We start from the raw sequence: 114,033 nt of genomic DNA, 5'->3' as shown, positions 1-114,033 counted from the left end.
GATCTGCAGCGGCTCGTCGATCCAGCCCATGCTCATCAAAAAGCCGTTAAGCAGCCCGTTGTTGCTGAGGATGCCCATCCACGCATACACGCGGATCAGGATCGCCGTCCAGGTCGGCATCATGATCAGCAGCACCAGCACCGTTTGCAGCTCTTTGCGGGCGCTGGCAATGGCGTAGGCCATCGGGTAGCCGATCAGCAAACAGAGGACGGTGCTGATCAGCGCCATCTTCAACGAGCCGAGGTAAGCGGCGATGTACAACTCGTCGTCGCCGAGCATCGCGTAATTGCTCAGGTTAAGCAGCACCTGGAGCTTCTGGTCGATGAAACTATAGATCTCGGTGTACGGCGGAATGGCCACGTCGGCTTCGGCGAAGCTGATCTTCAGAACGATGAAGAACGGCAACATGAAGAACATGAACAGCCAAATGAACGGAACCCCGATGACCAGCTGACGGCCACCGGGAATTATTCGATTGAGCCGGCGTTTGAATTTGCGCATGTTCATGAGCGAAGTACCACGCCGCTGTCGTCTTCCCAGTACACGTAAACCTGGTCACCCCAGGTTGGGCGCTGGCCGCGGCGCTCGGCGTTGGCGACGAACGACTGGACGATCTTGCCGCTCGGCAGCTCGACGTAGAACACCGAGTGGCCACCGAGGTAGGCGATGTCATGCACTTTGCCGCTGGACCAGTTGTACTCGCAGGTCGGCATGGTCGACGTCACCAGCAGTTTTTCCGGACGGATCGCGTAAGTCACGGACTTGTCCTGCACCGAAGTGCTGATGCCGTGGCCCACATAAATCTGCCGGTCCAGGTCCTTGCAGGTGATGGTCGCGTGGCCTTCGGCGTCGTCGATCACTTCACCGTCGAAAATGTTGACGTTGCCGATGAACTCGCAGACCAGACGACTGGTCGGGGTTTCGTAGATGTCGATCGGGCTGCCGATCTGGGCGATCCAGCCCAGGTGCATGATCGCGATGCGCTCGGCCATGGTCATGGCCTCTTCCTGGTCGTGGGTCACCATCACGCAGGTCACGCCGACCCGCTCGATGATCTCGACCAGTTCCAGCTGCATTTGCGAACGCAGTTTCTTGTCCAGCGCGCCCATCGGTTCGTCGAGCAGCAACAGCTTCGGCCGCTTGGCCAACGAACGTGCAAGCGCCACACGCTGACGCTGACCACCGGACAATTGATGGGGCTTGCGCTTGGCATATTCGCTCATCTGCACCAGCTTGAGCATGTCGGCCACGCGTGCATCGACTTCAGCGGCGGGAAGCTTGTCCTGCTTGAGGCCGAAGGCGATGTTCTGCGCAACCGTCATGTGCGGGAACAAGGCGTAGGACTGGAACATCATGTTGATCGGCCGCTCGTACGGCGGCATCTCCGTGATGTCGACGCCGTCGAGATAAATGCGCCCCTCCGTGGGCCGTTCAAAACCTGCCAGCATCCGCAGCAAGGTGGATTTGCCCGAACCCGAGCCGCCGAGCAAGGCGAAAATTTCGCCTTTCTTGATTTCCAGGGACACGTCGTCCACGGCAATCGTCTCGTCGAACTTTTTGGTGACCCGGTCGATTTTGACCAACACCTGTTTAGGTGTCTGGTCGCCCTCGAGGGCTTTCTTATAGGCGCCGGAGGCAACTGCCATTTACGAAACTCCCAACAGAATTTGCAGTTCGCTCAACGTGGCGAACCTGGATAGTTTGAAGCTATTTGCCCGACTTGACCTTGGTCCAACTGCGCGTCATCAAACGTTGAATGTTCGGTGGCAACTCGATGGATACGTACGTCTTGTCGAGGACCGCTTGCGGTGGATATACCGATGCGTCGGTGCGTATGGACTGTTCCATCAGTTTGTCCGACCCGGGGTTCGGGTTGGCGTAGCCTACGGAATCGCTGACCTGGGCGATCACCTCGGGTTTCAGCAAATAGTTGATGAAGGCATGGGCTTCTTTGGCGTTGGCGGCATCCTTGGGGATTGCCAGCATGTCGAACCAGAGCGCGCCGCCCTCTTTTGGAATCGAGTAGGCGATGTTCATGCCTTTGCCGGCTTCAGCCGCGCGGGCCTTGGCCTGGAACATATCGCCGGAGAAACCGATCGCCACGCAGATATCACCGTTGGCCAGGTCCGCGATGTATTTGGATGAGTGGAAATACGTCACATAAGGCCGTACTGCCAGCAACTTGGCTTCAGCCTTTTTGTAGTCTTCAGGGTTGGTGCTGTTGGCGTTCAGGCCCATGTAGTTGAGGACCGTGGGCATCATTTCATCGGCGGAGTCGAGGAACGCCACACCACAGCTGTGCAGCTTCTTGATGTTCTGCGGCTCGAACACCACATCCCAGGAATCGATCTTGTCGAGGCCCAGCACCGCCTTGACCTTGTCGACGTTGTAACCGATGCCGTTGGTGCCCCACAGATACGGCACGGCGTACTGGTTGCCCGGATCGTTCTGCTCCAGGCGCTTGAGCAGCACCGGGTCGAGGTTGGAATAGTTGGTCAGCTTCGATTTGTCGAGCTTCTGAAAAGCCCCGGCCTTGATCTGCTTGCCAAGAAAGTGGTTGGACGGCACGACCACGTCATAACCGGTACGCCCGGCCAGCAACTTGCCTTCCAGGGTTTCGTTGGAATCGAATACGTCATACACCGGCTTGATACCGGTTTCTTTCTGGAAGTCGGCCAGGGTGGTTTCACCGATGTAGTCCGACCAATTATAAATATGCACTGTGCCAGCGGCCTGAACACTGACAGCCAGTGTCAGCCCGGCGCCGACCAGCAGGGCATTGCGCAACAAAGAAAAAATAGGCAAGTGGAGGTCCTCTAAAATTAGTTGGGCCCAAGTTGCCCCGCGTTACATGACAGCCATGGCTGCCTGGCAACAAAACCGGCGCGCAACTTACCCCCGAAAAACCGTTCCAGCAAAACTTTCTGTCATTTAATTATTCCTGTTGCCGCCGTCGCGCGACGACGGCAACAGGTAGTTGCCTCAAATCGGCTTATTTACCGGATTTGATCTTGGTCCAGCTGCGAGTCAGGATCCGCTGGGTCGCGGCCGGCAAGTCGGCAATCGCGTACAGCTTGGCCAACACTTCTGCTGGCGGGTAGATGCCTGGATCACTGGTGATTTCTTTATCAACCAGTGCGGTAGACGCCGCGTTACCGTTCGGGAAACGCACGGCATTGGTGATTTCAGCCATGATTTCCGGCTTCTGCAGGAAGGTCATGAACTTGTAGGCGCCTTCGACGTTTTCGGCATCTTTAGGGATGGCGACCATGTCGTAGAAGCTGCCGGCACCTTCTTTCGGAATGTTGTAGCTGACTTTCACCTTGTCACCGGCTTCAGCCGCGCGAGACTTGGCCTGGTAGATGTCACCCGAGTAACCCACGGCGACGCAGATGTTGCCGTTGGCCAGGTCGGAGATGTACTTGGACGAGTGGAAGTAGCCCACCGAAGGACGAATCTTCAGGAACAGCGCTTCGGCTTCAGCCAGTTGTTTCTTGTCCTGGCTGTCGGTTGGATAGCCCAGGTAATGCAACGCCACCGGAATCATCTCGGTTGGCGAATCGAGGAAGCTGATACCGCACGACTTCAACTTGGCAGCGTTTTCAGGTTTGAACAGCAAGTCCCAGGAGTTGGTTGGCGCATCGGCACCCAGTGCAGCCTTGACCTTCTCGGCGTTGAAACCGATACCGATCGAACCCCACATGTAAGGGAACGCGTGTTCGTTACCCGGGTCGCTCACCGATACCGCTTTAAGCAGGTCCGTGTTCAGGTTTTTCCAGTTAGGCAGCTTGGACTTGTCCAGCTTCTGGTAGACGCCGGCCTTGATCTGCTTGGCCAGGAAGTTGTTCGACGGCACAACGATGTCGTAGCCGGACTTGCCCGCCAGCAACTTGGCTTCAAGGGTTTCGTTACTGTCGAACACGTCGTAGACAACTTTGATACCCGACTCGGCTTCGAACTTCTTGACGGTATCCGGTGCGATGTAATCGGACCAGTTGTACACGTGCAGCACCTTGTCGTCAGCCTGAACGGCACCCGCCATCACGCCCATCAGGGACATGGCGAGGAGGGTCTTGCCAGCTATCTTCATACCTAATGCCTTCATGGGTAATGCTCCAATTTTTCTTTTTAACCACGTGCTCAGCGGCCTGTTACTGGGCATCCGAACAACCGTTAGTCTGGCAAGATCCAAGGCAGGCTTTCAAGGAAAGCCCCATCCTTTGTTTGCACTGAGCGAAGTGCTCACCTCACACCTCGCTCAGAGCCTAGCACTTAGCCCTGTAACGCACTCAGGGTCAGGTCCAGGCACTTGCGTGCTTTTGTTACCAACTCATCGATTTCAGCCGGTGTAATCACCAGTGGCGGAGCAATGATCATGGTGTCGCCCACCGCGCGCATGATCAGGCCGTTATCGAAGCAGAACGTGCGGCAGATCATGCCGACGCCCTTGCCTTCGTAACGTTTGCGGGTGGCTTTGTCCTGAACCAGTTCGATGGCCCCCAACAGACCGACCCCACGCACTTCCCCCACCAACGGGTGATCGCTCAGTTCCCGTAGACGTTTCTGCAAATAAGGTGCCGTTTCTGCTCGCACGCGCTCGACAATTTTCTCGTCGCGCAAAATGCGGATGTTTTCCAGCGCCACCGCAGCGGCCACCGGGTGCCCGGAATAAGTGAAACCGTGGTTGAAATCGCCACCTTCGTTGAGCACCTCGACCACATCGTCATGCACGATCAGGCCGCCCATGGGGATGTAGCCGGAGGTCAGGCCTTTGGCGATGGTCATCATGTGGGGTTTGAGGTCGTAGAAATCGGTACCGAACCACTCACCGGTACGGCCGAAACCGCAGATCACTTCGTCGGCCACGAACAGAATGTCGTACTTGGCGAGGATTTCCTTGATGCGCGGCCAGTAGCTGTCTGGCGGAATGATCACGCCGCCGGCGCCCTGGATCGGCTCGGCAATAAAGGCACCGACGTTGTCGACGCCGATTTCCAGAATCTTCTCTTCCAGCTGATTGGCCGTCCAGATGCCGAACTCGTTCGGCGTCATGTCGCCGCCTTCGCCGAACCAGTACGGCTGGGCAATGTGGACGATGCCCGGGATCGGTAAGTCGCCCTGTTCGTGCATGTACGTCATGCCACCCAGGCTCGCGCCGGCCACGGTAGAACCGTGATAGCCGTTCTTGCGACTGATGATGACTTTCTTCTTCGGCTGCCCCTTGATCGCCCAGTAGTGGCGAACCATCCGCAGCATGGTGTCGTTGCCTTCGGAACCGGAACCGGTGAAGAACACGTGATTCATGCCTTCAGGCGCAACGTCGGCAATGACCTTGGCCAGTTCCAGCACCGGCGGGTGAGCCGTCTGGAAGAACAGGTTGTAATAAGGCAGTTCGCGCATCTGTTTGCTGGCGGCGTCGGCCAGTTCCTCGCGACCGTAGCCGATCGCGACACACCACAGGCCGGCCATGCCGTCGAGGATCTTGTTGCCTTCGCTGTCCCAGAGGTAAACGCCCTTGGCATTGGTGATGATCCGCGGGCCTTTCTCTTTCAGCTGCTTGAAGTCGCTGAACGGGGCCAGGTGGTGATCGTTGCTCAGGGCTTGCCATTCACGGGTTTGCGGGTTGTTGCTGGTCATGCGAATTCTCCTAAGATTCGAGTGGAGGGCACCGCCAGGAGCAGCGGCGCCCGGCGCATCAGACGGCGAAGAGCAGGAATTCCCGCTCCCACGAACTGATCACGCGCTTGAAGTTTTCATGCTCGGCACGCTTGACCGCGATGTAGCCCGTGATGAATTTCTTGCCCAGGTACTTTTCGATGGTCTTGCTGTTTTCCATGCGATCCAGGGCGTCTTCAATAGTCAGTGGCAGGCGCAGGTTGCGCCGCTCGTAACCACGACCCACGACCGGCGCACTCGGGTTATGCCCTTCGACCATGCCGATAAGGCCGCACAACAGGCTGGCGGCGATGGCCAGGTAAGGGTTGGCATCGGCACCCGGCAGACGGTTTTCCACTCGACGATTCTGCGGCCCGGCATCCGGAACCCGCAGGCCCACGGTGCGGTTTTCTTCACCCCACTCCACGTTCACCGGTGCCGAGGTATCCGGCAGGAAGCGGCGGAACGAATTGACGTTGGGTGCGAACAAAGGCAGCAGCTCAGGGATGAATTTCTGCAAGCCGCCGATGTGGTTGAGAAACAACTGGCTCATGGTCCCGTCTTCATTGGAGAAAACGTTTTTGCCGGTCTCGATGTCGATGATGCTCTGGTGCAAGTGCATGGCGCTGCCCGGCTCGCCGGTCATGGGTTTGGCCATGAAGGTCGCCGCCACGTTGTGCTTGAGCGCGGCTTCACGCATGGTGCGTTTGAACACCAGAATCTGGTCGGCCAAAGACAGGGCATCGCCATGACGGAAGTTGATTTCCATCTGTGCGGTGCCGTCCTCGTGGATCAGCGTGTCGAGGTCCAGCTCTTGCAGTTCGCACCAGTCGTAGACGTCTTCGAACAACGGATCGAATTCATTCGCGGCTTCAATCGAGAAGGATTGGCGACCGGTTTCCGGACGACCAGAGCGGCCAATCGGCGGTTGTAACGGGTAATCCGGGTCATCGCTGCGCTTGGTGAGATAGAACTCCATTTCCGGCGCCACGATCGGCTGCCAGCCGTGGTCGGCGTAGAGTTTCAGCACCTTCTTGAGCACGTTGCGCGGCGACAACTCGATCGGATTGCCCTGCTTGTCGTAGGTGTCGTGAATCACCTGGGCGGTGGGCTCGATGGCCCAAGGCACCAGAAACACCGCGTTCTGGTCGGGGCGGCAGATCATGTCGATGTCGGCCGGGTCGAGCAGTTCGTAATAGATGTCGTCTTCGACGTAGTCGCCGGTCACGGTCTGCAACAGAACGCTTTCGGGCAGGCGCATGCCTTTTTCGGCAATGAACTTGTTGGTCGGCGAAATCTTGCCCCGGGTGATGCCGGTCAGGTCGCCAATCATGCATTCGACTTCTGTGATCTTGTGGTCTTTCAACCAATCGGTGAGCTGGTCGAGGTTGTTACTCATAAATGCCTCTTAGGCTGAGTTTCCTGACTTTGATAAGTCAGGCGTTGTTTGACGCATCGGCGTCGCGTTGTAGTGCGCGCTTGCGGCAGGCGTCGCCAAATGCCTGGAAAATCGCAAGGTAGTCAGGATTCAAGCTTACCTGCCATTCGGGATGCCATTGCACACCTAAAGCAAAAGCCTTGCCTTCGATAACAGAGACGGCTTCGATCAACCCGTCGGGCGCCACGGCTTCCACACGAAGGCCCGGCGCCAGACGCTCAATACCCTGACCATGAATCGAATTGACTTGAATCTCGCTCGCCATGCCCAGCCCGGCCAGTACACCGCCCGGTTGAACATGCACCGTGTGACTTGGCGCGTACTGCCCTTCCAGCGGCAGGCTGTCGTCTTCACGGTGATCCATGAATGGACCGGCCTCGTGAACCTTCTGATGCAGACTGCCGCCGAACGCCACATTCATTTCCTGGAAGCCGCGGCAAATGCCGAACACGGGAACACCAGCCTCGACAGCGGTGCGAATCAGCGGGAGAGTGGTGGCATCGCGTGCAGAATCATGAGCAGTCCCTGGCGCACTGGCCGGGCCTTTATAGTGAAACGGTTCTATATTGGAAGGAGAGCCTGTAAAGAGAATGCCGTCCAGAGCGTCCAGAATATCGGACGGCGCCAGTAGATCCGCCAGGGATGGAAGAATCAACGGCAGGCCTTTGGCAGCTGATGCCACGGCGCGTACGTATTTGTCGCCACTGATGTGATAAGCATGCAGACCGATCTGCTTTGAGCAGGCGGTGACGCCGATTAACGGCAGGCGAGACATGAAGCACCCCGGTATTATTGCTGTTATGGGTTTAAATCGAGCTTAGCCTTGTTCATTTTTTTACACAACACCCCCGTAAAAAATACAACACGGCCCGCTCAAGCTCGCGGGCGCCAAGAACGCTGAAGGCCAAAAAACGCCCCAAAGTGCCTCAAAAAAGCCCCGCGAGTGCTTTTTTAGGGCAAAAAAGGCCTCGCTTGACTTCGGCATGCCGTTCGGGTTGACTGGAATCCGAAGAGATCAATGATTGATATTTTTAACAACAAAGGTGTTGCATCATGTCGGTACCCCCGCGTGCCGTTCAGCTTAACGAAGCGAACGCGTTCCTTAAGGAACATCCTGAGGTTCTGTACGTCGACCTTCTGATTGCGGATATGAATGGTGTGGTGCGCGGCAAGCGCATTGAACGCACCAGCCTCCACAAGGTTTACGAGAAAGGCATCAACCTGCCGGCCTCTCTATTTGCTCTGGATATCAATGGCTCGACGGTGGAAAGCACCGGCCTGGGCCTGGACATCGGCGATGCTGACCGAATCTGCTATCCAATCCCCGACACCCTGTGCAATGAGCCCTGGCAGAAGCGCCCGACCGCGCAACTGTTAATGACCATGCACGAACTCGAAGGTGATCCTTTCTTCGCCGACCCGCGCGAAGTCCTGCGACAAGTCGTAGCCAAGTTTGACGAGATGGGCCTGACCATCTGCGCCGCGTTCGAACTGGAGTTCTACCTGATCGACCAGGAAAACGTGAACGGGCGCCCACAACCGCCACGCTCGCCGATCTCCGGCAAACGCCCGCATTCGACACAGGTCTACCTGATCGACGACCTCGACGAATACGTCGACTGCCTCCAGGACATTCTGGAAGGTGCGAAAGAGCAAGGCATCCCTGCCGACGCGATCGTCAAGGAAAGTGCCCCGGCACAGTTCGAAGTGAACCTGCACCACGTGGCCGACCCGATCAAGGCCTGCGACTATGCGGTCCTGCTCAAGCGTCTGATCAAAAACATCGCCTACGACCATGAAATGGACACCACCTTCATGGCCAAGCCTTATCCGGGCCAGGCAGGTAACGGTCTGCACGTCCACATCTCGATTCTTGATAAAGATGGCAAAAACATTTTTGCCAGCGAGGATCCCGAGCAGAACGCCGCACTGCGTCACGCGATCGGCGGTGTGCTCGAGACCCTGCCGGCGCAGATGGCGTTCCTCTGCCCGAACGTCAACTCCTACCGTCGTTTCGGCGCACAGTTCTATGTGCCGAACTCGCCGTGCTGGGGCCTGGATAACCGCACCGTGGCCATCCGCGTACCGACCGGTTCCTCCGATGCCGTGCGCATCGAGCATCGTGTCGCCGGTGCCGACGCCAACCCGTACCTGTTGATGGCTTCGGTATTGGCAGGCGTGCATCACGGCCTGACCAACAAGATCGAGCCGGGCGCACCCGTGGAAGGCAACTCCTACGAGCAGAACGAGCAAAGCCTGCCGAATAACCTGCGCGATGCATTGCGCGAGCTGGACGACAGCGAAGTCATGGCCAAGTACATCGATCCGAAATACATCGATATCTTCGTGGCCTGTAAAGAGAGCGAGCTGGAGGAGTTCGAACACTCCATCTCCGACCTTGAGTACAACTGGTACCTGCATACCGTGTAAGCGGTTGCAGTAAAAAAGAACGCCGCCGGCTATTGAAGCCTGCGGCGTTTTTTATGGCCGCCAGGACGCTATCGCGAGCAGGCTCGCTCCCACAATTGATCTCCAGTGAGCATAAATTTTGTGTACACAGGAAATCCCCTGTGGGAGCGAGCCTGCTCGCGATAGCGTCCTGGCAGACAACATCAAACCCTGCTCGTACAATGCCCGCTGCCCTGCAGGAGACTTCAATGACGCGCACCGCCACCATTCGCAAACCCCGCGCCCGCAGTCAGGCCCGGATCGATTCGATACTCGATGCCGCCCGCACGCTGCTGGCCGCCGAGGGCGTGGCCAGCCTGTCGATCTACAGCGTCGCCGAACGCGCGGAGATCCCGCCCTCCTCCGTCTACCATTTTTTCGCCAGCGTCCCGGCCCTGCTTGAAGCCCTGACCGCCGACGTCCACGCCGCGTTCCGCGCCTGCCTGCAAGCACCCATCGACCACCATGCCCTGAACGGCTGGCGCGACCTGTCGCGGCTGGTGGAACAACGCATGCTCGCCATCTACGACGAAGACGCCGCCGCCCGCCAACTGATCCTCGCCCAGCATGGCCTGACCGAAGTCACCCAGGCCGACCGCCAGCACGACATCGAACTCGGCGACCTGATGCACAAGCTGTTCGACCACCACTTCGAATTGCCGACACTGCCAAGTGATGTCGATGTGTTTGCCCTGGCCATGGAGCTGGGCGACCGGGTGTATGCACGCTCGGTGCAGCAGCATGGGCAGATCACGCCGCGAATGGCTGAAGAAGGGATGCGGGTGTTTGATGCTTATCTGGGGTTGTATTTGCCACCCTACCTGCCCAAGCGCACCGTTTGATTATTCGCTGACCATCCCGGCCTCATCGCGAGCAGGCTCGCTCCCACATTGAATTAGTGTCGGACACACAATTCATGGTCGCTGGAGATCAACTGTGGGAGCGAGCCTGCTCGCGATAGCCACACCGCTGATTTACCGGCAAACACCCATAAAAAACCCCGAAGGGCTCACACCCTCCGGGGTTGTTGTTTTGCGCACGCGCTTACAACTTGGCGATCGACACCTCGGTGGATTTCACAAACGCGATCACTTCACTGCCGACCACCAGTTCCAGCTCTTTCACCGAACGGGTGGTAATCACCGAAGTGACGATGCCGGAGGCAGTCTGCACGTCGATTTCCGACAGCACGTCGCCAAGCACGATTTCCTTGATCGAGCCTTTGAACTGGTTACGAACGTTGATGGCTTTGATAGTCATGATGTTGATTCCTGTCGTTGGATGAATCTTTAAGTTATTGAGCCCAACGCAATTGCGTAGGCAGTGGTGAAACAGGTTCCGGTTCCGGCGGCTGGCCAGGCAGGGACAGCACGCGGCTGAGCACTTCGGTTTCCAGCGCCGCCAGCCGATGGGAGCCACGGACCCGAGGGCGCGGCAGTTCCACATGCAGGTCGAGGCCGACTTCACCCTCGTCAATCAGAATCACCCGATCGGCAATCGCCACCGCTTCGCTGACGTCGTGGGTCACCAGCAACACGGTGAAGCCATGCTGTTGCCAGAGCCGTTCGATCAGTTGCTGCATTTCGATTCGGGTCAGGGCATCCAATGCACCCAGCGGTTCGTCGAGCAACAGCAAGCGCGGTTGATGGATCAAGGCGCGAGCCAGGGCCACACGCTGCTTTTGCCCGCCGGACAAGGCTGCCGGCCACTCGTTGGCGCGATCCGCCAGGCCGACCGCTTCCAGCGCTTGCAATGCTTGCGGCCGCCAGTTGCCCTTGAGCCCGAGACCGACGTTGTCGATGATCTTTTTCCACGGCAGCAAACGTGCTTCCTGGAACATCAGCCGGGTGTCTTCCCGCGCATCACTCAGTGGCGCTGCGCCTGCAAGCAGCTCGCCTCCCGTGGGCTTGTCGAGACCGGCAAGCAAGCGCAGCAAGGTACTTTTGCCGCAACCGCTACGCCCGACCACCGCCACAAACTGCCCGGCCGGAATGTGCAGATCGATTTCACGCAACACTTGCCGTGAACCAAAGGTTTTTTGCAGCTTGCGCACGGCCAGCGGAATACCGCGCAGCAGGCGTGGAGGTTGTTGAGCCGTCATGCAGTACCTCCCTTGGCAACCTGATAAGCCGGATGCCAGCGCAGCCACACACGTTCAAGCCCACGCGCCGCAAGATCAGCCAGCTTGCCGAGCACCGCGTACAAAAGAATCGCCAACACCACCACATCGGTCTGCAAGAACTCCCGGGCATTCATCGCCAGGTAGCCGATGCCCGAGCTCGCGGAAATGGTTTCCGCCACGATCAATGTCAGCCACATGAAGCCCAGGGCAAAACGCACACCGACCAGAATCGACGGCAGCGCACCCGGCAGGATTACCTGACGAAACAGGCTGAAACCCGACAGGCCATAGCTGCGCGCCATCTCCACCAGCGCCGGATCGACGTTGCGGATACCGTGATACGTGTTGAGGTAGATCGGGAACAACGTGCCCAACGCCACCAGAAAAATCTTCGCCGACTCGTCGATACCGAACCACAGGATCACCAGTGGAATCAGTGCCAGATGCGGCACGTTGCGGATCATCTGCACCGAACTGTCGAGCAGGCGCTCACCCCATTTCGATAAACCGGTGATGAAGCCCAAGGTCAGACCGATACCGCCGCCAATGGTGAACCCGAGCGCCGCGCGCCAGCCGCTGATGGCCAGGTGGGTCCAGATTTCACCGCTGCTGACCAGACTTACACCGGCCTCGATCACCGCGATCGGCGCCGGCAGAATCCGCGTCGACAACCAGCCCGCCGATACCGATAACTGCCATACCGCCAGCAACAAGACCGGCAACGCCCAAGGCGCCAGGTTGTGGATGATTTTCTTCATGGCGAATTACTGCGCTTTGGCTACGGCCGCCGGTGGCGTCCAGATCACGTCTTTGATGCTCAAAGGCTTGGGAATCAGCTTGAGCTGGTAGAAGCTGTCGGCGATTTTTTGCTGGGCAGCGACTACTTCCGGCGTAAGGAACAGCGCGCCGTAACCCTGGCGTTTCATCGAGGTCAGGGTGATGTCCGCTGGCAGGCCAAGCAGTGGCGAAACTTGCTTGGTCACATCCTCGGGATTGGCCTTGGACCATTCGCCGACCGCGCGCACTTCTTCCACCAGAGCCTTGATCACTTCAGGATTTTTCTGCGCGTAAGGTTTGGTCGCCAGGTAGAACTGGTGGTTGTCGACGAGGCCTTTGCCATCGCGCAGGGTGCGTGCTTGCAGTTGCTGTTCGGCGGCGGCCTGGTACGGGTCCCAGATTACCCAGGCATCGACACTGCCACGCTCGAACGCGGCGCGGGCATCGGCTGGCGGCAGGAACACGGTCTGGATGTCGGTGTATTTGAGGCCGGCGTCTTCAAGCGCACGCACCAACAGGTAGTGCACGTTGGAGCCTTTGTTGAGTACAACTTTCTTGCCCTTGAGGTCCTGCACCGAGTTGATCGGCGAGTCCTTCGGCACCAGGATCGCTTCGCTGTGTGGCGCTGGTGGTTCATAGGCGACGTAGAGCAGATCGGCGCCGGCCGCCTGGGCAAACACGGGCGGCGTTTCACCGGTGACACCAAAATCGATGGAGCCTACGTTCAGGCCTTCGAGCAGTTGCGGGCCACCGGGGAATTCAGTCCATTGCACGTCCACGCCTTGGGCGGCGAGGCGATTTTCCAGAGTACCTTTGGCTTTGAGCAGCACCAGAGTGCCGTACTTTTGATAACCGATCCGGAGGACGCTTTCATGGGTAGAAAGCGCCTGAGCTTGAGTAATGGCGCCGAAGGTTACAGCCGCAGCAAACAGAGCGACCAGACCACGACGCAAAATGACAGTGCGCATAGCGCTCTCCTTTTTGCAGTTGGGTTTTGGCTGCACCTGCTTACCCGTTAGCGGGCCAGTAAGGTGAAGTACATCAAATTCGATTGAGACTTAAATGCTCCAGCGAGCACTCAACAGACGTTCGTTCAACAGGTTCGGATCGAGCGGCCTGGGCCGACGAGCCATGGCGCTGAAAAACTGCTCCAGCGCTTCAAACAATCGTTGTGCAAGTTCCGGCGCCAACTGCGCCTGGGCGCTGCCTTCGCCGTAAGCGATCTGGCTGTCCACGGCGAAAATCCCCTGCAGCATTTCCTGGGCTTTCAACGCCGATAGCACCGGTTTGAGCGCGTAATCCACCGCCAGCATATGGGCGATACTGCCGCCGGTAGCCATCGGTAAAACCACCTTGTGGCTCAAGGCGCGTTCGGGCAGCAGATCGAGTAAGGTTTTCAGCGCACCGGAGAACGACGCTTTGTAAACCGGCGTGGCGATCAGCAAGCCATCGGCGTTTTCAATCTGTTGCAACAGGTCGATCACCTTCGGGCTGTCGAAGCGGGCATGCAGCAAATCTTCGGCCGGGAAGTCCCGTACCTGGTAACTCACCACTTCCACCCCTTGCTCTTGCAACCAGCGTCGCGAGCGCTCCAGCAAAACCCCGGAACGGGAGCGTGGGCTGGGACTGCCACCGAGTGAGACGACCAGCATTCAGATAATTCCTTTGAGCGGTGTTGGCGATTCGCGGCTTGCGATCTCGCGTCGATGGAGTGACCTTAACAGCTGATTTATATATCCATAAATCATATTTATTCATTTGGTTATACTTTAAATGAATATGAAAATTGTCTTTTTTCAGGCAAAAAAACAGGCCGTCGAAACGGCCCGAAATCCCCTGCTTTGTGGATGACATGAAATTTTCACTGGCCGGTCTGCCGCCTTCGCGGGCAAGCCTGCGATAGCGATTTCAGCCACACCGCAAAATTCGGATGATTACCTGTTCGGTTGAGGTGTCAGACGCAGGTACGGCTTCACTGCGCGATAACCTTTGGGGAAACGTCGCTTGATTTCGTCTTCGTCCTTGAGCGACGGCACGATCACCACTTCATCACCGTCCTGCCAGTTAGCCGGGGTGGCCACCTTGTAGTTGTCGGTGAGCTGCAGCGAGTCGATCACCCGCAAAATTTCATTGAAGTTACGGCCGGTACTCGCCGGGTAAGTAATCGTCAGCCGGATCTTCTTGTTTGGGTCGATCACGAACAGCGAACGCACGGTCAGGGTGTCGTTGGCATTCGGATGGATCAGGTCGTACAGGTCGGACACTTTACGGTCCGCATCGGCGAGGATCGGGAAGTTGACGATGGCGGTCTGGGTTTCGTTGATGTCCTCGATCCACTTGTGATGCGAGTCCACCGGGTCTACCGACAGAGCAATGGCTTTGACGCCGCGCTGGGCGAATTCATCCTTGAGCCTGGCGGTGAAACCCAGCTCGGTGGTGCATACCGGCGTGAAGTCCGCCGGATGGGAAAACAGCACGCCCCAGCTATCGCCCAGCCATTCGTGGAAATGGATAGTGCCGGCGCTGGAATCCTGTTCGAAATCGGGGGCGATATCGCCAAGTCTGAGGCTCATGGTGCTGCTCCTTGTGAGTGCTTGTTGAGCCCAACTGTGCCTGCGTTCGGTATTAATTAAAAAGAATAAATATCGATTTATTTAGATAAAAAATGAATATTAAAAATCTGTTCACTGGACCTGAATAGCCATCGAGACGAACATCGGTCACAAGGTTCGAGAAGGCCTTGAGTTGTTGCAAAAAGGGGAATTTCAAGGAGGGTTTACGGGGGTGAGCCCACCTTGAAAACGCAAAAGCCCCGCCCGGCGTGATGCCGGGCGGGGCTTTTTTTACGTCGGTTACGCGAGCGCTATTACAACAGCGGGATCGAGTAGCTGACGATCAGACGGTTTTCGTCCTGGTCGCGCTGACCTGGGACGTCGTTGCGCCACATGGCGTTTTTCCAGGTGAGGCCCAGGTTTTTCAGCGGACCTTCTGGCACTACGTAAGCCAGGGTCAGGTCACGTTCCCACTCGGAACGGCCGGAACCGTTTTCGCGACCGTTGGTACCCACGGTGTCAATGTTGTCGCCACGCAGGTAAACGATGCCGGCAGTAGCGCCTGGCAGGCCAACCTTGGCGAAGTCATACGAGTAGCGAGCTTGCCAGGTACGTTCGCCGGCACGGGCGAACTTGGCGATCTGGCTGTCGGTAGTCAGGTAAGCCGACGAGCCGTCACCCTGGTTCAACCAAGGGAAGTCGCTGCTGCCGTTGCTGACCTGATAACCGCCGCCGAAGGTATGACCGGCAACGGAGTACAGGAACAGGCCGCTGTACAGGTTGTTGTCGACTTTACCTCGACCGGAACGGAAGCCCTCATCGTTACCGGAGCTGAAATAAGCCGAGTCGTGGCCGTTGGCACCATCATCAGAGCTGTTGAAGTAACGCAAGTCAGACTTCAACACACCAGGGCCGATCGACCAGTTGTGAACCAGGCCCAGGAAGTGTTGCTTGTAGAAGTCTTCCAGGTTGCCGTAGTAGTACTGGGCAGTCAGGTCTTTGGTGATTTTGTAGTCACCGCCACCGTATATGAACTTGTTGCTGTCACGACCGGCAGCAGTGTGAGCGTTCGCGCCAGCAATCGACAACTCTTCGTTGTTGCTGGAGTTACGGCCCTTGGCGTGCTCGATCTGACCGCCGACCAGCGTCAGGTCTTTGATTTCGTTCGAGGTGATCTGGCCGCCCTGGAAGGTTTGCGGCAGCAGACGGCCGTCGTTGGTCACGATCACTGGCAGTTTTGGCTGCAGAGTGCCCAATTTCAGTTCGGTCTGGGAGATCTTGGCTTTGGCAGTCAGGCCCAGGCTGGAGAAGTTATCAACCGCTTCGCCGTTGGATTTGCTTGGGAATACAGTGCCGCCATAAGAGGTAGCAGTGGCGCCGTTGGTGCCGCCGCCCGAATCCAGACGCACGCCCAGCAGGCCGATAGCATCAATACCGAAGCCAACGGTGCCTTGGGTGTAACCCGAGGTGAAGCGCAGATCGAAGCCTTGACCCCATTCTTCGTTCTTGCTCTGAACACCAGCCGCTTTGTTAGCAGCAGTGCCAGCAGCGCTGTCACGGTTATCGGTGTTGATGTAGAAGTTGCGCAGCCCCAATGTAGCCTTGCTGTCTTCGATGAAACCGGCGGCGCCTGCCTGCTGCGCCAAAACCCCTACGGCCACAGCCAGGGCCAAGGTGGACTTCTTCATTGTTTCGCTCCTCTCGTTCTAATTTTTGTGTTCTTTGGTCTTGGGTCTAACGCCCAGATCCAGAGATGCGCGATTAGCGCCAGACCGTGACTGACAAGTCAATCGTAACCATGTGTGTCTACGACCAAGGTCTAACCGCAGTGATTTGGTCCCTGCAGGGTAATGATTTCCTCATAAACCCAAAAAGAATTATTTCATTCTTTTTCATACCATTTAGGAATATAGCTTTCGTGCAATGATCCGAACCGGGACAAAAGGTATCGGCTCATAAGCTAATTCCTAAATGGTATTTGTTGGCCTTTTTTTAGATCGATTAGCGTTGTCGCATCCTCCATACGTCAATCACTATCGAAAAGGCGACGCCATCATGGCCAAACGCGCACTATCTAGTCAATTTGTTACAGTTTGTGTATCGCTTATATTTTCTTTTTCCGCTCAGGCGGCGACTCTCACTGTCGGTTATCAAACCGGTATCGACCCCAGCAAAGTCCCTCAGGCTGATGGTGTTTACGAGAAAACCATTGGCCAGAAAATCGATTGGCGACGTTTCAACAGCGGCCCGGAAGTGGTCACTGCCATTGCGTCCGGCGATGTGCAGATTGGCAACCTCGGCTCAAGCCCGCTGGCGGCAGCCGCTTCGCGCAATCTACCGATTGTCGCGTTCATTGTTTCGGCTCAGATCAACGCTGCCGAAGCCCTTGTGGTGCGCAACGGCAGCGGCATCGATAAACCGGAAGATCTGATCGGCAAGACCATCGCCACGCCCTTCGTTTCAACCTCCCATTACAGCCTGCTCGGCGCGCTGAAGCATTGGGGCCTGGACGCCTCGAAAGTCAAAGTGGTGAACCTGCAACCGGCGGAAATCGCCGCGGCCTGGAAGCGCGGCGATATCGATGGCGCGTTTGTCTGGTCCCCGGCGCTGGGGGAGATCCGCAAGACCGGCAAGACGTTGACCGACGCAGCGCAGGTCGGCCAATGGGGCGCGCCGACCTTCGAGGTGTGGGTCGCTCGCAAGGACTACGCCGAGAAGCATCCTGAAGTTGTGGCCCGATTTGCCAAGGTCACCCTGGATTCATTCGCCGACTATGCCGCCCATAAAGACAGCTGGACCGCCGATTCGAAACCGGTGCAGAAAATCGCCAAATTGACCGGTGCCAATGCCGCCGATGTGCCGGAGTTGCTGGCCGGTTCCGCATTCCCGGATGCCAAGGCACAACAGACCACCGCGCTACTGGACGGTGGCACAGCCAAGGCGATTGGCGAGACGGCGAAGTTTTTGAAGGAGCAAGGGAAGGTCGAGACGGTGCTGCCGGATTATTCCCCGTACGTCAGCGCGAAATACATCACTGAATAACACGCAAAACCTGTGGCGAGGGAGCTTGCTCCCGCTGGAGGCCGGAGGACTCCCAAACCCGACAACGCGGTGAATCAGTCATAACGCGTTTACTGGTTTTGGGGCCGCTTCGCAGCCCAGCGGGAGCGAGCTCCCTCGCCACAAAAGCCAACACAGACAGCCACTCAGTCAGAGGGTTTTTTCGAAGATCTTCGAATTACGCTGGTAGTTGTAAAGCGACGCCCGCGCCGACGGCAGGCGTTCGACGCTGCTCGGCACGAAGCCCCGCTCACGAAACCAGTGGGCAGTTCGGGTCGTCAGCACGAACAAGGTTTTCAGCCCCTGTGCCCGGGCGCGGGTTTCGATGCGCTCCAGCAGTTCATCACCGCGACCGCCATGGCGGTACTCCGGGTTCACCGCCAGACACGCCAACTCTCCCGCATCCGAATCGGCAATCTGATACAGCGCCGCACAAGCGATGATCATGCCTTCGCGTTCGACCACGCTGAACTGCTCGATCTCACGCTCCAGCACCTCGCGGGAACGGCGCACCAGAATGCCCTGTTCTTCCAGCGGGCTGATCAAGTCCAGCAAACCGCCGACGTCCTCAATGGCCGCCTCGCGCACAACTTCGAATTGCTCCTGGGCCACCAGCGTACCGCCACCGTCACGGGTGAACAGTTCGGTCAGCAGCGCGCCATCTTCGGCGTAGCTGACGATGTGACTGCGCGCCACCCCGCCCCGGCACGCTTCAGCGGCAGCGTCCAGCAGCTCGGCCTGATAATTGTTGCCCAGACGCTGCAAATGCGCCGGCACTTGTTGCGGACGCAGCTCGCGGACCAGGCGACCATTTTCATCGATCAAGCCCAAATCGGCCCCGAACAGCAGCAGCTTGTCCGCCCCCAGATCGATAGCCGCGCGGGTAGCGACGTCTTCGCAAGCGAGATTGAAGATCTCACCGGTCGGCGAGTAACCCAACGGCGACAACAGCACGATGGAGCGTTCGTCCAGCAGGCGATTGATGCCCTTGCGATCGACCCGGCGCACTTCGCCGGTGTGGTGATAGTCGACACCTTCAAGTACGCCGATCGGCCGAGCAGTGACCAGATTGCCGCTGGCCACCCGCAGGCGCGAGCCCTGCATAGGCGATGAGGCCATGTCCATGGACAGTCGCGCTTCGATGGCGATGCGCAGTTGACCCACCGCATCGATCACGCACTCAAGCGTGGCCGCATCGGTGATGCGCATGCCATGGTGGTAATGCGGGGTCAGGCCACGAGCAGCGAGGCGGGTTTCAATTTGTGGACGCGAACCGTGAACCAGCACCAGTCGCACGCCCAGGCTGTGCAGCAGCACCAGGTCGTGGACGATATTGCCGAAGTTCGGGTGCTCCACGCCGTCGCCGGGCAGCATGACGACGAAGGTGCAATCGCGATGGGCGTTGATGTAAGGCGAAGCGTGACGAAGCCAATTGACGTATTCGGGCATGAACCTGGGCCTGTAATAAATAGCAGCCAAAAAAGGGTAAAGCAGTAAACGCACAGCGGGCTGATGGTTATCGTCGGAACAGGCTTGGCAACACGCGCGCTCTCCTCATGAATACGGGTTGGGGCATCGGCAATTTATACGCGCTCCCTGTAGGAGCTGCCGAAGGCTGCGATTTTTGATCTTTTGATCTTTGAATTTTAAAAGCAAGATCAAAAGATCGCAGCCTTCGGCAGCTCCTACAGCATCGCCGTTTTGGCCGGTGTCAGGCAGTAATGTTCAATCAGTTGTCGTAATAGATGCACGGTAGGCTGCAAACGTGACATTTCGAGGTATTCCCCCGGTTGGTGTGCGCAGGCGATATCACCCGGCCCCAATACCAATGTTTCACAACCAAGACGCTGAAGATAAGGCGCTTCCGTGCCGAACGCCACTGCTTCGGCGCGATGGCCGGTGAGCTTTTCAGCGACCCTCACCAATTCAGAGTCCTCGGCCTGCTCGAACGACGGAACTTCGGGGAACAGCGGCGCGTAATCGATCTTCACCTGATGCCGTTCGGCAATCGGGTTGAGCTTCTGCAAAATCGCCGCGCGCAAGGCTTTGGGGTCCATGCCTGGCAACGGACGCAAGTCGAACTCCAGCGAGCACTGGCCGCAGATTCGGTTGGGATTGTCCCCCCCGTGAATGCAGCCGAAATTCATCGTCGGTTGCGGCACGCTGAACTGCAGGTTACGGAATTCGCGCTGCCACGCCAGGCGCAAGCCGCGCAGTTCACCGATGGCGTCGTGCATGGCTTCGAGGGCGCTGTGGCCCAGGCGCGGGTCCGAGGAATGGCCGCTCTGGCCGAGGATATCGATGCGCTCCATCATGATGCCTTTGTGCATCCGCACCGGCTTCAGCCCGGTCGGCTCGCCGATCACCGCCGCGCGACCTAATGGCCGCCCGGCTTCGGCCAGAGCGCGAGCGCCAGACATCGAGCTTTCTTCATCGCAGGTGGCGAGGATCAGCAAGGGTTGCTTGAACGGTTGGTCGAGCAAGGGTTTGACGGCTTCGATGGCCAAGGCGAAAAAACCCTTCATGTCGCAACTGCCCAAGCCGACCCAGCGACCGTCCACTTCCGTCAGTTTCAGCGGGTCGGTCTGCCACAACGCCTCGTCGTACGGCACCGTATCGCTGTGACCGGCCAGCACCAGGCCGCCGGGGCCGGAACCAAAACTGGCCAGCAGATTGAATTTGCCGGGGCTGACCTGCTGGATATCGCAGGCAAAACCCAAGTCCCCGAGCCATGTTGCCAACAAGTCGATGACCGGCCGATTGGTTTGATCCAGTCTGGGTTGGGTACAGCTGACGGATGGCGCGGCGATCAGTGCAGCGAACTGATCTTTCATGGACGGCAAAGGCATCGCTGACTCCCAACACTCCCGAATTGAAGCCCATCATAGAACCATCCGGCGACAGGAATAAACCGTTGCGGAGCCTATCTCGAACGAGTCCTGTACACTGCACGACCTTGGCAGCCACACATTCCCCCCGGCTGCGCTCCCGATCCTGGATTTTCCGGCCATGCAGAAAGAAACCGAAATCAAACTCCGCGTCAGCCGCGAAACCCTCGCCGCCCTGCGCGAGCACCCGTTACTGAAAAAACGCAATAAAAGTGGCTGGGAACGCCGTGAGTTGATGAACCAGTACTTCGACACGCCTGAGCGCGACCTGGCCCGCGCCAAGGTTGCCCTGCGCCTGCGCCGCGATGGCGAAGAAGTGATTCAGACCCTCAAGACCCGTGGCCAGAGCGTTGCCGGTCTGTCCGAGCGTCACGAGTACGACTGGCCCCTGCCCAAAGCCAAACTCGACGTGAAGAAACTCGACGGTGAATGCTGGCCCGAAGAGCTGGCCGAGCTGGACAAGAAAACCCTGAAAGCCATCTTCACCACCGATTTTGTTCGCGAACGCGCGGAAATCGCTTGGGGCCGTGGCAAGACCAAAGTGGTCATCGAAGCCGCGCTGGACCTGGGCCACGTGGTGGTCGGCAAGCAGAAAGAAGAAATCTGCGAGCTGGAACTGGAACTGCGCGAAGGCGAACCGGCCGCGCTGCTGGAACTGGCCGCCGAACTGGCCGCGACCCTGGCGCTGATGCCATGTGACATCAGCAAGGCCGAACGCGGTTATCGCTTGTTCGACGCCAACAGCTACTCGCTGAGCTTGCCGGCGCCGCAGATCACCGCCGAAATGCCGCTGGACGATGCGTTCGCCGCGTTGAGCTGGCACTTGCTGAGCAGCAGCCAGCGTCTGGCCGAGCAATATCGCTTCAATGGCCACTGGCGCCTGTTGCAGGACTGGGTCGAGAACCTCGCTGAAATGCGCGCGCTGATCAGCAGCCTCGGTCAGGCCGCACCGCGTCAGTCGACGCACAATCTGCGGGTCGCGCTGGATGCTCTGCTGGAAGACTGGCGCCCGCTGGTACAAGCCGGCCAGGACGACGAAGACGTGCGCAAAGCCGCGCCGGAGCAATTCCTCGAAGAACTGGAAGACGTGCGCTGGGGCCTGTTCTCCCTGAACACTTCGCGCTGGTTGCTGGCCCGCACCTGGGCCGCCGATCGCAACACCCGCGGCAATCGCCAGGGCGCGGCACAACTGGGCAGCTGGCTGCCGCGCATGCTGAGCGAAGAAGCCAACTCGCTGCAATTGCAGCGTTACCAGCAACAACCGGAAGACTTGGCCGAGCAGCTGCCGCGTATCGAGCGCATTCAGTCCTGGCTGCACCATGCCCGCGGCGTGCTGGAGATCCCGGAAATGGATCGCCTGTACGGCGAGCTGAACAAACTGACGCAACTGGCCAACGAGCCGATCACCGATGAATCGCTGGATGCGCGTAAGCACCAGGCGATTGCGGTGTATCAGAATCGCGCCTGGAAAACTTTGCTGCGTCTGTAAGTACCCTGTGGCGAGGGGGCTTGCTCCCGTTCGGCTGCGAAGCAGTCGTAAATCCGGGCATCGCGGTTTGTCTGGCATACCGCAATGGCCGGATTGGGGAGCGCTTCGCACTCCAGCGAGAGCAAGCTCCCTCGCCACAAAGGCCTTCGAACATCCTCAGCGCAACACCGGCAAACTCGTCGTGGATTTGATTTCCGACAACGCCACGATCGAGTTGACCTCTTGAATCCCCGGCACCATCGACAGCTTCTCGAAGAAGAAGCGCTCATAAGCCTCGATGTCCGCCGTGACGATCCGCAGCAAGAAATCCACCGACCCCATCAGCACATAACACTCCAGCACTTCGGGAAAACCGCGAATCGCCTCGGTGAACTCAGTGAAGTTCGAGCGTCCGTGGGCGTTGAGTTTGATCTCGGCGAAAATCTGCGTGTTAAGGCCGATTTTCTTGCGGTCAAGCAATGTCACCTGACCGCGAATGATCCCCTCTTCCTTCATCCGCTGAATCCGCCGCCAGCACGGCGACTGCGAGAGCCCCACCTGTTCGGCGATCTGCGCGCTGGAGAGCGAAGCGTCCTCTTGCAGCAACGCGAGAATCTTGCGGTCGTAGCCATCCAGCTCGCTGTGCATAGAAAAACCTGTAGTGGGTACTAAATCGAATTGATCGATTCGATAAATGGTCAATAAGCCCAATCATAGATAAGAAATGCCCCGCACCGAATGTAAAAATTCCTCCAGTGATTTTGGAGACCTACCATGCCGCATTTAGAAGCCGTGACCACCCCGCCCGCCCGCGCCGATGTCTGGAACGTCAGCAACGCCCACTGCCGCGTTCACTATCAATTACTGGCCGAGGCCGAGCCGGATCTGCTGTGTCGGGCGCTCAACTTGTTCGCCTTGCAGTTTCTGACGCCGCAGCAGGTCAACGTGCAGCGTATGGACGATCTGCTGTCGATCGACATCGTCATGGACGGCCTGAGCTGGCACCGTGCTCAAGTGATCGCGGAAAAATTACGTAACCTGATCAGTGTCTGCTCGGTGAACCTGCAAGCGGCTGATTCTGCGTGGGGAGAGCCGGTTCAGGCAGCTGGCTGAAAAAACCCGACACGTCTTGGTCGGGTAGTGGCCCAACGGTCTACGGCTGCGCGACTATCCTTTGCGAACGGTTGTTCATAAGGAGCCCGCATGTCCGTTCAACTCGCCACTCAGGACCGCTGGCTGGACCTCAATGATTTGCTGCGTGAATTGGTCGCCCAAGGCTTTATCAGTCAGGATTCGGCCGAACACGCACTCAACGCCCGCCGCCGTCACGCCATAAATGGTCAGCAGCACCCGCTGGAATTCATCGCCAGCCAACACCTGGACGACCTCAGCCGTCCCGGCAAACACCTCGATCTGGAAAGCCTGACGCTCTGGCTGTCTCAGCAGGCCGGTCAGCCTTACTTGCGCATCGACCCGCTGAAAATCAATGTCGCGGCCATTACGCCGTTGATGTCCTATGCCTTCGCCCAACGCCACAAGATTCTGGCGGTGTCCATCGACCGCGATGCCGTCACCGTGGCCAGCGCCCAGCCCTTTGTCAGCAGCTGGGAAACCGACCTGACCCACGTGCTGAAGCTGCCGATCAAACGCGTGGTGGCCAACCCAGTGGACATCCAGCGCTTCAGCGTGGAGTTTTTCCGCCTGGCCAAATCGGTCACCGGCGCCACCAACGCTGATCAACAAACAAGCACCCTGGGCAACTTCGAACAGTTGCTCAACCTCGGCGCCAGCGACCAGGAGCCGGACGCCAACGATGCGCACATCGTCAACATCGTCGATTGGCTGTTCCAGTACGCGTTCCAGCAACGGGCCAGCGATATCCACATCGAACCCCGGCGCGAACAAGGCACGGTGCGTTTTCGCATCGACGGCGTGCTGCACAACGTCTATCAATTCCCGCCGCAGGTGACCATGGCCATCGTCAGCCGCCTGAAAAGCCTGGGGCGGATGAACGTCGCAGAAAAGCGCAAACCCCAGGACGGCCGGGTCAAAACCAAAACCCCGGACGGCGGCGAAGTCGAGTTGCGGCTGTCGACATTACCGACGGCGTTCGGCGAAAAAATGGTCATGCGGATCTTCGACCCCGAAGTGCTGCTCAAGGACTTCGATCAGCTGGGTTTTTCCGCCGACGACCTGCGCCGCTGGCAAGACATGATCCGCCAACCCAATGGCATCATTCTGGTGACCGGGCCGACCGGTTCAGGCAAGACCACCACGCTGTACACCACCCTGAAGAAACTGGCGACGCCGGAGGTCAACCTCTGCACCATTGAAGACCCGATCGAAATGGTCGAACCGGCGTTCAATCAGATGCAGGTCCAGCACAACATCGACCTGACCTTTGCCGCCGGCGTGCGTGCGCTGATGCGGCAAGACCCGGACATCATCATGATCGGCGAGATCCGCGACCTCGAAACCGCCGAGATGGCGATTCAGGCGGCACTCACCGGCCACTTGGTGCTGTCGACGTTACACACCAACGACGCCCCGAGCGCCATCAGTCGCCTGCTGGAACTCGGCGTGCCGCATTACCTGATCAAGGCCACGGTGCTCGGGGTCATGGCCCAGCGTCTGGTCCGGACCCTCTGCCCGCATTGCAAGGCGCCATTAACGTTGGGCGAGGACGACTGGCAAACCCTGACCCGGCCTTGGCAAGCGCCACTGCCAGGCAACGCACAACGCGCCATCGGTTGCCTGGAATGCCGCGAAACCGGCTATCGCGGCCGCGCCGGGGTGTACGAAATCATGCAACTGACTGATGGCATTAAAGCGCTGATCAACCCCGACACTGATTTGCTGGCGGTCCGCCGTCAGGCCTTCAAGGAAGGCATGCGCAGCTTGCGGCTGTCGGGGGCGCAGAAAGTGGCGGCGGGTTTGACCACGATCGAAGAGGTGTTGCGAGTGACGCCGCAGAGTGAGCAGAAGTAGGCAATAGTCCCGGTAGCACGCGTTCAGACATATAAAGCCCCAAGTCGAACACAACGTTGCAGGCCTTTTGCCCTACACTCTGGCCATCGCAACTCCACCAGATGGACAGGGACCGTTATGGGTATTGCACTGATTCTTTTCGTTGCGCTGGCCGTGGCCATTCTTTTCATGGGTTTCAAGGTGGTGCCTCAGGGCTTTGAGTGGACGGTCGAACGTTTCGGCCGTTACACCAACACCCTCAAACCAGGCTTGAACATCATCATTCCGGTGATGGACCGCATCGGTCGCAAGATCAACGTGATGGAAAGCGTGCTGGACATCCCCCCTCAGGAAGTCATCACCGCCGACAACGCCACCGTGCAAATCGACGCCGTGTGCTTCTTCCAGGTGGTCAACACCGCCCAGGCCGCCTATGAGGTGAACAACCTCGAACACGCCATCCGCAATCTGCTGCAAACCAATATCCGTACCGTGCTTGGCTCCATGGAGCTGGACGCGATGCTCAGTCAGCGCGACAACATCAACGAAAAACTGCTGCGTACCGTCGATGAAGCCACGGCGCCGTGGGGCATCAAGATCACCCGGATCGAGATCAAGGACATCAGCCCTCCCGCCGACCTGATGGCCGCCATGTCCGGCCAGATGAAAGCCGAACGGATCAAACGCGCACAGATTCTTGAAGCCGAAGGTTTGCGCGCCTCGGCGATCCTCACCGCCGAAGGCAAGAAACAGGCGCAAATTCTGGAAGCCGAGGGTAGCCGTCAGGCGGCGTTCCTCGAAGCCGAGGCCCGGGAGCGTCAGGCCGAGGCCGAAGCCCAAGCCACCAAAGTGGTGTCCGAAGCCATCGCCGGCGGTAACGTGCAGGCGGTCAATTACTTCGTTGCGCAAAAGTACATCGATGCCTTGGGCAAACTGGCCTCGGCCAACAACAGCAAAGTGATTCTGATGCCGCTCGAAGCCAGTTCGATGATCGGCGCAGTCGGCGGCATTGGCGAAATCGTCAAAGCCACGTTCGACGGCAAGAAAGGCTGAGGTCGGTGCCTATGGAGCTGTTTTCGTTCTGGAGCTGGTTGGCCCTGGGCACGCTGTTGCTGATCCTCGAGGTGTTCGGTGCCGGCGGTTATCTGTTGTGGATCGGCATGGCAGCCGCCGCCGTCGGCGTGCTGACCTTCGTGATACCGGGCTTGCCCTGGGAATTGCAGGTGCTGCTGTTTGCGATTTTTTCAATCCTCACCGCGCTGTACTGGTGGAGACGTCAGCGCAGTGTGGTACGGGTCAGCGACCAGCCGAATCTGAACCTGCGAGGACAAGAGCTGATCGGCAAGGTGTTCGTGGTCAGCGAAGCGATTGTCGACGGCCGCGGCAAGATCAAGGTCGCCGATGGCGTGTGGATGGCCCGGGGACCTGACACTGCATCCGGCAGCCGTGTTCGGGTGGTCGGGCAGCAAGGGGCGATTTTACTGGTGGAGCGAGCCGACTAACGTCACGGAACTCGATTGGGTTATCGGCAATCAAAGCCCGCAGTTAAAACCCAGTGGAGTCACCTTTTATGCGTCTCAAACTTGCTGTCGCTACCTTCGCCGTGTTGTCCCTTCAAGTCGGTTCGGCGATGGCTGATGACAGCTTTTTGCGTAACGTCCTTACTTCCGGTGCCACCACCGGTACGTCCTACCTGACCTCCAGGGATCACAAGCTGGTCGTCGCCGCCCAGGACGACGCCGGCAGCTTTGTCGCCAGTGACGGCGTAATTCGCGGCCCCTACCTGGAAGCCGCGATGCAGAAAGTCCGCGCCGACAACCCTGGCCTGCAAGCCACGGACATGGAACTGGCGAACGCCATCCTGGCGAAGAATGCCATCGCCTCGAAATAAGGTTCGTTGCTTAACAAAATGCCGCTCTCATGAGCGGCATTTTTTTTGCCCGAAATGCGATCCATTGTGGGAGCGGGCTTGCTCGCGAAAGCGGTGTTTCAGTCGACATCAATTGTGAATGTTGAACCGCTTTCGCGAGCAAGCCCGCTCCCACATTGGGCTTTGTGTGTTCCGTTACTTCAGCGGTATTCATCCACCGGCACACACGCGCAAAACAGGTTGCGATCGCCGTAGACATTGTCCACACGGTTCACCACCGGCCAGTATTTATGGGCCCTGGTATGAGCATCCGGCGTCACCGCCTGCTCAATGCTATACGGCCGCTCCCAAATCCCCGTGATGTCAGCCAAGGTATGCGGCGAACGCTTCAGCGGGTTGTCTTCGGCCGGCCAGTTGCCGTTCTGCACCTCGGTGATTTCCGCGCGGATACTCAGCATCGCGCCGATAAAACGGTCCAGTTCCGCCTTCGACTCACTCTCGGTCGGTTCGACCATCAACGTCCCCGGCACCGGGAATGACATGGTCGGCGCATGGAAGCCGTAGTCCATCAGACGCTTGGCAACATCCTCTTCACTGATCCCGGTCTGTGCCTTGAGCGGTCGCAAGTCGAGGATGCATTCGTGGGCCACTCGCTCGTTGCGCCCTGTATAGAGCACCGGGAACGCCCCGGACAAATGCTGCGCCAGATAATTCGCGGCGAGGATCGCCACCTCACTCGCATCCGCCAGCTGCGGCCCCATCATCGCGATGTACATCCAACTGATCGGCAGAATACTTGCACTGCCCCAAGGTGCCGCGCTTACCGCGCCGTTCTCCGGCAGCGGACCTTCGATTGGCACCACCGGGTGATTGGCGACGAATGGCGCCAGGTGCGCCCGAACGCCGATTGGGCCCATTCCCGGTCCACCACCGCCGTGGGGAATGCAGAAGGTTTTGTGCAGGTTCATGTGCGATACATCGGCACCGATGTCGGCCGGCCGTGCCAATCCAACCTGCGCATTAAGGTTGGCGCCATCCATGTACACCTGACCGCCATGACTGTGGATAACTTCACAGATTTCGCTGATGCCTTCCTCGTAGACCCCGTGAGTCGACGGATAAGTCGCCATCAGGCAGGCGAGTTTGTCCCCCGCTTCTGTGGCTTTTTCCTTCAGATCATTCAGATCGACATTACCCCCCTCGTCGCACTCGACGATCACCACCCGCATCCCGGCCATTTGCGCCGAGGCCGGGTTGGTGCCGTGGGCCGAGGACGGGATCAGGCAGATATCCCGCGCGCCCTGATGGCGGCTCTCGTGATATTTGCGGATCGCCAGCAACCCGGCGTACTCACCCTGAGCGCCCGAGTTGGGTTGCATGCAGATCGCATCGAAACCGGTGATCGCGCAAAGCCAGCGTTCCAGTTCCTCGATCATCAGGGAATAACCCACCACCTGCTCTTTTGGCACGAACGGGTGCAGGTTGGCAAACTGCGGCCAGGTGATCGGGATCATTTCGCTGGTGGCATTGAGCTTCATGGTGCAGGAGCCCAGCGGAATCATCGATTGGTTGAGCGCCAGGTCTTTGTTCTCCAGCTGCTTCAGATAACGCAGCATTTCGGTTTCGCTGTGATGAGCGTTGAACACCGGATGACGCAGATACGGCGTACTGCGCTGCAACCCGGCAGGAATGCCAGACACCAGGGCCTCAGCATCCAGATCGTCGACGTTGAGCCCATGATCGGCACCGAGAAACACATCGAACAATTTCGCCACGGTAGTTTCGTCACAGGTTTCGTCGAGGCTCAGGCCCAACTGCCCACGGCCGAGAATGCGCAAGTTGATCTGCGCCGCCTGGGCACTTTCGATGATTGCAGTCTGAGTGCCACCGACCTCCAGGGTCAGGGTGTCGAAGAAGTGCTGGTTGAGACGCGTAATGCCGTGACGCTCCAGGCCAGCAGCGAGGATGCAGGTCAGCCGATGGACGCGCTGGGCAATATTCTTGAGCCCTTCCGGGCCATGGTAGACCGCATAGAAACTGGCGATATTGGCCAGCAACACCTGGGCGGTACAGATGTTCGAGTTGGCTTTCTCCCGGCGGATATGTTGCTCGCGGGTTTGCAAGGCCATGCGCAGGGCGACGTTGCCACGAGCATCTTTCGACACGCCGATGATCCGCCCGGGAATCGCCCGTTTGTATTCGTCGCGGCTGGCAAAAAACGCCGCGTGCGGGCCGCCGTAACCCATGGGCACGCCGAATCGCTGGGACGAACCGAACACCACATCGGCGCCCAACTCCCCCGGCGGGGTCAGCAACAGCAGGCTTAGCAGATCGGTCGCCACACAGGCCAGGGCTTGCTGGGCATGCAGATGATCGATCAACGGACGCAGATCGCGCACTTCACCATGGGTGTCGGGATATTGCAGCAGCGCGCCGAACACCTGGTGCTGTTTCAAGTTATCCACAGCGTCGACGATCAGCTCGAAACCGAACCCTTCGGCCCGGGTCCGCACCACGGAAATGGTCTGCGAGTGGCAATTCTCATCGACGAAAAACAGGTTACTTCTGGATTTGGCCACGCGCTTGGCCAGTGCCATGGCTTCGGCTGCCGCGGTGGCTTCATCCAGCAGCGAGGCGTTGGCCAGTTCCAGGCCGGTCAGGTCGATGGTCAGCTGCTGGAAATTCAACAATGCTTCGAGCCGGCCTTGGGCGATCTCTGGTTGATAGGGCGTATAGGCGGTGTACCAACCGGGATTTTCCAGCACGTTGCGTAAAATGACGGCCGGCGTGAGGGTGCCGTGGTATCCCATGCCGATCAGGCTGGTCCAGACTTGGTTCTGCTCGGCGTAGCCCCGCAGCTTGGCCAGTGCGGCTTCCTCGTCGAGGGCCGGCGGCAAGTCCAGTGGCCGGTTGAGGCGGATTCCCGGCGGCACCGTCTGCTCGATCAGTTCGACCCGGCTGCCGAGGCCAAGGCTGTCGAGCATCGCTTGCTGCTCGGCGGCATCGGGGCCCAGGTGGCGGCGCAGGAAGGTATTGGGGTCGCGTAACTGGCTCAAGGACGGCAACTGGGACATGACGGGCTCTCTCTTGACTGGCGCTCGGCGTCGATGCAATGCGGTCAAACCAGCATAGCAGTCGCTGTCGAGGAGCCATTGAGAGTCATACAAGAACGGTGTAGGAGCTGCCGAAGGCTGCGATCTTTTGACCTTGATTTTTAAAAAACAAGATCAAAAGATCGCAGCCTTCGGCAGCTCCTACACGGGGCGAGCATTACTCGCCAATAGCAGCCTTGTAGGCCACCGGGTCGAGCAGGTTGTTCAGCTCGGAGGTATCGCTTGGCTCAAGTTTGAAGAACCAGCTGTCATAAGGCGCACTGTTGACCAGTTCCGGGCTGTTGGCCAACTCCTCGTTAACGGCAATGACTTTGCCGGAAACTGGCGAGTAGATATCGGAGGCGGCCTTGACCGACTCGACTACACCTGCAGCTTCACCGGCCGCGAACACTTTGCCGATTTCCGGCAGCTCAACGAACACTACGTCACCCAAGGCTTCCTGAGCATGGTCTGAAATACCCACTTTCACGCCGCCATCATGGTCTAGACGGGCCCATTCGTGACTTTCGGCAAAACGCAGGTCGACAGGGATTTCGCTCATGTTCTGTGTCCTCAAGAAAAATGTCAGCGGTCATTGCCCGCCAAAAAAGTTAGATCAAAGTTTTGCCGTGGCGTACGAAGGTCGGTTTGACCACTCGAACCGGGTACCACTTGCCACGGATTTCCACTTCAGCGCGGTCGGCGGTGGCCACCGGCACGCGCGCCAGTGCTATCGACTTGCTAAGCGTAGGAGAGAAACTACCACTGGTGATCTCCCCTTCGCCAACATCGGCGATGCGAACCACTTGATGCGCCCGTAAAACTCCACGTTCTTCAAGGACCAGACCCACCAGTTTGTGCTGCACGCCGCTGGCCTTTTCCGCTTCCAGGACGCTGCGGCCGATGAACTGGCGCGTGGCCGGCTCCCAGGCAATGCTCCAGGCCATGTTGGAGGCCAATGGCGAAACGTCTTGATGAATGTCCTGACCGTAGAGGTTCATGCCGGCTTCGACACGCAAGGTATCGCGCGCGCCGAGGCCGATCGGGGAAATACCCGCGCCCACCAGATCGTTGAAGAAGCCCGGCGCCTGATCGGCCGGCAGCACGATTTCCAGACCATCCTCACCGGTGTAACCGGTGCGCGCGATGAACCAGTCACCGTCGGTCTGACCTTCGAAATATTTGAGCTGCTGAATCAGCGTGCCGCGGGACAGGATCACCAGTTCGGCAATCTTGTGCCGGGCGTGAGGCCCTTGAATGGCCAGCATCGCCAACTCGGAACGCTCGTTGAGCTGCACGTCGAAGTCGCCGAGATGAGCCTGCATCCAGGCCAGGTCCTGATTGCGGGTGGAGGCGTTGACCACCAGGCGATAACCGTTCTCGAGACGGTAGACGATCATGTCGTCGACGATGCCGCCATGCTCGTTGAGCATGGCGCTGTACAAGGCACGGCCGGGGCTGTGCAGACGTTCGACATCATTGGCCAGTAAATACTGAAGCCAGGCCTTGGCCTGGGGGCCGTCAACATCGATCACGGTCATGTGGGATACATCGAAAACCCCGCAATCGCGGCGCACCTGATGGTGTTCCTCGACCTGCGAGCCGTAATGCAGAGGCATATCCCAACCGCCAAAATCGACCATCTTCGCGCCGAGGGCGAGATGAAGGTCATACAGAGGCGTACGCTGTCCCATGGGTTTCTCCTTCCGGGCGTGGCGAAGGTGCGGACAGGCGCTGCACGGGGTGAAATGCCTTGAAATAAAAGGCTTTCAGCCGTTTCAGCCACCCGGTCTGTAAGACGGACCGCACCGAATGCCGCGCATTGTAGCCGCAAGGTGTAGGACTGACACCTACGTGTTTCGATGCGCCGAACGTCGGATCAATCCGATGACCGGTAATAACCCGACCAACACCAGGGTCAGTGCCGGCAACGAGGCCCTTGCCCACTCGCCCTCGCTGGTCATTTCAAAGATCCGCACCGCCAGCGTGTCCCAGCCGAACGGGCGCATCAGCAGGGTCGCGGGCATTTCCTTGAGCACATCGACGAACACCAGCAACGCCGCGCTCAACGTGCCCGGCAGCAGCAGTGGCAGATACACTTTGAAAAACAGTCGTGGCCCACTGACGCCAAGGCTACGTGCTGCTTCGGGCAAAGAGGGCCGTATTCGCGCCAGGCTGCTTTCAAGCGGTCCATAGGCCACCGCGATGAAACGCACCAGATAGGCCAGCAACAATGCCGACAGACTGCCCAGCAGTAACGGTTTGCCCGCGCCGCCAAGCCAGCCCGACAGCGGGATCACCAGTTCGCGATCCAGGTAACTGAACGCGAGCATGATCGACACCGCCAACACCGAGCCCGGCAACGCGTAGCCAAGGTTGGCCAGACTGATGCCGGAGCGGATCGCCCGGGTCGGTGCCAATCGACGGGCAAAGGCCAGCACCAGAGCGACATTGACGGTGATCAACGCCGCCATGCCGCCCAGGTACAAGGTATGGATGATCAATCCGGTATAGCGCTCATCCAGATCGAAGCGCCCACGCTGCCAGAACCACACCACCAGTTGCAGCACGGGAATGACAAAGGCGCAGGCGAAGACCAGGCCGCACCAGCTCATGGCCGCCAGCGCCCTGACCCCACGCAGGTGATACAACGCCTTGGCCCGTGGCCGTTCGTTGCTCGCCCGGTTGGCCCCGCGGGCACGGCGCTCGCCATACAGCACGACCATCACCACCAACAGCAACAGGCTGGCCAGTTGCGCGGCGGTGGAAAGGCTGAAGAAGCCGTACCAGGTTTTGTAGATAGCGGTGGTGAATGTATCGAAGTTGAACACCGACACCGCACCGAAATCCGCCAGGGTTTCCATCAGCGCCAACGCCACTCCCGCGCCAATGGCTGGACGTGCCATGGGCAACGCCACTCGCCAGAACGCCTGCCACGGGGATTGCCCAAGGACTCGCGCTGCTTCCATCAGGCCTTTGCCCTGAGCCAGGAATGCGGTACGTGCCAACAGGTAAACGTACGGATAGAAAACCAGCACCAGCACCAGAATCACACCGCCGGTGGAGCGCACTCGCGGCAGCCTCAAACCGCTGCCGAACCATTCGCGCAGCAAGGTTTGCACGGGCCCGGCAAAATCCAGCAGGCCGACGAAGACAAATGCCAGCACGTACGCAGGAATCGCAAAGGGCAGCATCAACGCCCAATCCAGCCAGCGCCGCCCGGGGAATTCGCAGAGGCTGGTGAGCCAGGCCAGGCTGACGCCCAGCAGCGTTACGCCGAAACCAACGCCGAGGACTAGCGTGAGGGTATTGCCCAGCAGTCGCGGCATCTGGGTGTCCCACAGGTGGGACCAGATCTGCTGATCGATGGTTTGCCAGGAGAGAAGCAGGACACTCAGGGGCAGCAGGACCACCGCAGCAATGGCGAAGACCAGGGGATACCAGCGGCGTTGGGCGGGGTGGGCCAAGGAAGGTGTCTCGCGAGGAAATCGTGAAGTGTAAGGAAAAAATGCAAAAAGATCGCAGCCTTCGGCAGCTCCTACGTTGGGATGTATTCACCCTGTAGGAGCTGCCGCAGGCTGCGATCTTTTGACCTTTAAAACAGCAGACTCAGTTCCAGCCAGCCCGATCCATCATCCGGATCGCTTCAGCCTGACGCTTGCCGGCAATTTCCACCGGCAAGGTGTCGGCCACAAACTTGCCCCAGCTCGCGACTTCAGCTGAAGGCTGAACGGCAGGGTTGGCCGGGAATTCCTGGTTCACGTCAGCGAAAATCTTCTGCGCTTCGGGCGTGGTCATCCACTCCACCAGCGCCTTGGCGGCTTCCGGGTGCGGCGCATGTTTGGTCAAGCCAATGCCCGACAGGTTGACGTGTACGCCACGGTCGCCCTGATTCGGCCAGAACAGCTTCACCGGCAGGTCCGGCTTCTGTTTGTGCAGACGGCCATAGTAGTAAGTGTTGACGATGCCGACATCGCACTGGCCGGCGTTGATCGCCTCCAGCACGGCAATGTCGTCGGAGAACACGTCGGTGGACAGGTTGTTGACCCAGCCCTTGAGGATCTTCTCGGTTTTTTCGGCGCCATGGACTTCGATCATGGTGGCGGTCAGGGACTGGTTGTAGACCTTCTTCGCCGTGCGCAGGCACAGGCGGCCTTCCCACTGCTTGTCGGCCAGCGCTTCGTAGGTGGTCAGTTCACCGGGTTTCACCCGGTCGGTGGAGTAGGCGATGGTCCGCGCCCGCAGGCTCAGGCCGGTCCAGGCATGGGAGGAAGCGCGGTATTGCAGTGGGATGTTGGCGTCGATCACCTTGGAAGTGAACGGCTGGAGGATGCCCATCTGCTCGGCCTGCCAGAGGTTGCCGGCATCGACGGTCAGCAGCAGGTCGGCGGTGGCATTTTCGCCCTCGGCCTTGATCCGTTGCATCAATGGCGCTTCCTTGTCGGTGATGAACTTCACCTGCACGCCGGTTTTCTGGGTGTAGGCATCGAAGACCGGTTTGATCAGCTCATCGATACGCGAGGAGTAAACCACCACCTCGTCGGCGGCCTGGGCGGCGGTGCTGCCAATCAGGGTCAGGGCCAGTGCGGTCAGTAGACGCTTGGGTGCCAACATGGAAGCGGTCTCTCGAGTGGGGAAGTGATGACAAATGATAAGGACTCACATTTCGCTTCTCAATCGAACAGTGAGTGGAGGAGTTACCGGATGTTGCACGGTTTGGGATGTGCGTTGAATGTGCCGCCTTCGCGAGCAAGCCCGCTCCCACATTGGAATGCATTTCAAATGTGGGAGCGGGCTTGCTCGCGAAGAGGCCATCAGCTGCAGCGATGATGTCAGGCCTTGGCCAACGCCGGCAGATCCCCAATCAACCCAAGCGCTTCACGCACGAACAACGCCTTGGCCTCGGGCATCTGATCGACCATCTTCAACCCGGTATTACGCAACCAGCGCACCGGCAACGGATCGGCCTGGAACAAGCGCTCGAACCCTTCCATTGCCGCCATCAACGCCAGGTTGTGGGGCATGCGCCGACGCTCGTAGCGACTGAGCACTTTCACGTCCGCCAACCGCTCGCCGCGCGCAGCCGCTTGCAGCAGCACTTCGGCCAATACTGCGGCATCGAGGAAACCGAGGTTCACGCCCTGCCCGGCCAGCGGATGGATGGTGTGGGCCGCGTCGCCGATCAGCGCCAGGCCTTCAGCCACATACCGCTTGGCATGACGCTGACGCAGCGGCACACACAAACGCGGGTCGACGCTGAGCACTGTGCCGAGGCAACCCTCGAAGGCCCGTTCCAGCTCCTGGCAGAAGCCTTCATCGTCCAGCGCCATCAGGCGTTCGGCTTCGCTGGGCGTGGTCGACCAGACGATCGAGCACCAATCCTGTTGACCGTCCCGGTCCAGCGGCAGAAACGCCAGCGGACCGTTGTCGGTGAATCGTTGCCACGCGGTCATTCGATGAGGTTTTGAGCTGCGCACGCTGGTAACGATCGCGTGGTGCATGTAATCCCACTCGCGAGTCGCAACGCCGGTCAGGCGCCGAACGGCCGAATTGGCGCCATCCGCCGCGATCACCAAAGGCGCGCGCAAGGTGCGGCCATCGGCCAGGGTCAGCAGCCAGTCGTCACCGGAGCGGCGCATCTGCTCCAGACGCGCATTGGCCAGCATCCCGAGATCGCAGTCGTGCAGTCGATCGAGCAAGGCGTCCTGAACCACGCGGTTCTCGACGATATGCCCGAGCACTTCGGCATGGACGCTGGTCGCCGAGAAATGGATCTGCCCGGTGCCGCTGCCATCCCAGACGTGCATGTCGGTGTACGGACTACTGCGCCGGCTGACAATGCCATCCCAGACGCCCAAGCGTTCGAGTATTCGCTGGCTGGCCGCCGACAAGGCGCTCACCCGCGGTTCGAACGGAGCCTGCCCATCGAAGGGTTTGACGCTCAGGGGGCTACCGTCCAGCAGCAGGACTTCGAGCCCACTGTTTTGTAACGCCAGCGCCAGGGCACTGCCGACCATTCCGGCCCCGACAATCAGCAGATCTGCGCGCATTTCCATGCTTTAAGCCTGTCTCGCTTGCGGCTAGAGCCGCACATAAAGGTTTTTCTCGACCCGCGTCACCCAAGTGCTCGCGTCGTCATGAATATCGACTTGCAGGTGCATCCTGCCCGGTTTTCGCTTAATCATCGGGACGCGTACCCAACCCCATGGCCTGCCGGGCGAACCAGCGCTTGGCCGGCGGCAGCAGATCGAGGCCGAGCAGGCCGATGTTGCGGCCCAGGGAAACCAGCGGCTGCGTACTGCCGAACAAGCGGGTGACCTGATCGGAGAAGCCGACGGTCAGGTTCTGATCCATGCGCTGACGCTCGCGGTAGGCCTGCAAGGTGGCGAAATCGCCGGGCCCGGTCTCGCAGCCCAACAAACTATCGGCCAGTGCCTGGGCGTCACGTAACGACAGGTTGAACCCTTGCCCGGCAATCGGATGCAGGCTGTGGGCGGCGTTGCCGAGAATCGCCAGATGCGGGCGGACTTGCTCCTCGGCTTCGATCAGCGACAGCGGATACAAATGCCGTACGCCCACCTGTTTCAGCGTGCCGAGGCGATAACCGAAGATGCCCTGCAACTCGCCGAGAAAGCTGCGGTCATCAAGGGCTGCAAGCCGTTGCGCGTCCATACCCAGACGGGTCCAGACCAAGGCGCAGCGATTGTCCGGCAACGGCAGCAAGGCCATCGGGCCATCGTCGGTGAAACGCTCGAAGGCCATGCCGTTGTGCGCTTCGCTGGGGGTGATGTTGGCGATCAGCGCGCTCTGGTTGTACGGGCGTTTCTTGATGCCAATCCCCAGTTGCTCACGCAGGCCGGAACGGCCGCCATCGGCGAGCACCGCAAGGTCGCATTCCAGGGTGGTTTCATCGTTGAGCGTCAGGCGATAGCCGTCGGTCAACGGTTCCATGCGAGTGACTTCCGCCGGGCAACGCCAACTGATCACGTCCTTGTCCAGGCCTTGCCAGAGGCATTGGCCAAGCCAGGCGTTTTCCACCACATAACCCAGCGCCGGAACGCCCTCTTCCATCGCCGACAGCCGCGCGGTGGAGAAACGTCCACGGTCGGAGACATGAATCTGCTTGATCGGCTCGGCGCGGCGAGAGATTTCCTGCCACACGCCCAACCGTTGATAAATCTGCCGGGCACCGAAGGACAGCGCCGAAGAACGGGCGTCGTAACTCGGTTGATAGGTGTCGCCGGGGGCAAACGGTTCGATCAGCACGATCTTCCAGCCTCGGGCCCTGGCCCCGGCCTGCAACGCCAACGCCAGACTGGCGCCGACCAGGCCACCGCCGATAATTGCCAGATTGACTCGACTCATGCCGCTTGTGTCCGTGCTGCGGCCATCAAGGCCTCGATTTCGGCGACCGTTTTCGGCACGCCGTTAGTCAGGATTTCACAACCGGTTTTGGTGACCACCACGTCGTCCTCGATGCGTACGCCAATGCCGCGCCATTTCTTCGCTACATTCTGGTTGTCCGGAGCAATGTAAATGCCCGGCTCGACTGTCAGCGCCATGCCGACTTCCAGCACACGCCATTCGCCGCCGACCTTGTACTCGCCAACGTCATGCACATCCATGCCCAGCCAGTGGCCGGCGCGGTGCATGTAAAACGCTTTATAGGCTTCGCTGGCGATCAACTCGTCGACGTCGCCCTGCAACAGGCCCAACTTCACCAGCCCGGCGGTAATCACCCGGACCGTGGCTTCGTGTGCCTGATTCCAGTGGTTGTTCGGCGCGATTTCGGCAAACGCCGCTTCCTGGGAAGCCAGCACCAACTCGTAGATCGCCTTCTGCTCCGGTGAATACTTGCCATTGACCGGCCAGGTGCGGGTGATGTCGCTGGCGTAGCAGTCGATCTCGCAACCGGCGTCGATCAGCACCAGATCGCCGTCCTTGAGCACCGCGTCATTTTGCTGGTAATGCAGGATGCAGCTGTTGCGCCCCGCTGCGACGATCGACCCGTACGCCGGCATCTTCGCCCCGCCCTTGCGGAACTCGTAATCGAGTTCGGCTTCGAGGCTGAACTCATGCAAACCGGCACGGCTGGCCTGCATCGCACGAATATGTGCCTGGGCGGAAATCCGTGCGGCTTCGCGCATCACCTTCACTTCTGCCGCCGATTTATACAGGCGCATGTCGTGAAGCAGATGATCCAGGGCAACGAATTCGTTCGGCGGCTGGGCGCCGAGGTGCGCTTTAGAGCGGATCACGTTGATCCAGTCCATCAGGTGCCGGTCGAATTCGGGGTTGCTGCCCATCGCCGAGTACACCCGGTCGCGGCCTTCGATCAGGCCCGGCAGGATGTCGTCGATATCGGTGATCGGGAAAGCGTCGTCGGCGCCAAAGTCGCGGATCGCGCCTTCCTGGCCGGCGCGCAGGCCGTCCCACAATTCCCGTTCGGCATTACGTTCCCGGCAAAACAGCACGTATTCGCCGTGCTCACGGCCGGGCATCAAGACGATGACGGCTTGAGGCTCGGGGAAACCGCTGAGGTACTGGAAATCGCTATCCTGACGGTAGACGTGCTCGACATCGCGGTTGCGGATGGCCACCGCGGCGGCGGGGAGGATGGCGATGCTGTTGGGTTCCATCTGCGCCATCAGCGCTTTGCGGCGACGGCTGTATTCCGATTTCGGGATATGAATCATGGGCAGATGGCTTTCCCTGGCATGCGATTAATGCAACGACGGTTTGGCGGCAGCCGGCTCGTCGGCTTTCTTGGTTTCGGTGAATAGCAGCAGCGGCGCGACGCGCAGGTACTCCATCACTTCCATGTAATCACTTTCGCCGTCGTCGGATTCTTCCAGGGCGTCTTGCACCTGGGCGATGGCCGCCAGATCCTGCAACACTTCGGTGGCCTCGGTGCTCAACATGCTGCTATCACGGCAGTTCAGGCCGAAACCGCTGAGAAAGCCCTGGCACCATTGGCCCAGTGCAGCGGCACGGTCAGCCAGCGGCTCGTCATCGGTCGGTAGCAGCAGAACGACTGTCACGTCGTCGCCGGTGAGTTCGCCCTTGACCATCTCTTGCAGGCCGATCAAAGCATTGCGAACGTTGTCTTGCGGCTCGCCTTCGAGCAACTCGGCGGCATCAACCAGCCAGCCTTCGGCATCGAAGCCGGCACCGGCGCAACTGCGACCGAGCAGCAGGCCATGCAGTTCGGCAGGCGAGACGTTATGGCCGCTGGAAGTCAGCAGCGTGGCGAAGGCTTTGTACGGGGAATTCTGAATGGTCATGGGCAGCTAGGCGCCAGACGGCGCTATGTCTAGAATGAAGGCCTTGTATCCTACATCGACAGACTCGCCAAGACTATTAAAGGCTGTCCGCCAGCCAGGGTCTGTACGAAACTCGCCGAGCGGCGATCAGGCGAGCCTGTTTTTAACGCAGCATGATCGACGCGCAGGCAGTTTCGTACAGGGCCTGCCATCCATCAGACACAAACTCAGTGGACACAATGGAAGACACCGACCTGCAAGCGCTGATGGCCAGACTCGAACTGCTAATTACTCGAGTCGAGCAACTAAAGAGTCAGAATGGACTCCTATTAGCTCAGGAAAAGAGCTGGCGCGAGGAACGCGCGCACCTCATTGAAAAAAATGAAATCGCCCGGCGTAAGGTCGAATCGATGATTTCGCGCCTCAAGGCCCTGGAGCAAGACTCATGAGTTCAAGCAATAGCGTTACCGTGCAGATCCTCGACAAAGAATATTCGATCATCTGCCCCCAGGAAGAGCGCAGCAACCTGGTGAGCGCTGCCCGTTACCTGGACGGCAAGATGCGCGAAATCCGCAGCAGCGGCAAAGTCATCGGCGCCGACCGCATCGCCGTGATGGCCGCGCTGAACATCACGCACGATCTTCTGCACAAGGAAGAACGCCCTGATGTGCAGGCCAGCGGCTCGACCCGTGAGCAGGTTCGCGACCTGCTGGACCGCGTCGATCTGGTACTGGCAACCGATCCGGATGTCACCAAGGGCTGATTCGCGCGACCGCTTGGGGTATACTCGCATCACTCCCTGGGGTGCTTGCCAGTTGACGACGTCCCTGAGCCGATTCGCACTACCCTGGAGGTTGCACGTTGGGCTGGTGTGCATGTCCGCTAGACGGAAAGCCTTAAAGCCTACTGCATCTTCCACCTTGAACTTTCGGGTTCAAGGGCTAAGTCGACAGCGGTTCATCCGGGGAGCCTGATTCCAGTCCGATGCCGGTTTTTATACCGGCATCGGCTTTTTTACGGGTACGCTTTAGTAATCGCACTTCCGAAGCCTGAATCCATGACCGAACCTGCGCTGCTGCCCCGCCCGCAACTTCGACGCATGCTGCGCAAGGCCCGCCGCGCACTGACACCCAGTCAGCAGCGCGAGGCCGCTCGCGGGCTGTATAAGCAATTGGCCCAGCATCCGCTGTTCCGCCGCGCAAGACACATCTCTCTGTACCTGCCTAACGACGGTGAAATCGATCCGCGCCTGCTGATGCGTGCCGCGCAACGTCGGGGCAAGGCGATTTATCTGCCAGTGCTCAGTGCCTGGCCGCAAACCAAAATGGTGTTTCAGCGGATTCGTCCCGGCGAAAAGCTCAAACCCAATCGTTTTCGCATCCCCGAACCTCGGCACAACATCGCCCGACAACGCAAAGTCTGGGCGCTGGATCTGGTGTTGTTGCCGCTGGTGGGGTTTGACGATGTCGGCGGACGCCTGGGTATGGGCGGTGGTTTCTACGACCGTAGCCTGGCATACCTGGCGCACCGCAAAAACTGGCGCAAGCCGACGCTGCTGGGCCTGGCCCATGAATGTCAGAAGGTTCAACGATTGGCTCAGGCGAGCTGGGATGTGCCGCTGCAGGGAACGGTCACGGACAAGGCGTGGTATTTCGCGGACTAGACGCCACTGAAATCAGCGGCGCCCAAAAGACAGGTTCAGCGTTTGAAGGCCGACGGCTGTTGCTGTGCGATCTCGACGGGAGCATCGGGTTTGTTGTTCCACAGGCTTTGGGCATAGCCGGTGGTCACGACGCCCAACCCGAACAAAATAACCAATATCCATAGTAAATCCGGTTTGCGTTTCATCGATTGCCCCCCTCAAGGCACATCAACACGATGACAGCAGCGGTTTCCGTTTAGGTGTAGGCCGTGCAGCAGCGTCAAGCTTGGAAGGCCGGCATTTTGCGACAACGTGAACCGACACGCAAACGCTGGCGTCAACCGACTGTCGGTTTGTCATAAAATTGCCCGACCGCTTGCCCACTCACTTCGCAAGGAGCAAAACCATGGCCTATTGGCTGATGAAATCCGAGCCCGACGAACTCTCGATCAAAGACCTGGAGAAGCTGGGCCGAGCGCGCTGGGACGGGGTTCGCAACTATCAGGCGCGTAATTTCCTGCGGGCCATGGCGGTGGGTGACGAGTTTTTCTTCTATCACTCCAGCTGCCCGGAGCCGGGGATTGCCGGGATCGGCAAGATTGTCGAAGCCGCGTACCCGGACCCGACGGCGCTGGAGCCGGAGAGTCATTACTTCGATCCGAAGGCCACTGCCGAGAAAAACGCCTGGAGCGCGATTGATGTTGCGCATATCGAGACGTTTCCTGAAGTGTTGAAACTGGATTATCTGAAGCAGCAAACGGCGCTGGCCGAGATGCCACTGGTGCAGAAAGGCTCGCGACTGTCGGTGATGCCGGTGACTGCGGAACAGTGGGCGACGGTGATTGCGCTTTTGTAAGGAGCACGGCTTGCCGGCGACGGCGATCTCAAGGGCGCTATCGCGAGCAGGCTCGCTCCCACAGGGGATCTCCAGTGAATGCAGATTCAATGTGGGAGCGAGCCTGCTCGCGATGAGGCCCACCCGGACAGCAAAGACTTATTGAATGATCAGGTTGTTGAACAACAAATCCTCAACCACCGGCTTGCCGGTCTCGTCGTTCATCACTTGCTGGGTCTGCTTCAAGGCTTCCTGACGCAGTTTTTCCTTGGCTTCGACATTGTTCATGGCTTCAGTGGTCTGCTGCGCAAACAACGCCACCAACTGATTACGGATCAATGGCTCATTGGCCTTCACCGCTTTGGTCGCCTCTTCACCGGTCACCCGCAACGCCACATCGGCCTTGTAGACCTTGAGTTTCGGCGTGCCGTCCAGCCCATAGTTGCCCACGAATGGCGGGCTCAGGGTGATGTAGTTGACCTTCGGGGCCTCACCTTCTTTGGCTTCTTCGGCCATCGCTGCCACAGGCAGAGACAGGGCCAGCATCAACATGATCCACGCTTTCACAATTCGCTCCTTATCCGGTTTGCGGCCAAGCATAACGACCCGCCGCTCAAGCACAAGCTTATGGCTGACTATCAGGGTCGGGCATGCTCGTTGACCCAATGACTCTCACACCTACACTTATCGGCCATCACTCCCAAAGGAATAGCCCTGATGAAAGCCGTGCTGTGCAAAGCCTTCGGCCCTGCCGAATCGCTGGTGCTGGAAGACGTCGCCAGTCCTGTCGCGAAGAAGAACGAAATCCTGCTGGACGTGCATGCGGCCGGGGTGAATTTCCCGGACACGTTGATCATCGAGGGTAAATACCAGTTCAAACCGCCCTTTCCGTTTTCACCGGGTGGCGAAGCGGCCGGGGTGGTCAGCGCGGTGGGCGAAAAGGTCAGCCACCTCAAGATCGGTGACCGGGTCATGGCCCTCACTGGCTGGGGCAGCTTTGCCGAGCAGGTCGCGGTGCCGGGCTACAACGTGTTGCCGATCCCGCCCTCGATGGACTTCAACACCGCCGCCGCATTCAGCATGACCTACGGCACTTCGATGCACGCCCTCAAGCAACGGGGCAACCTGCAACCCGGTGAAACCTTGCTGGTGCTCGGCGCTTCCGGTGGCGTCGGCCTCGCCGCGGTGGAAATCGGCAAAGCCATGGGCGCCCGGGTGATCGCCGCCGCCAGCAGCGCGGAAAAACTCGCCGTGGCCAAGGCCGCCGGCGCCGATGAGTTGATCAACTACAGCGAAACCAGCCTCAAGGACGAGATCAAACGCCTGACCGACGGCCAGGGCGCCGACGTGATCTACGATCCGGTGGGCGGCGACCTGTTCGACCAGGCGATCCGTGCCATCGCCTGGAACGGCCGCCTTTTGGTAGTCGGTTTCGCCAGCGGACGAATCCCTGAGCTGCCAGTGAATCTGGCGCTGCTCAAAGGTGCCGCGGTGGTCGGCGTGTTCTGGGGCTCCTTCGCCCAACGCCAACCACAGGACAACGCGGCGAACTTCCAGCAACTGTTTGGCTGGTTTGCCGAAGGCAAGTTGAAGCCGCTGGTGTCTCAGGTTTATCCCCTGAGCAACGCGGCGCAGGCCATCAATGATCTTGGCCAGCGCAAGGCGGTCGGGAAAGTGGTGGTTCAGGTTCGCTGATTGTTTACCTGACCTGTTTTACCTATACCGGGTCGCAACCCTGCGACCCGGTTCCGCCATCCCCATACCGCCCTGCATTTATACCTGAGCGACATGTTCATAAAAGAACATGCGATCTCCAACATTTCCCCTGTTTGGCCGATGCGAACCGGTGCTATTTTCGGTAACGAAACTGTAACATTCGCATCCGCAGTCAAAACAAGAAATCTGGAGCTCTTGAATGTTTGCTTTCTTTCGTCCTGCCGCTCATCAGGCTCCATTGCCTGAAGAAAAAATAGACAGCACCTACCGACGCCTTCGCTGGCAGATCTTCGCCGGGATTTTCATTGGGTATGCGGGTTACTACCTGCTGCGCAAGAACTTCACCCTGGCATTCCCGGATCTGATCGCCCAAGGCTATACAAAAGGCCAACTCGGGGTGGCGATGTCGGCGATTGCGATCGCCTACGGTCTTTCCAAGTTTTTGATGGGCATCGTGTCCGACCGCTCCAACCCTCGTTATTTCCTGCCCTTTGGCCTGATAGTGTCCGCCGGGGTGATGTTCGTTTTCGGTTTCGCACCCTGGGCGACGTCCAGCGTGACCATGATGTTCATCCTGTTGTTCATCAACGGCTGGGCGCAAGGCATGGGTTGGCCACCGAGCGGGCGAACCATGGTGCATTGGTGGTCGCAGAAAGAACGCGGCGGTGTGGTTTCGGTATGGAACACCGCGCATAACGTCGGCGGCGGCTTGATCGGCCCGCTGGCGATCCTCGGCATGGGTTGGTTCAACGACTGGCACAGCAAGTTCTATGTACCGGCAGCGGTGGCGTTGCTGGTCGCTGTATTTGCCTTCATTGTCATGCGCGATACCCCGCAATCGACGGGCCTCCCGCCCATCGAGAAATACAAGAACGATTACCCGGAAGGCTACGACGCCAGCCACGAACAAGAATTCAGCGCCAAGGACATCTTCGTCAAATACGTGCTGCGCAACAAAATGCTCTGGTTCATCGCGTTGGCCAACGTCTTCGTCTACTTGTTGCGCTACGGCATTCTGGATTGGGCGCCGACCTACCTTAAAGAGGTCAAGCACTTCGACTTCGACAAGACGTCCTGGGCTTACTTCCTGTACGAGTGGGCAGGCATTCCCGGCACGCTGCTGTGCGGCTGGATGTCGGACAAGATCTTCCGGGGCAACCGTGGCCTGACGGGCATGGTGTTCATGGCATTGGTGACCGTTGCAACGATCGTTTACTGGCTGAATCCGCCGGGTAACCCGATGGTCGACATGATCTCGCTGTTCGCGATCGGCTTCCTGATCTACGGTCCGGTGATGCTGGTGGGTCTGCAGGCGCTGGAACTGGTGCCCAAGAAAGCGGCGGGTACGGCTGCCGGCTTCACCGGTCTGTTTGGTTATCTGGGTGGTTCAGTCGCGGCCAGTGCCCTGATGGGCTACACGGTGGACTATTTCGGCTGGGATGGCGGCTTCATCCTGCTGGTCGTCGCCTGCCTGCTGGCGATGGCGTTCCTTGCTCCCACTCTGGGTCACAAGAACGTCGCCAGTCAGAGCCGCGAAGCGATCGCCTGATCGGCCTTTGATTTACAGCGTTTGAGCCGCGCCTCCAGATTCCGGTCTGGCATGGCGTGGCTACGCAGGGCGTGCGCAGTCTGTTCGACATATTCGCGAGTGGTGCCATACCGCCCGCAAGCGCTTTCAAATACCTGGCTCAGCACATGATCCGGCAAGTTGCCGGCATAACTGGGCAGGTGCCGTTCCAATACAAATCCCAATGCCTGAACCTGGCTTCCGTCCTCGAGACGGCAGTTGAGCCAATGTGGGCGATAGGACGGGAATGGCATTTCACGCTGCCAGAGCGCATAAAGCGAAGCTTCGAGTTGTTCTTCGGGTAAACGATAAGCGAACCCGCTGCACGAGCCGCCGCGATCCAGCCCAAACACCAGCCCGGGCACTTCCGGCGTACCGCGATGTTCGTGGGACCACAGGTATAAACCGCGATGATAGCCATGCACGCGACCGCGCACTCGCTCAACCGCCGCACATTCAGGGCGCCAGATCAGCGAACCATAAGCGAACAGCCAGACCGGCCCACCCTTGTGGCGCGCCATGGTCGACTGCATCGAGCCGAGTAATTGTTCGTGCGTGAGCTGCGGCCCCAGATCGAGCCGCGGAGGGTAAGCCAGATTCAAAAAAGCAGATTCAATGGCGCTCATGGCGAATAGCGTTCAGCTCCCCGCGGGTAAAGAATTACTTAATAGAACGCACCGCTGTAACAATAAGGCACATGTTTTAAGGCAATTTAAGTGCCATGGCGGCGCTCTAAAACTTATTGCCTGATGAGATATAACCTACCGGTATTTATATAAATCTATAAATACCGATCGGCTATATGGGGAGTTATAACGATTTAAAATCGGGGATCAAGATCGGGGCGCGTAAGCGAAAACATCCGCGCGCATTTGATGGGCATCCATCCCCGCTTCGACCAGCGCATCCAGCGTGCCATAGACCATCGCCGGAGAGCCGCTGGCGTAGACGTGCAGGGCTTTCAGATCAGGGAAATCTTCACACACCGCTTCATGCAACATGCCGCAGCGCCCTCCCCAGCCGCATTGATCGCTGACGACTTTATGCAGGAACAGATTGGGCAACTTCAACCATTCGTCCCAATGCTCAATGTCATAAAAGTCTTCGGGACGACGCACGCCCCAATACAGATGCACCGGATGCTTGAAACCCGTGGCCCGGCAATGTTCGATCAGGCTGTGGATCTGGCCCATGCCGGTACCGGCAGCAATCAGTACCAGTGGACCGTCCGGCAATTCCGCCAGATGGGTGTCGCCGAATGGCATCTCGATGCGCACCATCGAGTTGCGCTGAAGCTGTTCGATCAGGCTCAGCGCACTGCTTTCGCGCGCCAGTACATGAATTTCCAGGTCGCGGCCGGAATGCGGTGCAGAGGCCAGGGAGAAGGCGGATTTCTCGCCGTTCTCACGCTCGATCATCAGGTACTGACCGGCGTGATAGCGCGGCGGCTTGCCCGCCGGCGCACGCAGGCGCACGCGCCAGGTATCGCCGCCGACCTCCCTGCATTCAATGACCTGACACGACACGCTGCGCACCGGCAATTCTCCCAGCGCGAGCACGCCATCCCACAGCACGATGCAGTCTTCCAGCGGCTCTGCAATGCAAGTGTAGAACTCGCCATGGTCGCGCACATCGCCGGCTTGTTCGACCCGCCCTTCCACCAGCAACGCGCCGCACACATGGCAATTGCCGTTGCGACAGCTTTGCGGACATTCATAGCCCAGGCGCCGCGCGCCATCGAGAATCCGCTCGCCGGGCAGAATCTCTAGCACTGCTCCGGAGGGCTGCAAGGTTACACGCATCAATCTATTCCTAACTGATTCCAGATGGCATCGATCCGTTGGGTAACGGCTTCATCCTTGACGATGACCCGGCCCCACTCGCGAGTGGTTTCGCCCGGCCATTTATGCGTGGCATCGAGCCCCATCTTCGAACCCAGGCCGGAGACCGGCGAGGCGAAGTCCAGGTAGTCGATCGGCGTGTTGTCGATCATCACCGTGTCACGCTTGGGGTCCATGCGCGTGGTGATGGCCCAGATCACGTCGTTCCAGTCCCGTGCGTTGATATCGTCGTCAGTGACGATAACGAACTTGGTGTACATGAACTGTCGCAAAAACGACCAGACACCGAGCATTACCCGCTTGGCATGCCCAGGATACGACTTCTTCATGGTCACGATGGCCATGCGGTACGAACAGCCTTCGGGCGGCAGGTAGAAGTCGGTGATCTCCGGAAACTGCTTTTGCAGGATCGGCACGAACACTTCGTTCAGCGCCACGCCGAGAATCGCCGGCTCATCCGGTGGACGGCCGGTGTAGGTGCTGTGGTAGATCGGTTTGATCCGGTGGGTGATGCGCTCGACGGTGAACACCGGGAAGCTGTCGACTTCGTTGTAGTAGCCGGTGTGGTCGCCATATGGACCTTCATCGGCCATTTCGCCCGGATGGATCACGCCTTCGAGGATGATCTCGGCGGTGGCCGGTACTTGCAGGTCGTTGCCGCGGCACTTCACCAGTTCGGTGCGATTGCCGCGCAACAGACCGGCGAAAGCGTATTCGGAGAGGCTGTCCGGCACCGGCGTCACGGCGCCAAGAATGGTTGCCGGGTCAGCGCCCAGGGCCACAGACACCGGGAACGGCTGGCCGGGGTGTTTCTCGCACCATTCACGGTAGTCCAGCGCGCCGCCACGGTGGCTCAACCAGCGCATGATCACCTTGTTGCGGCCGATCACTTGCTGACGGTAGATACCGAGGTTCTGGCGATCCTTGTTCGGACCTTTGGTAACGGTCAGGCCCCAAGTGATCAGCGGGCCGACGTCGCCCGGCCAGCAGGTCTGTACCGGCAACATCGCCAGATCGACATCGTCGCCTTCGATGACCACTTCCTGGCACACCGCGTCTTTGACGACTTTCGGCGCCATGGCAATGATCTTGCGGAAGATCGGCAACTTGGACCAGGCGTCTTTCAGGCCCTTCGGCGGCTCGGGCTCTTTGAGGAACGCCAGCAACTTGCCGATCTCGCGCAGCTCGCTGACCGCTTCTGCGCCCATGCCCAGTGCCACGCGCTCGGGGGTGCCGAACAGGTTGCCGAGTACTGGAATGTCATAACCGGTAGGGTTTTCGAAAAGCAGCGCCGGGCCCTTGGCGCGCAACGTGCGATCGCAGACCTCGGTCATTTCGAGCACTGGGGACACTGGAACCTGGATGCGCTTGAGTTCGCCGCGCTTTTCCAGGCCGCTGATAAAGTCGCGCAAGTCGCGATACTGCATGCGTGAGCCTCGTGTTGGCCGTGGCGTTCGGGGCAGGCAGTTTAGCGCCGAACCCCTCTATTCAGAACCACGAACTGCCGGTTCATCAAAAATCAGATAGCAAAAAGCCGGGTTTCCCCGGCTTCTGCTGACTTTCTGCGATTTACTTGCGTTTCATCGACAGGAAGAACTCGTCGTTGGTCTTGGTCTGCTTCAGCTTGTCGACCAGGAACTCGATGGCAGAGACTTCATCCATCGGGTGCAGCAGCTTGCGCAGGATCCACATACGCTGCAGTTCGTCGTCGGCCGTCAGCAACTCTTCGCGGCGAGTACCGGAACGGTTGATGTTGATGGCCGGGAACACGCGCTTTTCGGCGATCTTGCGATCCAGAGGCAGTTCCATGTTGCCCGTGCCTTTGAATTCTTCGTAGATCACTTCGTCCATCTTCGAGCCGGTTTCAACCAGCGCGGTAGCGATGATGGTCAGCGAGCCGCCTTCTTCGATGTTCCGTGCAGCGCCGAAGAAACGTTTCGGTTTCTCCAGGGCATGGGCATCGACACCACCGGTCAGCACCTTGCCGGAGCTCGGGATCACGGTGTTGTAGGCACGCGCCAGACGGGTGATGGAGTCGAGCAGGATCACCACGTCCTTTTTGTGTTCGACCAGGCGCTTGGCCTTCTCGATCACCATTTCGGCAACCTGCACGTGGCGGGTTGGCGGCTCGTCGAACGTCGAGGCAACCACTTCGCCGCGCACGGTGCGCTGCATTTCGGTCACTTCTTCCGGACGTTCGTCGATCAGCAATACGATCAGATGAACTTCAGGATTGTTACGTGCGATGTTCGCCGCGATGTTCTGCAGCATGATTGTTTTACCGGCTTTCGGCGGTGCAACGATCAGGCCGCGCTGGCCTTTGCCGATCGGGGCGCACAGGTCGATGACACGACCGGTCAAGTCTTCGGTGGAACCGTTGCCGGCTTCCATCTTCATGCGCACGGTCGGGAACAGCGGGGTCAGGTTCTCGAAGAGAATCTTGTTTTTCGCGTTCTCGGGACGATCGTAGTTGATCGTGTCGACCTTGAGCAGCGCGAAATACCGCTCGCCTTCCTTTGGAGGGCGAATCTTGCCAACGATGGTGTCACCGGTGCGCAAGTTGAAGCGGCGGATCTGGCTCGGCGAGACGTAGATATCGTCTGGGCCGGCGAGATAGGAAGCGTCAGCGGAGCGCAGGAAGCCGAAGCCGTCCTGGAGAATCTCCAGCACGCCATCACCGGAGATTTCCTCGCCGCTTTTAGCGTGCTTTTTGAGCAGGGAGAAAATCACGTCCTGCTTGCGCGAACGGGCCATATTTTCTATGCCCATCTGTTCGGCCAATTCGAGCAGTTCGGTAATCGGCTTTTGCTTGAGTTCAGTCAGATTCATATAGGAATGACGTAATCATTTATGGAGGGGGGAAATTAAGCTTTTGGCTTAATGAGGCCGCGCCGCAGAGAAGGCGACAGGATCGCGTACTTATTCGAAAAGGAGTGCGTCGGCGACGGCTAGCAGGGGGCAGTGGAGAAACCAGTGCGGGGCCGAATGTACCACCTGAGTTTCGGAGCGTCTAGCCCTCAATAACGAAAAGGCCCCGCATTATGCGGGGCCTTTTCATGACACTTTATAACAACGCTTAGATGTTGGCGTCGAGGAAAGCAGCCAGTTGCGACTTCGACAGCGCGCCGACCTTGGTGGCTTCGACGTTGCCGTTCTTGAACAGCATCAGCGTCGGGATACCACGTACGCCGTGCTTGGCCGGGGTTTCCTGGTTTTCGTCGATGTTCAGCTTGGCAACGGTCAGCTTGCCAGCGTAGGTGCCAGCGATCTCGTCCAAAACCGGGGCGATCATTTTGCAAGGGCCGCACCACTCAGCCCAGTAGTCAACAAGCACAGGGCCAGCAGCCTTCAGTACTTCTTCTTCGAAGTTAGCGTCGGTGACGTGCTTGATAAGATCGCTGCTCATGGATGTCTCCGGGTTGTAAGCAATAAAAAAACGTGGCCCATCATAGCCGCCCTTCCCGTGTTCAGGAAGCCGCAGATGATTGAGTCTCGCTATGGTGGCCCATGAGTTTGGGTATAGCTCAAGTCATGAGGTGGCGGGAGCGACGAACGCAATTCCGGTACGCAGGGCGGCGTTGCGCACATGCTCCTGCATCGCCTTCTGCGCGGCACCAGAGGCCCGTCGAGCCAGCGCGCGGAGGATTTTACGGTGTTCCTGCCAGGTTTCCATGGCCCGTTCGGCCCGGATGAACGGTAGCTTCTGGCTCTCCAGGAAGATGTCGGCGCTGGCTGTAAGGATGCTCAGCATCGCCTGATTGCCGCTGGCGAGAAGAATGCGCCGGTGAAACTCGAAATCCAGTCGCGCCGCCGCCTCGAAGTCGGCGGCACGCAGTTCGTTGCGCATGGCGGCGACATTGTCTTCCAGGGCATCGAGCTCATCGGTACTCAGGGTCACGGCCGCCAACCCGGCGGCAAAACCTTCCAGCGCATAGCGCAACTGAAAGATGTCCAGCGGCGATGCCTGAGCCGCGAACGGCCAGCCCGGCGCCGCATCGCCCCGGGGCAGATCGACCGGTGACTGCACGAACACGCCCTTGCCCGGCTGGATACTGATCACGCCCAGCGCACTCAGGGACGATAACGCCTCACGCAACGACGCCCGACTGACCCCCAATTGCACCGCCAGATCCCGTTGCGAGGGCAAGGCATCCCCCGCCCCGAAACCTTGCTCGGTGATCAGTTTGCGTATGGCTTGCAGCGCCACTTCAGGTACGGCGCGGGAGATCGAGTTCATGGTTTTTTTCAGACGAGCCAGGCCAATGAGCGGCTAGTTGTAAAGCTATTCGCGACGTCCGGCAAGTCGTGCCCCATGGGGGTTCGGGAATTTTCACGGGTGCGCCATCAGGGTGCGAAATGCCACCCAACTGTTCAGACCAGTAAGACCGAACGACACCAGCAAAACCGTGGCCTGCGGCTCCCAAAAACCAATCTTGGCATGACCCGTGCTCTGTCGATCCGCAGAAATCACTTCCCGCCGATCCGGAGATTTGCCATGACCCAGCGTTACAGCGCCCTCCTCGCAGCCCTGTTTGCCAGCCTGATGCTGAGCCAGGCACCCGCCCACGCCGATAGTCTGGAGGATGTGGTCAAGCGCGGCACCCTCAAAGTCGCCGTGCCCCAGGACTTCCCGCCGTTCGGTTCGGTCGGCCCGGACATGAAACCTCGCGGCCTCGATATCGACACCGCCAAACTGCTGGCCGACCAACTCAAGGTCAAACTCGAGCTGACCCCGGTCAACAGCACCAACCGCATTCCATTCCTGACCACCGGCAAAGTCGACCTGGTGATTTCCAGCCTCGGCAAGAACCCTGAGCGCGAAAAAGTCATCGACTTCTCCCGTGCCTACGCACCGTTCTACCTCGCCGTGTTCGGTCCGCCAGACGCCGCCATCAAGGGCCTGGACGATCTCAAGGGCAAAACCATCAGCGTCACCCGTGGCGCCATTGAAGACATCGAGTTGACCAAAGTCGCCCCCGAAGGCGCGACCATCAAACGCTTCGAAGACAACAACTCGACCATCGCCGCCTACCTCGCAGGGCAGGTCGACCTGATCGCCAGTGGCAACGTGGTGATGGTGGCGATCAGCGAGAAAAACCCGAAACGCGTGCCGGCTCTGAAAGTGAAGCTCAAGGATTCGCCGGTTTACGTCGGCGTGAACAAGAACGAGCCGGCGCTGCTGGGCAAGGTCAACGACATCCTCACCACGGCCAAGGCTGACGGTGCGCTGGAAAAGAATTCGCAAACCTGGCTGAAAGAGCCACTGCCGGCCGATCTCTGATCGTTCGCGCGGGAGACGATTTATGGCTTATCAGTTCGATTTCTTGCCGGTGGTGGAAAACACCGACCTGCTGCTGCGCGGTGCGCTGTTCACCCTTGAGTTGACGGCCATTGGCGCGGTGCTCGGGGTCAGTCTGGGTATCGTCGGGGCGCTGGTGCGGGCGTGGAACATCCGCCCGTTCGCCGGCATTTTCGGGGTTTACGTCGAGTTGATCCGCAACACGCCATTCCTGGTGCAGTTGTTTTTCATCTTCTTCGGTTTGCCGTCGCTGGGCCTGCAGATTTCCGAATGGCAGGCGGCGGTGCTGGCGATGGTGATCAACCTTGGCGCCTATTCGACCGAGATCATCCGCGCCGGCATTCAAGCGATCCCCCGCGGGCAGCTGGAAGCCGCAGCCGCCCTGGCAATGACCCGCTTCGAAGCCTTCCGCCACGTGATTCTGTTGCCGGCGCTGGGCAAGGTCTGGCCGGCCCTGAGCAGCCAGATCATCATCGTCATGCTCGGCTCGGCGGTCTGTTCGCAGATCGCCACCGAAGAGCTGAGTTTCGCCGCCAACTTCATTCAATCGCGCAACTTCCGCGCCTTTGAAACCTATGCCCTGACCACACTGATCTACCTGTGCATGGCACTGCTGATCCGCCAACTACTGAACTGGATCGGCCGGCGCTACATAGCAAGGAGCAGCAGCCAATGAGCGATTTCACCTTCTGGGACATCCTGCGCAACCTGCTCACGGGCCTGCAATGGACCCTGGCATTGTCGCTGGTGGCGTTTATCGGCGGTGGGCTGATCGGTTTGCTGATCATGGTGATGCGGATTTCAAAAAAATCCCTGCCCAGCAACTTCGCCCGCACCTACATCGAACTGTTCCAGGGCACGCCGCTATTGATGCAGCTGTTTCTGGTGTTCTTCGGTGTGGCGTTGGCCGGTATAGAGATTTCGCCGTGGATGGCCGCGGCGATTGCCTTGACGCTGTTCACCAGCGCTTACCTGGCGGAGATCTGGCGCGGTTGTGTCGATTCGATCCCCAATGGCCAGTGGGAAGCCTCGTCGAGCCTGGCACTCAACCCGCTGGAGCAATTGCGTTACGTGATCCTGCCGCAAGCCCTGCGCATCGCCGTGGCGCCGACCGTGGGTTTCTCGGTGCAAGTGGTCAAAGGCACCGCCGTCACCTCGATCATCGGCTTTACCGAACTGACCAAGACCGGCGGCATGCTCGCCAACGCGACCTTCGAGCCCTTCATGGTCTACGGCCTGGTGGCGCTCGGTTACTTCCTGCTCTGCTACCCCTTGTCCCTCAGTGCGCGCTACCTGGAAAGGAGACTGCATGCCTCTGCTTAGAATTTCCGCCCTGCATAAATATTACGGCGACCACCATGTGCTCAAAGGCATCGACCTGAGTGTCGACGAAGGCCAGGTGGTGGCGATCATCGGTCGCAGCGGCTCGGGCAAATCCACCTTGTTGCGCACCCTCAATGGTCTGGAGTCGATCAATGACGGCGTGATCGAAGTCGACGGCGAATACCTCGACGCCGCCCGCGCCGACCTGCGCAGCCTGCGGCAGAAAGTCGGGATGGTGTTCCAGCAGTTCAATCTGTTCCCGCACCTGACCGTGGGCGAAAACGTCATGCTCGCGCCGCAAGTGGTGCAGAAAGTGCCGAAAGCCAAAGCCGCCGAACTGGCGCGGAAGATGCTGGAACGGGTCGGGTTGGGGGAGAAATTTGATGCATTCCCGGATCGACTGTCTGGCGGCCAGCAACAGCGAGTGGCGATTGCTCGTGCCTTGGCGATGTCGCCGAAAGTCTTGCTATGCGACGAGATCACCTCGGCGCTGGATCCGGAACTGGTCAACGAAGTGCTGAGCGTGGTCCGGCAACTGGCCAAGGAAGGCATGACACTGATCATGGTCACCCATGAAATGCGCTTTGCCCGCGAGGTGGGGGACAAATTGGTGTTCATGCACCATGGCAAGGTGCATGAGGTGGGGGATCCGAAGGTGTTGTTTGCCAACCCGCAGACGGCGGAGCTGGCGAATTTCATTGGGACGGTGGAAGCGGCAGGCTGAAGGATGCGCCGCGTCTTTGAGACCGTCATCGCGAGCAGGCTCGCTCCCACATTGGTTCCGTGTCAGCCGCAAGATTGAAGGCAACATGGAATCCTGTGGGAGCGAGCCTGCTCGCGATTGACCGCAAAGCGGTCACCTACGCGTTGGCGGCAGCGTTTGATCGTGGCAGGATGTCGAGGTTATCGACCGAGACCCCCTGACCATGCCGCAATCCCAAGCCAAGAATCTGTCCCTGATCGCCGCAATCGACCTGGGCTCCAACAGCTTTCACATGGTCGTGGCCAAGGCCCAGAACGGCGAAATCCGGATTCTCGAACGTCTCGGGGAGAAGGTTCAGCTGGCCGCTGGCATCGACGAAGAGCGTCAACTCAGCGAAGAATCCATGCAGCGCGGGCTCGATTGCCTGAAGCGTTTCGCCCAACTGATCAGCGGTATGCCGCCCGGCACCGTGCGGATCGTCGGCACCAACGCCCTGCGCGAAGCCCGTAACCGCGCCGAATTCATCCGTCGCGCCGAAGAAATTCTTGGCCATCCGGTAGAAGTCATCTCCGGCCGCGAAGAAGCGCGTCTGATTTACCTCGGTGTCTCCCACACCCTTGCCGACACGCCGGGCAAGCGCCTGGTGGCCGACATCGGCGGCGGCAGTACTGAATTCATCATCGGCCAGCGCTTCGAACCGCTGCTGCGCGAAAGCCTGCAAATGGGTTGCGTCAGCTTCACCCAGCGCTATTTCAAGGATGGCAAGATCACCCCGGCCCGCTACGCCCAGGCGTATACCGCGGCGCGGCTGGAGATCATGAGCATCGAACACGCCCTGCACCGCCTGACCTGGGATGAAGCCATCGGCTCCTCGGGTACCATTCGCGCCATTGGCCTGGCGCTGAAGGCCGGCGGGCATGGCACGGGCGAAGTGAATGCCGAAGGCCTGGCCTGGCTCAAGCGCAAGTTGTTCAAACTCGGCGATGTCGAGAAAATCGACTTCGAAGGCATCAAGCCCGACCGCCGGGCGATCTTCCCCGCCGGGTTGGCGATTCTCGAAGCGATCTTCGACTCCCTTGAACTGCGACGCATGGATCACTGTGAAGGCGCCCTGCGCGAAGGCGTGCTCTATGACCTGCTGGGTCGTCATCATCACGAAGACGTCCGTGAACGCACGCTCAGCTCGCTGATGGAGCGTTACCACGTCGACCTGGAACAAGCTATACGAGTCGAACGCAAGGCACTGCACGCCTTCGATCAAGTGGCTGAAGACTGGGACCTGAATGACGGCGTCTGGCGCGAACTGCTGGGCTGGGCGGCCAAGGTCCATGAAGTGGGCCTGGACATCGCCCACTATCAGTATCACAAGCACGGCGCCTACCTGATCGAGCACTCGGACCTCGCCGGATTCTCCCGCGAAGACCAGCAAATGCTCGCGCTACTGGTGCGGGGTCACCGACGCAACATTCCCAAGGACAAGTTCGCCGACTTCGGCGACGACGGCATCAAGCTGATTCGCCTGTGCGTGCTGCTGCGCTTTGCGATTCTGTTCCATCACATTCGCGGCACCCAGGAAATGCCACAAGTCGTGCTGCACGCCAACGGCGACAGCCTGGATGTGTTGTTCCCGGAACACTGGCTGGACGACAACCAGTTGACCCAGGCCGACTTCGCCCTGGAAGCCGAGTGGCTGACCCGCGTCAGCTTCGTGCTGAACGTCCGCTAAACCCTGTGGCGAGGGAGCTTGCTCCCGCTGGGCTGCGAAGCGGCCCCATTCTCTATTTTAAAAAAGGGGACTGCTGCGCAGTCCAACGGGAGCAAGCTCCCTCGCCACAAGTCATTCACCGCTCGGGCGGGAACAAAAAAGGGCGACCCACATGGATCGCCCTTTTTTGTATCAACCGAATCTACGTTAACGAACAGCCAGAATCGGGCTGCCCAAGCGCTCAAGCAAGGTTGCCTGGGCACTGCGCGGGTTCTGGTTGCCGGTCGGCGTGTTGCGGATGTAACGACCGTCCGCCTGCAGGCTCCAACTATGGGTGTTGTCGGTGAGATAGAGCTCCAGCTCTTTCTTGACCCGCATGATCAGCTTCTTGCCCTCGACCGGGAAGCAAGTCTCGACGCGCTTGTCGAGGTTGCGCTCCATCCAGTCGGCACTGGACAGGAACATCTGCTCTTCACCGCCGTTGAGGAAGTAGAAGACCCGGGTGTGTTCCAGGAAGCGACCGATGATCGAGCGCACGTGGATATTGTGGGATACGCCGGCGATGCCCGGGCGCAGGCAGCACATGCCGCGCACCACCAAATCGATACGCACCCCGGACTGACTGGCCTTGTACAACGCGCGGATGACCTTCGGATCGGTCAACGAGTTGAACTTGGCGATGATGTGCGCCGGCTTACCGTCGAGAGCGAATTGCGTCTCCCGGGCAATCATGTCGAGCATGCCTTTTTTCAGCGTGAACGGCGCGTGCAGCAGTTTCTTCATGCGCAGGGTTTTACCCATGCCGATCAACTGGCTGAACAGTTTGCCGACGTCTTCGCACAAGGCATCGTCGGAGGTCAGCAGGCTGTAGTCGGTGTACAGACGGGCGTTGGCCGCGTGGTAGTTGCCGGTACCCAAATGGGCGTAGCGGACAATCTCGCCAGCCTCGCGGCGCAAAATCAGCATCATCTTGGCGTGGGTCTTGAAGCCGACCACGCCGTAAATCACTACCGCACCGGCCGCTTGCAGACGGCTGGCCAGTTGCAGGTTGGATTCCTCGTCGAACCGCGCGCGCAATTCGATCACCGCCGTTACTTCCTTGCCGTTGCGCGCAGCGTCCACCAGCGCATCGACAATCTCGGAGTTGGCGCCACTGCGATACAACGTCTGACGAACCGCCAACACGTGCGGATCCTTGGCCGCCTGGCGCAGCAAATCGACCACCGGGGTGAACGACTCGAACGGGTGCAGCAACAGGATGTCCTGTTTGCTGATCACGCTGAAAATGTTCTCGCTGTTTTGCAGCAGTTTCGGGATCTGCGGGGTAAACGGGGTGTATTGCAGCTCCGGATGACTGTCCAGGCCGGTGATGCTGAACAACCGGGTCAGGTTGACCGGGCCATTGACCTGATACAGCTCGGTCTCGTGCAAGTTGAACTGCTTGAGCAGGTAATCGGACAAGTGTTTCGGGCAGGTATCGGCCACTTCCAGCCGCACCGCGTCACCGTAGCGACGGGAGAACAACTCGCCGCGCAGGGCGCGGGCCAGGTCTTCTACATCTTCGGTGTCGACCGCGAGATCGGCGTTTCGGGTCAGGCGGAACTGGTAGCAGCCCTTGACCTTCATGCCCTGGAACAGATCATCGGCGTGAGCGTGGATCATCGACGACAAGAACACATAGTTGTCGCCCGGGCCACCGACTTCTTCCGGCACCTTGATGATCCGCGGCAGCAGACGCGGTGCCGGAATGATCGCCAGACCGGAGTCGCGACCGAAGGCATCGATGCCTTCGAGCTCGACGATGAAGTTCAGGCTCTTGTTCACCAGCAACGGAAACGGGTGCGTCGGGTCGAGGCCGATCGGGGTGATGATCGGCGCGATTTCATCGCGGAAATAACGACGAACCCAAGTCTTGAGCTTGGTGGTCCAGTAGCGGCGACGGATGAAGCGGACCTGATGTTTTTCCAGTTCCGGCAACAGAATGTCGTTGAGGATCGCGTATTGGCGATCGACGTGGCCATGCACCAGCTCGCTGATACGAGCCAGGGCCTGGTGCGGTTGCAAGCCATCGGCGCCGGCTTGTTCACGGGCGAAGGTGATCTGCTTCTTCAGGCCGGCCACGCGAATCTCGAAGAACTCGTCCAGGTTGCTGGAGAAAATCAGCAGAAACTTCAGCCGCTCCAGCAATGGGTAGGACTCATCCAGCGCCTGCTCCAGCACGCGGATGTTGAACTGCAGTTGCGAGAGCTCACGATGGATGTACAGGCTGCTGTCATCCAGGCCGGGAATGGCAATCACTGGCGCCGCCACAGCGGGCTCGGCCACCACCGCGGGTGGAGCAGGCTCCAGCTCCGGCGGGGTTTCGGCGATTTGCTCCACCACAGGTTGAGCGTCTTTTACGGCAACTTCAGTGAGTCCTTCGGTATTCATCGAATGTTCCTGGGAGGGCTATTTTTGCTCTCGTAACAATTGAGCAGCACGGACGGCAAAGTAAGTCAGGATGCCATCAGCGCCTGCACGTTTAAAAGCGGTCAGGGATTCGAGGATAACCCCTTCGCTCAACCAGCCATTCTGGATCGCTGCCATGTGCATGGCGTATTCGCCGCTGACCTGATAGACAAAGGTCGGCACTTTGAATTCTTCTTTGACCCGGTAAAGGATATCCAGATACGGCATGCCTGGTTTGACCATGACCATGTCCGCGCCTTCTGACAAGTCCGCCGCCACTTCGTGCAGGGCCTCGTTGCTGTTAGCCGGGTCCATCTGATAGGAGGCCTTGTTGGCCTTGCCCAGATTCAGCGCCGAGCCCACCGCATCGCGGAACGGGCCGTAATAGGCGCTGGCGTATTTGGCCGAGTAAGCCATGATCCGCACGTTGACGTGATCGGCCAGCTCCAGCGCCTCGCGGATCGCCTGAATGCGACCGTCCATCATGTCCGACGGGGCCACCACCTGAGCGCCGGCTTCAGCGAGAGACAAAGCCTGTTTAACCAGTGCGTCGACGGTAATGTCGTTCTGCACGTAGCCTTCTTCGTCGAGGATGCCGTCCTGACCGTGAGTGGTAAACGGGTCCAGAGCGACGTCGGTGATCACACCCAACTCCGGGAACCGATCACGCAGGGCTCGGGTGGCGCGCTGGGCGATGCCATCGGGGTTCCAGGCTTCGGCGGCGTCCAGGGATTTGAGCTCCGGTGGCGTCACCGGGAACAATGCCAGCGCCGGAATCCCCAGCTCGACCCACTTGGCCGCTTCTTCAAGCAACAAATCGATGGTCAGGCGTTCGACGCCCGGCATAGAGGCCACCGCTTCGCGACGGTTTTCACCGTCCAGCACGAACACCGGCAGGATCAGATCGTCGACGGTCAATACGTTTTCACGGACCAGTCGACGCGAGAAATCATCACGACGGTTACGACGCAGGCGGGTTGCAGGAAACAAACGGTTGGCGGGGGTAAAGCTCACGGCAGACTCCTGAGCCCGCGCTGGCGGGCGAGCGTGACAGTTATAAGCGGCCATTATGACGAACGTATTACAGTTATGTGCACCCTGTGACAGGTAGCCGCATTCCATTGTCCTTGTAGGAAATGTTCACGTCGAGACACATTTTGACACTTTCCTGAATGTGTCCGAGGGGTTAGGCTGCGCGTTCATTTCGCCAGCACCCAGACAATGCTCCAACAATTTCTTCAGGAATTCGGCTACTTCGCCCTCTTTCTCGGCACGTTCTTCGAAGGCGAAACCATCCTGGTGCTCGCGGGCTTCCTTGCGTTCCGTGGATACATGGACATCAAGGTGGTGATGCTCGTGGCGTTCCTCGGCAGTTATGCCGGCGATCAGCTGTGGTACTTCCTGGGGCGCAAGCACGGGCGCAAATTGCTGGCGCGCAAACCGCGCTGGCAACTGATGGGTGATCGGGCGCTGGAACATATCCGCAAGCACCCGGACATCTGGGTACTGAGCTTCCGCTTTGTCTATGGACTGCGCACCGTGATGCCGGTGGCGATCGGTCTGTCGGGCTATCCGCCGGGACGTTATCTGCTGCTCAACGGGATTGGCGCAGCCATCTGGGCCGCCGCGCTGGCTTCCGCCGCCTATCACTTCGGCGCAGTGCTCGAAGGCATGCTGGGCAGCGTCAAGAAATATGAGCTGTGGGTGCTGGGCGCCCTGCTGGTACTGGGCTTTTGCCTGTGGCTGCGGCGGCGCTTCAAGAATGCCCGTCTGGCGAAGAAAATCTACGCCGACGAGCAAGCGTTGAAAGCCGAACAGACCAAGTCCAGCGAACCTACGACGCCCATCGAGTGAAGCGGTTTCTACAACAGTAGAGACCGATTCCGCTGAGCAGGCTGTAACTGAGCAGTCCCACCCAGCCAACCGCGCTGCCCGGCCATAGCCCGGCCATTGGCGCGAGCCACACCAGCGGCAGGTTCGATGCCAGCCGCAACAGCTCCAGCGTCAACGCCTGCGGGCGATTTTCCAGGGCCACGCCCAACACAACCAACCCCAGTGCCACAGCGCCCCAGCCCAACACCAAGGCCGAGGTCGGCAGGCTTTGCTCCAGGTTCATCAAGTAACTGCCCAAGGCGATGTAGACACAGAATTGCAGCGTCACATACCACTGCTGACGCCCGTCCAGCGGCACCTCGAATTTGCGGAATTGGCTCAGGTCCGGCTTGTTCATCGGATATTTGGCCGCCACATCCGCCGGCCGCCAACCGGTGCGCATGAACCAGATCCGCAGTTTGTCCCACCCGCTTTCGGCGCGCCGGGCGTCATCCCACAGCTGGACATAGAACTGCACGTTCGCCCACAACGGATTCCAGCTCGCCAGCGGTGTGGTCACGCCGAAAATCACCGGTTCGTTGTCGTCCTCTTCCTGGAACGAGCCGAATAGACGGTCCCAAATAATGAACACCCCGCCGTAGTTGCGATCCATGTAAAGAGCGTTCTGTGCATGGTGAGCCCGATGATTGGACGGCGTGACGAAGAACCATTCGAACCAGCCAAGCTTGGGAATGTGCCGGGTATGCACCCAGAATTGGTACAGCAGATTCAGCGCCGCAACGCTGACAAACACCAGCAGCGGCACGCCGAGCACGGCCATGGGCAGGTAGAAAATCCAGCTCAGCAGAAACCCGGTGCTGGTCTGGCGCAAGGCCGTGGAGAGGTTGTAATCCTCACTCTGATGATGCACCGAGTGGGCGGCCCAGAGGATGTTGCGCTCGTGACCCATACGGTGCAGCCAGTAGTAGCAGAAGTCGTAGAAGACGAAAGCGAACACCCAGACCCAGACACTGTCGGCCGACAGCTCAATCACGGCCAGATGCTTCAGGGCGAAGGCATAAGTGACCAGGCCGACGCCTTTGGTCAACAGGCCCGTGGTGGTCGACAGCACGCCGGTGCTGAGGCTGTTGATCGCATCTGCCACGCGGTAATTGCTCACCCCGCGCCAACGATCGGCCAGCAACTCGACCGCAATCAGCACAAAGAAAAACGGCACCGCATACAGAATGAAGTCCATGACGCGCCCTGATCAGAATCGTTCAGCAGAGATTAGGTGTAGCCGCGTATTAACCCTATGGCAACGAGTGACAAATTAGTGGACATTTAACGCCATGAATCTGGAGAAAAGCCCATGAGCAAAAAAATTGCAGTGATCCTTTCCGGCTGCGGCGTGTACGACGGCGCCGAGATCCACGAAAGCGTGATCACCCTGCTGCGGCTGGACCAGCGCGGTGCCCAGGTGCAGTGTTTCGCACCCAATATCGCGCAGTTGCATGTGATCAACCACCTGACCGGCGAAGAAATGCCCGAGGCGCGCAACGTGCTGGTGGAATCGGCGCGGATCGCCCGGGGCAACATCAAGGATATCCGTGATGCCAGCGTCGAAGACTTCGATGCGCTGATTGTTCCCGGCGGATTTGGATCAGCCAAGAACCTGTCGAACTTTGCCGTCGAAGGTGCCGGATGCAGCATTCAACCTGACGTCCTGGCGTTGACCGAAGCGTTCGCCGAGGCCGGCAAACCGGTGGGGCTGATCTGCATCTCGCCGGCCCTGGCGGCCAAGATCTACGGCCCAGGCGTGACCTGTACCATCGGCAACGATGCCGATACCGCTGCCGCGATGAACAAAATGGGCGCCACCCATGCCGAGTGCGCAGTGACCGACATCGTCGAAGACAAAGCGCGCAAACTAGTGAGCACTCCGGCGTACATGCTGGCGCAATCGATCAGCGAGGCCGCTTCCGGCATCAACAAACTGGTCGACCGCGTACTGGAACTGACCCACGAAAACGACGAGTAAAGAGGCAAGATCAAAAGATCGCAGGCTTCGCCGGCTCCTACAGGATTTTGTACTGCCCCGTAATTTGCGTCGGTCACGGTCCATGTAGGAGCTGCCGCAGGCTGCGATCTTTTCAGGCGTTACGCGACAACCGGGTAAGTATCCGGTCCAGTGCATTGGCGAACGCCTGCTTCTCGCGCTCGCCAAACGGTGCCGGCCCGCCGCTCATCTGGCCCTGTTCACGCAGATCGGTGAACAGGTTGCGCACCGCCAGTCGATCACCCATGTTCTGCGCATCGAACTCCTTGCCCCGTGGGTCCAGCGCCGCAACGCCCTTCTTCACCAACCGGTCCGCCAGCGGCACATCGCTGCAAATCACCAGTTCACCTGGCACTGCGTGTTCCACCAGATAATCGTCAGCGGCATCCGGGCCGCTGGGCACCACGATCAACTTCACCAGGGCAAGGCCCGGCTTGATCTGCGGCTGGCCGGCCACCAGCACCACTTCGAACTGGCGCTTGAGGGCGAATTTCACCACCAGATCCTTGGCTGCCCGCGGGCAAGCGTCGGCATCGATCCACACGCGCATAGTGTTTTCCTCGTCCAAAAAAAATCGCGAGCAGGCTCGCTCCCACAGGTTATACGCAATCCTGTGGGAGCGAGCCTGCTCGCGATTGTGAGCGCAGCGAATGCTTTTAAGAAACCGGCAGACGCCGCTTCTCGGCCATCCGGCTGCGGCTGTACAGCACGATGATCGCAATGATCGCCACGGCCTGAGCACTCAGCGAATAGGCATCAGCGTGGATCCCCAGCCAGTCGAAGTCAAAGAACGGCACCGGTCGCGTGCCGAAGATCCCGGCCTCCTGCAACGCCTTCACGCCATGGCCGGCAAACACCACCGACAACGCGCACAGCAGCCCGGCATTGATGCCAAAGAACAACGCCAGCGGCAGTTTCGCCGAGCCGCGCAGAATCACCCAGGCCAGACCGATCAGCAATACCAGCGCCGTCGCCCCGCCCGCCATTACGGCGTTGTGCCCTGCCGGCCCGGCCTGCAACCACAGGGTTTCGTAAAACAGGATCACTTCGAACAGCTCGCGATACACCGAGAAGAACGCCAGGATCGCAAACCCGAAACGCCCGCCGCCGCTCACCAGGCTGCTCTTGATGTAATCCTGCCAGGCCGCTGCGTGACGACGGTCGTGCATCCATACGCCGAGCCAGAGCACCATGACACTGGCAAACAGTGCAGTGGCACCTTCCAGCAGTTCACGCTGGGCACCGCTGACGTCGATCACATACGCCGCCACCGCCCAGGTCGCCAACCCGGCCAGCAGTGCCAGGCCCCAACCGATGTTGACACTGCGCACCGCCGATTGCTGACCGGTATTGCGCAGGAACGCGAGGATCGCCGCGAGCACCAGAATCGCTTCAAGACCTTCTCGCAACAGAATCAACAGACCGGAAATGTAGCTCAGCGACCAGCTCAAGCCATCACTGCCCAGCAGGCCAGCGGACTCTTTCAACTTGGCTTTGGCCGCCTCCAGACGCTGCTCGGCCTGGGCCACCGGCAAGCCATCCTGCAACGATTGACGGTAAGCCATCAGGGACTTCTCGGTGTCTTTGCGCACGTTGGCGTCGACGTTGTCCAGAGAGCTTTCGACCAGCTCGAAGCCTTCCAGGTACGCTGCCACCGACAGGTCGTAGGCCTGATCGTGCTCGCCGGCGCGGTAGGCGGCGATGCTCTTGTCCAAGGTGGCCGCCGTGTAATCAAGCAACTGCCCCGGGCCACGCTTGACCTGCGGCGGTTGCGCCCGTTGCGCGCGGAAGGTCGCGGCCGCTTGCGGCCCCTCGGCGGCCTGCACTTCGGCTGGCGTCTGACGTGCCAGGTCGGCGATGTTGTAGGTTTTCTCGGATTTTGCCGCGGCCGGATCGGCGCTGAAGCTGGCGATGTAGGTCGCCAGGTCCCAACGTTGACGATCATCCAGTTGATCGGCGAAGGCCGGCATGTCGGTGCCTTCAACGCCCATGCCCAGCGTGTTGTAGATCGCATAGAGGCTCAGACGGTCCAGTCGCACGGCATCGCGCAGATTGGCCGGCGGAGGCGTCATACCGACACCTGCCGGGCCATCACCGGCGCCCGCATCGCCATGGCACACCGAGCATTGCTGGGTATACAACGGCGCGCCGCGGGTCGGGTCCGGGGTGATGACCGGGGCCTGGCTAACCTCGTAGGTCACCGCCAGTTTTGCCCCCAGCTGCCGCGCCTGACGGGCGACGTCTGCGCCATCTTTGCGAGCGGCGATCGCAGCGCCAAGGCTACCGACGCCCTGCTCCAGTTCTGCGCGGTCGGGTTTGGCCGGCAAATCGGCGATCAAACCTTGCAACACCTTCAGGAATTCCTGCTGTTCGCGGTATTCAGACTCATCGATGACTTTGCCCGCCTCGACCGTCGCCGGGTAATCAGCGCCAATGTAATCGAGCAAATGCAGGGCTTTGGGCGCACCTTCCGCGGTTTCGGCCAGCGCATTGAAGCTGCAGAACGCGATCACCGGCAGCACGAGCCACGCCAGAAAACGAGAGGAGGCAATCATGAATAAATCTCAAATGGAAATACGAAGTAACACATTGTTCACTCCCAATGAGTTTCACTCAAGCTTTGTTGGTATTTCCTGCTCAGCTGCGTATACATTCAGCGGCCAATTGCTATCTCCTCGCGTTATCCGATCAAGGAAGAATCATCGTCCATGCGCTCCTGCCTCTTGTTCTCGCTGCTGAGTCTCGCCCTGCAACTGAGTGGATGTGCCGCGTACCGAAATTACGATCAGGAGATGCAACAGACCAACGATCAACTATTGGTGGGCAACCTTCAGGGTGCGCTGGACCTGGTGGAATCGCACAATCCCTGGGAAGACAAGGATCTGCTCTATTACTTCGAGAAAGGCGCCATCCTGAGTGTCGCCAGTGCGCTGCCGCAGAGCCAGAAAGCCTGGCGCAGCGCCGACCAGATGGTGTTCCAGCGCGAAGAAGCGGTGCCCTCCGGCGCAATGAAACTGCTCACACGGTTTGGCAATGAAATGGGCACCCTGCTGGTCAATGACAAACTGCGTCGCTACGAAGGTTACGACTACGAAAAAGTCATGTTGACCACGCAAATGGCCCTCAACCAATTGGCTGCGAATGACTTCGACGGCGCCCGCGCCGACATCAAGAAAACCCACGAACGCGAAGCGCTGATTGCCCGTCAGCGCGAGCGGCAGTACGAAGAGCTCGAGGAGCAGGCCAAGGCCCAGGGCATTTCGGTGCGCTACAAGGATCTGCAGGGCTACCCGGTGACCACCCTCGATGCGCCAGCCGTCATCGAACTGAAGAACGGTTATCAGAGTGCGTTCAGTCATTACCTGGCTGGCTTCACCTACGAAGCCCTCGGCGAACGCGCGCTCGCCGCGCCGGGCTATCGCCAGGCAATTGAATTGCGCCCGAACCTGCCGTTTCTCGAGCAGGCGCTGCGCAACCTCGACAAGCCGCCGGCAAAAGCCGATGAAAGTGATGTGTTGATCATCGTCCAAAGCGGCCTGGCGCCGGCACGCAGCTCGGTGCGCGTGCCGATTCCGGTACGGCTCAACGAAAACCTGGTGATCGTTGCCCCGATTTCTTTCCCGGTGATGATCCCGGACAGCATCACGCCAGCGTTCGACCACATCATCGTCGATGGTCGCAAACGGCCGCTGACCGCACTCAACAGCGTCACTGACATGGCGTTGCGCACCTTGCGTGATGACATGCCCGCCATCATCTCGCGGGCCATGTTCCGCGCCAACATGGCGGCTATCGGCCAGGCCGAGGAAAACCAACGCAACCCGGCCAAAGCATCGCTGGTGGTCACCCGCGAAGACCCATTCGAGGAGGCCGACACCCGCACATGGCGCACCCTGCCGGACAAAACCCTGGTCGCGCGTCTGCCGCTGAAAAAAGGTGAACACCTGTTCATCGCGCCGAACGCGCCCGGCACCGCGCCGGTTACCCTGCGCATCAACCGTGACTTTCAAGTCATCAACCTGCGCACGATAAACACCGTGGCATTCGTCGTCGGAACGACTTACGAGCTCACCTCGCCAGCGCCGGTATCAGGCCAGAAATAAGTAATGGCACATTTGTGAAAGCATGTAATTAAAAAGCCATTACATGGCCAGCATCCCTGTTTATAATGCCGCGCCATCGTTATTGCGATATGGCATTTAAGCTCCTCTTTTTAGGAGGAATTGGCAGGAGGCCAACAGCCCTGTCGATGGTCCCAACAGCCCGACCAGCACGCGGCTGCTTATATTCAGGGAAGACGTACCCCTATGGTATTCCGCGCCCCCACCTTGATCGCGCTCAGCGCGGTCACGTTGCTTTCCGGCTGCTCGGCCTTTCGTAACTACGATTCGGAACTTGCACAAACCAACCAGCAACTGGCTTCCGGCAACGTCGACGCCGCATTGACCCTGCTGGAAAAGAACAACACCAGCAAAGACAAAGACCTGCTCTATTACTTCGAGAAAGGTGAACTGCTGCGCGCCAAGGGCGACTTGTCCGGCAGCCAGAACGCTTGGACCAGTGCCGATCAGGTGGTGGGCAAGTGGGAAGACTCGGTCAGGCTCGACACCGACAAATACCTGGCTCAGTTCGGCAGCTTCCTGGTCAACGACAAGGTTCGTCGCTACGAAGGCTACGACTACGAAAAAGTCATGCTGACCACGCAGATGGCCCTCAACCTGCTGGCGGTAAACGATTTCGACGGCGCGCGCACCGCGATCAAGAAGACTCACGAACGTGAAGCGGTGATCGCCGAGCTGCGTGACAAGGAATACCTCAAGAGCGAAGAGCAAGCCGAGAAAGAAGGCGTCAAAACCCAATACAAGGATCTTCAGGGTTACCCGGTGGCCAGCCTCGACGCACCGGAAGTGGTCAGCCTGAAAAACAGCTACCAGAGTGCGTTCAGCCATTATCTGGCCGGTTTCGTCTATGAAGCCCTGGGCGAGAAAGATCTGGCGGCACCAGGTTATCGCAAGGCCGCCGAGCTGCGGCCGAATACGCCGTTGCTGGAACAGGCGCTGGTGAATCTCGACAAACCCGCCAAGAACGATGACAGCGACATCCTGATCGTTGTGCAAAGCGGCCTGGCGCCGTCCCGCGATTCGATCCGCATTCCGCTGCCATTGCCTATCAGCAACAACGTGGTGATCACGCCGCTGTCATTCCCGATCATCAAACCGGATACCTCCACTGCCACCTTCGCCCAGATCGGCGTGGACGGTCAGCAGTTGAATCTGACGCAACTCAACAGCACCACCGCCATGTCCCGTCGCGCGCTGCGTGACGACATGCCGGGCATCATCCTGCGCACCACCGTGCGGGCGATCACTCGCGGCGTAGCACAGAAGCAGATCAACGAAACCAACCCGCTGGCAGGTCTTGCGGTCGGCATCACTTCAGCCGTGCTCGAAGGTGCCGATACCCGTACGTGGCGTACGTTGCCGGACAACACTCAGGTGGTGCGTCTGCGCTTGAAGAAAGGCGAGCATAGCGTCACGTTGCCGAGCGCCGTGGGCGGCTCGATAGTCAAGGTCACCGTCGATCAGCGCTTTCAGGTCATTACCCTGCGCGCCGTGGGCAATCAAGTATTCGCCAGCGGCGTGGCTGCGCACGTGATGCCGAGCGCCAACCCGACCGCCGTGGCCAGCCTCAAACAACCTTAAGAACGGAGTCTTTGCATGCACTTCAAATTCATCGCTGTCGTCGCGCTGGCCTTGCTGGCCGGCTGCGCCACCCCGCCACCACCAGAGCCAGGCAGCGCTGCCAGCAAGGTCGTGGCCATGGGCAAGCTCAAGAACATCGTGGTCGGCGCCATGCGCGTGGCCCGGGAAAACGGCTTCATGACGGTCAATGCCCAGCTGAGCAACACCAGCTATAACAACAAGACCTTCTACTACCGTTTTGCCTGGCTCGGCCCTGAAGGCTTCCCGGTTGCCGAAGAGGAAACCTGGAAAAGTCAGCTGATGTACGGCGAACAGACCAGTTTCATTCAGGCCATTGCGCCAACCGCCAAAGCCGTGGATTTCCGTCTCGAAATCAAAACGCCTTAAGCCCGACACCCTATTCGTTCAGTTCTAGAGAGCATTCCCCATGTTTGCACGCTTTTCGTTCATCGCCGTCATTGCCCTTCTGGCCAGCGGTTGCGCCAACACTTCGCCAACCCTGGGCAGCAAAAACATCAGCTACGGTGACACCAAGGCCGTGGAAACCGTGACCAACGAGTTCGGCTCCACCGACCTGCAGATGATCGCCGAATCCATGACCCGCTCCCTGGCCCAGTCCGGCATCCTGCAAGGCCGTCCGGTGGTGCAGGTTTACGACGTGAAGAACAAGACCAGCGAGTACATCGATACCCGCGAAATCACCACCAGCATCAAGACCCAGCTGATGAAGACCGGCGTCGCCCGCTTCGCCAGCGACAACACTGCCATGCAAAGCCAGGTTGACCAGCTCAAGCTGCAAAACCAGAGCGGCCTGTACAAGAAGAGCACCGTCGCCAAGACTGGCAACATGATCGCTGCCCAGTATCGCATCGAAGGCTCGATCAGCTCGATCGTCAAGCGCAGCAGCGATTACAAGGACGTCTTCTACAAATTCAGCCTGCAGTTGATCGACGTTGAAAGCGGTCTGGCCGAATGGATGGACGAAAAAGAGATCCGCAAAACCACGGAGCGTTAATCGATGCGCACATGGATTGGCATGATGGCCCTGGCTTGCGCGTTCAGCGTGCAAGCGGCCCCGAAAGTCGCAGTAGCGGACGTGGCGTATCAGGAACGGGTGGAGCAATACGTCCACACTGTTTCGGCCCAAAGCAACCACAGCCAGAGCTATTACGGCGCCAGTGGTTCGTCCAGTTACGAAGAGTACGAAGCCACCAGCAGCTACATCGAGCAAGGTGAACTGCGGAAATTCACCGGCGACATCAAGGGCGAGATTCTGCGCACCGGCATGTTCCAGCTGGTGCAGGGCACGCCTTATACAGCCTCGTCCAAAGGTGATGTGTATGACGTGATCAAGCGGATCAAGGCCGGTAGCTTCAAGGGTGCCGACTATGTGCTGTTCGGCACCGTGTCAGACATCGACTTCACCCGCGACATGAACGAGCTGGCCAACACTGACAGCTATTCGGCGGTGCTGGGGCTGACGCTGGTGGCGGACTTCAGCCTGATCAACACCAAGACCTTTGAGATTACCTCGGCCTTCACGGCGATGGGCGAAGGTCAGGACACCAAACTGGTGAATAGCCGGGACATCCGGGTTTCCCTGAACCGCCCACGGGTAGTACGTGATGTGTCCAAGGCGCTGGGTGAAGATGTGGCTGCGCAACTGAGCCAACAGCTTGGTGGCGGTGGCTATGAGCAGCCGGGGCAGGCGCCGCTGCGCAATAACCTGCCGCGGGATACGGCACCGGTGATTCTGCACTGATATTTCAGTAGGTACTTTGTGGCGAGGGAGCTTGCTCCCGCTCGGCTGCGTAGCAGTCGTAAATCGATTGATGCGGTTTCGGAGGAATGGTTTTGGGGCCGCTGCGCGGCCCAACGGGAGCAAGCTCCCTCGCCACAGGCAAGCCCCCTCGCCACAAAAAGCTCGCTCGCCACAATGAAAAAGGCGACCTGTAAGGGTCGCCTTTTTTGTGCCTGCAGGTTTTACACCGCGGCTTTGCGCAGGGTCGCCATGAACGCCGCCGCGCCAATGAACAGCCCGGCAAAGGTGCGGTTCATGCGTGTTTGCTGCTTGGGTGTGCGCAACAAACGCAGCACCTTGGCCGCCAGCCCGGTGTAGCCGGCCATGACGATCAGATCGACACAAATCATGGTCACACCGAGGATCAGGTACTGGGCCACCAGCGGTGCGTGGGGATCGATGAATTGCGGCAGCACCGCGAGCATGAACACCAAGGCCTTGGGGTTGCTGACGTTTACCAGAAAACCGCGAAACAACAGCGCCATCGGCTTGCCGATTTGCCGAATGGCTGCATCATCGTTCATGTCATTGGGCAGTGCGCGCCATTGCTTGACCGCGAGGTAGACCAGATAGGCCACGCCGAACCATTTGATCGCATAGAAAGCCGTGGCGGAGGCCGCGAGGATCGCACCCACACCGGCAGCGACAATCGCAATCTGCAACGCCAGGCCCAGTTGCAGACCCAAGGCGTTCCAGTAACCGCGCCAGAAACCGTAGCGCAAACCGCTGGACATCGACGCAATGGCGCCGGCACCGGGAGAAAGACTGATCACCCAGCAGGCGGCAAAAAACGCCAGCCATGTTTGAAGCACCATCGCACACCTCGACTCAGATTCGTGACAGACGTCTAAGCTAATGCGCCTTTGGGCCGATGACTACCGATTTTTTGTAGGACATGGCGACTGCCGACCAGCGTTTACGGCTGTAAGGCCTCATCGCGAGCAGGCTCGCTCCCACAGTGGTGCTCGGTTGATCACAGAAAACAGGTTCGCCGAGGATCAAATGTGGGAGCGAGCCTGCTCGCGATAGCGGTGTGTCAGGCTATAGAAAGTCTATTTTTCAAACCCGTTCGAAGAGAACACATCAGTGCCACGCCAGCGTCGAACCGAGCGCTGGAAGAACAGGCTATTGGGCACTTGCACCATGGCGCTGCCGGTACCGAGTTCTTCGGCTTCGATCAGCGTGGTGTAGAGCAGATTGATCGCCACCACCCGGCCTTTGACGCCGGGCTTGTCGGTGGTATCCACCAACTCGACCACATCGCCGATACGGAATGGGCCGACGGTAAAGATCAGAATCGCGCAAAGCAGATTGGAGAGCACGCTCCACATGGCGAAAAACGCCACGGCAGCTACTGCAACGAAACCGGACAACGCCGTCCAGAGCACCGTGGCCGACACGCCGAGGCGTTCCAGCACGAAGATCAGCGCGCTGCCCATGATCAGCCAGCGCAAACCGCCGCGCAGCGGCATGAAAAACTGCGGCGGAAACGGGTAGCGCTCACCCAATCGAGTCAGGCATTTAGCGACGACACGCTGGGCGATATAACCGGCCAGCAGGATCAGCAGGATTTGCACGACCAGCCAGAGCGGCTCGCCCCACCCTGCCGGTAAAGGCAGCTTGAAGGCGTCCATCAGGACAGTGCCTCCAGCTCCGCCTGCATGCTTTCGAGCAGTTCCAGCGCTTCCATCCAGGCTTCTTCCAGTTCGGCTTCACGCACCTTCAGCTTGGCTTGTTCAGCCAGCAGATCACGCAAATCGTTCTTGCGCATCGGCTCGTAAATGTCGCTGTCGCCAAGGCTGGTATCGATCTTCGCCAGCTTCTCGTGCAGCTTGCCCAACTCGGCTTCAAGCTTGTCGGCCTCACGCTTGTGCGGTGCCAGTTGCTGACGCAATGCAGCAGCGGCCTGGCGCTGGGCCTTCTTGTCGGTCTTGTCCGGATTGACTGGTGTATTGCTGACCGGGGCATTGCGTTGACGGTATTCGACCAGCCAACGGGCGTAGTCTTCCAGGTCGCCGTCGAACTCCTCGACCTTGCCGTCTGCCACCAGATAGAAGTTGTCAGTGGTGCTTTTGAGCAGATGGCGATCGTGTGAGACCACCAGTACCGCGCCACTGAATTCCTGCAGGGCCATGGTCAGCGCCAGCCGCATTTCCAGATCCAGGTGGTTGGTCGGTTCGTCGAGCAGCAACAAGTTCGGTCGATCCCAAGCGATCAATGCCAAGGCCAGACGCGCCTTCTCACCGCCGGAAAAATTCAGTACCGGCTCATCGATACGCGCGCCGCGGAAGTCGAAACCACCGAGGAAGTCGCGCAGGGTCTGCTCACGCTCGGTCGGCGCCAGGCGCTGCAAGTGCAGCAACGGGCTGGCCTTGGAGTCGAGGGAATCGAGCTGATGCTGGGCGAAGTAGCCAACGACGGTGTTTTCACCGCGCGTCAGGCGACCGGCCAACGGCTCTAGCTCACCGGCGAGGTTTTTGATCAGGGTCGATTTACCCGCGCCGTTCGGGCCGAGCAAGCCGATCCGCGCGCCTGGGGTCAGTTGCAGCTTGACCTTCTCCAGAATGGCTTTGTCACCGTAGCCCAGTCGAGCATCCGACAGATCGATCAACGGGCTGGAAATTTTCGTCGACTCGCGGAAGACGAAATCAAACGGAGAATCGACGTGCGCGGCGGACAGCTCTTCCATCCGCTCCAGCGCCTTGATCCGGCTCTGGGCCTGACGGGCCTTGGTGGCCTGGGCCTTGAAGCGGGCGATGTAGCTTTCCATGTGCGCACGTTGCGCCTGTTGCTTCTCGTAGGCCTGTTGTTGCTGGGCCAGACGTTCGGCACGGGCGCGTTCGAAGGCGCTATAACCACCGCGATACAGAGTGATCTTGCGTTGATCGACGTGGGCTACGTGATCGACCACGGCATCGAGGAAGTCCCGGTCGTGGGAAATCAGCATCAAGGTGCCGGGGTAGCTTTTAAGCCACTCTTCGAGCCAGATGATGGCGTCGAGGTCCAAGTGGTTGGTCGGTTCGTCGAGCAGCAACAGGTCCGAAGGGCACATCAACGCCTGCGCCAGGTTCAGACGCATCCGCCAGCCACCGGAGAAATCTCCTACTTGCCGATCCATCTGCTCATTGGTGAAGCCAAGGCCGGCCAGCAGCTTTCGAGCCCGAGCGTCGGCGGTGTAGCCGTCGGCGCTGTCGAGTTCCGAGTGCAGGCGGGCCTGAGCGGCACCGTCATGGGCCGCTTCGGCTGCGGCGAGGTCGCGTTGCACCTCGCGCAGGCGCAGGTCACCATCGAGCACGTAGTCGACCGCGATGCGTTCGAGCGTCTCGATTTCCTGACGCATGTGGGCGATGCGCCAGTCGGCCGGCAGGAAGCAATCACCCGAGTCCGGGTGCAGTTCGCCCCGGATCAAGGCGAACAGGCTCGATTTGCCGGCGCCGTTGGCACCGATGAGGCCGGCTTTGTGGCCGGCGTGCAGGGTCAGCTCGGCGTCTTCTAGCAGACGTTGCGGGCCACGCTGTAAAGTCAGGTTCTGAAGTCGAATCATAATGGCGGCGGAGTCTACCAGCTTCGCTCGCAACTGGCGCGAGTAGCACTATGTCCTCTGACCTGTGGAGCTTTTCCCTTGGCACTTACGCCCGTCCCGGCGTTGAAGATGCCTGCCTGCAATTACAGTCGGCGGGTATCAATGTGTGCTTGCTGCTCTGCGGGCTGTGGCTGGCAGAACGTGGCGTCGCCTGTAACGAACAACGATTGCAGCAACTGCGTAGCGTGGCCGAGCCTTGGGACGCAGACGTGGTGCAACCGCTGCGAGCCTTGCGGGTGAATTGGAAAGTCGTTGCCGCTGACGATAGCGAACTGAATGCCTTGCGCGAGCAAGTGAAGGCACTCGAGCTGGAAGCCGAGCGACATCTGTTGGTACGACTGGAACGATCGGCGTTGAGTTGGCCGCAAGGTGAGGCGACCGATCTATCGGCCTGGCTGGAAGGTGTAACGGCAGGCGCCGTCCACCTGGACCGCGACGCGCTGCATCAGCTGCGCGTCGCGGTAAGCAGCACTTAGGAAGCGCTGGTTGGGGTGGTTGCTGCGATCGATGCGGCGGCCGGCGTTGGCGCTGGCGTGGCTGTCGAGGTGGCTGCTGCTAAAGCAGACGTTGCTGCCGGAGCCGGGTTGGCTGGCTTGGCAACTGGCGCGGCGGCCGGCTTGGCGGCAACCGGTTTTTTCACTGCTGGTTTTGCAGCTGGCTTGGCGGCTGGCTTTGCAGCCGGTTTGGCAGCGGCAGGTTTGGCTGCTGGTTTCGCTGCGGCAGGTTTTGCAGCAGCAGTTTTGGCAGCCGGTTTGGCTGCAGCTTTTGCAGCCGGTTTTGCAGCTGGCTTGGCAGCAGTTTTAGTCGCGACTGGTTTCGCGGCAGGCTTGGCAGCAGGTTTCGCAGCGGCAGTTCTAGCCGCTGGTTTTGCAGCCGGTTTGGCAGCTGGTTTAGCCGCTGCAGTTTTCGCCACTGCCGGTTTAGCGGCGGCGGTTCTTGCAGCCGGTTTAGCGGCAGCTGTTTTGGCAGCGGCTGGCTTGGCGGCAGGTTTGGCAGCAGCTGTTTTTGCAGCCGGTTTTGCAGCGCTAGCAGCGACTGGTTTTTTTGCCGCAGGTTTAGCGGCAGGTTTTGCTGCGGCTTTCACCGGTGCTTTGGCAGCCGGTTTGGCAGCAGGCTTGGCCGGTGCTTTTGCAGCAGCCGGTTTGGCAGCGGCTTTCTTGGCAGGAGCCGCAGCAGGCTTGGCCGAACGCAGAGACAACGCCTTGCCGACAGCCTCTTGTACACGACCGACGCCCTGGGCCAGTTTCAGGCTTTCTTGAGCATCGCGCTTGAGTTGCAGAATGTAGCTGCGAGTTTCGGATTGACGATCCTTGAGGGCATCGAGCAAGTCCTCAAGCTCCTTCACCGCGCCCTTGGCTTTGGCTTGTGCCTTGGCCTTGCCGGCCGCCGCAGCGTCCTGCAATTTGGTACGGGACTTGTGCAGTTTTTCTTGCGCTTTTCCGCGTTGCTTTTCCAGTTTGGCGAGCAGTTTTTCAGCATCAGCCAAGGCTTGGGAACAAGCGTTTTCCAGATGCTCGAGCAAGCTGCCCGAGAGTTGTTGGAGTAAGTGCAACGGAGTATTTACTGGCTTCTTGGTGGCCGACATGGTTTACCTCCTGGCTGACGTGGGTGCGGCTCATACTAGACCTCTGCAGCTACCGCCGCTAGGGCATGTTGACAGTATCCAAAGCGCTGCGTTGCAACAGATTGAAATTCTTCTGCGCCTGCGTAAAACCAGTTCACCGTCGAGCACATTCACACTGGCATAATCCCCCGCATCCCAGGTCGGAGAGTGCCCATGTCGCGCTACCTTTTTTTATCACTGTGCGTGTTTTTTTCCGTGGCCCACGCCGCCGAAAAAACCAAAGAAAATGACACTCATGATCTCTCTTACAGCCTGGGCGCAAGCCTCGGTGAACGCCTGCGCCAAGAGGTTCCCGATCTGCAACTTCAGGCGCTGATCCAAGGCTTGCAACAAGCCTATCAAGGCAAACCCCTGGCGCTGAAAGATGAGCAGATCGAACAGATTCTTGCCGAGCACGAAGCCCAGGTCGCCTTGCAACCGAGCACGCCGCAAAGTGAAATCGCCCTCGAAAAAGAGCAGGCCTTTCTCGCCGAGGAAAAAGCCAGACCGGGTGTTCGTGAGCTGGCCGATGGAATATTGCTAACAGAGTTGGCGCCGGGCACTGGCGCCAAAGCTGGCCCCAACGGCAAAATCCAGGTGCTGTACATCGGTCGCCTTCCCGACGGCACGGTGTTCGATCAGAACAGTCAGCCGCAGTGGTTCAGTCTCGACAGCGTGATCAGCGGATGGCGCAGCGCGTTGCAGCAAATGCCGGTCGGTGCGAAATGGCGCCTGGTGATTCCATCGGCCGAAGCCTATGGCGCCGAGGGTGCCGGCGACCTGATTGCGCCGTTCACACCGCTGGTATTCGAAGTCGAATTGCGCGGTGCCACGAGCTGAATACCGGAAACGAAAAACGGCGCGCATAGCGCACCGTTTTTGGAGGTCTTGCAGGAAGGGGGTTCAGGCTTGAACCGGGTCCTCTTCCTTGTGAGCGGTATGCAGCACTTCGATCAGGCAGTCCTCCAGTTCGAAGCGTTCGTGCAACAAGCCACCCAGCTCCTTGAATTTCTCCGCGACACATTTACCGGCATCACACAGGTCGTTGAACGCCAGCAGCTTCTCGGTAATGACGTCGATGCGCGGGTAGATCGTCTCGGCCAACTCCAGACCGCGAGTATCACCGAACGCCTTGGCTTCGCCGGTCAGCTGTTCGTAGATCTCGAAATGCCCGGCAGACACATAGTCGACCAGCACACCGCAGAATTCCTGCAACGGTTTTCGGTTCTCGCCCAAAGCTTCGGGCTTGGCGCCGAGAGCGTCATAGGTCCGAACCAGTTCGTGACGCTCCTGCAACCAGCGATCGATCAGCAGATGCACTCCACCCCAGCGTTCCTGAGCATTCTGACAACTTTCGAGCATGGTGATTCTCTCTTCCCTTGTGGGTCATGCTGCTCTACACCTGTCGCACACTTGAAGATCAAGAGTCGACCAGGCAGAGCGTCATTCGAGCAACATAAATCCAATGACACGTGCGGGCCAGATTATGCCCGCGCGCCTATGGCTTCAAGGTACGCAGGAGATAAAGTTCATACAAGTGTTTAATCACCCGTCAGTACCCGGTGCGACGACTCGCCGCTGAGCGGTCGCTGACACGCGATCCAGACAAGGCGCAGCAACTGATACCCGCCCAGAATCATCATCGCAACGAAGAACAGCAGACTCCACTCCGGAATGCTCAGGTCGAACAGCGTCCAGGAAATTTCCGCGCAATCGGCGGTTCCTTTGAACATTCGCTGCACGACACACAACCAGGGCGTACTGGCGAACAGATCGGCCAGATCAGGCGAGCATGCCGATAGCTGATGCACCGGATCGCTCTGCAACACCACCTGCCGCCATGCAGTGATGGTCCCCGCCAGACTGCAGAGCAGACCCAGCAGCCAATACAGGAACGATCCGAAGCGGCCAGGTCCCTGTACTGAAGCCGCCAGGCAGACACCCGTGAGCAGCGCCAGGCAAACCCGCTGCAACAGGCACAACCCGCAAGGCTTGAGGCCGACCGCATATTCCAGGTAATAGGAAACGCCCAAGGCCAGGGCACCTGCAATGAAGACCATGAAAAACAAGGAGCGTGAGCAGGCCAAAGACATGGCTTTTCCGTAACAGTAGAGACAGGCGGTTACGGTAGAGGAAAGCGCAGCAGCCTTTCAAGGCAGGCCACCACGGACACTTCACCAGAAGTGTAGGGAATTCCCGACAGTGCCGAGAGGATTTGATGTAGCCCTCTGTAGGACTTTGCCGGCGAAGGATTACAACGCTGAAACAGTGGCGGATTCGAAGCGATCCCCGCCTCCTGTAGCAGCAGGCTGCGCCAGCCGCTACAAGCGCAGGAATCAGGCGTGAGCCGGCACCGGCAACGGGGCCGCCAGCAAGCGCTCATCCAGCAGACCCAAGCCCTCCTGGAACAGCTGATTACTGCGTTCGGTGTCACCCAGTTGCGCCAGTAATCGCGCCAGTTCAGCGCAGGCTTCAGGGTTGCGCTGCACACGCAGGCTGCTCTCCAGATAATCCCGGGCCTTGCCCCACAGACTGCTTTGCAGACACAAACGGCCCAACGTCAGCAACAGGCTCGGGTCGGCGGGATGATCCTTGAGCCAGCCCTCGGCAGTGTGCAGTTGCCTGGCCGGATCGCTGCCGCGAACCAGTCCGTAAAGGCGTGCCAGATGGCTGTCGTATTGGCGCTTGAGGGCTGCACGCAGGACCTCCTCGGCCTCGACCTGTGCCCCCAGTTGCCGCAATTGCTCGGCATAGGCCAGCACCAGTTGCGGTTCCTGGCGCTGAGCGGCGGTGAGTTGCTGCCAGGCGCGATTGAGCGATTGCAAACCGACAGTGCCGTCCTCTTCCCGGTGCGCAGCCAACGAAAGATTTTCACCCCAGGCCCGGCGCTCCAGCTCAGCCAGTTCGGCCGGTGGCAATACTTTGTCCTTGCGTAACTCCGGCAACAAGCGAATCACGGCCGACCAGTCGCCCCGCTGCTGAAGCAGGCGCTGCAACTGACGCAAGGTCTGGACGTTATGAGGATGACGCTCGTGCATGGCTTGCAGGGTCACCAGCGCACCTTCAGTGTCGCCGCGATCAGTCTGCAATTGGGCATGGTTCAAGGCAATCGCCAGCTCGGCCTGGGGCTGTCGCTCCAGAGCGCGCTCCAGCAGATTGTCGCTTTCCTCGTAGTGACCTTGTTCGTTCGCGGCGCGGGCAGCACCCAGGTAGTAGAGCAACGGCTGGCGCTCGGCTTCCGCTGCGCGATACAGATGACGCTGCGCGCTGGCCCAACGGCCCTCTGCCAAATCCAGTTGACCGTGCTCGATCGCCACTTGCACCCGCCGACTGCGATTGCGCCGCGACCATGGATTGACCACTCCACCGGAAGTCGTCACCAGCTCGATCAACGCCTTGATGCCCCAGAACACCAGCCACAGCACGACCACCAGGGCCAGGGTTGCCCACAGGCTCGATTCGTAACGGAAGCTCTTGTAGGCGATCAGCACGTAGCCGGAATGCTCGGCAATCGCCAGCCCCAACGCGGCGGCAGCGGCGATGACCACGAACACAATCACATAGAGACGCTTCATGGCGTGGCCTCCTGCAAAGTGCTCGCGGCAGGTTTGGCCAGAGGTTTCACCGACTCCTCGGCGTTGACGTTGCGCCGCTCGAGATAGGCCTGAACCGTACTCAACGTGCCCGTCAGATCTGGCGTGACCACCGTGACCGGCTGCTTGCTCAACTCGACCACCTGCTCGAGCATGATTTTGCTCTGAGGGTTATCCGGGTTGAAGTTGCCCTTGAGCACATCCCGCGCCTCGGCCAGCGCCTGGGTGTAAACCGCGGCCTGGCCATTGAGCGCAGCCCACTGCGCTTGCTCCAGCGACAGACTCAGGGCCAGACGAACTTGGCTCAAGCTCTGCCCTGCCAGCAACGGCCGGACATTCTTGTCGGCATTGAAATCGATACGGATATAACGCGAGATCTGATCCCACCATTGCGCCCAGCGACTGGCGCCGTCGCCATCGGCGGTCAGGCCCAGCAGGGATTCGCCACGGTCCTTGTACTCAGGCGCCAGCTCGGTGAGGCTGATCACTTGATCGCGCAAGGCACCCAGTCGCAGGAACAATCCGGTGCGATCCGGCTGTTCGGTACTGCGCAGGGCTACCAGGGTTTTGGCCACTTGCTCGCGAGCGGCAAAAGTCCCCGGGTCGTTCTGCTCACGGAGAATCTCATCGGCGCCTTGCACCAGGGCCTGGGCACTGCTGATGTCCTGCAACGCCGACAGACGCAGACTGGCCAGACGCAGCAAGTGCTCTGCTTCAGCCAGACGCCAGTCCTTGCGGCTCGCGCCGAGGACGGTTTCCAGACGTTGATTCAGGCGTTGCTGATCGCCTTGGAGTTGAGTGACCAGACGACTGCGCGCGTCAAGTTCCTCGGCGGCCGGCATTTGTTCGAGGCGGGCCGTCAGGCGTTGCTCGTTGAGCTTCAGGCTCTGCGCCTGATCATTCAGCGCCTGTACCTGACTCAACTGTTGCTGGTTATTGGCTTGCAGGTGACGCACCTGCCAGACTCCCCAACCGCCCACGGCAACACCGGCAGCGCCCAACAGCAGCGCGACGATTGCCAACCCATTGCCTCGGCGCTGCTCAACAGCAGGTGGTGCAGTTTCAACCGGTGCATCAACCTGTGCATCAAGCACGGGCCGGACGTCATCTTTAGGCAAGGCTGTTTCGCTCACGTGTCCATCCTTTGCATTAGAAAACGGGCACGGGGTGCTCCCGTAACGCCGCCAGCAAGGCCGCGGCACTGGCGCCACGACAATCCACAACTGTTTGGGCCCCGGCGGCACGTGCCAGCTCGGCGACCCTGGGGCTTGGAACAAACAACGGCAACCGCACCATGCTCGGCCAGGCATCGCCAGCCAATCGGTGCAGGTGCTCAAAACCCTGTCCACTGCTGACCACCAACCCGTTCAAGCGTTCCGCCTCGATCCGGTCAGGCAGCGTTGCCGGCGGGTACTGCGGCAAACCGCGCCGGTACAACTCCAGATACTCGACACTAGCACCAAGCTCGCGTAAACGCTCAGCCAGCAGCTCGCGCCCACCCTCCCCGCGCATGATCAGCACTCGCGGATCGGGGCCGGCGACAGCCTCGCGCAACGACGCAAGCTCAAGCAAGGCTTCACTGTCATCGCCATCGACCGGGAAGCTCACATCCAGCCCGTTACCCTCGAGGAGCTGCGCCGTCGCCGCGCCCACGCTGAACCACTTCAGAACCGGTGGCTGCGGCCAGTACTGGTTGAGCAGATCGACTGCGATTCTGGCGGCCGGCTTGCTGACCACGATCACCGCGCAATAGCTCTCCAGGTTCGGAATGATTTCGCGCATTGTGTCAGAGGCGGGAATCGGCTCGATATCCAAAAGCGGCAAGCTGCTGCTGAAAACCCCCGCGTCGGCCAGCACACGGGCAAGCGCCGCCGATTCATCCGCAGGGCGTGTCAGCAACAGGCGCCAGCCAGTCACTCGTGCCCTGCCTCGCCATAGACTGCTTTCAGAATATCGGCGGCGCCCTGGCTCAGCAGGTCTTCGGCCACTTGCACACCCAAAGCCTCGGCATCAGCCCGTGGCGCCCGGGCCTCGGCGCTGAGCAACAGGCCGCCGCTCGGATCACCCACCAAACCACGCAACCAGATCTGCTCGCCTTCAAGCACGGCGTAGCAAGCGATTGGCACTTGGCAGCCACCATTCAAATGTTTGTTGAGAGCACGTTCGGCAGTAACACGAGTGGCCGTGTCCTGATGATGCAGCGGCGCCAGCAGCGCATGGATTTCAGTGTCGGCACTACGGCATTCGATACCGACCGCGCCTTGGCCACCTGCCGGCAGACTGTCTTCGGCACTGATGGCCGAAGTGATGCGGTCTTCGAAGCCCAGGCGAATCAAACCCGCTGCGGCGAGGATGATGGCGTCGTATTCGCCGGCATCGAGCTTGGCCAGGCGAGTGTTGACGTTACCGCGCAGGAAGCGGATTTCCAGGTCCGGACGGCGGGTCAGCAGCTGAGCCTGACGACGCAGGCTGGAGGTGCCGACGATGCTGCCCGGCGGCAACTCATCCAGGCTGGCGTAGGTATTGGAGACAAATGCATCGCGCGGGTCTTCGCGCTCGCAGATGCAAAACAGACCGAGGCCCTCGGGGAAGTCCATCGGCACGTCTTTCATGGAATGCACGGCGATGTCGGCTGCGTTTTCCAGCAGCGCGGTTTCCAGCTCCTTGACGAACAGGCCCTTGCCGCCGATTTTCGACAGCGGCGAATCGAGCAGCTTGTCGCCTCGACTGACCATGGGAACCAGCGTCACGAGCAGGCCCGGATGGGCCTCTTCCAGACGAGCCTTGACGTATTCGGCCTGCCACAGGGCGAGAGCACTTTTTCGGGTGGCGATGCGGATTTCGCGAGAGGACATGGATCAATCCGTACTGAATAGATACGGCAGATAATAACAGCTCAGCCAAATCCACTTTGACTTGTATCAGAAACTGCGTGGCCTCCCTGGCCCTCAATGTCTGGTAACAGGTAGAAATCTGCCCTGAATTAAAGCTGTTGCATCATTTTGCGCACGCCGGCCACATGGCGTCGACTGACGATCAGGGCATCGCCGTTCAGGCCTTTGAGAAACAGCTGGAAATGCCCCAGGGGCGTGCGTTGCAGCCGCTCGATGCGTTCGCGAGCAACCAATGCGTTGCGGTGGATCCGCACGAAACGGTCGCCAAATTCGTCTTCGAGGGCCTTGAGTGGTTCGTCTAGCAGCACTTCACCGCCTTCATGACGCAAGGTGACGTACTTGTGGTCGGCAATGAAGTAGACCACCTGACCCAACGGAATCAGTTCGATACCTTTTCGGGTGCGGGCGCTGATGTGGCTGCGCGGGCCGCTACCGGTTTCGGCCGCCGGGCGAGTCAAGGCCGCGAGCTGGACGCGATTGGGTCGCTCGGCTTTCTTTAATGCTTCGTGTAACTGTTCTGTGCGCACTGGCTTCACCAGATAACCCACGGCGCTGGCCTGTAGGGCTTCCACGGCAAATTCATCGGGCCCGGTGCAAAACACCACGGCAGGCGGGGTTTCGCGTTCGCACAATCGTGCAGCCACTTGCAGGCCATCGAGGCCCGGCATGCGAATATCGAGTAGCACGATATCCGGTTTGTGACTGTCGATCAGTGCCAACGCCTCTTCGCCGTTCGTGGCGCTGGGCTCCAGGACATTGTATCCCTCGAGTTCGCCGACCATTCGGCTCAGGCGCTCGCGGGCCAGGGGTTCGTCATCAACGATCAGGACATTCATATTGCGCTGGATTCCTGCGTGAGTCTCGCACAAGGATAGCGTAGACAGGTGAAGTGACGTCCGTCACCGCGATCCACGCTAAGACTAGCGCGAGGGCCAAAAAGTGCCGCGAGACCGACGGCTAAATTTTTATCTGCCGCGTGACTGGCGGCCCAGGCCCGCACTGGCGAGGCATCGCCGTAGGGTTTGCTGATACACAATATGAACACCCCTCTTCTCTCTATAGTCAGCTGCAGCATCGAGAAGTGCGCTGATCCTCTGTCCAACTGTAGACGGTTGCCGGGACGATATTGCTCAATTGAAAAATATCGTTGCGCAATTTCCGTATCGTTTGCTCCGAGCAGGGGTCGCACGATGAGAAAAAACCTGTCGACCAGTGTCAGCGACAGGATTGGCAACCCTGTTATTATCCGCGTCAGCGTTTCACGCCATCTTTCTTCAAGCCGATACGAGCGAATTCATGAGCACTGACAAGACCAATCAGTCCTGGGGCGGCCGCTTCAGTGAACCCGTCGACGCCTTCGTCGCCCGCTTCACCGCCTCCGTCACCTTCGACCAGCGCCTGTATCGCCACGACATCATGGGCTCGATCGCCCACGCCAGCATGCTGGCCAAGGTCGGCGTGCTGACCGATGCCGAGCGCGACAGCATCATCGATGGCCTGAACACCATCCAGGGTGAAATCGAGGCCGGCCAGTTCGACTGGAGCATCGACCTTGAAGACGTGCACATGAACATCGAGGCGCGTCTGACCGACCGCATCGGCGTGACCGGTAAAAAGCTGCACACCGGCCGCAGCCGTAACGACCAGGTCGCCACCGACATCCGTCTGTGGCTGCGTGACGAGATCGACCTGATCCTCAGCGAAATCACCCGCCTGCAACAAGGCCTGCTGGAGCAGGCCGAGCGCGAAGCCGCCAGCATCATGCCGGGCTTCACTCACCTGCAAACCGCGCAGCCGGTGACCTTCGGGCATCACATGCTGGCCTGGTTCGAAATGCTCAGCCGCGACTACGAGCGTCTGGTGGACTGCCGCAAGCGCACCAACCGCATGCCGCTGGGCAGCGCCGCACTGGCTGGCACCACTTACCCGATCGACCGCGAATACACCGCTCAACTGCTGGGCTTCGACGCTGTCGGCGGTAACTCCCTGGACAACGTGTCCGATCGCGACTTCGCCATCGAGTTCTGTTCGGCCGCGAGCATCGCGATGATGCACTTGTCGCGTTTCTCCGAAGAGTTGGTGTTGTGGACCAGCGCGCAGTTCCAGTTCATCGATCTGCCGGACCGTTTCTGCACCGGCAGCTCGATCATGCCGCAAAAGAAAAACCCGGACGTGCCGGAGCTGGTTCGCGGCAAGACTGGCCGGGTATTCGGCGCACTGATGGGCCTGCTGACCCTGATGAAAGGCCAGCCGCTGGCCTACAACAAGGACAACCAGGAAGACAAGGAACCGCTGTTCGACGCCGCCGACACCCTGCGCGACTCGCTGCGTGCCTTTGCCGACATGATCCCGGCGATCAAACCGAAACACGCGATGATGCGCGAAGCGGCCCTGCGCGGTTTCTCCACGGCTACCGACCTGGCCGACTATCTGGTGCGCCGTGGCCTGCCGTTCCGTGATTGCCACGAGATCGTTGGCCATGCGGTGAAGTACGGCGTGGAAAGCGGCAAGGACCTGGCGGAAATGAGCCTGGAAGAACTGCGCAAGTTCAGCGATCAGATCGAGCAGGACGTATTTGCCGTGCTGACCCTGGAAGGCTCGGTGAATGCCCGTGACCACATCGGCGGGACTGCGCCGGCGCAGGTCAAGAAGGCAGTTGCTCGCGGTCAGGCGTTGCTCGCCAGCCGTTAAAATCTTCGCGGGCAAGTCGGATCGCCGCACCGCTCGCTCCTACAAAGACCGTGTTTGTTCTTGTAGGAGCGAGCGGTGCGGCGATCCGACTTGCCCGCGAAGGCATTCTCAAGATCGTTACACGTCTACTTTTTGGACGCGATCATCTGCAGAAACGCAGGCATCGCCGCGTCCTTGTCCTTTGCGATCCGCTGCACATGCGGATTCTGCTCCAGACGCTCCAGCAGCGCCCTGGCCGCCGGCATCTCGGCCAACAAATCGATATCAAACAGCTTCTGCGCCACTGCACGGGCCAACGGCACGCTATACAGAAAATACACATCAGCAATGCTCAGGCTGTCACCCGCCACATAGGGGGCGAACTTGCCGTGTCTGCCCAGCGAGGCAAACCCCAGCAGCAATTCGGCCTTGGTCTTTTCCTGGATAGCGTCCGGTACCGTCATGCCGAAAAACGCCGCGGGGTAACAGGCGCGTCCGGGCAGTTCGATGTACAGCTCGATTTCCTTGGCCAAGGCCAGGACCTGCGCTCGCTCGTAAGGATCGCTCGGCAGCAGCGGCGTGCCTTTCTGGCTCTGCTCGAGGTACTCGAGAATCACGCTGGTTTCATTGATGAAACCTTGTTCGACGCCCAGCACCGGAACCTTTCCACGCGGGCTGATGGCTAGCGTCTCGGGGGTATTGTTTGGGTAAAACGGCACCTCTTCAAACGGCAGTCCCTTCTCCAGCAACGCCAGCTTGACCATGTTGTAGTAGTTGCTGACGCAAAATCCATAAAGCTTGAGCATTACATAGCCTCCAGGCCGTGCAGGGGTTGGCAGCGCCAGTTATAGAACGCTCGGGCACTTCTTGCCAGCAGCATCACAGCGCTGAATGCAGGTAAACTGGCCGCCTTTCCTTGAGGAGCCTGCCATGAGCGAGCCTAACGATATCGACAACGACGAAGAAGAGTTCACCGAAACGACGCTGATCGAAGCGATCGAGAACCAGATCGAAAGCGATAACCCGCCAGCAGCCAAGGCGACCTTCAACAAGCTGACCCTGGTCGGTTACGAGCGTGAAGAAATCCTCAGCCTGATGGCCCACGTGCTGGCGGTGGAAATCGACGCGATCCTCGAAGAAGACCGCGCGTTTAACACCCAATGGTACGAAGCTGCGCTGCGCGCTCTGCCAGAGTTACCGCCGGAAAAGCAATAAGCCAGTCCTGTCACGGGGCTTTTGTGGCGAGGGAGCTTGCTCCCGTTCGGCTGCGTAGCAGTCGCAAAGCTTTTGGGGCCGCTTCACGACCCAACGGGAGCAAGCTCCCTCGCCACAGACAAGCCCCTTCGCCACAGAAGCCCGCCTCCACATAAATTGTCACCAATCCATACCGCCTTGCCCCAGACGCTGACTAAACTGGAAACCACCCCGAGGCGAAAAAACCCTGTTACGAGCACTGGACATGCCGCGCGAGTGGGATCACCTTAGGAGCGCTATCGTCCAATTCCTAGAAAGTCTGGAGTCCTTATGTCGCTTACCCCTGAGTTGGTTGCCGAACTGGAAATCCTCGCCCTCTTCAACCTGGACAGTTCCCAGGAAGGTTTGAAAATTCATCAGACCGCTGCCCCGAAAGCCATTGCCGCTGCCCAAAGACTGTTCGACAAAGAATTGATCACCCAGCCCGATGGCGGTTATCTGACCAGCCTGGGGCGTGACGCTGCACAAAATGTGCAAACCGTTCTAACCATTCTGTCCGTGCGCGAAACAGCCTGAGCCTCACCGCATCGCCCACGGAAACCTCTGTCACGGGATTTCCGCGGGCACACTTTGGTGCCCACTGTCGCCGTGCGATAGAAACCTGACGCCAGAAATACAAAATCAGCTTAAAAGTCCCGGGGCCGAGGCGCTAAACTGCCCCTCATCCCGAGCCCTCCACGTCCGAGCCCGCGAGCCGGATTGAGCTGACATGACCCGCACCCATGAAATCCGCCCCGATCTGGACGAGGGAATCGACCGCAAGGTTCTCAGCCAGCTGCGCGCCCGTTTTCTGAAGCTCAACGAGGGCCGCATGGCCCGTGCAATGGAAGGGCTGTCGACCCGCCAGCAAACGGTTCTGACCCTGCTGCCGCTGTTTTTCCACGTCAATCATCCGCTGTTGCCGGGTTACGTTTCGGGTAGCACTCCGGCCGGGCTGTCGAATTTCGAACCTGACGCCAACGCCCTCGCCGAAGTCCAGCGCCTGACCCGCTCGTTTTCCTATAAGCCGCGCCACGGCAGCAATCCGCCGCGACCAATTCACGGCCTGTTCCTGATGGGCAGCCTCGGTACCTTGGCCCAAGCCGATCAGAGCGACATGGACGTATGGGTCTGTCACGGACCGGACTTGAGCGAAAGCGAGCTCACAGAACTGCGCAAGAAATGCCAGTTGCTTGAAATATGGGCCGCCAGCCAGGGTGCCGAGGCGCATTTCTTCCTGATCGACCCGGCTCGCTTCGTGCTCGGCGAGCGCGATACCCAACTGAGTTCGGAAGACTGTGGCACCACCCAGCACTATCTGCTGCTGGACGAGTTCTACCGCACCGCGATCTGGCTGGCCGGCCGTACACCCATCTGGTGGCTGGTGCCGGTTTATGAAGAGGCGGCGTACGACCGGTATACCCACACGCTGTTATCCAAGCGTTTCATCCGTGCCGACGAAACCCTGGACCTGGGGCATCTGGCGTATATCCCGCCGGGGGAATTCATCGGTGCCGGGCTCTGGCAATTGTTCAAAGGCATCGAGTCACCGTACAAATCAGTGCTCAAACTGCTGCTGACCGAGGTCTATGCCAGCGAACACCCCAAGGTCCAGTGCCTGAGCCTGCGCTTCAAACAAGCAGTGTTTGCCAATCAACTGGACCTTGATGAACTGGATCCATATGTCGTGGTTTACCGGCGAATCGAGGAATACCTCATGGCCCGGGGCGAACCGGAACGGCTGGAGCTGGTACGCCGCGCGCTGTACTTGAAGGTCAACCGCAAACTCACCGGCAGCAGCGGTCGCACCCAGAGCTGGCAGCGTTCGTTGCTCGAACGCCTGGCCCACGAATGGCAATGGGATCAGCGTCAGCTCGCATTGCTCGACAGTCGCAGTCAGTGGAAAGTCCGCCAGGTCAGCGCCGAACGCCGAGCCCTGGTCGGCGAGCTGAATTACAGCTACCGCTTCCTGACGCAGTTCGCCCGCAACGAGCAGACCGTCAGCCTGATCAACAAGCGCGACCTCAATGTACTGGGCCGGCGGTTGTACGCGGCCTTCGAGCGCAAGGCTGACAAGGTCGAGTTCATCAACCCCGGCATCGCTCCCGATCTGGCCGAAGACACCCTGACGCTGGTGCAGGCGCCGAACAAAAAAGAACCGGGGCAAACCCAATGGGGTTTGTACAACGGCAGCCTGACCACTCACGAGTGGGAGCATTTCGCGCCAATCAAGCGCAGTCGTCAGTTACTGGAACTACTCACCTGGTGCCACCGCAACGGCGTGATCGACAGCAGCACCCGCCTGGCCTTGCACCCCGGCACCAGCGACTTGAGCGAGTTCGAACTGTTCAACCTGCTCGGCAGCCTGCAACAAAGCATCGCCCTGCCTTTGACCACTGTCGCCGAAGAGCCTTTGCTGCGCGCCAGTGTGCCGAGCGAAGTACTGATTCTGGTAAACGTCGGCATCGATCCGCTCAAGCACCATCGCGACCTGAACATCCTGATGACCACCGAGCGCACCGATTCCCTGAGCTATGCCGGCGTGCGGGAAAACCTGGTATTGACCCTGGATCAGGTCACGCTCAATAGCTGGAACGAGGTGCTGGTCAGCCGTTTTGACGGCCCCCACGCCCTGCTCGACTGCCTGCGCGATTACCTCAACAACCTGCCGGACGGGCCACAACAGCCCAAGCTGCGGGTGCGTTGTTTTTGCCACAACCGCGCGCAATTCATTGCCCGGCGGGTCGAAGAAATCCTCGACACCGCGCAGAACCTGCTGCTGAGCAAACTCAATTATCGTTACCTGATTCAGGTCCAGCAGCACTACCACGTGCTGGAGCTGACGCCGGGCCAGGTCAATCACGTCGCCCTCGCCACCCTGCCGGCTCTGTTCGACTACCTCGGCGAAGAACTGGCGAGCTACAGCCCGTTTCATCTGGACCCGATGGCACTGGAAGACCACGATCTGGCGCTGATCCTGCCTATGGGGCAACCCGACTGCGTTCAGGTGTTCTACCGGGTCCACGAACACCAGGCCGATTTGTATGTACTGGATGAATTCAATGCCTTGTGGCAGCAGTGTTTGCCTTATCACGACGAACAAAGCCTGCTGGTGCCGCTGCAACGCTTCCTGCAATCGATCCAGTACCGGCGCGATGCCTTGCTGCCGATGGACGCAGCCCAGCCACTGAGCCTGGACACGCTGTATTACCAGTTGTTGCCTTCAGGTACTGCACGGGCGCGTCGGGTCGAAGCCCGGCCGGCGCCACAAACCCCGGTCAACAAACCGTTCTATGACGTACAGGCCATCGTCGGCAAAGCCGCACCAGGGCAGGTGCAGGTCACGTTGTATTGCAATCAGCGGGAATTTTCAGAGCTGGAACATGGCGACCAACTGTTCAGCGTGGTCGCCGGGGAAATCGTCGAGCAGCGCCGCGAGACCGAACGCTATCGCTGCTACATCACCGACCTGGACCTGTCGGGCCTGCTCGGTGATGGTCAGGGTTCAAGCCATCTGTATCTGCGCTACAAGGCCGACCTGGAACGCGCACTGAACGAGGCGCTCGAGCAGGTCTGAAGGGATGTTATTCCGGGAAGTCGCCGCCATGAGCAGGCTGCGATTCAACTTCCAGCAGGGTCAGTTTCAAGGTTTTGCCGCCCGGTGCCGGCCAGTCGATGTGCTGGCCAACCTTCAGGCCGAGCAACGCACTGCCCACCGGCGCGAGAATGGAAATCCGGCCTTCGTCGGCATTGGCATCCTTGGGGTAAACCAGGGTCAGGTGATAGTCCTTGCCGCTGCTCTCTTCACGGCAATGCACACGGGAATTCATGGTCACGACATCGGCGGGCACTTCATCGTGACCGACCAGAGTATCGGCGCGATCCAGTTCGGTTTGCAGCGCGATAACGCCCGGCAGCGTGTCATCCAGGCTGTCGATCAGGCGCTCCAGACGTTGTACGTCCAGACGGGTAAGGGTGATGGAAGGTGCGGTCATGATCAGGGCAGACTCCTTTCTTCTGCACGAAAAAAGCAAAACCCCGCCAGAAAAAGGCGGGGTTTTCACGAGCCTCGATGGGTTGAGGCGTCTCTGGACACTATCACAGCTCAATAAATATACAAGTGAGGGGCGGCGGACGGTTTCCCGCCCCTGTAGGAGCTGCCGCAGGCTGCGATCTTTTGGCGGCGCTGAAGATTGCTGTAGAGCAAGATCAAAAGATCGCAGCCTGCGGCAGCTCCTACAGTGAACTGGCGGTAGCCTTACGATTCGAGGCCTGCGCACAAATCACCCGCCGCCGCTCATCATCCGCCGAGCGCCATTCGCGAATATCTTCGACATGGCGGAAACACCCCAGGCAGACCTTCTGTTCATCCAGCCGACACACACCACTGCACGGCGACGGCACTGCCGGGCTGACATTGCTGTAAAGCGGTTTGGGCGGACGAACGGGTACAGGCGGGGTCACGATCTCACAGGCCTTCGAAATCAAAGTCAGCGCCAGCCTGTTGCTTGACGATACGCTCCAGCATTTCGCCCAACTGCTCTTCGCTCTTGTCGCACATCCAGCGCTCGCTTTCTTCGTCGTAGTCGAAGTGGAAACCACCGGAAACAGCCGCCAGCCACAGCTGACGCAACGGTTCCTGACGACTGAAGATCAACTGGCTGCCGTTTTCGAACTTGACGGTGAGCACACCGGCTGAACTTTCCAGATCGATATCCAGGTCACTCTCGTCGAAAATATCCTCCAGCGCCTGCTGGGTTGCATCGACCAGGTCGTGGAAACGGGCTTCGGTCAAACTCATTGCGGGAACCTCAAAAAGTGTCTACTCACGCTCAAGCGCCGCAAGATACGGGCGAGCCCCGGTGATTGCAAAGGATAACGACCCATGGCGATCACGAAACCTGTGGGAGCGAGCCTGCTCGCGAAGAGGCCATCATATTCAACATCAATGTTGACTGACACTACGCCTTCGCGAGCAGGCTCGCTCCCACAGGGATTGCGCTTGGCTGACCGACATCGTGCCAAGCCCCGCCGGACGGGAGGCGCGTCGCATAGGCAAGCTGCCGGGTGGCCGGTATACTCCGGCGCAATTAACGCATTTTCAAGGATTTCGCCATGAAGCGCCTGATCTCTTCCCTTGCTGCGCTCGTCGCGGTTGCCTGCCTTGTGTCGGCCTGTGGTCAAAAAGGCCCGCTGTACCTGCCTGATGAAAATCAGGATCCTGCAGAGCAAGCCAAATCATCGCAGCAGACTCCGTCGAAAGCACATAAGCACGACGTCTACTAAGGGAACGCTATGGACGCTTTTAACTACCGTGACGGTGAGCTGTTCGCGGAAGGTGTTGCCCTGTCCGCCATCGCCGAGCGCTTTGGTACACCGACCTACGTCTACTCCCGTGCCCACATCGAAGCCCAGTACCTGGCTTACGCCGATGCGCTGGCAGGCATGCCGCATCTGGTCTGCTTTGCGGTCAAGGCCAACTCCAACCTGGGCGTACTGAATGTCCTGGCGCGTATTGGCGCCGGTTTCGACATCGTTTCCCGTGGCGAGCTCGAGCGCGTACTGGCCGCTGGCGGCACTGCTGACAAGATCGTGTTCTCCGGTGTCGGCAAGACCCGTGACGACATGCGTCGTGCGCTGGAAGTCGGCGTGCACTGCTTCAACGTCGAGTCCACCGATGAGCTCGAACGCCTGCAAGTAGTGGCCGCCGAACTGGGCGTTCGCGCGCCGATCTCGTTGCGCGTGAACCCGGACGTCGATGCCGGCACTCACCCGTACATCTCCACCGGTCTGAAGGAAAACAAGTTCGGCATCGCCATCGCCGACGCCGAAGACGTGTACATCCGCGCCGCACAACTGCCTAACCTGGAAGTGGTCGGCGTCGATTGCCACATCGGTTCGCAACTGACCACCCTGCCGCCATTCATCGATGCTCTCGACCGCCTGCTGGGCCTGGTCGACCGCCTCGGCGATTGCGGCATCTACCTGCGCCACATCGATCTCGGTGGTGGTTTGGGCGTGCGTTATCGTGATGAAGAGCCGCCATTGGCTGCCGACTACATCAAAGCCGTGCGCGAGCGTCTCGACGGTCGTGACCTGGCGCTGGTGTTCGAGCCTGGCCGTTTCATCGTCGCCAACGCCGGCATGCTACTGACCCAGGTCGAGTACCTCAAGCACACCGAACACAAAGACTTCGCCATCGTCGACGCGGCCATGAACGACCTGATCCGCCCGGCGCTGTATCAAGCCTGGATGGACGTCACCGCCGTGAGCCCGCGCAACAGCGCCGCTCGCGCCTACGACATCGTCGGCCCGATCTGCGAAACAGGCGACTTCCTGGCCAAGGATCGTCAACTGGCGCTGGAAGAAGGCGACCTGCTGGCCGTGCATTCGGCCGGTGCCTATGGGTTTGTCATGAGTTCCAACTACAACACCCGTGGCCGTGCCGCTGAAGTGTTGGTGGACGGTGATCAGGCATTTGAAGTGCGTCGCCGTGAGACGGTAGCCGAGTTGTTTGCTGGCGAAAGCCTGCTGCCGGAGTAAAACCATGCTGCTGCGTTTTACCAAGATGCACGGCCTGGGCAATGACTTCATGGTTCTCGACCTGGTCAGCCAGCACGCGCACATCCTGCCAAAACACGCAAAGCTTTGGGGCGATCGGCACACGGGGATCGGTTTCGATCAGTTGCTGATCGTCGAAGCGCCCAGCAACCCGGACGTGGATTTCCGCTATCGGATCTTCAACGCCGACGGCTCCGAAGTGGAACAGTGCGGCAACGGTGCGCGCTGTTTCGCCCGCTTCGTACTCGACAAGCGCCTGACCGCCAAGCGGCTGATTCGCGTCGAGACCAAAAGCGGCATCATCGAACTGGACATCCGCAACGATGGCCAGATCAGCGTCAACATGGGCGCTCCGCGCCTGGTGCCGGCCGAGATTCCGTTCGAAGCCCCGAGCCAGGCCCTGAGCTATCAGGTCGACGTCGACGGCACCACGGTCGAACTGGCTGCGGTGTCCATGGGCAACCCCCATGCCGTGTTGCGGGTCAGCGACATCAACAACGCACCGGTGCATGAACTGGGACCGAAAATCGAACATCACCCGCGCTTCCCGGCGCGGGTCAATGTCGGTTTTCTCCAGGTCATCGACCGGAGCCGCGCGCAGTTGCGCGTCTGGGAACGCGGGGCCGGGGAAACCCAGGCGTGCGGAACCGGCGCTTGTGCTGCCGCAGTGGCCGCGATCAGCCAGGGGTGGATGGATTCGCCGCTATTGATCGACCTGCCCGGCGGGCGTCTGTCCATTGAATGGGCAGGCCCTGGCCAACCGGTCATGATGACCGGCCCGGCAGTGCGCGTATACGAAGGACAAGTGCGTCTTTGAGTGAGCGAAATCCATGACCGACAAGCCCCAGGTTCCCGCCCTACAGCCCGACGAATCCCCTTCCGAAAGCCTTGAGGCGGCGGCGATTGCCGCGTACCTGGAGGCTCATCCGGATTTCTTCATCGAGCACGAAGAACTGCTCCCGGCCCTGCGCATTCCGCACCAGCGCGGCGACACCATTTCGCTGGTCGAACGCCAGATGACGATTCTGCGCGACCGCAATATCGAGATGCGTCACCGCCTCTCGCAATTGATGGACGTGGCCCGGGACAACGATCGACTCTTCGACAAAACCCGCCGCCTGATTCTCGCGCTGATGGACGCCACCAGCCTGGAAGATGTGGTGATCAGCGTTGAAGACAGCCTGCGCCAAGACTTCCAGGTGCCCTTTGTCAGCCTGATCCTGCTGGGCGACAACCCGATGCCGGTGGGCCGCTGGGTGACGCATGCCGACGCGCAAACGGCCATCGGCGGCTTGCTCTCGGAAGACAAGAGCGTCAGCGGCAGCCTGCGTGAGCATGAACTGGACTTCCTGTTCGGCGAAGAACAGCGCAAGCAGATCGGCTCCACCGCCGTCGTCGCCATCAGTCACCAGGGCATCCACGGCGTTCTGGCCATCGCCAGCCGCGATCCGCAGCACTACAAGAGCTCGGTGGGCACGCTGTTCCTGAGCTACATCGCCGAAGTCATGGGCCGCGTGCTGCCACGGGTCAACAGCTCCCTGCGCTCGGTACGCTGACCATGGAACGACAACTGGACGCTTACTGCGAACACCTGCGCAGTGAGCGGCAGGTGTCGCCGCACACGCTGTACGCCTACCGCCGCGACCTCGACAAAGTGCTGGGCTGGTGCGTCAAACAGAACATCGACAGCTGGGCCGCGCTGGACATCCAGCGCCTGCGCAGCCTGATCGCTCGCCTGCACTCCCAAGGCCAATCATCCCGCAGTCTGGCGCGCCTGCTGTCGGCAGTACGCGGGCTCTATCACTATCTGAACCGCGAAGGTCTGTGCGATCACGACCCGGCCAATGGCCTGGCACCGCCCAAGGGCGAACGTCGCCTGCCGAAGACCCTCGACACTGACCGCGCGCTGCAACTGCTTGAGGGTGCAGTAGAGGATGATTTTCTCGCGCGTCGGGATCAGGCGATTCTGGAGCTGTTCTATTCCTCCGGCCTGCGCCTTTCTGAACTGACCGGGCTCAACCTTGATCAGCTGGATCTGGCTGACGGTATGGTCCAGGTGCTCGGCAAGGGCAGCAAAACCCGCCTGTTGCCGGTGGGCAAAAAGGCGCGCGAAGCGCTGGAGTTGTGGCTGCCGCTACGAGCCATGACCAACCCGGCAGACGACGCAGTGTTTGTCAGCCAGCAAGGCCGGCGCCTCGGCCCTCGGGCGATTCAGGTGCGGGTCAAGGCCGCCGGCGAGCGCGAACTGGGGCAGAACCTGCATCCGCACATGTTGCGACACTCCTTCGCCAGCCATTTGTTGGAGTCCTCTCAGGACTTGCGGGCGGTGCAGGAACTGCTTGGCCACTCGGACATCAAGACCACCCAGATCTACACCCACCTGGACTTCCAGCACCTGGCGACGGTCTACGACAGTGCCCACCCACGGGCTAAACGCATTAAAGGCGATGATTCATGACCATCCAATTGATCACCTTCGACCTCGACGACACCCTGTGGGATACCGCCCCAGTGATTGCCAGCGCCGAAGTCATATTGCGTGAATGGCTGACCGAGCATGCACCGAACCTGGGCGCGGTGCCGGTGGAACATCTGTGGTCGATTCGCGAGCGAGTGCTGAGCCACGAACCGAGCCTCAAGCACCGCATCAGTGCCCTGCGTCGGCGGGTGTTGTTCCATGCGCTGGAAGAAGCCGGTTACAGACATACCGAAGCATCCGACCTGGCCGATCAGGGGTTCGAAGTGTTTCTGCATGCGCGGCATCAGCTGGAGATCTTCCCGGAGGTGCAACCGACCCTGGAAATTCTGGCCAATCACTATGCGCTTGGCGTGGTGACCAACGGCAATGCCGATGTGCGTCGATTGGGGCTGGCGGATTACTTCAAGTTTGCCCTGTGCGCCGAAGACATCGGCATCGCCAAGCCCGATGCGCGACTGTTTCATGAGGCTTTGCAGCGTGGCGGCGCGACCGCCGAAACGGCGGTGCATATCGGCGACCATCCCGGCGACGACATTGCCGGCGCTCAGCAGGCGGGGTTGCGTGCAATCTGGTTTAACCCGGCGGGCAAGGTATGGGAAGCCGAGAAGGCGCCGGATGCAGAGATTCGTAGCCTGAACGAATTGCCGGGGTTGTTGGCGCGGTGGAACGCCCAACACTGACTCAGTACACACATACCCCTGTGGGAGCGAGCCTGCTCGCGATAGCGGTGTGTCAGCCAACATCAATATTGAATGTGACGGCCTCATCGCGAGCAGGCTCGCTCCCACATTGGATCGTATCGAACCCAAGACCTTTGTTCCGCCCATGAAAAAGCCCGCAGCGACGGCGGGCTTTTTCAGCAAGCAAGAAGCAGGCGCTTAGATAGGCCGGCTGCCGTACTTGTTATCAGGCTTCTTGGGAGGATCGGCGACCACATTGGCCTCCACTTCCTGCACCTTGCCGCCCCGTGCCAGAAACTCTTCCATGGCCTTGGCCAGGGCGTCGCGTTCCTTGTTCTTGGCTTCGACGCTCGGCAGCTCATCGACCGATACCGCAGCCTTGGCCTTGCCTTTGGCAGTCGGAACGGGCGTATCACCACCGTCATCTTCAGCGACGTCTTCGGCCGCCGCTTCAAGGCCTTCTTCGGTTTCGTCTTCGTCGCCTACTTCGAGGTCGTCGTTTTCCAGATCATCGTCGCTCATGTTCTACCTCATGACTTGCGAAAAGCAGATTAGTTATAGCCCAGCTTTGCCGTCTGTCGACGGCTGCCGGAAAAAAATCAACCACCGCTGGTAACCAGCGGTTTTATGCCCCTTCACCGTGCACGGTGGCGAGGACTTTGCGGGCACCGCCATGATCACGGTGCTCGCCCAGATAAACACCTTGCCAGGTCCCCAACGCCAGTCGGCCTGCCGAAATCGGCAAACTGAGCTGACAGCCAAGCACGCTGGCCTTGAAGTGCGCCGGGAGGTCGTCCAGGCCTTCGTCGTTATGCTCATAGCCGTCTGTTCCTTGTGGGATCAGACGATTGAAAAATCGTTCGAAGTCGCGACGTACCGCCGGATCGGCGTTCTCGTTGATGGTCAACGACGCCGAGGTATGCTGTAGCCACAAATGCAACAGACCGACCCGACACGCCTTGAGTTCAGGCAAGCCGGCGAGTAATTCGTCCGTTACCAGATGAAAGCCCCGGGGCCGTGCCCGCAGGGTAATCAGAGTCTGTTGCCACATACAGTTCTCCGCACGTTCGGGGCGCATTCTAGCGCGCTCTGTGAAAAAACAAAGGCCCTAATATTCCTTCAATCGTGTAAGCCATTGGCCGCAGAAAAACGCCCGTCATAAACGCGACTGAACGTGTATGAAAAAACCTTTCAGCCCTTCCTCCACTGACAAATTCCAGACAAAAAAATGCCCGGCAAGCCGGGCAAATTTTTCATGCGCGTGCTTACAAGTTGTAGCCGCGTTCGTTGTGAAGCGCCAGATCGATGCCGACCGCCTCTTCTTCATCAGTGACACGCAGACCCATGACGGCGTCCAGGACCTTGAGGATGATAAAGGTAACGATCGCGGTGTAGATCACCGTGAAGCCCACACCTTTGCACTGAATCCAGACTTGAGCAGCGATGTCGGTAACGGTGCCGAAACCGCCCAGCGATGGTGCCGCGAACACACCTGTCAGGATTGCGCCGAGGATACCGCCGATACCATGCACGCCGAAGGCATCCAGGGAATCGTCATAACCGAGTTTGCGTTTCAGGGTGGTGGCGCAGAAGAAGCACACCACGCCCGCCGCCAGACCGATCACCAAAGCGCCCATCGGGCCCACGGTGCCTGCCGCTGGAGTGATTGCAACCAGACCGGCCACCACACCCGAAGCGATACCCAGTGCGCTTGGTTTGCCGTGGGTGATCCACTCGGCAAACATCCAGCCCAGCGCCGCAGCAGCGGTGGCGATCTGGGTGACCAGCATCGCCATGCCGGCAGTGCCATTGGCGGCGGCAGCGGAACCGGCGTTGAAGCCGAACCAGCCGACCCACAGCATCGCGGCGCCCATCAGGGTGTAGCCGAGGTTGTGCGGAGCCATCGGGGTAGTCGGGAAACCTTTACGCTTGCCCAGTACCAGGCAGCAAATCAGACCGGCCACACCGGCGTTGATATGCACCACGGTGCCGCCCGCGAAGTCCAGCACGCCCCAGTCCCACAAGAGGCCTCCGTTGCCGGACCAGACCATGTGCGCAATAGGTGCGTAAACCAGGGTGAACCAGATCCCCATGAAGACCAGCATGGCGGAGAACTTCATCCGCTCGGCGAAGGCACCTACGATCAGCGCAGGGGTAATGATGGCGAAGGTCATCTGGAAGGTGACGAACACCGCCTCAGGAAACAGCGCCGCTGGACCGGTCAGGCTGGCGGGTGTGATGCCCGCGAGGAACGCCTTGCCCATGCCGCCGAAGAAGGAGTTGAAGTTGACGACGCCCTGCTCCATGCCGGTGGTGTCGAACGCAACGCTGTAGCCATAAATGACCCACAGAATGCTGATCAGACCGGTAATGGCGAAGCACTGCATCATCACGGAAAGAATGTTTTTCGAGCGAACCATGCCGCCGTAGAACAGCGCGAGGCCGGGAATGGTCATGAACAGCACAAGGGCTGTCGAGGTCATCATCCAGGCGGTATCGCCGGAATTGAGGACTGGGGCCGCCACTTCGTCTGCCGCCATGGCCAGGCCGGGCATTACGAGGGACAACAGGGCTCCTAGCCCTGCGAATTTACGCAGAGTCATATTGTTTTCTCCTGGGGCGTTGGGTTTGTGGCGGCTTAGATTGCGTCGGTATCGGTTTCGCCGGTACGGATGCGAATCGCCTGTTCCAGATTGACCACGAAGATCTTGCCGTCACCGATCTTGCCGGTGTTGGCGGCCTTGGTTATCGCCTCGATAACCCGGTCCAGATCCTTGTCGTCAATGGCGACATCGATCTTCACCTTGGGCAGGAAATCGACCACGTACTCCGCGCCGCGATACAGCTCGGTGTGACCCTTCTGCCGACCGAAGCCTTTGACCTCAGTAACAGTAATGCCCTGCACGCCGATCTCGGACAGCGACTCGCGCACGTCGTCCAGTTTGAACGGCTTGATGATGGCAGTGACTAGCTTCATGAAAACTCTCTCCCGAATTGGTGGACTTGCCCCAGGAAAACAAACCCGACTCAAGTCTAAGCGCAGTGCCTGGCTTTGTAACGCATCGTCGGCCTTACCTGCCCGTCCGACGCCAGCGAACCACTCCGCACGAAACTTCCCCCGTTCCGCTTGGCGCACTGCATTCGTCACAGCGACTGCATCAGTGCATGGGTCACCAGCGACTAAGCAGAAAGCTTGCCATCTATCCAAAACCCATAGATTTCAATCCCTTGGCCGCTACTGCAGGCCCCATCGCCCGATTGACACATCGGTTACGCACAACAACAGTGCGCGGCCGCCCACTCGCATGCGCGAAAAGCGTGCATCGCAGCTGCCGGATTGACTATAGACACTGCGTGATACACTGCCCGCCATTGTTGACAGGACATTTCCCATGCTCGCGCCCAAAGACTTCCTCGACGCCCTGAGCGGCACCGCCTCCCGCCTCTTCAGCGGCGATACTCCACTGCCAAAAAGCGAAATCGAAAGCCAGTTCAAGGCTTTGTTGCAGAGCGGCTTCAGCAAGCTGGATCTGGTGAGCCGGGAAGAGTTTGATAGCCAGATGGTTGTGCTGGCACGGACCCGGGCACGGTTGGAGAGCCTCGAGGCGAAAGTGGCGGAGCTGGAAGCGAAGCTCAGCCCACCTGCCGAGTAACCCCGCCGATCCCTTTTGACAATGGGGTCTATGTGGGAGCGAGCCTGCTCGCGATAGAGTCACCACGGTGTTCCAGCAGCCCCTCGCTGGAACAACCACCCCTGTAGGAACTGCCGAAGGCTGCGATCTTTTGATCTTAAGCCCCGCAAATATCCCGGCAACGTCCTACAAAGATCAGCACCGCCGTCCGATTGCGTCGTAAGGCCTCCAGTTTCTATGCTCATCCCCAGCTGAATGTTCAGCTCTGGGTTTGGCGACCCGGAAGACCCCGACGCACCGCGACCACATTCGACCGAGGAATTTGTTCCCATCTCGAATTATGGCGGCTATGCGTGGGAGACCTTCGGGTCTGCCGGTTTTCGGGTGTCACCGGTTCGCCAACCCGCGCATGGCTGCCACCCTTTTCGTTTGGCGACGATCAGAGGCAGTTTTCTTCATTTGATCCCGAGCACTGCACCATGGACGAAAACTATCTAATCCCCCACGTCTTCACCCGCCACAAACTCCACCTCCACGCCCTCCTTCTGGAAAACCAACCCTGGTTCAGCGCCCGCGACCTCGGTCGATTGCTCAGGCTATTCCTCGACGAACGAGCGCTACGCAAACTCGATCCCGACCAACACCAGAATCTGCAGACGCTCATCCACGGCACCGTCGAAAACACACTGCTGATCAGCGAATCCGGTGTCTACGCGTTACTGGTCTACCACTACTGCCCCGAATACCGGTGCCTGCGCGAATGGCTGACCCACGATGTCGTGCCAGCCCTCAGAGACGCGCAGCAACCCACTTCAACCGAACGCTCGATTCTGAGCCTGCTGAATTGGCCGGAGATGTCGTTGAGTTTGCTGCACTGGAATAACCAGCCGTGGATTCGGTTGCAGGATGTGCCGCAGATGCTGCCGGAGGATGAACGGCCACAACGTGCGGTGAATGCGTCGTGGTGGAAGCGTGCCTCCCGAATGCTCCAGGCATTCTGAACACACCAAAAAAACCCCACGTTTGTAACGTGGGGTTCGTTCAGGAATAGAGGGTCAGGCGCAGTGCGGAAGACGCTCAACCTGATCCCGGATCGCAGCCCCTCGTTCGATCTCGGCTTTTCGCAAATCGTATGTCGATTGCAGGTTCAGCCAAAACTCGGGAGTCGTGTCCAGACAGATAGATAGCCTTAGAGCCATATCGGCACTGACACCTCGACGCTGAAGCACGATGTCGTTCACCGTAGGCGTCGAAACACTCAGTGCCCTGGCCAAAGCCGCAGCTGTAAGGTTCAGAGGCTCAAGGTATTCCTCTTTGAGGATCTCGCCAGGGTGAACCGGGCGCATACCATTCTTAGTCATTACTCACCTCAGTGATAATCGACGATTTCGACATTCTCTGGTCCGTTAAAACCCCAAACAAAGCAAATTCGCCATTGAGCGTTGATGCGAATGCTGTGCTGACCTTTTCGATTTCCTTCCAGCACCTCCAGTCGATTGCCTGGTGGTGACCGAAGGTCCATCAGCACGGCAGCAGCATCAAGCAGCGTCAGCTTTCGTTCCACGACACTCAGAATGGCTGACCACATACGGGTCTTACCGTTGCGAAACAGGTACTCGGTCTCAGAACATTTAAAGCTAACGATCATAATTTAAAGCTTAACGTTATGCATTAATCTTGAGTGTATAACCTGAATTCACTAATGCAAACGCGGTGTTGCGATTCTTGGCCTCCCTTTCAAAACTTTAGGAAAAGGACTACCTGCGCCCTTCAGAAGGCTTTCGAAATCCAGCCGAGTCCTACAAAAACAAGCGCCAATTCCCATTGCATCAAAACCGTGTCCACCTCTTAAGCTGACTGACCAAAAAACCAATCTACAAGGCCAAAAGAGGTCGCTATGAAATCTAAAAAACAAAAAGCCAGACAGTTACTCGTCGCTGAATATCATGTTGAGGCACTCCGGTTAGCTAGGAGCGTATCGGCCAATCAACGCCGCTTTTTGATGTCGCCGCTGCTCAGGGCAAAGAACTTGAACCGAGTGGCTGGCTTGCAGGCACGAGCCTGACGAAGCTCCCGAATTAGCTCACCAACACTCGCAACATCCTGCGAAAGTTTCCGTCCCTTGCCGCCACGCTAAACCCTCACTTCCCGGCTACCCTTCAAAAACCGCAGGAAGCGGTGCCCGTACAGCTCAAGGAACGACCATGTCCCTCTCCATCGTCCATAGCCGCGCCCAAGTCGGCGTGGAAGCACCCGCCGTTACCGTAGAAGTGCATCTGGCCAACGGTTTGCCCTCTCTGACAATGGTCGGTTTGCCCGAAGCCGCCGTGAAGGAAAGCAAGGATCGGGTACGCAGCGCGATCATCAATTCAGGGCTGCAATTTCCAGCCCGACGCATCACGTTGAATCTCGCCCCGGCCGATTTACCGAAGGACGGCGGACGGTTCGATCTGGCGATCGCCCTGGGAATTCTGTCGGCCAGTGTGCAAGTGCCAACATTGACGCTGGATGACGTGGAGTGTCTTGGGGAGTTGGCACTGTCGGGGGCGGTGCGGGCAGTTCGGGGTGTGTTGCCGGCGGCGCTGGCGGCGCGCAAGGCCGGGCGCACGCTGGTGGTGCCACGGGCGAATGCGGAGGAAGCCTGCCTGGCATCGGGGTTGAAGGTGATTGCAGTGGATCATTTGCTGGAAGCGGTCGCGCATTTCAACGGCCACACGCCCATCGCCCCCTACGCTTCCAATGGCTTGCTCTACGCCAGCAAACCCTACCCCGACTTGAACGAAGTGCAGGGACAACTTGCGGCTAAACGCGCGTTGCTGATTGCAGCGGCAGGGGCTCATAACTTGCTGTTCAGCGGACCGCCGGGGACGGGAAAAACGTTGTTGGCGAGTCGTCTGCCCGGCCTGTTGCCGCCATTGGCCGAGAGTGAAGCGCTGGAAGTCGCGGCGATTCAATCGGTCGCCAGTTGTGTGCCACTGAGCCATTGGCCGCAACGCCCCTTCCGACAACCACATCACTCCGCTTCAGGTCCGGCACTGGTGGGCGGCGGCTCGAAACCGCAACCCGGCGAAATCACCCTCGCCCACCATGGTGTGCTGTTCCTCGATGAACTCCCGGAATTTGATCGCAAGGTGTTGGAGGTGTTAAGGGAACCGCTGGAATCCGGCCACATCGTGATATCCCGCGCCAAGGATCGAGTGAGGTTTCCGGCCCGCTTTCAATTAGTGGCCGCAATGAACCCGTGCCCCTGTGGATATCTTGGCGAGCCCAGTGGTAAATGCAGTTGTACACCGGACATGGTTCAGCGCTATCGCAACAAACTGTCGGGACCGCTGCTGGACCGTATCGATCTGCACCTGACGGTTGCTCGCGAAGCCACGGCGTTGAATCCTGCGTCGAAACCCGGCGACGACACTGCCACCGCCGCCGAGTTGGTTGCCGATGCACGAGAACGGCAGCAAAAGCGCCAAGGCTGTGCCAATGCATTCCTCGATTTGCCGGGCCTGCGCAAACACTGCAAGTTATCCACAGTCGACGAAACCTGGCTGGAAACGGCGTGTGAACGGCTGACCTTGTCGCTGCGAGCGGCCCATCGACTGCTCAAAGTAGCGCGCACTCTGGCGGACCTTGAACAAGTCGATGAGATCAGACGCGAGCACTTGGCCGAAGCGCTGCAATATCGGCCGACAACACTCTAGCCGGCGTCACTCCTTGGTGAGATCAACCAACGGCGTCTGCCGCACCTCAGTCTCCCGCCCACCCTGAATTTCAGTCACCTGCTTCAAAGCCTTATCCACAGCCACCTTATCTGCCAACAAGCTGTAACTGATCCGGAACTGCTTCTGTTCCTTCGGCCCAATCGTCGGCACCAGATTCAGTGGCCGCTGATAGCGGCGGTTATAAGAAAAACTAGTCCCCGGCTCCAGTCCCGTGACATAGCCCTGACCCTGGGTATCGGTGTTTTTCCACAGAGAGAACACGGGCAGTGTTTGAGTATTGAAGCCGACCGAAACCCCCAGGCTGCCGGCCTTGTTATGCAGCACGGTCAACGTGTCGCCTTTGGCATCGGCATACGGCACCACGTTGTAGACCGTTTCGTCGTAGTCCTTGGTCGGTGCGCGGTAGGTTTGCCAGTCGGGTAGATCGCCCTTGGCCTTGTCGTTGAATGGCGACACCTGTTTCACCGGCGCGGCGAAGCGGGCGCCCTGCTCCAGGAACGGCGTACTGAAGTTGCTGTGATACAGCGCCTGGTATTCCTTCGGATAGTCGCCATTGTTGGTCAGAGTGTCGTTGAGGGCGAACGCTACGCTGCCGGGCTCGGTGACCAGTTCGGTCGCGACGGAGAAGTCGACTTTCTTGAACGCCTGTTCTTTCAGCTCGCCGCGCAGAGTGATGGCGTACGGCGGTTTTTCGTCGATGTGCAGGGTGACTTTGTTCGCAGGGATGTTGGCGGCACGACCGTGCAGGGTCAGTAGCTCGCCGTTGTCCATGCCGGGGTGGCCGACCCATTCGTAGCCGCAGCGGGTGACCAGCTCATTGAAACCTTCCAGCCAGCCCAAACCACCACGGCCGTTGAGTTCGATGAAGGATGGATTGACCACTTCCTTGACCGGCGAATCCCAGCCCATGCGCACATCACGTACAGACGCTTGCAGGACGTTCATGCCGCGAGTCGGCACTACCGAAAGTTTCATCGTGCCGTTATCGATGTCGACGATGCTGACGCCCTCTTGCCGACCGCCGTGCAAGGTGCGCAGGGTGACGCTGAAGGGTTTGTCGGTTTTTACGCCGAGTTGCTGGCTGGTGATTTGCCAGTTCTGGGCGGCTTTGTCGGTGTCGAGCAGGACGTAGTCCCAGGCCATGGCTTGGGAGGCAGCGGACAGTGCGCTGAGAGCAACGAAGAGTTTGAGCGGGGTCATGGCAGCAGCCTTTCTTGGATTTGTGCCATTTTTATAGACTTGATGAAACGTTTCAGCAAGCATAAAAATCGAAACACTGGTGCTAAATGCCAAGGAAGACTATTAGTGAGGAATTGATCCGCAGATTTGAGACAAATTGGGATTTGAGTCGATCCCTTCGCTAGCAAGCCCGCTCCCACATTTAGTCTCGGGTGTTCACACATACTGTGTTCACCGCAGATCTACTATGGGAGCGGGCTTGCTCGCGAAGGCGATTTCAGAGGCGACTCAACGAAACCGGTCAACCTCATGCCGCAAATCCGCCGCGAGCTTCTCCAGCTCTTTGGCAGTCACAGCCAGGTTCGACACCACTTCGCGCTGCTCACTGTTCGCCAAAGCAATACTTTGCAGATTGCTGCTGAGCAAGGTCGCGGTGCTGCTCTGCTCTTGAGTTGCGGTGGTAATCGCCGCGAATTGCTGGCCGGCCGAGCGGCTTTGCTCATCGATCCGCGCCAGGGCCGAGGCGACGTTGGCGTTGCGCGACAGGCCTTCCTGCATCAGCACGTTGCCCTGCTCCATGGTGCTGATGGCGTTGCCGGTTTCCTGCTGGATGCTTTGGATCATCCCGGAAATTTCGTCAGTGGCCTGGCGGGTCCGTGAGGCCAGGTTACGCACCTCATCGGCCACCACCGCAAACCCACGGCCCTGCTCACCGGCGCGGGCGGCTTCGATGGCGGCGTTGAGCGCCAGCAAGTTGGTTTGTTCGGCGATCGCGGTAATCACCCCGACAATGCCGCCGATTTCCTGAGAACGCTGACCCAAGGTATTGATCACCGTCGCGGTGCTGTTCAATGCACCGGCGATTTGCTCCAGAGATGAGGACGCTTCGTCCATCGACGTACGACCGATCTGGGTTTGCTGTGCGTTTTCCTGCGCCAGACGCTGGGTGTTGCCCATGTTGTCGGCGATGTTCAGCGAGGTGGCGCTGAATTCTTCTACGGCGCCGGCCATGCTGGTGATTTCGCCGGACTGCTGCTCCATCCCTTCATAAGCACCACCGGACAGCCCAGACAACGCCTGGGCACGGCTGTTGACCTCTCCCGAGGCTTTACGGATGTGCTCGACCATGGTCGACAGGGCCTGGCTCATCTGGTTGAAGGCGCGGGCAAGTTGGCCGATTTCGTCATTGCTCGACACGTTCAGGCGAACACTCAAATCACCAGCGCCCAAGGCTTCGGCCTGATGCACCAGATCACCCAGTGGTGCCAGTTTGCTGCGCAACAACCAGACCGCCGCACCGACTGCCAGCAACATCGCCAGCAGACTGCCGATTGCCAATTGAATACCGACGCTCCAGGTCACGGCGCGGATTTCGGTTTTCGGCATGCTCGCCACCACCGACCACGGCCCGCCTTCGAACGGCACGGCAACACTGTAGAAGTCTTGCGACTTGTCGTTCCAGAAGTCGCCTTTGCCCGGTGTCTTGGCCAAACCGACAATGCTCGAGACCGCCTGATCCAGCGCCTGTACACCGGCAATCGGCACCAGCCATTTACCTTGTTCATCCAGCAACGCCAGGGAACCGGTCTGGCCGATGCGGAAGCGTTTGAGGTTGGCGAACTGCGCGTTCTGCGCGTCGGTGTAATCGAATCCTACGTACAGCACGGCAATGATCTTACCGCTGCTATCGCGTACGGGTGTGTACTGCGACATGTAGAAGCGTTCGAAAAGCAAAGCTCGACCCACGTAGCTCTGCCCCGCCATCAAACGGGCGTAAGCCGGGTTCGCGTGGTCGAGCAGAGTGCCTATGGCACGGCTGCCATCTTGTTTGCTGACATTCGTGCTGACCCGAATGAACTCCTCACCACTGCGCACGAACACGGTCGCGACGCCTGCGGTCATCTGCTTGAACTCGTCGACTTCTGCGAAGTTGTTGTTCAACACTTCACTGCCCAAGTGCAGGCCCGGGGTCTGCACACCCGCCACGGTCACCGACTCATCCGGATGCACGCTCAAACCGGCGCTGAAGCGCTTCTCGAACAGGCCGGCCAGGCGCTGGGTGCTTTCACGCAAGGTGCCATGAAAGGTGCTCAGCTGATCAGCAAGCAAGCGGGCCTCGCTGGCCAGGTGTTCTTCGCGGGTGGCGAGGTTGGCGGTGTCCAGCGAGCGCAGGGCGAATACTGTACTGCCACTGATGACAATCGCCAGAATCACGGCAAGCGCAAGACCCAGCTGTGAGGCAATCCGAGCACGAGGTTGAGACATGACAGCTCCTGACCCAGTGGCCGGATCATTTTGATCGCATCGCACACTCGGCAAAATTTCTGATTGTGGGGAAAACATGGAACCTGCACGAAGGTCCCATCAGCAGATTTTCGGCGGCAAAGCTGAATACTTGAGTAATTAACGGGGATATGGCTCAAGGCCGCCATTGCGGCGGCTCCATCGATTCAGCCCAGGCGTTCGACATCCGGTAATTCCATGGCCCGGACTTCGCCTTGCAGGAAATCGCTGAGGCGGCGCAAACGCTCACCGCCGGGGCGGGTTTTCGGCCAGACCAGGTAATAATTCTCACCACTAGCGACGGCCGTCGGCCACGGCAAACTCAGACGTCCCTGCGCGACATCCTCCGCCACCATCAGCAAATCGCCCATGGACACGCCGTAACCCCGGGCAGCGGCGATCATGCCCAGTTCCAGCGTGTCGAACACCTGCCCGCCCTTGAGCGAGACTTGATCGGTCAGGCCCATGCGCTCCAGCCAGTTGCGCCAGTCACGACGGTCTGGCGTCGGGTGCAGCAACTCGGTGCAGGCCAGGCGCGCAACGTCCCACGGTTGATCCTTCAGAAGATTCGGCGCGCCCACCGGAATCAGCTCTTCGGGGAACAGGAAAGTCGTCTCCCAGTCCGGTGGAAAATGCCCGTTGCTGAGGATGACGGCGCAGTCGAAGGGTTCATGGTTGAAGTCCACCGTATCGATGTCCATCCAGGCGCTGGTCAATTGCACCTCGTTCCCCGGTCGCAAGTGCCGAAAACGACTGAGCCGCGCCAACAGCCAACGCATGGTCAGGGTCGACGGGGCTTTCATGCGCAAGATGTCGTCTTCGGCACGCAAGGTATTGCAGGCCCGCTCAAGGGCGGTGAAGCCTTCGCGAATGCCGGGCAGAATCAGCCGCGCCGATTCGGTCAGTTGCAGGTTGCGCCCGCTGCGATGAAACAGCCGACAGGCGAAATGCTCTTCGAGCGTACGAATGTGCCGACTGACCGCACTTTGTGTGATCGACAGTTCTTCGGCCGCGCGGGTAAACGAGCTATGCCGCGCCGCCGCTTCAAATGCTCGAAGGGCATACAAGGGAGGAAGACGACGAGACATCAGGAAAGCTCCTATAGCGCGATTGCACCAACTTATCAGAAACTCCCCAGCATGAGTTTTAATCATGCAACCCATCCTTTTTATCCCTTTGTGAAAACCCCGCAGAGCGCCGAGAATCGACGCTTCCTGTTCTCTCTGACAATCGAGCGTGATGATCATGCAGCATCCAGCGCGTATTGAACTCTGGGCCATCCTGCGGTTGGCGGGGCCGTTGATTGCCTCGCAGTTGGCGCACATGTTGATGGTCCTCACCGACACGTTGATGATGGCTCGCCTGAGCCCCGAGGCTCTGGCCGGTGGCGGTCTGGGTGCGGCGACGTATTCGTTCGTGTCGATTTTCTGCATCGGCGTAATCGCCGCCGTCGGCACTCTGGTGGCGATTCGTCAGGGCGCGGGCGACATCATTGGCGCGGCGCGACTGACCCAGGCCGGATTGTGGCTGGCATGGTTGATGGCGCTGGTGGCGGGTTTGCTGCTGTGGAACCTGAAACCGGTGTTGCTGCTGTTCGGCCAGACCGAAACCAACGTCCAGGCAGCCGGCCAGTTTCTGTTGATTCTGCCGTTCGCCCTGCCCGGCTACCTGAGCTTCATGGCGCTGCGCGGTTTCACCAGCGCCATCGGCCGGGCGACACCGGTGATGGTCATCAGCCTCGCCGGCACCGTGGCCAACTTCCTGCTCAACTATGCGTTGATCACCGGCATGTTCGGTCTGCCGAAAATGGGTCTGGTGGGCATCGGCCTGGTCACGGCGATCGTTGCCAACCTCATGGCGCTGGCGCTCGCGCTGCACATTCGTCGGCATCCGGCTTACGACGCGTACCCATTGCGCCAGGGTCTGTCGCGGCCCAACCGTGAGTACTTGAAGGAATTGTGGCGCCTGGGCCTGCCGATTGGCGGCACCTATGCGGTGGAAGTCGGCCTGTTTGCCTTCGCTGCGCTGTGCATGGGCACCATGGGCAGTACGCAACTGGCGGCGCATCAAATCGCCCTGCAAATCGTCTCGGTGGCGTTCATGATTCCGGCGGGGCTTTCCTACGCGATCACCATGCGCATCGGCCAGCATTACGGCGCCGGGCAATTGCTTGATGCGCGGCTGGCCGGACGGGTCGGGATTGCCTTCGGCGCTGCGTCGATGCTGGGGTTTGCCATGGTCTTCTGGCTGCTGCCTCATCAGTTGATCGGCTTGTTCCTGGACCACAACGACCCGGCGTTCCGCGAAGTCATCAATCTGGCTGTGAGCCTGCTGGCGGTGGCGGCGTGGTTCGAGCTGTTCGACGGCACGCAAACCATCGCCATGGGCTGCATCCGCGGGCTCAAGGATGCCAAGACCACGTTCCTGGTGGGTTTGGGTTGCTACTGGCTGATCGGCGCACCGGCCGCCTGGTGGATGGCCTTCCATTTGAATTGGGGGCCAACGGGGGTCTGGTGGGGATTGGCGCTGGGGCTGGCGTGTGCGGCGGTGAGCCTGACACTGGCGTTTGAGTGGAAGATGAAGCAGATGATTCGGCGGGAGCCGTCGTCAGGGGCGAGTTTCCAGGTCGCCCAGCCAGATTAAGATCCCCTGTGGGAGCGGGCCTTTATGGCGAGGGAGCTTGCTCCCGCTGGGTCGCGAAGCGGCCCCAAAAGCTTTGCGACTGCTTCGCAGCCGAGCGGGAGCAAGCTCCCTCGCCACAAAAGCACCCACAGTTGTTTGTGGTTAGCTCACGACTTCCAGTGCGGGCTGCTGACTGCTGCCGAACGTCAGGTACTCCACCAACTCCGCCAACGGCAACGGCTTGCTGATCAGGTACCCCTGAACCTGATCGCAACCAAACCCGCGCAACAAATCCAGCTGCTCCGGTGTTTCCACACCTTCGGCAACCACTTCGAGGTTGAGGTTGTGCGCCAGGTTGATCATCGCGTGGACCAGTTTGCGATTCTCTTCCCGTTCTTCCATGCCGCCGACAAAGCTCTTGTCGACCTTCAACAACGCAATCGGCAGGCTGTTGAGGTGCACGAACGAAGAGAAACCAGTGCCGAAATCGTCCAGCGAGAAGCGCACGCCCAAACGCCCGAGGGCATCCATGGTCTGCTTGACCAGATCGCTGCGACGCATCACCGCTGTTTCGGTCAGTTCGAATTCCAGCCATTGCGCCTCGACGCCTCGCTCGGTAATCAGCCGGCTCAGGGTCGACAGTAACTGGCTGTCCTGAAACTGCCGGAACGACAGGTTGATTGCCATGTGCAGCGCTGGCAGACCTCGTTCGCGCAACGCTTGCATGTCTCGCAGGGCCCGGGAAATCACCCAGTAACCCAGCGGCACAATCAAGCCGCTTTGCTCGGCCAGCGGCACGAATTCGCTGGGGGGCAGCAATCCGCGCTCGCCATGACGCCAGCGCACCAAGGCTTCGAGGCCGACGATCTGGCCGTCCTCAAGATTCAGGCGTGGCTGGTAATGCAATTCCAGCTCATCGCGGCGCAAGGCCCGACGCAGCTCGCTTTCGAGGTCGGCGATGCTGCGGGCATTGCGATTGATCCGTTCGTTGAAGATGTGAAAGGTGCAGCCCTGAGTACTCTTGGCCTGCTGCATGGCGATGTGCGCATGCCACATCAACGGGTCGGCACCGGCCTGCGCTCGTGCGTGAGCGATGCCAAGGCTGGAACCGATCAGCAGGCTTTCGCCATCGACCCAATAGGGTTCGGACAGGGCTTCGGTAATGCGTTCGGCCATCCATTCGGCGCGCTGAGGGGCGCGGCGGGTGTCGATCAGCAGGGCGAATTCATCGCTTCCCAGCCGCGCCAGTTGATCGCTGGCCTCCAGCTGGCTTTTCAGCCGCGAGACCACTTGCAGGATCAACCGATCGCCGGCCTGGTGGCCGAGGGCGTCGTTGGCGTGTCGAAAGTTATCGAGGTCGAGGTGACCGAGGGCCAGGCCGCGGCCTTCGTTTTCAGCCAGACGCGCCGCCAGCAAGGTCTGGAAACCCTGACGGTTGGCGATACCGGTCAACGGATCCTGCTCGGCCAGGCGCTGCAACGTGTTTTCCAGCACGCCGCGTTCGCGCACATGGCGCAGGCAGCGGCGCAACATGCCGGGATCCAGCAGATTGCGCACCAGCCAGTCGCTCACACCGTCGGGCGGCGCCAGCGGCTCGTGTTCGAGCAGCAACACCGTCGGCAGGTTGCAACGGCCGGGCGCCGGCTGGAGAGCAGGAATCGTCAACAACACCGCGCTGCGGTTGTCATCGAACAGGTTGCTGACCGACTCCCAGCTCGGCGCGCTGAGCAGCACAGCCGAACTCCCCATCGGAGCCAGACACTCGCGCAACAACGCTGCCCACGCCGGCTCTTCGGCCAGTAGCAGCAAACGCAAGGGTTCGACAGGCGTAGACAAGCTAGCTCCCTAGACTCTGCAAAGATGTAGGCGGCGGGCATTATGCCGCGCAGATAACCAATGACAACATGACATCGGTTATCAAACACGGCTTTGGCGTATTGAATACGAACATTAGACGCAAATTCACTGCGCATCCTGCGTGAAAGTAGCAAAACCGGCAAATAGAGATAGCGTGTTGCGTCACAAGTCGGAGAGAGCAGCACAATTCGCTGAGCCTGTTAAAATGCCGGCCCATTTCGCTAATGACTCCCTGACTTCGTATGTCCCGACTCAATCCCCGGCAGCAAGAAGCCGTGAACTACGTCGGCGGCCCTCTTTTGGTGCTCGCCGGCGCAGGCTCCGGCAAGACCAGCGTGATCACCCGCAAAATTGCGCATCTGATCCAGAGTTGCGGCATCCGCGCCCAGTACATCGTCGCCATGACCTTTACCAACAAGGCCGCGCGGGAGATGAAGGAACGGGTCGGCACTCTGCTCAAGGGCGGTGAAGGCCGCGGCCTGACGGTCTGCACCTTCCACAACCTGGGCCTGAACATCATCCGCAAGGAACACGTGCGGCTAGGCTACAAACCGGGCTTCTCAATCTTCGACGAGACTGACGTCAAAGCCTTGATGACCGACATCATGCAGAAGGAATACTCGGGCGACGACGGCGTCGACGAGATCAAGAACATGATCGGCTCGTGGAAAAACGATCTGATCCTGCCGCCCGAAGCCCTGGAAAACGCGCGCAATCCCAAGGAACAGACCGCCGCCATCGTCTACACCCACTACCAGCGCACGCTCAAGGCGTTCAACGCGGTGGACTTCGACGACCTGATCCTGCTGCCGGTAAAACTGTTCCAGGAACACGACGATATCCTGGAAAAATGGCAGAACAAGGTCCGCTACCTGTTGGTGGACGAATACCAGGACACCAACGCCAGCCAGTATTTGCTGGTGAAACTGCTGATCGGCAAACGCAATCAGTTCACCGTGGTGGGCGACGACGACCAGTCGATCTACGCCTGGCGCGGCGCCCGCCCGGAAAACCTGATGCTGCTCAAGGACGATTACCCGTCCCTGAAAGTGGTGATGCTCGAGCAAAACTACCGCTCCACCAGCCGCATCCTGCGCTGCGCCAACGTACTGATCTCCAATAACCCGCACGAGTTCGAAAAGCAGCTGTGGAGTGAGATGGGCCACGGCGACGAAATCCGCGTGATCCGTTGCCGCAACGAAGACGCCGAAGCCGAGCGCGTGGCCGTGGAACTGCTGACCCTGCACCTGCGCACGGATCGGCCATACAGCGATTTTGCGATCCTGTATCGCGGTAACTACCAGGCCAAGCTGATCGAGCTGAAGCTGCAGCACCACCAGATTCCGTATCGCCTGTCCGGTGGCAACAGCTTTTTCGGACGTCAGGAAGTGAAAGACCTGATGGCCTACTTCCGATTGATCGTGAACCCGGACGACGACAACGCCTTCCTGCGGGTGATCAACGTCCCACGCCGGGAGATCGGTTCGACCACGCTGGAGAAGCTGGGCAACTACGCCACCGAGCGAAAAATCTCGATGTACGCCGCCACCGACGAAATCGGTTTGGGGGAGCATCTGGACACACGCTTCACCGATCGCCTGTCGCGCTTCAAGCGTTTCATGGACAAGGTTCGCGAGCAGTGTGCCGGCGAAGACCCGATCTCCGCCCTGCGCAGCATGGTCATGGACATCGACTACGAGAACTGGCTGCGCACCAACAGCTCCAGCGACAAGGCCGCCGATTACCGCATGGGTAACGTCTGGTTCCTGATCGAGGCGCTGAAAAACACGCTGGAGAAAGACGAAGAAGGCGAGATGACCGTCGAAGACGCCATCGGCAAACTCGTCCTGCGCGACATGCTGGAGCGTCAGCAGGAAGAAGAGGATGGCGCCGAAGGTGTGCAGATGATGACCTTGCACGCCTCCAAGGGTCTGGAATTCCCCTACGTGTTCATCATGGGCATGGAAGAGGAAATTCTCCCGCACCGCTCCAGCATCGAAGCCGACACCATCGAAGAAGAACGCCGCCTGGCCTACGTCGGGATTACCCGAGCGCGTCAGACGTTGGCGTTCACCTTCGCCGCCAAGCGTAAGCAATACGGCGAGATCATCGACTGCGCGCCTAGCCGTTTCCTTGATGAACTGCCGCCGGACGACCTGGCCTGGGAAGGCAACGACGACACTCCCGTTGAAGTCAAAGCCGTTCGCGGTAATACCGCATTGGCGGATATACGCGCGATGTTAAAGCGCTAGAATTGAGCACTTTTTAGCCGATGCGTTTTTTAACCGAACACTTTTTACAAGCTAGGCGCACACGGCGCCAGTAGAGGAAAGCTTCATGGAAGCACTGCACAAGAAAATTCGCGAAGAAGGCATCGTGCTTTCCGACCAGGTTCTGAAAGTCGACGCCTTTCTGAACCACCAGATCGACCCGGCCCTGATGAAGCTGATCGGCGACGAATTCGCCACGCTGTTCAAGGATTCGGGCATCACCAAGATCGTCACGATCGAAGCCTCGGGCATTGCCCCGGCGATCATGACCGGCCTGAACCTTGGCGTGCCGGTGATTTTCGCCCGCAAGCATCAGTCCCTGACCCTGACTGAAAACCTGCTGTCGGCGACCGTTTACTCGTTCACCAAGCAAACCGAAAGCACCGTGGCGATCTCCCCGCGCCACCTGACCAGCAGCGACCGCGTGCTGATCATCGACGACTTCCTGGCTAACGGTAAGGCGTCGCAAGCACTGATCTCGATCATCAAACAGGCCGGAGCGACCGTGGCCGGTTTGGGTATTGTGATCGAGAAGTCGTTCCAGGGCGGCCGTGCGGAACTGGATGCCCAGGGTTATCGCGTTGAATCGTTGGCGCGGGTGCAGTCGCTGAAGGATGGCGTTGTAACCTTCATCGAATAAACCGCCACACCGCATCTCCTGCCTGCTCGCTCCCACATTAAACCGCGTCCGCTTGGATAACTCGGTCAACTGTGGGAGAGAGCTCGCTCCGGGTGGCGTTCCGAGATGACAATAACGCGGCGATTCAGTTATTACTCGAACACCTCGGTTTCAAGCCTTTGGCAGGTCCATTCTGTAACCCGCCCCAGGCGCTCCTTCATGCATCGCCGCCTGAATGTCCGCATACAAGGCGTTCGCCTCAGCGGTAGTGATTGATCGCGAACAATCGCGCAGCACCACGCGTAAAAGCACGTTTTCCTGGCCCGGCAGCAGCCCGAGCCGCTCAATTGCCTGCGCGGGTAAATCCGAGAACTCCCACCGCCCCTGAACTTGCATCTCCTCGATCCAGTCAGAGCAGTCGCCGGCCGCCTGCAACATTCTTTCGGTCAACACTTCCTCGCTCAGCCCCGGTGTTACCGCCAACGAAATGTCACGAGCACTAG

Annotated in this window: 109 protein-coding genes, 1 other RNA gene and 1 pseudogene (1 of these 111 only partly in view); 46 read left to right on the top strand and 65 right to left on the bottom strand. The window is 59.5% G+C overall.

Annotated elements, in window-relative coordinates:
* From BK662_RS32555 to BK662_RS32525, 7 genes are all read right to left on the bottom strand, one after another.
* On the bottom strand, positions 1-468 hold the 5' portion of the coding sequence (locus tag BK662_RS32555; protein WP_177319477.1) for an ABC transporter permease subunit. 414 nt of this gene lie to the left of the window's left edge; only the first 468 of its 882 coding nucleotides appear in the window; it begins with the start codon at positions 466-468; its stop codon lies off the left edge, out of view.
* A 35-nt stretch (positions 469-503) separates the two neighbouring features.
* A complete protein-coding gene (locus tag BK662_RS32550; RefSeq protein WP_123360985.1) occupies positions 504-1,646 on the bottom strand; it encodes an ABC transporter ATP-binding protein in 1,143 nt (380 codons plus the stop codon).
* 61 nt (positions 1,647-1,707) lie between these two features.
* A complete protein-coding gene (locus tag BK662_RS32545) occupies positions 1,708-2,805 on the bottom strand; it encodes a polyamine ABC transporter substrate-binding protein (protein WP_123360984.1) in 1,098 nt (365 codons plus the stop codon).
* Positions 2,806-2,992: 187 nt separating this feature from the next.
* On the bottom strand, positions 2,993-4,090 hold the full coding sequence (locus tag BK662_RS32540; RefSeq protein WP_123360983.1) for a polyamine ABC transporter substrate-binding protein: 1,098 nt from the start codon (positions 4,088-4,090) through the stop codon (positions 2,993-2,995).
* 182 nt (positions 4,091-4,272) lie between these two features.
* Complete coding sequence (locus BK662_RS32535) at positions 4,273-5,637, bottom strand: aspartate aminotransferase family protein (protein WP_123360982.1); 1,365 nt, start codon at positions 5,635-5,637, stop codon at positions 4,273-4,275.
* A gap of 58 nt (positions 5,638-5,695) precedes the next feature.
* Entirely contained in the window at positions 5,696-7,054 is a 1,359-nt protein-coding gene (locus BK662_RS32530; protein ID WP_123360981.1) for a glutamine synthetase family protein, read from the bottom strand.
* A gap of 37 nt (positions 7,055-7,091) precedes the next feature.
* Positions 7,092-7,868, bottom strand: coding sequence for a gamma-glutamyl-gamma-aminobutyrate hydrolase family protein (locus tag BK662_RS32525; RefSeq protein ID WP_123360980.1), 777 nt, complete (start codon positions 7,866-7,868; stop codon positions 7,092-7,094).
* A gap of 278 nt (positions 7,869-8,146) precedes the next feature.
* Here BK662_RS32525 and BK662_RS32520 point away from each other — a divergent pair, with 278 nt between their 5' ends.
* Both BK662_RS32520 and BK662_RS32515 read left to right on the top strand, forming a co-directional pair.
* Positions 8,147-9,523: a glutamine synthetase family protein gene (locus BK662_RS32520; protein ID WP_007897683.1), complete on the top strand. Its 1,377-nt coding sequence runs from the start codon at positions 8,147-8,149 to the stop codon at positions 9,521-9,523.
* 227 nt (positions 9,524-9,750) lie between these two features.
* Positions 9,751-10,383 carry a TetR/AcrR family transcriptional regulator gene (locus tag BK662_RS32515; protein WP_123360979.1) on the top strand — a complete coding sequence of 211 codons (633 nt, stop codon included), beginning with the start codon at positions 9,751-9,753 and terminating at the stop codon, positions 10,381-10,383.
* Between the two features lie 202 nt (positions 10,384-10,585).
* Here the strand turns inward: BK662_RS32515 and BK662_RS32510 are convergent, their stop codons facing one another.
* From BK662_RS32510 to BK662_RS32480, 7 genes are all read right to left on the bottom strand, one after another.
* Positions 10,586-10,801 carry a TOBE domain-containing protein gene (locus BK662_RS32510; RefSeq protein ID WP_003229256.1) on the bottom strand — a complete coding sequence of 72 codons (216 nt, stop codon included), beginning with the start codon at positions 10,799-10,801 and terminating at the stop codon, positions 10,586-10,588.
* Between the two features lie 34 nt (positions 10,802-10,835).
* The gene (ssuB, locus tag BK662_RS32505; RefSeq protein WP_123360978.1) at positions 10,836-11,642 is read right to left on the bottom strand and encodes an aliphatic sulfonates ABC transporter ATP-binding protein; all 807 of its coding nucleotides are present in this window, start codon (positions 11,640-11,642) and stop codon (positions 10,836-10,838) included.
* Positions 11,639-12,421, bottom strand: coding sequence for an aliphatic sulfonate ABC transporter permease SsuC (gene ssuC / locus BK662_RS32500; protein ID WP_123360977.1), 783 nt, complete (start codon positions 12,419-12,421; stop codon positions 11,639-11,641). The genes ssuB and ssuC overlap by 4 nt, the downstream gene beginning before the upstream one ends.
* A gap of 6 nt (positions 12,422-12,427) precedes the next feature.
* Positions 12,428-13,408 (bottom strand): sulfonate ABC transporter substrate-binding protein, encoded by a 981-nt coding sequence (locus tag BK662_RS32495; RefSeq protein ID WP_123360976.1) that lies wholly within the window; start codon positions 13,406-13,408, stop codon positions 12,428-12,430.
* A gap of 90 nt (positions 13,409-13,498) precedes the next feature.
* Entirely contained in the window at positions 13,499-14,092 is a 594-nt protein-coding gene (ssuE, locus tag BK662_RS32490; protein WP_123360975.1) for an NADPH-dependent FMN reductase, read from the bottom strand.
* A 282-nt stretch (positions 14,093-14,374) separates the two neighbouring features.
* Positions 14,375-15,013: a peroxiredoxin gene (locus tag BK662_RS32485; RefSeq protein ID WP_123360974.1), complete on the bottom strand. Its 639-nt coding sequence runs from the start codon at positions 15,011-15,013 to the stop codon at positions 14,375-14,377.
* A gap of 293 nt (positions 15,014-15,306) precedes the next feature.
* Positions 15,307-16,680, bottom strand: a complete 1,374-nt coding sequence (locus tag BK662_RS32480; protein WP_123360973.1) for an OprD family porin — start codon at positions 16,678-16,680, stop codon at positions 15,307-15,309.
* A 367-nt stretch (positions 16,681-17,047) separates the two neighbouring features.
* On the opposite strand from BK662_RS32480, the gene tauA reads away from it, so the two are divergent.
* A complete protein-coding gene (gene tauA, locus BK662_RS32475) occupies positions 17,048-18,034 on the top strand; it encodes a taurine ABC transporter substrate-binding protein (protein WP_375539018.1) in 987 nt (328 codons plus the stop codon).
* Between the two features lie 168 nt (positions 18,035-18,202).
* On the opposite strand, the gene argA is transcribed toward tauA, so the two are convergent.
* Positions 18,203-19,501, bottom strand: a complete 1,299-nt coding sequence (gene argA / locus BK662_RS32470; RefSeq protein WP_123360972.1) for an amino-acid N-acetyltransferase — start codon at positions 19,499-19,501, stop codon at positions 18,203-18,205.
* Between the two features lie 236 nt (positions 19,502-19,737).
* On the bottom strand, positions 19,738-20,901 hold the full coding sequence (argE, locus tag BK662_RS32465; RefSeq protein ID WP_123360971.1) for an acetylornithine deacetylase: 1,164 nt from the start codon (positions 20,899-20,901) through the stop codon (positions 19,738-19,740).
* 160 nt (positions 20,902-21,061) lie between these two features.
* Between argE and BK662_RS32460 the strand changes: the two genes are divergently transcribed.
* Positions 21,062-22,429 carry a CYTH domain-containing protein gene (locus BK662_RS32460; RefSeq protein WP_123360970.1) on the top strand — a complete coding sequence of 456 codons (1,368 nt, stop codon included), beginning with the start codon at positions 21,062-21,064 and terminating at the stop codon, positions 22,427-22,429.
* A 156-nt stretch (positions 22,430-22,585) separates the two neighbouring features.
* On the opposite strand, the gene BK662_RS32455 is transcribed toward BK662_RS32460, so the two are convergent.
* Positions 22,586-23,056, bottom strand: a complete 471-nt coding sequence (locus BK662_RS32455; protein ID WP_018927598.1) for an Lrp/AsnC family transcriptional regulator — start codon at positions 23,054-23,056, stop codon at positions 22,586-22,588.
* A 126-nt stretch (positions 23,057-23,182) separates the two neighbouring features.
* Between BK662_RS32455 and BK662_RS32450 the strand changes: the two genes are divergently transcribed.
* The 5 genes from BK662_RS32450 (at position 23,183) to BK662_RS32430 (ending at position 27,266) form a co-directional block, all read left to right on the top strand.
* Positions 23,183-23,521, top strand: a complete 339-nt coding sequence (locus BK662_RS32450) for an ACT-like domain-containing protein (RefSeq protein WP_123360969.1) — start codon at positions 23,183-23,185, stop codon at positions 23,519-23,521.
* Between the two features lie 90 nt (positions 23,522-23,611).
* Positions 23,612-25,396: a type IV pilus assembly ATPase TfpB gene (tfpB, locus tag BK662_RS32445; RefSeq protein ID WP_123360968.1), complete on the top strand. Its 1,785-nt coding sequence runs from the start codon at positions 23,612-23,614 to the stop codon at positions 25,394-25,396.
* Positions 25,397-25,513: 117 nt separating this feature from the next.
* A complete protein-coding gene (locus tag BK662_RS32440) occupies positions 25,514-26,428 on the top strand; it encodes an SPFH domain-containing protein (protein ID WP_123360967.1) in 915 nt (304 codons plus the stop codon).
* Between the two features lie 11 nt (positions 26,429-26,439).
* A complete protein-coding gene (locus BK662_RS32435; RefSeq protein ID WP_123360966.1) occupies positions 26,440-26,877 on the top strand; it encodes an NfeD family protein in 438 nt (145 codons plus the stop codon).
* A 68-nt stretch (positions 26,878-26,945) separates the two neighbouring features.
* Positions 26,946-27,266, top strand: a complete 321-nt coding sequence (locus BK662_RS32430) for a DUF2388 domain-containing protein (RefSeq protein WP_123360965.1) — start codon at positions 26,946-26,948, stop codon at positions 27,264-27,266.
* A gap of 179 nt (positions 27,267-27,445) precedes the next feature.
* Here BK662_RS32430 and gcvP read toward each other — a convergent pair whose 3' ends face one another.
* From gcvP to BK662_RS32375, 9 genes are all read right to left on the bottom strand, one after another.
* Positions 27,446-30,319, bottom strand: a complete 2,874-nt coding sequence (gene gcvP, locus BK662_RS32420; protein ID WP_123360964.1) for an aminomethyl-transferring glycine dehydrogenase — start codon at positions 30,317-30,319, stop codon at positions 27,446-27,448.
* A gap of 196 nt (positions 30,320-30,515) precedes the next feature.
* A complete protein-coding gene (gcvH, locus tag BK662_RS32415) occupies positions 30,516-30,899 on the bottom strand; it encodes a glycine cleavage system protein GcvH (RefSeq protein WP_048396304.1) in 384 nt (127 codons plus the stop codon).
* Positions 30,900-30,948: 49 nt separating this feature from the next.
* The gene (gcvT, locus tag BK662_RS32410) at positions 30,949-32,031 is read right to left on the bottom strand and encodes a glycine cleavage system aminomethyltransferase GcvT (RefSeq protein ID WP_123360963.1); all 1,083 of its coding nucleotides are present in this window, start codon (positions 32,029-32,031) and stop codon (positions 30,949-30,951) included.
* Between the two features lie 156 nt (positions 32,032-32,187).
* Positions 32,188-33,804, bottom strand: a complete 1,617-nt coding sequence (locus tag BK662_RS32405; RefSeq protein ID WP_123360962.1) for an ABC transporter permease — start codon at positions 33,802-33,804, stop codon at positions 32,188-32,190.
* A gap of 142 nt (positions 33,805-33,946) precedes the next feature.
* Entirely contained in the window at positions 33,947-34,951 is a 1,005-nt protein-coding gene (locus tag BK662_RS32400; protein WP_123360961.1) for an extracellular solute-binding protein, read from the bottom strand.
* 218 nt (positions 34,952-35,169) lie between these two features.
* A complete protein-coding gene (locus tag BK662_RS32395; RefSeq protein WP_185047219.1) occupies positions 35,170-36,387 on the bottom strand; it encodes a 2-octaprenyl-3-methyl-6-methoxy-1,4-benzoquinol hydroxylase in 1,218 nt (405 codons plus the stop codon).
* A 127-nt stretch (positions 36,388-36,514) separates the two neighbouring features.
* On the bottom strand, positions 36,515-37,702 hold the full coding sequence (ubiH, locus tag BK662_RS32385; RefSeq protein ID WP_123360959.1) for a 2-octaprenyl-6-methoxyphenyl hydroxylase: 1,188 nt from the start codon (positions 37,700-37,702) through the stop codon (positions 36,515-36,517).
* Positions 37,699-39,033 carry a Xaa-Pro aminopeptidase gene (gene pepP, locus BK662_RS32380; protein ID WP_123360958.1) on the bottom strand — a complete coding sequence of 445 codons (1,335 nt, stop codon included), beginning with the start codon at positions 39,031-39,033 and terminating at the stop codon, positions 37,699-37,701. The genes ubiH and pepP overlap by 4 nt, the downstream gene beginning before the upstream one ends.
* A 27-nt stretch (positions 39,034-39,060) precedes the next feature.
* Positions 39,061-39,621 (bottom strand): YecA/YgfB family protein, encoded by a 561-nt coding sequence (locus BK662_RS32375; RefSeq protein ID WP_123360957.1) that lies wholly within the window; start codon positions 39,619-39,621, stop codon positions 39,061-39,063.
* Between the two features lie 218 nt (positions 39,622-39,839).
* On the opposite strand from BK662_RS32375, the gene BK662_RS32370 reads away from it, so the two are divergent.
* The 4 genes from BK662_RS32370 (at position 39,840) to BK662_RS32355 (ending at position 41,263) form a co-directional block, all read left to right on the top strand.
* Positions 39,840-40,049, top strand: a complete 210-nt coding sequence (locus tag BK662_RS32370) for a TIGR02449 family protein (protein ID WP_007899405.1) — start codon at positions 39,840-39,842, stop codon at positions 40,047-40,049.
* Positions 40,046-40,363: a cell division protein ZapA gene (locus BK662_RS32365; protein WP_007942435.1), complete on the top strand. Its 318-nt coding sequence runs from the start codon at positions 40,046-40,048 to the stop codon at positions 40,361-40,363. Before BK662_RS32370 ends, BK662_RS32365 begins: the two co-directional genes overlap by 4 nt.
* A gap of 30 nt (positions 40,364-40,393) precedes the next feature.
* Positions 40,394-40,572: non-coding RNA, 6S RNA (gene ssrS, locus BK662_RS32360), on the top strand.
* A gap of 85 nt (positions 40,573-40,657) precedes the next feature.
* Entirely contained in the window at positions 40,658-41,263 is a 606-nt protein-coding gene (locus BK662_RS32355) for a 5-formyltetrahydrofolate cyclo-ligase (protein WP_123360956.1), read from the top strand.
* A 35-nt stretch (positions 41,264-41,298) separates the two neighbouring features.
* Here BK662_RS32355 and BK662_RS35010 read toward each other — a convergent pair whose 3' ends face one another.
* Entirely contained in the window at positions 41,299-41,448 is a 150-nt protein-coding gene (locus BK662_RS35010; protein ID WP_018927582.1) for a hypothetical protein, read from the bottom strand.
* 200 nt (positions 41,449-41,648) lie between these two features.
* On the opposite strand from BK662_RS35010, the gene BK662_RS32350 reads away from it, so the two are divergent.
* Positions 41,649-42,098, top strand: a complete 450-nt coding sequence (locus BK662_RS32350) for an EVE domain-containing protein (protein WP_123360955.1) — start codon at positions 41,649-41,651, stop codon at positions 42,096-42,098.
* A gap of 138 nt (positions 42,099-42,236) precedes the next feature.
* On the opposite strand, the gene BK662_RS32345 is transcribed toward BK662_RS32350, so the two are convergent.
* Positions 42,237-42,644 carry a flagellar basal body-associated protein FliL gene (locus tag BK662_RS32345; RefSeq protein ID WP_032835866.1) on the bottom strand — a complete coding sequence of 136 codons (408 nt, stop codon included), beginning with the start codon at positions 42,642-42,644 and terminating at the stop codon, positions 42,237-42,239.
* 150 nt (positions 42,645-42,794) lie between these two features.
* On the opposite strand from BK662_RS32345, the gene BK662_RS32340 reads away from it, so the two are divergent.
* Both BK662_RS32340 and glpT read left to right on the top strand, forming a co-directional pair.
* A complete protein-coding gene (locus BK662_RS32340; protein ID WP_123360954.1) occupies positions 42,795-43,772 on the top strand; it encodes an NADPH:quinone oxidoreductase family protein in 978 nt (325 codons plus the stop codon).
* 220 nt (positions 43,773-43,992) lie between these two features.
* The gene (glpT, locus tag BK662_RS32335) at positions 43,993-45,342 is read left to right on the top strand and encodes a glycerol-3-phosphate transporter (RefSeq protein WP_123360953.1); all 1,350 of its coding nucleotides are present in this window, start codon (positions 43,993-43,995) and stop codon (positions 45,340-45,342) included.
* Here the strand turns inward: glpT and BK662_RS32330 are convergent.
* The 6 genes from BK662_RS32330 to BK662_RS32305 all read right to left on the bottom strand — a co-directional run bounded on the left by BK662_RS32330 (position 45,318) and on the right by BK662_RS32305 (position 51,438).
* Positions 45,318-45,986, bottom strand: coding sequence for a gamma-glutamylcyclotransferase (locus tag BK662_RS32330; RefSeq protein WP_050682219.1), 669 nt, complete (start codon positions 45,984-45,986; stop codon positions 45,318-45,320). The genes glpT and BK662_RS32330 overlap by 25 nt on opposite strands.
* Before the next feature lie 207 nt (positions 45,987-46,193).
* Positions 46,194-47,162, bottom strand: coding sequence for a CDP-6-deoxy-delta-3,4-glucoseen reductase (locus tag BK662_RS32325; RefSeq protein WP_123360952.1), 969 nt, complete (start codon positions 47,160-47,162; stop codon positions 46,194-46,196).
* Complete coding sequence (gene ubiD / locus BK662_RS32320) at positions 47,162-48,628, bottom strand: 4-hydroxy-3-polyprenylbenzoate decarboxylase (protein WP_007899385.1); 1,467 nt, start codon at positions 48,626-48,628, stop codon at positions 47,162-47,164. Before ubiD ends, BK662_RS32325 begins: the two co-directional genes overlap by 1 nt.
* A 142-nt stretch (positions 48,629-48,770) precedes the next feature.
* The gene (gene rho / locus BK662_RS32315) at positions 48,771-50,030 is read right to left on the bottom strand and encodes a transcription termination factor Rho (RefSeq protein WP_007899384.1); all 1,260 of its coding nucleotides are present in this window, start codon (positions 50,028-50,030) and stop codon (positions 48,771-48,773) included.
* Between the two features lie 247 nt (positions 50,031-50,277).
* Positions 50,278-50,607: a thioredoxin TrxA gene (trxA, locus tag BK662_RS32310; RefSeq protein ID WP_007899382.1), complete on the bottom strand. Its 330-nt coding sequence runs from the start codon at positions 50,605-50,607 to the stop codon at positions 50,278-50,280.
* A 123-nt stretch (positions 50,608-50,730) separates the two neighbouring features.
* Positions 50,731-51,438 carry a FadR/GntR family transcriptional regulator gene (locus BK662_RS32305; protein ID WP_123360951.1) on the bottom strand — a complete coding sequence of 236 codons (708 nt, stop codon included), beginning with the start codon at positions 51,436-51,438 and terminating at the stop codon, positions 50,731-50,733.
* A 258-nt stretch (positions 51,439-51,696) separates the two neighbouring features.
* On the opposite strand from BK662_RS32305, the gene BK662_RS32300 reads away from it, so the two are divergent.
* From BK662_RS32300 to ppx, 5 genes are all read left to right on the top strand, one after another.
* Positions 51,697-52,482, top strand: coding sequence for a transporter substrate-binding domain-containing protein (locus BK662_RS32300; RefSeq protein WP_123360950.1), 786 nt, complete (start codon positions 51,697-51,699; stop codon positions 52,480-52,482).
* A gap of 22 nt (positions 52,483-52,504) precedes the next feature.
* Positions 52,505-53,176, top strand: coding sequence for an amino acid ABC transporter permease (locus BK662_RS32295; protein WP_123360949.1), 672 nt, complete (start codon positions 52,505-52,507; stop codon positions 53,174-53,176).
* Positions 53,173-53,823 (top strand): amino acid ABC transporter permease, encoded by a 651-nt coding sequence (locus BK662_RS32290; RefSeq protein WP_123360948.1) that lies wholly within the window; start codon positions 53,173-53,175, stop codon positions 53,821-53,823. The genes BK662_RS32295 and BK662_RS32290 overlap by 4 nt, the downstream gene beginning before the upstream one ends.
* Positions 53,810-54,547, top strand: coding sequence for an amino acid ABC transporter ATP-binding protein (locus BK662_RS32285; RefSeq protein WP_123360947.1), 738 nt, complete (start codon positions 53,810-53,812; stop codon positions 54,545-54,547). The genes BK662_RS32290 and BK662_RS32285 overlap by 14 nt, the downstream gene beginning before the upstream one ends.
* Positions 54,548-54,749: 202 nt before the next feature.
* Positions 54,750-56,252, top strand: a complete 1,503-nt coding sequence (gene ppx / locus BK662_RS32280; RefSeq protein WP_123360946.1) for an exopolyphosphatase — start codon at positions 54,750-54,752, stop codon at positions 56,250-56,252.
* 186 nt (positions 56,253-56,438) lie between these two features.
* Here ppx and ppk1 read toward each other — a convergent pair whose 3' ends face one another.
* Both ppk1 and hemB read right to left on the bottom strand, forming a co-directional pair.
* Positions 56,439-58,661 carry a polyphosphate kinase 1 gene (ppk1, locus tag BK662_RS32270; RefSeq protein ID WP_123360945.1) on the bottom strand — a complete coding sequence of 741 codons (2,223 nt, stop codon included), beginning with the start codon at positions 58,659-58,661 and terminating at the stop codon, positions 56,439-56,441.
* Positions 58,662-58,679: 18 nt separating this feature from the next.
* Positions 58,680-59,693, bottom strand: coding sequence for a porphobilinogen synthase (gene hemB, locus BK662_RS32265; protein WP_123360944.1), 1,014 nt, complete (start codon positions 59,691-59,693; stop codon positions 58,680-58,682).
* Positions 59,694-59,900: 207 nt separating this feature from the next.
* Between hemB and BK662_RS32260 the strand changes: the two genes are divergently transcribed.
* Positions 59,901-60,533, top strand: coding sequence for a DedA family protein (locus tag BK662_RS32260; protein ID WP_123360943.1), 633 nt, complete (start codon positions 59,901-59,903; stop codon positions 60,531-60,533).
* Here the strand turns inward: BK662_RS32260 and BK662_RS32255 are convergent.
* Positions 60,514-61,749, bottom strand: a complete 1,236-nt coding sequence (locus BK662_RS32255) for a sterol desaturase family protein (protein ID WP_123360942.1) — start codon at positions 61,747-61,749, stop codon at positions 60,514-60,516. The genes BK662_RS32260 and BK662_RS32255 overlap by 20 nt on opposite strands.
* Before the next feature lie 114 nt (positions 61,750-61,863).
* Between BK662_RS32255 and elbB the strand changes: the two genes are divergently transcribed.
* On the top strand, positions 61,864-62,532 hold the full coding sequence (gene elbB / locus BK662_RS32250; RefSeq protein ID WP_123360941.1) for an isoprenoid biosynthesis glyoxalase ElbB: 669 nt from the start codon (positions 61,864-61,866) through the stop codon (positions 62,530-62,532).
* Between the two features lie 112 nt (positions 62,533-62,644).
* On the opposite strand, the gene BK662_RS32245 is transcribed toward elbB, so the two are convergent.
* Both BK662_RS32245 and BK662_RS32240 read right to left on the bottom strand, forming a co-directional pair.
* A complete protein-coding gene (locus tag BK662_RS32245; protein WP_123360940.1) occupies positions 62,645-63,100 on the bottom strand; it encodes a YaiI/YqxD family protein in 456 nt (151 codons plus the stop codon).
* Positions 63,101-63,206: 106 nt separating this feature from the next.
* On the bottom strand, positions 63,207-65,105 hold the full coding sequence (locus BK662_RS32240) for an FTR1 family protein (protein ID WP_123360939.1): 1,899 nt from the start codon (positions 65,103-65,105) through the stop codon (positions 63,207-63,209).
* Between the two features lie 153 nt (positions 65,106-65,258).
* On the opposite strand from BK662_RS32240, the gene BK662_RS32235 reads away from it, so the two are divergent.
* The 5 genes from BK662_RS32235 to BK662_RS32215 all read left to right on the top strand — a co-directional run bounded on the left by BK662_RS32235 (position 65,259) and on the right by BK662_RS32215 (position 70,014).
* A complete protein-coding gene (locus BK662_RS32235) occupies positions 65,259-66,653 on the top strand; it encodes a COG3014 family protein (protein ID WP_123360938.1) in 1,395 nt (464 codons plus the stop codon).
* 204 nt (positions 66,654-66,857) lie between these two features.
* Complete coding sequence (locus tag BK662_RS32230; RefSeq protein WP_123360937.1) at positions 66,858-68,252, top strand: COG3014 family protein; 1,395 nt, start codon at positions 66,858-66,860, stop codon at positions 68,250-68,252.
* Between the two features lie 15 nt (positions 68,253-68,267).
* Positions 68,268-68,639 carry a YcfL family putative periplasmic lipoprotein gene (locus BK662_RS32225; protein ID WP_123360936.1) on the top strand — a complete coding sequence of 124 codons (372 nt, stop codon included), beginning with the start codon at positions 68,268-68,270 and terminating at the stop codon, positions 68,637-68,639.
* 40 nt (positions 68,640-68,679) lie between these two features.
* The gene (lpoB, locus tag BK662_RS32220; RefSeq protein WP_007899345.1) at positions 68,680-69,267 is read left to right on the top strand and encodes a penicillin-binding protein activator LpoB; all 588 of its coding nucleotides are present in this window, start codon (positions 68,680-68,682) and stop codon (positions 69,265-69,267) included.
* 3 nt (positions 69,268-69,270) lie between these two features.
* Complete coding sequence (locus tag BK662_RS32215; RefSeq protein ID WP_123360935.1) at positions 69,271-70,014, top strand: penicillin-binding protein activator LpoB; 744 nt, start codon at positions 69,271-69,273, stop codon at positions 70,012-70,014.
* A gap of 221 nt (positions 70,015-70,235) precedes the next feature.
* Here BK662_RS32215 and BK662_RS32205 read toward each other — a convergent pair whose 3' ends face one another.
* The 3 genes from BK662_RS32205 to BK662_RS32195 all read right to left on the bottom strand — a co-directional run bounded on the left by BK662_RS32205 (position 70,236) and on the right by BK662_RS32195 (position 73,597).
* Positions 70,236-70,868 (bottom strand): LysE family transporter, encoded by a 633-nt coding sequence (locus BK662_RS32205; RefSeq protein ID WP_123360934.1) that lies wholly within the window; start codon positions 70,866-70,868, stop codon positions 70,236-70,238.
* A 237-nt stretch (positions 70,869-71,105) separates the two neighbouring features.
* Entirely contained in the window at positions 71,106-71,687 is a 582-nt protein-coding gene (locus BK662_RS32200; RefSeq protein WP_123360933.1) for a mechanosensitive ion channel family protein, read from the bottom strand.
* On the bottom strand, positions 71,687-73,597 hold the full coding sequence (locus tag BK662_RS32195) for an ATP-binding cassette domain-containing protein (protein ID WP_123360932.1): 1,911 nt from the start codon (positions 73,595-73,597) through the stop codon (positions 71,687-71,689). Before BK662_RS32195 ends, BK662_RS32200 begins: the two co-directional genes overlap by 1 nt.
* A 50-nt stretch (positions 73,598-73,647) precedes the next feature.
* Here BK662_RS32195 and BK662_RS32190 point away from each other — a divergent pair, with 50 nt between their 5' ends.
* Positions 73,648-74,112: a TIGR02444 family protein gene (locus BK662_RS32190; protein ID WP_123360931.1), complete on the top strand. Its 465-nt coding sequence runs from the start codon at positions 73,648-73,650 to the stop codon at positions 74,110-74,112.
* Here BK662_RS32190 and BK662_RS32185 read toward each other — a convergent pair.
* Positions 74,109-75,221 (bottom strand): AlgP family protein, encoded by a 1,113-nt coding sequence (locus BK662_RS32185; protein WP_123360930.1) that lies wholly within the window; start codon positions 75,219-75,221, stop codon positions 74,109-74,111. The two genes, BK662_RS32190 and BK662_RS32185, sit on opposite strands and share 4 nt — an antisense overlap.
* A 192-nt stretch (positions 75,222-75,413) precedes the next feature.
* On the opposite strand from BK662_RS32185, the gene BK662_RS32180 reads away from it, so the two are divergent.
* Positions 75,414-76,079 (top strand): FKBP-type peptidyl-prolyl cis-trans isomerase, encoded by a 666-nt coding sequence (locus BK662_RS32180; protein WP_123360929.1) that lies wholly within the window; start codon positions 75,414-75,416, stop codon positions 76,077-76,079.
* Between the two features lie 63 nt (positions 76,080-76,142).
* On the opposite strand, the gene rsd is transcribed toward BK662_RS32180, so the two are convergent.
* The 7 genes from rsd to BK662_RS32145 form a co-directional block, all read right to left on the bottom strand.
* Positions 76,143-76,601 (bottom strand): sigma D regulator, encoded by a 459-nt coding sequence (gene rsd / locus BK662_RS32175; protein ID WP_123360928.1) that lies wholly within the window; start codon positions 76,599-76,601, stop codon positions 76,143-76,145.
* 179 nt (positions 76,602-76,780) lie between these two features.
* Positions 76,781-77,332, bottom strand: a complete 552-nt coding sequence (locus tag BK662_RS32170) for a disulfide bond formation protein B (protein ID WP_123360927.1) — start codon at positions 77,330-77,332, stop codon at positions 76,781-76,783.
* Positions 77,333-77,575: 243 nt separating this feature from the next.
* Positions 77,576-78,814 (bottom strand): heme biosynthesis protein HemY, encoded by a 1,239-nt coding sequence (locus BK662_RS32165; protein ID WP_123360926.1) that lies wholly within the window; start codon positions 78,812-78,814, stop codon positions 77,576-77,578.
* Positions 78,811-79,965 carry a uroporphyrinogen-III C-methyltransferase gene (locus tag BK662_RS32160; RefSeq protein WP_123360925.1) on the bottom strand — a complete coding sequence of 385 codons (1,155 nt, stop codon included), beginning with the start codon at positions 79,963-79,965 and terminating at the stop codon, positions 78,811-78,813. The genes BK662_RS32165 and BK662_RS32160 overlap by 4 nt, the downstream gene beginning before the upstream one ends.
* 16 nt (positions 79,966-79,981) lie before the next feature.
* Complete coding sequence (locus BK662_RS32155) at positions 79,982-80,749, bottom strand: uroporphyrinogen-III synthase (RefSeq protein ID WP_123360924.1); 768 nt, start codon at positions 80,747-80,749, stop codon at positions 79,982-79,984.
* On the bottom strand, positions 80,746-81,687 hold the full coding sequence (gene hemC / locus BK662_RS32150) for a hydroxymethylbilane synthase (protein ID WP_123360923.1): 942 nt from the start codon (positions 81,685-81,687) through the stop codon (positions 80,746-80,748). The genes BK662_RS32155 and hemC overlap by 4 nt, the downstream gene beginning before the upstream one ends.
* Positions 81,688-81,815: 128 nt before the next feature.
* Positions 81,816-82,562: a LytR/AlgR family response regulator transcription factor gene (locus BK662_RS32145; protein WP_007899317.1), complete on the bottom strand. Its 747-nt coding sequence runs from the start codon at positions 82,560-82,562 to the stop codon at positions 81,816-81,818.
* A gap of 460 nt (positions 82,563-83,022) precedes the next feature.
* On the opposite strand from BK662_RS32145, the gene argH reads away from it, so the two are divergent.
* Positions 83,023-84,417: an argininosuccinate lyase gene (argH, locus tag BK662_RS32140; protein WP_123360922.1), complete on the top strand. Its 1,395-nt coding sequence runs from the start codon at positions 83,023-83,025 to the stop codon at positions 84,415-84,417.
* Between the two features lie 125 nt (positions 84,418-84,542).
* Here argH and BK662_RS32135 read toward each other — a convergent pair whose 3' ends face one another.
* Positions 84,543-85,202, bottom strand: a complete 660-nt coding sequence (locus BK662_RS32135) for a glutathione S-transferase family protein (RefSeq protein ID WP_123360921.1) — start codon at positions 85,200-85,202, stop codon at positions 84,543-84,545.
* A 124-nt stretch (positions 85,203-85,326) separates the two neighbouring features.
* On the opposite strand from BK662_RS32135, the gene BK662_RS32130 reads away from it, so the two are divergent.
* The 3 genes from BK662_RS32130 to BK662_RS32115 all read left to right on the top strand — a co-directional run bounded on the left by BK662_RS32130 (position 85,327) and on the right by BK662_RS32115 (position 89,206).
* A complete protein-coding gene (locus tag BK662_RS32130) occupies positions 85,327-85,611 on the top strand; it encodes a hypothetical protein (protein WP_123360920.1) in 285 nt (94 codons plus the stop codon).
* 309 nt (positions 85,612-85,920) lie between these two features.
* Positions 85,921-86,166 (top strand): TIGR02647 family protein, encoded by a 246-nt coding sequence (locus BK662_RS32120; RefSeq protein ID WP_007894898.1) that lies wholly within the window; start codon positions 85,921-85,923, stop codon positions 86,164-86,166.
* Positions 86,167-86,359: 193 nt separating this feature from the next.
* A complete protein-coding gene (locus BK662_RS32115) occupies positions 86,360-89,206 on the top strand; it encodes a class I adenylate cyclase (RefSeq protein ID WP_123360919.1) in 2,847 nt (948 codons plus the stop codon).
* Positions 89,207-89,213: 7 nt separating this feature from the next.
* Here the strand turns inward: BK662_RS32115 and rnk are convergent, their stop codons facing one another.
* The 3 genes from rnk to cyaY all read right to left on the bottom strand — a co-directional run bounded on the left by rnk (position 89,214) and on the right by cyaY (position 90,430).
* Positions 89,214-89,624, bottom strand: coding sequence for a nucleoside diphosphate kinase regulator (gene rnk, locus BK662_RS32110; protein ID WP_034147684.1), 411 nt, complete (start codon positions 89,622-89,624; stop codon positions 89,214-89,216).
* A gap of 241 nt (positions 89,625-89,865) precedes the next feature.
* A complete protein-coding gene (locus tag BK662_RS32100; protein WP_123361045.1) occupies positions 89,866-90,093 on the bottom strand; it encodes a DUF1289 domain-containing protein in 228 nt (75 codons plus the stop codon).
* A 4-nt stretch (positions 90,094-90,097) separates the two neighbouring features.
* Entirely contained in the window at positions 90,098-90,430 is a 333-nt protein-coding gene (gene cyaY / locus BK662_RS32095) for an iron donor protein CyaY (protein ID WP_123360917.1), read from the bottom strand.
* A 314-nt stretch (positions 90,431-90,744) separates the two neighbouring features.
* Here cyaY and lptM point away from each other — a divergent pair, with 314 nt between their 5' ends.
* From lptM to BK662_RS32060, 6 genes are read left to right on the top strand one after another with little or no spacing between them, the layout of a single operon-like run.
* Positions 90,745-90,915: an LPS translocon maturation chaperone LptM gene (lptM, locus tag BK662_RS32085; RefSeq protein ID WP_074871901.1), complete on the top strand. Its 171-nt coding sequence runs from the start codon at positions 90,745-90,747 to the stop codon at positions 90,913-90,915.
* Positions 90,916-90,924: 9 nt separating this feature from the next.
* Entirely contained in the window at positions 90,925-92,172 is a 1,248-nt protein-coding gene (gene lysA, locus BK662_RS32080) for a diaminopimelate decarboxylase (RefSeq protein ID WP_123360916.1), read from the top strand.
* Positions 92,173-92,176: 4 nt separating this feature from the next.
* Positions 92,177-93,007: a diaminopimelate epimerase gene (gene dapF / locus BK662_RS32075; protein WP_008007547.1), complete on the top strand. Its 831-nt coding sequence runs from the start codon at positions 92,177-92,179 to the stop codon at positions 93,005-93,007.
* A 13-nt stretch (positions 93,008-93,020) separates the two neighbouring features.
* Complete coding sequence (locus BK662_RS32070) at positions 93,021-93,746, top strand: DUF484 family protein (protein ID WP_123360915.1); 726 nt, start codon at positions 93,021-93,023, stop codon at positions 93,744-93,746.
* A gap of 2 nt (positions 93,747-93,748) precedes the next feature.
* Positions 93,749-94,648 (top strand): tyrosine recombinase XerC, encoded by a 900-nt coding sequence (gene xerC / locus BK662_RS32065; protein ID WP_007942372.1) that lies wholly within the window; start codon positions 93,749-93,751, stop codon positions 94,646-94,648.
* Entirely contained in the window at positions 94,645-95,349 is a 705-nt protein-coding gene (locus BK662_RS32060; protein WP_123360914.1) for an HAD family hydrolase, read from the top strand. The genes xerC and BK662_RS32060 overlap by 4 nt, the downstream gene beginning before the upstream one ends.
* A 198-nt stretch (positions 95,350-95,547) precedes the next feature.
* On the opposite strand, the gene sutA is transcribed toward BK662_RS32060, so the two are convergent.
* The 4 genes from sutA to glnK form a co-directional block, all read right to left on the bottom strand.
* Positions 95,548-95,871 carry a dormancy-specific transcriptional regulator SutA gene (gene sutA, locus BK662_RS32055; RefSeq protein ID WP_030129119.1) on the bottom strand — a complete coding sequence of 108 codons (324 nt, stop codon included), beginning with the start codon at positions 95,869-95,871 and terminating at the stop codon, positions 95,548-95,550.
* Between the two features lie 103 nt (positions 95,872-95,974).
* Entirely contained in the window at positions 95,975-96,400 is a 426-nt protein-coding gene (locus BK662_RS32050) for a secondary thiamine-phosphate synthase enzyme YjbQ (protein WP_007989493.1), read from the bottom strand.
* 214 nt (positions 96,401-96,614) lie between these two features.
* Entirely contained in the window at positions 96,615-97,952 is a 1,338-nt protein-coding gene (locus tag BK662_RS32045; RefSeq protein WP_123360913.1) for an ammonium transporter, read from the bottom strand.
* 35 nt (positions 97,953-97,987) lie between these two features.
* Positions 97,988-98,326 (bottom strand): P-II family nitrogen regulator, encoded by a 339-nt coding sequence (gene glnK, locus BK662_RS32040; RefSeq protein WP_002555808.1) that lies wholly within the window; start codon positions 98,324-98,326, stop codon positions 97,988-97,990.
* A gap of 415 nt (positions 98,327-98,741) precedes the next feature.
* Here glnK and BK662_RS32035 point away from each other — a divergent pair, with 415 nt between their 5' ends.
* Both BK662_RS32035 and BK662_RS32030 read left to right on the top strand, forming a co-directional pair.
* Positions 98,742-99,002, top strand: coding sequence for an accessory factor UbiK family protein (locus BK662_RS32035; protein ID WP_123360912.1), 261 nt, complete (start codon positions 98,742-98,744; stop codon positions 99,000-99,002).
* 458 nt (positions 99,003-99,460) lie between these two features.
* Positions 99,461-99,982, top strand: coding sequence for a BRO-N domain-containing protein (locus tag BK662_RS32030; RefSeq protein ID WP_123360911.1), 522 nt, complete (start codon positions 99,461-99,463; stop codon positions 99,980-99,982).
* 54 nt (positions 99,983-100,036) lie between these two features.
* Here the strand turns inward: BK662_RS32030 and BK662_RS32025 are convergent, their stop codons facing one another.
* Both BK662_RS32025 and BK662_RS32020 read right to left on the bottom strand, forming a co-directional pair.
* Complete coding sequence (locus BK662_RS32025) at positions 100,037-100,342, bottom strand: HigA family addiction module antitoxin (RefSeq protein ID WP_052964515.1); 306 nt, start codon at positions 100,340-100,342, stop codon at positions 100,037-100,039.
* A gap of 8 nt (positions 100,343-100,350) precedes the next feature.
* Positions 100,351-100,629: a type II toxin-antitoxin system RelE/ParE family toxin gene (locus BK662_RS32020; protein ID WP_052964514.1), complete on the bottom strand. Its 279-nt coding sequence runs from the start codon at positions 100,627-100,629 to the stop codon at positions 100,351-100,353.
* A gap of 556 nt (positions 100,630-101,185) precedes the next feature.
* Here BK662_RS32020 and BK662_RS32010 point away from each other — a divergent pair.
* Complete coding sequence (locus tag BK662_RS32010) at positions 101,186-102,679, top strand: YifB family Mg chelatase-like AAA ATPase (RefSeq protein WP_123360910.1); 1,494 nt, start codon at positions 101,186-101,188, stop codon at positions 102,677-102,679.
* Between the two features lie 6 nt (positions 102,680-102,685).
* Here BK662_RS32010 and BK662_RS32005 read toward each other — a convergent pair whose 3' ends face one another.
* The 3 genes from BK662_RS32005 to BK662_RS31990 form a co-directional block, all read right to left on the bottom strand.
* Positions 102,686-103,900, bottom strand: coding sequence for an aldose 1-epimerase family protein (locus BK662_RS32005; protein ID WP_123360909.1), 1,215 nt, complete (start codon positions 103,898-103,900; stop codon positions 102,686-102,688).
* A 267-nt stretch (positions 103,901-104,167) separates the two neighbouring features.
* Positions 104,168-106,144: a methyl-accepting chemotaxis protein gene (locus BK662_RS32000; RefSeq protein WP_123360908.1), complete on the bottom strand. Its 1,977-nt coding sequence runs from the start codon at positions 106,142-106,144 to the stop codon at positions 104,168-104,170.
* Positions 106,145-106,329: 185 nt separating this feature from the next.
* On the bottom strand, positions 106,330-107,250 hold the full coding sequence (locus BK662_RS31990; RefSeq protein ID WP_123360906.1) for a LysR substrate-binding domain-containing protein: 921 nt from the start codon (positions 107,248-107,250) through the stop codon (positions 106,330-106,332).
* 157 nt (positions 107,251-107,407) lie between these two features.
* On the opposite strand from BK662_RS31990, the gene BK662_RS31985 reads away from it, so the two are divergent.
* Complete coding sequence (locus BK662_RS31985) at positions 107,408-108,805, top strand: NorM family multidrug efflux MATE transporter (RefSeq protein ID WP_123361044.1); 1,398 nt, start codon at positions 107,408-107,410, stop codon at positions 108,803-108,805.
* A gap of 141 nt (positions 108,806-108,946) precedes the next feature.
* Here BK662_RS31985 and BK662_RS31980 read toward each other — a convergent pair whose 3' ends face one another.
* The gene (locus BK662_RS31980; RefSeq protein WP_123360905.1) at positions 108,947-110,620 is read right to left on the bottom strand and encodes a putative bifunctional diguanylate cyclase/phosphodiesterase; all 1,674 of its coding nucleotides are present in this window, start codon (positions 110,618-110,620) and stop codon (positions 108,947-108,949) included.
* Positions 110,621-110,883: 263 nt separating this feature from the next.
* Here BK662_RS31980 and rep point away from each other — a divergent pair, with 263 nt between their 5' ends.
* Both rep and BK662_RS31970 read left to right on the top strand, forming a co-directional pair.
* Positions 110,884-112,893: a DNA helicase Rep gene (rep, locus tag BK662_RS31975; protein WP_123360904.1), complete on the top strand. Its 2,010-nt coding sequence runs from the start codon at positions 110,884-110,886 to the stop codon at positions 112,891-112,893.
* Positions 112,894-112,978: 85 nt separating this feature from the next.
* Entirely contained in the window at positions 112,979-113,551 is a 573-nt protein-coding gene (locus BK662_RS31970; protein ID WP_007934646.1) for a xanthine phosphoribosyltransferase, read from the top strand.
* Positions 113,552-113,701: 150 nt separating this feature from the next.
* Here BK662_RS31970 and BK662_RS31965 read toward each other — a convergent pair.
* Positions 113,702-114,033: pseudogene (locus BK662_RS31965) on the bottom strand (PheS-related mystery ligase SrmL); the annotation flags it as partial.

Source organism: Pseudomonas frederiksbergensis, from assembly GCF_003732275.1.
GTDB classification, from domain to species: Bacteria; Pseudomonadota; Gammaproteobacteria; order Pseudomonadales; family Pseudomonadaceae; genus Aquipseudomonas; species Aquipseudomonas frederiksbergensis_H.
Note: the sequence above shows the minus strand (reverse complement) of the source record. Positions and strands in the feature narration are given on the sequence as shown.

Bases quoted from the DNA above. Each gene is read 5' to 3' on its own strand.
- BK662_RS32180 (WP_123360929.1), top strand. From the start codon at position 75,414: ATGTCGCGCTACCTTTTTTTATCACTGTGCGTGTTTTTTTCCGTGGCC.
- BK662_RS32195 (WP_123360932.1), bottom strand. From the start codon at position 73,597: ATGATTCGACTTCAGAACCTGACTTTACAGCGTGGCCCGCAACGTCTG.
- BK662_RS32245 (WP_123360940.1), bottom strand. From the start codon at position 63,100: ATGCGCGTGTGGATCGATGCCGACGCTTGCCCGCGGGCAGCCAAGGAT.
- BK662_RS32000 (WP_123360908.1), bottom strand. From the start codon at position 106,144: ATGTCTCAACCTCGTGCTCGGATTGCCTCACAGCTGGGTCTTGCGCTT.
- xerC (WP_007942372.1), top strand. From the start codon at position 93,749: ATGGAACGACAACTGGACGCTTACTGCGAACACCTGCGCAGTGAGCGG.
- BK662_RS32025 (WP_052964515.1), bottom strand. From the start codon at position 100,342: ATGACTAAGAATGGTATGCGCCCGGTTCACCCTGGCGAGATCCTCAAA.
- BK662_RS32165 (WP_123360926.1), bottom strand. From the start codon at position 78,814: ATGAAGCGTCTCTATGTGATTGTGTTCGTGGTCATCGCCGCTGCCGCC.
- BK662_RS32510 (WP_003229256.1), bottom strand. From the start codon at position 10,801: ATGACTATCAAAGCCATCAACGTTCGTAACCAGTTCAAAGGCTCGATC.
- BK662_RS32135 (WP_123360921.1), bottom strand. From the start codon at position 85,202: ATGCTCAAGCTTTATGGATTTTGCGTCAGCAACTACTACAACATGGTC.
- BK662_RS32480 (WP_123360973.1), bottom strand. From the start codon at position 16,680: ATGAAGAAGTCCACCTTGGCCCTGGCTGTGGCCGTAGGGGTTTTGGCG.
- trxA (WP_007899382.1), bottom strand. From the start codon at position 50,607: ATGAGCAGCGATCTTATCAAGCACGTCACCGACGCTAACTTCGAAGAA.
- BK662_RS32050 (WP_007989493.1), bottom strand. From the start codon at position 96,400: ATGTGGCAACAGACTCTGATTACCCTGCGGGCACGGCCCCGGGGCTTT.
- BK662_RS31970 (WP_007934646.1), top strand. From the start codon at position 112,979: ATGGAAGCACTGCACAAGAAAATTCGCGAAGAAGGCATCGTGCTTTCC.
- BK662_RS32240 (WP_123360939.1), bottom strand. From the start codon at position 65,105: ATGATTGCCTCCTCTCGTTTTCTGGCGTGGCTCGTGCTGCCGGTGATC.
- BK662_RS32070 (WP_123360915.1), top strand. From the start codon at position 93,021: ATGACCGACAAGCCCCAGGTTCCCGCCCTACAGCCCGACGAATCCCCT.
- BK662_RS32365 (WP_007942435.1), top strand. From the start codon at position 40,046: ATGAGTTCAAGCAATAGCGTTACCGTGCAGATCCTCGACAAAGAATAT.
- rep (WP_123360904.1), top strand. From the start codon at position 110,884: ATGTCCCGACTCAATCCCCGGCAGCAAGAAGCCGTGAACTACGTCGGC.
- BK662_RS32030 (WP_123360911.1), top strand. From the start codon at position 99,461: ATGGACGAAAACTATCTAATCCCCCACGTCTTCACCCGCCACAAACTC.
- BK662_RS32340 (WP_123360954.1), top strand. From the start codon at position 42,795: ATGAAAGCCGTGCTGTGCAAAGCCTTCGGCCCTGCCGAATCGCTGGTG.
- BK662_RS32300 (WP_123360950.1), top strand. From the start codon at position 51,697: ATGACCCAGCGTTACAGCGCCCTCCTCGCAGCCCTGTTTGCCAGCCTG.
- BK662_RS32045 (WP_123360913.1), bottom strand. From the start codon at position 97,952: ATGACTCTGCGTAAATTCGCAGGGCTAGGAGCCCTGTTGTCCCTCGTA.
- BK662_RS35010 (WP_018927582.1), bottom strand. From the start codon at position 41,448: ATGAAACGCAAACCGGATTTACTATGGATATTGGTTATTTTGTTCGGG.
- BK662_RS32225 (WP_123360936.1), top strand. From the start codon at position 68,268: ATGCACTTCAAATTCATCGCTGTCGTCGCGCTGGCCTTGCTGGCCGGC.
- glnK (WP_002555808.1), bottom strand. From the start codon at position 98,326: ATGAAGCTAGTCACTGCCATCATCAAGCCGTTCAAACTGGACGACGTG.
- BK662_RS32205 (WP_123360934.1), bottom strand. From the start codon at position 70,868: ATGGTGCTTCAAACATGGCTGGCGTTTTTTGCCGCCTGCTGGGTGATC.
- BK662_RS32290 (WP_123360948.1), top strand. From the start codon at position 53,173: ATGAGCGATTTCACCTTCTGGGACATCCTGCGCAACCTGCTCACGGGC.
- BK662_RS32060 (WP_123360914.1), top strand. From the start codon at position 94,645: ATGACCATCCAATTGATCACCTTCGACCTCGACGACACCCTGTGGGAT.
- BK662_RS32255 (WP_123360942.1), bottom strand. From the start codon at position 61,749: ATGGACTTCATTCTGTATGCGGTGCCGTTTTTCTTTGTGCTGATTGCG.
- BK662_RS32450 (WP_123360969.1), top strand. From the start codon at position 23,183: ATGCCGCATTTAGAAGCCGTGACCACCCCGCCCGCCCGCGCCGATGTC.
- BK662_RS32215 (WP_123360935.1), top strand. From the start codon at position 69,271: ATGCGCACATGGATTGGCATGATGGCCCTGGCTTGCGCGTTCAGCGTG.
- BK662_RS32330 (WP_050682219.1), bottom strand. From the start codon at position 45,986: ATGAGCGCCATTGAATCTGCTTTTTTGAATCTGGCTTACCCTCCGCGG.
- hemC (WP_123360923.1), bottom strand. From the start codon at position 81,687: ATGTCCTCTCGCGAAATCCGCATCGCCACCCGAAAAAGTGCTCTCGCC.
- ssuC (WP_123360977.1), bottom strand. From the start codon at position 12,421: ATGAAGAAAATCATCCACAACCTGGCGCCTTGGGCGTTGCCGGTCTTG.
- BK662_RS32350 (WP_123360955.1), top strand. From the start codon at position 41,649: ATGGCCTATTGGCTGATGAAATCCGAGCCCGACGAACTCTCGATCAAA.
- ssuB (WP_123360978.1), bottom strand. From the start codon at position 11,642: ATGACGGCTCAACAACCTCCACGCCTGCTGCGCGGTATTCCGCTGGCC.
- BK662_RS32395 (WP_185047219.1), bottom strand. From the start codon at position 36,387: ATGCGCGCAGATCTGCTGATTGTCGGGGCCGGAATGGTCGGCAGTGCC.
- tauA (WP_375539018.1), top strand. From the start codon at position 17,048: ATGGCCAAACGCGCACTATCTAGTCAATTTGTTACAGTTTGTGTATCG.
- ssuE (WP_123360975.1), bottom strand. From the start codon at position 14,092: ATGCTGGTCGTCTCACTCGGTGGCAGTCCCAGCCCACGCTCCCGTTCC.
- BK662_RS32130 (WP_123360920.1), top strand. From the start codon at position 85,327: ATGAGCGAGCCTAACGATATCGACAACGACGAAGAAGAGTTCACCGAA.
- BK662_RS32115 (WP_123360919.1), top strand. From the start codon at position 86,360: ATGACCCGCACCCATGAAATCCGCCCCGATCTGGACGAGGGAATCGAC.
- lysA (WP_123360916.1), top strand. From the start codon at position 90,925: ATGGACGCTTTTAACTACCGTGACGGTGAGCTGTTCGCGGAAGGTGTT.
- BK662_RS32020 (WP_052964514.1), bottom strand. From the start codon at position 100,629: ATGATCGTTAGCTTTAAATGTTCTGAGACCGAGTACCTGTTTCGCAAC.
- BK662_RS32540 (WP_123360983.1), bottom strand. From the start codon at position 4,090: ATGAAGATAGCTGGCAAGACCCTCCTCGCCATGTCCCTGATGGGCGTG.
- BK662_RS32435 (WP_123360966.1), top strand. From the start codon at position 26,440: ATGGAGCTGTTTTCGTTCTGGAGCTGGTTGGCCCTGGGCACGCTGTTG.
- BK662_RS32230 (WP_123360937.1), top strand. From the start codon at position 66,858: ATGGTATTCCGCGCCCCCACCTTGATCGCGCTCAGCGCGGTCACGTTG.
- dapF (WP_008007547.1), top strand. From the start codon at position 92,177: ATGCTGCTGCGTTTTACCAAGATGCACGGCCTGGGCAATGACTTCATG.
- BK662_RS31985 (WP_123361044.1), top strand. From the start codon at position 107,408: ATGCAGCATCCAGCGCGTATTGAACTCTGGGCCATCCTGCGGTTGGCG.
- BK662_RS32535 (WP_123360982.1), bottom strand. From the start codon at position 5,637: ATGACCAGCAACAACCCGCAAACCCGTGAATGGCAAGCCCTGAGCAAC.
- argE (WP_123360971.1), bottom strand. From the start codon at position 20,901: ATGCCTTTGCCGTCCATGAAAGATCAGTTCGCTGCACTGATCGCCGCG.
- sutA (WP_030129119.1), bottom strand. From the start codon at position 95,871: ATGAGCGACGATGATCTGGAAAACGACGACCTCGAAGTAGGCGACGAA.
- BK662_RS32260 (WP_123360943.1), top strand. From the start codon at position 59,901: ATGCTCCAACAATTTCTTCAGGAATTCGGCTACTTCGCCCTCTTTCTC.
- BK662_RS32285 (WP_123360947.1), top strand. From the start codon at position 53,810: ATGCCTCTGCTTAGAATTTCCGCCCTGCATAAATATTACGGCGACCAC.
- BK662_RS32235 (WP_123360938.1), top strand. From the start codon at position 65,259: ATGCGCTCCTGCCTCTTGTTCTCGCTGCTGAGTCTCGCCCTGCAACTG.
- gcvH (WP_048396304.1), bottom strand. From the start codon at position 30,899: ATGAGCGAAATCCCTGTCGACCTGCGTTTTGCCGAAAGTCACGAATGG.
- BK662_RS32035 (WP_123360912.1), top strand. From the start codon at position 98,742: ATGCTCGCGCCCAAAGACTTCCTCGACGCCCTGAGCGGCACCGCCTCC.
- BK662_RS32305 (WP_123360951.1), bottom strand. From the start codon at position 51,438: ATGAACTCGATCTCCCGCGCCGTACCTGAAGTGGCGCTGCAAGCCATA.
- BK662_RS31990 (WP_123360906.1), bottom strand. From the start codon at position 107,250: ATGTCTCGTCGTCTTCCTCCCTTGTATGCCCTTCGAGCATTTGAAGCG.
- BK662_RS32400 (WP_123360961.1), bottom strand. From the start codon at position 34,951: ATGTTGGCACCCAAGCGTCTACTGACCGCACTGGCCCTGACCCTGATT.
- BK662_RS32495 (WP_123360976.1), bottom strand. From the start codon at position 13,408: ATGCGCACTGTCATTTTGCGTCGTGGTCTGGTCGCTCTGTTTGCTGCG.
- BK662_RS32455 (WP_018927598.1), bottom strand. From the start codon at position 23,056: ATGCACAGCGAGCTGGATGGCTACGACCGCAAGATTCTCGCGTTGCTG.
- BK662_RS32530 (WP_123360981.1), bottom strand. From the start codon at position 7,054: ATGAGTAACAACCTCGACCAGCTCACCGATTGGTTGAAAGACCACAAG.
- rsd (WP_123360928.1), bottom strand. From the start codon at position 76,601: ATGCTCGAAAGTTGTCAGAATGCTCAGGAACGCTGGGGTGGAGTGCAT.
- ppx (WP_123360946.1), top strand. From the start codon at position 54,750: ATGCCGCAATCCCAAGCCAAGAATCTGTCCCTGATCGCCGCAATCGAC.
- tfpB (WP_123360968.1), top strand. From the start codon at position 23,612: ATGTCCGTTCAACTCGCCACTCAGGACCGCTGGCTGGACCTCAATGAT.
- BK662_RS32515 (WP_123360979.1), top strand. From the start codon at position 9,751: ATGACGCGCACCGCCACCATTCGCAAACCCCGCGCCCGCAGTCAGGCC.
- BK662_RS32200 (WP_123360933.1), bottom strand. From the start codon at position 71,687: ATGGACGCCTTCAAGCTGCCTTTACCGGCAGGGTGGGGCGAGCCGCTC.
- ubiD (WP_007899385.1), bottom strand. From the start codon at position 48,628: ATGCAGTATCGCGACTTGCGCGACTTTATCAGCGGCCTGGAAAAGCGC.
- BK662_RS32170 (WP_123360927.1), bottom strand. From the start codon at position 77,332: ATGTCTTTGGCCTGCTCACGCTCCTTGTTTTTCATGGTCTTCATTGCA.
- lptM (WP_074871901.1), top strand. From the start codon at position 90,745: ATGAAGCGCCTGATCTCTTCCCTTGCTGCGCTCGTCGCGGTTGCCTGC.
- BK662_RS32520 (WP_007897683.1), top strand. From the start codon at position 8,147: ATGTCGGTACCCCCGCGTGCCGTTCAGCTTAACGAAGCGAACGCGTTC.
- BK662_RS32355 (WP_123360956.1), top strand. From the start codon at position 40,658: ATGACCGAACCTGCGCTGCTGCCCCGCCCGCAACTTCGACGCATGCTG.
- ubiH (WP_123360959.1), bottom strand. From the start codon at position 37,702: ATGAGTCGAGTCAATCTGGCAATTATCGGCGGTGGCCTGGTCGGCGCC.
- ppk1 (WP_123360945.1), bottom strand. From the start codon at position 58,661: ATGAATACCGAAGGACTCACTGAAGTTGCCGTAAAAGACGCTCAACCT.
- BK662_RS32370 (WP_007899405.1), top strand. From the start codon at position 39,840: ATGGAAGACACCGACCTGCAAGCGCTGATGGCCAGACTCGAACTGCTA.
- BK662_RS32005 (WP_123360909.1), bottom strand. From the start codon at position 103,900: ATGACCCCGCTCAAACTCTTCGTTGCTCTCAGCGCACTGTCCGCTGCC.
- argH (WP_123360922.1), top strand. From the start codon at position 83,023: ATGAGCACTGACAAGACCAATCAGTCCTGGGGCGGCCGCTTCAGTGAA.
- rho (WP_007899384.1), bottom strand. From the start codon at position 50,030: ATGAATCTGACTGAACTCAAGCAAAAGCCGATTACCGAACTGCTCGAA.
- glpT (WP_123360953.1), top strand. From the start codon at position 43,993: ATGTTTGCTTTCTTTCGTCCTGCCGCTCATCAGGCTCCATTGCCTGAA.
- BK662_RS32145 (WP_007899317.1), bottom strand. From the start codon at position 82,562: ATGAATGTCCTGATCGTTGATGACGAACCCCTGGCCCGCGAGCGCCTG.
- BK662_RS32525 (WP_123360980.1), bottom strand. From the start codon at position 7,868: ATGTCTCGCCTGCCGTTAATCGGCGTCACCGCCTGCTCAAAGCAGATC.
- gcvP (WP_123360964.1), bottom strand. From the start codon at position 30,319: ATGTCCCAGTTGCCGTCCTTGAGCCAGTTACGCGACCCCAATACCTTC.
- argA (WP_123360972.1), bottom strand. From the start codon at position 19,501: ATGCCCGAATACGTCAATTGGCTTCGTCACGCTTCGCCTTACATCAAC.
- lpoB (WP_007899345.1), top strand. From the start codon at position 68,680: ATGTTTGCACGCTTTTCGTTCATCGCCGTCATTGCCCTTCTGGCCAGC.
- elbB (WP_123360941.1), top strand. From the start codon at position 61,864: ATGAGCAAAAAAATTGCAGTGATCCTTTCCGGCTGCGGCGTGTACGAC.
- BK662_RS32550 (WP_123360985.1), bottom strand. From the start codon at position 1,646: ATGGCAGTTGCCTCCGGCGCCTATAAGAAAGCCCTCGAGGGCGACCAG.
- rnk (WP_034147684.1), bottom strand. From the start codon at position 89,624: ATGACCGCACCTTCCATCACCCTTACCCGTCTGGACGTACAACGTCTG.
- gcvT (WP_123360963.1), bottom strand. From the start codon at position 32,031: ATGGGACAGCGTACGCCTCTGTATGACCTTCATCTCGCCCTCGGCGCG.
- BK662_RS32440 (WP_123360967.1), top strand. From the start codon at position 25,514: ATGGGTATTGCACTGATTCTTTTCGTTGCGCTGGCCGTGGCCATTCTT.
- BK662_RS32375 (WP_123360957.1), bottom strand. From the start codon at position 39,621: ATGACCATTCAGAATTCCCCGTACAAAGCCTTCGCCACGCTGCTGACT.
- BK662_RS32295 (WP_123360949.1), top strand. From the start codon at position 52,505: ATGGCTTATCAGTTCGATTTCTTGCCGGTGGTGGAAAACACCGACCTG.
- BK662_RS32185 (WP_123360930.1), bottom strand. From the start codon at position 75,221: ATGTCGGCCACCAAGAAGCCAGTAAATACTCCGTTGCACTTACTCCAA.
- cyaY (WP_123360917.1), bottom strand. From the start codon at position 90,430: ATGAGTTTGACCGAAGCCCGTTTCCACGACCTGGTCGATGCAACCCAG.
- BK662_RS32190 (WP_123360931.1), top strand. From the start codon at position 73,648: ATGTCCTCTGACCTGTGGAGCTTTTCCCTTGGCACTTACGCCCGTCCC.
- BK662_RS32120 (WP_007894898.1), top strand. From the start codon at position 85,921: ATGTCGCTTACCCCTGAGTTGGTTGCCGAACTGGAAATCCTCGCCCTC.
- pepP (WP_123360958.1), bottom strand. From the start codon at position 39,033: ATGATTCATATCCCGAAATCGGAATACAGCCGTCGCCGCAAAGCGCTG.
- BK662_RS32010 (WP_123360910.1), top strand. From the start codon at position 101,186: ATGTCCCTCTCCATCGTCCATAGCCGCGCCCAAGTCGGCGTGGAAGCA.
- BK662_RS32430 (WP_123360965.1), top strand. From the start codon at position 26,946: ATGCGTCTCAAACTTGCTGTCGCTACCTTCGCCGTGTTGTCCCTTCAA.
- BK662_RS32460 (WP_123360970.1), top strand. From the start codon at position 21,062: ATGCAGAAAGAAACCGAAATCAAACTCCGCGTCAGCCGCGAAACCCTC.
- BK662_RS32485 (WP_123360974.1), bottom strand. From the start codon at position 15,013: ATGAGCCTCAGACTTGGCGATATCGCCCCCGATTTCGAACAGGATTCC.
- BK662_RS32325 (WP_123360952.1), bottom strand. From the start codon at position 47,162: ATGCGTGTAACCTTGCAGCCCTCCGGAGCAGTGCTAGAGATTCTGCCC.